Origin of the sequence: Pseudomonas sp. ADAK21 (genome assembly GCF_012935735.1) — a bacterium.
Classification (GTDB): domain Bacteria; phylum Pseudomonadota; class Gammaproteobacteria; order Pseudomonadales; family Pseudomonadaceae; genus Aquipseudomonas; species Aquipseudomonas proteolytica.
In genome coordinates this window covers 2,047,059-2,162,401 of sequence record NZ_CP052857.1, presented here as the reverse complement: position 1 = coordinate 2,162,401, position 115,343 = coordinate 2,047,059, and the positions used below count along the sequence as shown (strand labels likewise).

The 115,343-nt window shown below is 59.9% G+C and carries 94 protein-coding genes, 2 tRNA genes, 4 rRNA genes and 1 pseudogene (2 of these 101 cut by a window edge); 48 read left to right on the top strand and 53 right to left on the bottom strand.

The window, feature by feature from the left end:
• Both HKK57_RS09930 and HKK57_RS09925 read left to right on the top strand, forming a co-directional pair.
• Positions 1–11,052, top strand: the 3' portion of a protein-coding gene (locus HKK57_RS09930; protein WP_169390094.1) for a retention module-containing protein. 5,409 nt of this gene lie to the left of the window's left edge; 11,052 of the gene's 16,461 nt are visible here — the last part of the coding sequence; the start codon falls outside the window, past its left edge; it ends in the stop codon at positions 11,050–11,052.
• Positions 11,053–11,213: 161 nt separating this feature from the next.
• A complete protein-coding gene (locus HKK57_RS09925; protein WP_029300706.1) occupies positions 11,214–11,552 on the top strand; it encodes a hypothetical protein in 339 nt (112 codons plus the stop codon).
• Between the two features lie 14 nt (positions 11,553–11,566).
• Here the strand turns inward: HKK57_RS09925 and lapD are convergent, their stop codons facing one another.
• Positions 11,567–13,513, bottom strand: a complete 1,947-nt coding sequence (lapD, locus tag HKK57_RS09920; RefSeq protein ID WP_029300704.1) for a cyclic di-GMP receptor LapD — start codon at positions 13,511–13,513, stop codon at positions 11,567–11,569.
• A gap of 14 nt (positions 13,514–13,527) precedes the next feature.
• Positions 13,528–14,220, bottom strand: coding sequence for a cysteine protease LapG (lapG, locus tag HKK57_RS09915; protein WP_029300701.1), 693 nt, complete (start codon positions 14,218–14,220; stop codon positions 13,528–13,530).
• Positions 14,221–14,497: 277 nt separating this feature from the next.
• On the opposite strand from lapG, the gene HKK57_RS09910 reads away from it, so the two are divergent.
• The 6 genes and pseudogenes from HKK57_RS09910 (at position 14,498) to HKK57_RS09890 (ending at position 21,328) form a co-directional block, all read left to right on the top strand.
• The gene (locus tag HKK57_RS09910) at positions 14,498–15,205 is read left to right on the top strand and encodes a GntR family transcriptional regulator (protein WP_029300699.1); all 708 of its coding nucleotides are present in this window, start codon (positions 14,498–14,500) and stop codon (positions 15,203–15,205) included.
• Between the two features lie 541 nt (positions 15,206–15,746).
• Positions 15,747–16,517: a DUF3050 domain-containing protein gene (locus HKK57_RS09905; RefSeq protein ID WP_169390093.1), complete on the top strand. Its 771-nt coding sequence runs from the start codon at positions 15,747–15,749 to the stop codon at positions 16,515–16,517.
• Complete coding sequence (locus HKK57_RS09900) at positions 16,514–17,458, top strand: diiron oxygenase (protein ID WP_169390092.1); 945 nt, start codon at positions 16,514–16,516, stop codon at positions 17,456–17,458. The genes HKK57_RS09905 and HKK57_RS09900 overlap by 4 nt, the downstream gene beginning before the upstream one ends.
• Positions 17,455–19,200 (top strand): annotated as a pseudogene (locus tag HKK57_RS27280) (amino acid adenylation domain-containing protein); the annotation flags it as partial. The gene HKK57_RS09900 and the pseudogene HKK57_RS27280, both read left to right, overlap by 4 nt.
• A gap of 258 nt (positions 19,201–19,458) precedes the next feature.
• Positions 19,459–20,844: a thioester reductase domain-containing protein gene (locus tag HKK57_RS27275; RefSeq protein ID WP_442962266.1), complete on the top strand. Its 1,386-nt coding sequence runs from the start codon at positions 19,459–19,461 to the stop codon at positions 20,842–20,844.
• 22 nt (positions 20,845–20,866) lie between these two features.
• On the top strand, positions 20,867–21,328 hold the full coding sequence (locus tag HKK57_RS09890; RefSeq protein ID WP_029300691.1) for an SRPBCC family protein: 462 nt from the start codon (positions 20,867–20,869) through the stop codon (positions 21,326–21,328).
• A 50-nt stretch (positions 21,329–21,378) separates the two neighbouring features.
• Here the strand turns inward: HKK57_RS09890 and HKK57_RS09885 are convergent, their stop codons facing one another.
• From HKK57_RS09885 to HKK57_RS09845, 9 genes are all read right to left on the bottom strand, one after another.
• Complete coding sequence (locus tag HKK57_RS09885; protein WP_029300688.1) at positions 21,379–23,259, bottom strand: methyl-accepting chemotaxis protein; 1,881 nt, start codon at positions 23,257–23,259, stop codon at positions 21,379–21,381.
• A gap of 261 nt (positions 23,260–23,520) precedes the next feature.
• A 5S ribosomal RNA gene (gene rrf / locus HKK57_RS09880) occupies positions 23,521–23,636 on the bottom strand.
• 108 nt (positions 23,637–23,744) lie between these two features.
• A 5S ribosomal RNA gene (gene rrf, locus HKK57_RS09875) occupies positions 23,745–23,860 on the bottom strand.
• 171 nt (positions 23,861–24,031) lie between these two features.
• Positions 24,032–26,924: ribosomal RNA gene (locus HKK57_RS09870) — 23S ribosomal RNA — on the bottom strand.
• Between the two features lie 247 nt (positions 26,925–27,171).
• Positions 27,172–27,247: transfer RNA gene (locus HKK57_RS09865), tRNA-Ala, on the bottom strand.
• A gap of 30 nt (positions 27,248–27,277) precedes the next feature.
• Positions 27,278–27,354: transfer RNA gene (locus tag HKK57_RS09860), tRNA-Ile, on the bottom strand.
• Between the two features lie 82 nt (positions 27,355–27,436).
• Positions 27,437–28,973: ribosomal RNA gene (locus HKK57_RS09855) — 16S ribosomal RNA — on the bottom strand.
• The 16S, 23S and 5S rRNA genes sit together here with 2 tRNA genes alongside, the layout of an rRNA operon.
• A 576-nt stretch (positions 28,974–29,549) precedes the next feature.
• The gene (locus tag HKK57_RS09850) at positions 29,550–30,770 is read right to left on the bottom strand and encodes a CaiB/BaiF CoA transferase family protein (RefSeq protein ID WP_169390090.1); all 1,221 of its coding nucleotides are present in this window, start codon (positions 30,768–30,770) and stop codon (positions 29,550–29,552) included.
• 13 nt (positions 30,771–30,783) lie between these two features.
• On the bottom strand, positions 30,784–31,965 hold the full coding sequence (locus HKK57_RS09845) for an acyl-CoA dehydrogenase (protein WP_029290432.1): 1,182 nt from the start codon (positions 31,963–31,965) through the stop codon (positions 30,784–30,786).
• Positions 31,966–32,122: 157 nt separating this feature from the next.
• Between HKK57_RS09845 and HKK57_RS09840 the strand changes: the two genes are divergently transcribed.
• The 19 genes from HKK57_RS09840 to HKK57_RS09750 all read left to right on the top strand — a co-directional run bounded on the left by HKK57_RS09840 (position 32,123) and on the right by HKK57_RS09750 (position 52,703).
• A complete protein-coding gene (locus tag HKK57_RS09840; protein WP_029290430.1) occupies positions 32,123–33,022 on the top strand; it encodes a LysR family transcriptional regulator in 900 nt (299 codons plus the stop codon).
• Positions 33,023–33,469: 447 nt separating this feature from the next.
• Positions 33,470–34,591 (top strand): Re/Si-specific NAD(P)(+) transhydrogenase subunit alpha, encoded by a 1,122-nt coding sequence (locus HKK57_RS09835; RefSeq protein WP_029290427.1) that lies wholly within the window; start codon positions 33,470–33,472, stop codon positions 34,589–34,591.
• Between the two features lie 15 nt (positions 34,592–34,606).
• Positions 34,607–34,927: an NAD(P) transhydrogenase subunit alpha gene (locus HKK57_RS09830; protein ID WP_003233786.1), complete on the top strand. Its 321-nt coding sequence runs from the start codon at positions 34,607–34,609 to the stop codon at positions 34,925–34,927.
• Complete coding sequence (locus tag HKK57_RS09825) at positions 34,927–36,363, top strand: NAD(P)(+) transhydrogenase (Re/Si-specific) subunit beta (protein ID WP_029290421.1); 1,437 nt, start codon at positions 34,927–34,929, stop codon at positions 36,361–36,363. The genes HKK57_RS09830 and HKK57_RS09825 overlap by 1 nt, the downstream gene beginning before the upstream one ends.
• A gap of 180 nt (positions 36,364–36,543) precedes the next feature.
• Complete coding sequence (locus HKK57_RS09820) at positions 36,544–38,037, top strand: acetyl-CoA hydrolase/transferase family protein (protein WP_029290419.1); 1,494 nt, start codon at positions 36,544–36,546, stop codon at positions 38,035–38,037.
• Between the two features lie 318 nt (positions 38,038–38,355).
• Positions 38,356–38,571 carry a DUF1127 domain-containing protein gene (locus HKK57_RS09815; protein WP_007911656.1) on the top strand — a complete coding sequence of 72 codons (216 nt, stop codon included), beginning with the start codon at positions 38,356–38,358 and terminating at the stop codon, positions 38,569–38,571.
• Positions 38,572–38,886: 315 nt separating this feature from the next.
• On the top strand, positions 38,887–39,207 hold the full coding sequence (locus tag HKK57_RS09810; protein ID WP_029290413.1) for a DUF2388 domain-containing protein: 321 nt from the start codon (positions 38,887–38,889) through the stop codon (positions 39,205–39,207).
• Between the two features lie 186 nt (positions 39,208–39,393).
• Positions 39,394–39,702, top strand: a complete 309-nt coding sequence (locus HKK57_RS09805) for a DUF2388 domain-containing protein (protein WP_070995496.1) — start codon at positions 39,394–39,396, stop codon at positions 39,700–39,702.
• Between the two features lie 26 nt (positions 39,703–39,728).
• The gene (locus HKK57_RS09800; RefSeq protein WP_029290409.1) at positions 39,729–40,049 is read left to right on the top strand and encodes a DUF2388 domain-containing protein; all 321 of its coding nucleotides are present in this window, start codon (positions 39,729–39,731) and stop codon (positions 40,047–40,049) included.
• Positions 40,046–42,007, top strand: a complete 1,962-nt coding sequence (locus tag HKK57_RS09795) for a DUF7844 domain-containing protein (RefSeq protein ID WP_092232534.1) — start codon at positions 40,046–40,048, stop codon at positions 42,005–42,007. Before HKK57_RS09800 ends, HKK57_RS09795 begins: the two co-directional genes overlap by 4 nt.
• 375 nt (positions 42,008–42,382) lie before the next feature.
• Positions 42,383–43,690, top strand: coding sequence for a CitMHS family transporter (locus HKK57_RS09790; protein ID WP_070995498.1), 1,308 nt, complete (start codon positions 42,383–42,385; stop codon positions 43,688–43,690).
• 65 nt (positions 43,691–43,755) lie between these two features.
• Positions 43,756–44,523 carry a TerC family protein gene (locus tag HKK57_RS09785; RefSeq protein WP_070995499.1) on the top strand — a complete coding sequence of 256 codons (768 nt, stop codon included), beginning with the start codon at positions 43,756–43,758 and terminating at the stop codon, positions 44,521–44,523.
• Between the two features lie 292 nt (positions 44,524–44,815).
• Positions 44,816–46,474 (top strand): Na/Pi cotransporter family protein, encoded by a 1,659-nt coding sequence (locus HKK57_RS09780; RefSeq protein WP_029290400.1) that lies wholly within the window; start codon positions 44,816–44,818, stop codon positions 46,472–46,474.
• Between the two features lie 190 nt (positions 46,475–46,664).
• Positions 46,665–48,050 (top strand): M16 family metallopeptidase, encoded by a 1,386-nt coding sequence (locus tag HKK57_RS09775; protein ID WP_169390089.1) that lies wholly within the window; start codon positions 46,665–46,667, stop codon positions 48,048–48,050.
• A 69-nt stretch (positions 48,051–48,119) separates the two neighbouring features.
• Positions 48,120–49,151 (top strand): DUF5924 family protein, encoded by a 1,032-nt coding sequence (locus tag HKK57_RS09770; protein WP_029290396.1) that lies wholly within the window; start codon positions 48,120–48,122, stop codon positions 49,149–49,151.
• Positions 49,152–49,206: 55 nt separating this feature from the next.
• A complete protein-coding gene (locus HKK57_RS09765) occupies positions 49,207–50,355 on the top strand; it encodes an ABC transporter permease (RefSeq protein WP_029290394.1) in 1,149 nt (382 codons plus the stop codon).
• Positions 50,352–51,155: an ABC transporter ATP-binding protein gene (locus tag HKK57_RS09760; protein WP_070995502.1), complete on the top strand. Its 804-nt coding sequence runs from the start codon at positions 50,352–50,354 to the stop codon at positions 51,153–51,155. Before HKK57_RS09765 ends, HKK57_RS09760 begins: the two co-directional genes overlap by 4 nt.
• A gap of 1 nt (position 51,156) precedes the next feature.
• Complete coding sequence (locus HKK57_RS09755; protein ID WP_029290391.1) at positions 51,157–52,095, top strand: MlaD family protein; 939 nt, start codon at positions 51,157–51,159, stop codon at positions 52,093–52,095.
• Entirely contained in the window at positions 52,092–52,703 is a 612-nt protein-coding gene (locus HKK57_RS09750; RefSeq protein ID WP_029290386.1) for an ABC-type transport auxiliary lipoprotein family protein, read from the top strand. Before HKK57_RS09755 ends, HKK57_RS09750 begins: the two co-directional genes overlap by 4 nt.
• 91 nt (positions 52,704–52,794) lie before the next feature.
• Here HKK57_RS09750 and HKK57_RS09745 read toward each other — a convergent pair whose 3' ends face one another.
• From HKK57_RS09745 to HKK57_RS09725, 5 genes are all read right to left on the bottom strand, one after another.
• Positions 52,795–54,024 carry a nucleoside recognition domain-containing protein gene (locus tag HKK57_RS09745; protein ID WP_029290384.1) on the bottom strand — a complete coding sequence of 410 codons (1,230 nt, stop codon included), beginning with the start codon at positions 54,022–54,024 and terminating at the stop codon, positions 52,795–52,797.
• A gap of 95 nt (positions 54,025–54,119) precedes the next feature.
• Positions 54,120–55,451, bottom strand: a complete 1,332-nt coding sequence (gene gltP, locus HKK57_RS09740) for a glutamate/aspartate:proton symporter GltP (RefSeq protein ID WP_029290382.1) — start codon at positions 55,449–55,451, stop codon at positions 54,120–54,122.
• A gap of 708 nt (positions 55,452–56,159) precedes the next feature.
• Positions 56,160–56,627: an inhibitor of vertebrate lysozyme family protein gene (locus HKK57_RS09735; RefSeq protein ID WP_029290380.1), complete on the bottom strand. Its 468-nt coding sequence runs from the start codon at positions 56,625–56,627 to the stop codon at positions 56,160–56,162.
• 2 nt (positions 56,628–56,629) lie between these two features.
• A complete protein-coding gene (locus HKK57_RS09730; RefSeq protein ID WP_003170804.1) occupies positions 56,630–56,794 on the bottom strand; it encodes a DUF1328 domain-containing protein in 165 nt (54 codons plus the stop codon).
• A 79-nt stretch (positions 56,795–56,873) separates the two neighbouring features.
• Positions 56,874–57,158 carry a hypothetical protein gene (locus HKK57_RS09725; protein ID WP_070995526.1) on the bottom strand — a complete coding sequence of 95 codons (285 nt, stop codon included), beginning with the start codon at positions 57,156–57,158 and terminating at the stop codon, positions 56,874–56,876.
• Between the two features lie 394 nt (positions 57,159–57,552).
• Between HKK57_RS09725 and algB the strand changes: the two genes are divergently transcribed.
• Together algB and HKK57_RS09715 are read left to right on the top strand one after the other, a co-directional pair.
• Positions 57,553–58,899 (top strand): sigma-54-dependent response regulator transcription factor AlgB, encoded by a 1,347-nt coding sequence (gene algB / locus HKK57_RS09720; RefSeq protein WP_029290372.1) that lies wholly within the window; start codon positions 57,553–57,555, stop codon positions 58,897–58,899.
• Between the two features lie 10 nt (positions 58,900–58,909).
• A complete protein-coding gene (locus HKK57_RS09715; protein ID WP_029290370.1) occupies positions 58,910–60,697 on the top strand; it encodes a KinB sensor domain-containing domain in 1,788 nt (595 codons plus the stop codon).
• Positions 60,698–60,991: 294 nt separating this feature from the next.
• Here HKK57_RS09715 and HKK57_RS09710 read toward each other — a convergent pair whose 3' ends face one another.
• The 6 genes from HKK57_RS09710 to HKK57_RS09685 form a co-directional block, all read right to left on the bottom strand.
• Positions 60,992–61,768 (bottom strand): N-acetylmuramoyl-L-alanine amidase, encoded by a 777-nt coding sequence (locus HKK57_RS09710; RefSeq protein ID WP_154907991.1) that lies wholly within the window; start codon positions 61,766–61,768, stop codon positions 60,992–60,994.
• An 89-nt stretch (positions 61,769–61,857) separates the two neighbouring features.
• Complete coding sequence (locus HKK57_RS09705) at positions 61,858–63,939, bottom strand: diguanylate cyclase (RefSeq protein ID WP_169390088.1); 2,082 nt, start codon at positions 63,937–63,939, stop codon at positions 61,858–61,860.
• Positions 63,936–64,814: an endonuclease/exonuclease/phosphatase family protein gene (locus tag HKK57_RS09700; protein WP_029290363.1), complete on the bottom strand. Its 879-nt coding sequence runs from the start codon at positions 64,812–64,814 to the stop codon at positions 63,936–63,938. Before HKK57_RS09700 ends, HKK57_RS09705 begins: the two co-directional genes overlap by 4 nt.
• A 10-nt stretch (positions 64,815–64,824) precedes the next feature.
• Positions 64,825–65,460 carry a thiol:disulfide interchange protein DsbA gene (gene dsbA, locus HKK57_RS09695; RefSeq protein WP_169390087.1) on the bottom strand — a complete coding sequence of 212 codons (636 nt, stop codon included), beginning with the start codon at positions 65,458–65,460 and terminating at the stop codon, positions 64,825–64,827.
• Positions 65,461–65,647: 187 nt separating this feature from the next.
• Positions 65,648–66,268, bottom strand: coding sequence for a c-type cytochrome (locus HKK57_RS09690; protein WP_070995509.1), 621 nt, complete (start codon positions 66,266–66,268; stop codon positions 65,648–65,650).
• A gap of 46 nt (positions 66,269–66,314) precedes the next feature.
• Positions 66,315–66,605: a c-type cytochrome gene (locus HKK57_RS09685; protein WP_029290357.1), complete on the bottom strand. Its 291-nt coding sequence runs from the start codon at positions 66,603–66,605 to the stop codon at positions 66,315–66,317.
• 192 nt (positions 66,606–66,797) lie between these two features.
• Between HKK57_RS09685 and yihA the strand changes: the two genes are divergently transcribed.
• Positions 66,798–67,439: a ribosome biogenesis GTP-binding protein YihA/YsxC gene (yihA, locus tag HKK57_RS09680; protein ID WP_029290354.1), complete on the top strand. Its 642-nt coding sequence runs from the start codon at positions 66,798–66,800 to the stop codon at positions 67,437–67,439.
• Between the two features lie 269 nt (positions 67,440–67,708).
• Here yihA and polA read toward each other — a convergent pair whose 3' ends face one another.
• On the bottom strand, positions 67,709–70,510 hold the full coding sequence (gene polA, locus HKK57_RS09675) for a DNA polymerase I (protein ID WP_029290353.1): 2,802 nt from the start codon (positions 70,508–70,510) through the stop codon (positions 67,709–67,711).
• A gap of 74 nt (positions 70,511–70,584) precedes the next feature.
• Between polA and HKK57_RS09670 the strand changes: the two genes are divergently transcribed.
• Both HKK57_RS09670 and HKK57_RS09665 read left to right on the top strand, forming a co-directional pair.
• The gene (locus HKK57_RS09670) at positions 70,585–70,875 is read left to right on the top strand and encodes a DUF2782 domain-containing protein (protein ID WP_070995511.1); all 291 of its coding nucleotides are present in this window, start codon (positions 70,585–70,587) and stop codon (positions 70,873–70,875) included.
• A gap of 56 nt (positions 70,876–70,931) precedes the next feature.
• Positions 70,932–71,885 carry a homoserine kinase gene (locus HKK57_RS09665; protein WP_169390086.1) on the top strand — a complete coding sequence of 318 codons (954 nt, stop codon included), beginning with the start codon at positions 70,932–70,934 and terminating at the stop codon, positions 71,883–71,885.
• Between the two features lie 102 nt (positions 71,886–71,987).
• On the opposite strand, the gene HKK57_RS09660 is transcribed toward HKK57_RS09665, so the two are convergent.
• Positions 71,988–72,917: a zinc ABC transporter substrate-binding protein gene (locus tag HKK57_RS09660; RefSeq protein WP_169390085.1), complete on the bottom strand. Its 930-nt coding sequence runs from the start codon at positions 72,915–72,917 to the stop codon at positions 71,988–71,990.
• 58 nt (positions 72,918–72,975) lie between these two features.
• On the opposite strand from HKK57_RS09660, the gene zur reads away from it, so the two are divergent.
• Genes zur through HKK57_RS09640 form a run of 4 tightly spaced genes read left to right on the top strand, consistent with a single transcriptional unit; the run spans position 72,976 to position 75,778 of the window.
• A complete protein-coding gene (gene zur, locus HKK57_RS09655; protein ID WP_029290345.1) occupies positions 72,976–73,458 on the top strand; it encodes a zinc uptake transcriptional repressor Zur in 483 nt (160 codons plus the stop codon).
• The gene (gene znuC, locus HKK57_RS09650) at positions 73,458–74,240 is read left to right on the top strand and encodes a zinc ABC transporter ATP-binding protein ZnuC (protein ID WP_029290343.1); all 783 of its coding nucleotides are present in this window, start codon (positions 73,458–73,460) and stop codon (positions 74,238–74,240) included. The genes zur and znuC overlap by 1 nt, the downstream gene beginning before the upstream one ends.
• On the top strand, positions 74,233–75,021 hold the full coding sequence (gene znuB, locus HKK57_RS09645; RefSeq protein ID WP_029290341.1) for a zinc ABC transporter permease subunit ZnuB: 789 nt from the start codon (positions 74,233–74,235) through the stop codon (positions 75,019–75,021). Before znuC ends, znuB begins: the two co-directional genes overlap by 8 nt.
• A 37-nt stretch (positions 75,022–75,058) precedes the next feature.
• Positions 75,059–75,778: a PA5502 family lipoprotein gene (locus HKK57_RS09640; RefSeq protein ID WP_169390084.1), complete on the top strand. Its 720-nt coding sequence runs from the start codon at positions 75,059–75,061 to the stop codon at positions 75,776–75,778.
• 95 nt (positions 75,779–75,873) lie between these two features.
• Here HKK57_RS09640 and katE read toward each other — a convergent pair whose 3' ends face one another.
• Positions 75,874–78,045 carry a catalase HPII gene (katE, locus tag HKK57_RS09635; protein WP_186351013.1) on the bottom strand — a complete coding sequence of 724 codons (2,172 nt, stop codon included), beginning with the start codon at positions 78,043–78,045 and terminating at the stop codon, positions 75,874–75,876.
• 235 nt (positions 78,046–78,280) lie between these two features.
• Between katE and HKK57_RS09630 the strand changes: the two genes are divergently transcribed.
• Genes HKK57_RS09630 through HKK57_RS09620 form a run of 3 tightly spaced genes read left to right on the top strand, consistent with a single transcriptional unit; the run spans position 78,281 to position 80,786 of the window.
• Positions 78,281–79,288, top strand: coding sequence for a methionine ABC transporter ATP-binding protein (locus HKK57_RS09630; RefSeq protein WP_169390083.1), 1,008 nt, complete (start codon positions 78,281–78,283; stop codon positions 79,286–79,288).
• Entirely contained in the window at positions 79,288–79,962 is a 675-nt protein-coding gene (locus tag HKK57_RS09625; RefSeq protein ID WP_029290333.1) for a methionine ABC transporter permease, read from the top strand. Before HKK57_RS09630 ends, HKK57_RS09625 begins: the two co-directional genes overlap by 1 nt.
• A 50-nt stretch (positions 79,963–80,012) precedes the next feature.
• Positions 80,013–80,786, top strand: coding sequence for a MetQ/NlpA family ABC transporter substrate-binding protein (locus tag HKK57_RS09620; RefSeq protein ID WP_169390082.1), 774 nt, complete (start codon positions 80,013–80,015; stop codon positions 80,784–80,786).
• A gap of 157 nt (positions 80,787–80,943) precedes the next feature.
• Here the strand turns inward: HKK57_RS09620 and HKK57_RS09615 are convergent, their stop codons facing one another.
• The 5 genes from HKK57_RS09615 to HKK57_RS09595 are packed head-to-tail and all read right to left on the bottom strand — an operon-like array spanning position 80,944 to position 84,852.
• Positions 80,944–81,579: an SCO family protein gene (locus HKK57_RS09615; RefSeq protein WP_029290329.1), complete on the bottom strand. Its 636-nt coding sequence runs from the start codon at positions 81,577–81,579 to the stop codon at positions 80,944–80,946.
• Positions 81,576–82,475, bottom strand: a complete 900-nt coding sequence (gene cyoE / locus HKK57_RS09610) for a heme o synthase (protein WP_029290327.1) — start codon at positions 82,473–82,475, stop codon at positions 81,576–81,578. The genes HKK57_RS09615 and cyoE overlap by 4 nt, the downstream gene beginning before the upstream one ends.
• Complete coding sequence (locus HKK57_RS09605; protein ID WP_169390081.1) at positions 82,463–83,542, bottom strand: COX15/CtaA family protein; 1,080 nt, start codon at positions 83,540–83,542, stop codon at positions 82,463–82,465. Before HKK57_RS09605 ends, cyoE begins: the two co-directional genes overlap by 13 nt.
• A gap of 10 nt (positions 83,543–83,552) precedes the next feature.
• Positions 83,553–84,146 (bottom strand): hypothetical protein, encoded by a 594-nt coding sequence (locus HKK57_RS09600; protein WP_169390080.1) that lies wholly within the window; start codon positions 84,144–84,146, stop codon positions 83,553–83,555.
• A complete protein-coding gene (locus HKK57_RS09595) occupies positions 84,112–84,852 on the bottom strand; it encodes an SURF1 family protein (protein ID WP_029290321.1) in 741 nt (246 codons plus the stop codon). Before HKK57_RS09595 ends, HKK57_RS09600 begins: the two co-directional genes overlap by 35 nt.
• A gap of 84 nt (positions 84,853–84,936) precedes the next feature.
• On the opposite strand from HKK57_RS09595, the gene HKK57_RS09590 reads away from it, so the two are divergent.
• Positions 84,937–85,140 (top strand): twin transmembrane helix small protein, encoded by a 204-nt coding sequence (locus HKK57_RS09590; RefSeq protein WP_029290319.1) that lies wholly within the window; start codon positions 84,937–84,939, stop codon positions 85,138–85,140.
• Positions 85,141–85,144: 4 nt separating this feature from the next.
• On the opposite strand, the gene HKK57_RS09585 is transcribed toward HKK57_RS09590, so the two are convergent.
• From HKK57_RS09585 to coxB, 4 genes are all read right to left on the bottom strand, one after another.
• Positions 85,145–86,032, bottom strand: a complete 888-nt coding sequence (locus tag HKK57_RS09585; RefSeq protein WP_169390079.1) for a cytochrome c oxidase subunit 3 — start codon at positions 86,030–86,032, stop codon at positions 85,145–85,147.
• A gap of 34 nt (positions 86,033–86,066) precedes the next feature.
• Positions 86,067–86,618, bottom strand: a complete 552-nt coding sequence (locus HKK57_RS09580) for a cytochrome c oxidase assembly protein (protein ID WP_029290315.1) — start codon at positions 86,616–86,618, stop codon at positions 86,067–86,069.
• A gap of 135 nt (positions 86,619–86,753) precedes the next feature.
• Entirely contained in the window at positions 86,754–88,343 is a 1,590-nt protein-coding gene (gene ctaD, locus HKK57_RS09575; RefSeq protein ID WP_029290313.1) for a cytochrome c oxidase subunit I, read from the bottom strand.
• Positions 88,344–88,401: 58 nt separating this feature from the next.
• Positions 88,402–89,529 carry a cytochrome c oxidase subunit II gene (gene coxB / locus HKK57_RS09570; RefSeq protein WP_070995518.1) on the bottom strand — a complete coding sequence of 376 codons (1,128 nt, stop codon included), beginning with the start codon at positions 89,527–89,529 and terminating at the stop codon, positions 88,402–88,404.
• Positions 89,530–89,896: 367 nt separating this feature from the next.
• On the opposite strand from coxB, the gene HKK57_RS09565 reads away from it, so the two are divergent.
• A complete protein-coding gene (locus HKK57_RS09565) occupies positions 89,897–90,544 on the top strand; it encodes a hypothetical protein (RefSeq protein ID WP_169390078.1) in 648 nt (215 codons plus the stop codon).
• A gap of 160 nt (positions 90,545–90,704) precedes the next feature.
• Here the strand turns inward: HKK57_RS09565 and HKK57_RS09560 are convergent, their stop codons facing one another.
• The 8 genes from HKK57_RS09560 to prlC form a co-directional block, all read right to left on the bottom strand.
• A complete protein-coding gene (locus HKK57_RS09560) occupies positions 90,705–92,240 on the bottom strand; it encodes a SulP family inorganic anion transporter (protein ID WP_154908004.1) in 1,536 nt (511 codons plus the stop codon).
• A gap of 85 nt (positions 92,241–92,325) precedes the next feature.
• Positions 92,326–93,057: a carbonic anhydrase gene (locus HKK57_RS09555; protein ID WP_169390077.1), complete on the bottom strand. Its 732-nt coding sequence runs from the start codon at positions 93,055–93,057 to the stop codon at positions 92,326–92,328.
• 227 nt (positions 93,058–93,284) lie between these two features.
• A complete protein-coding gene (locus tag HKK57_RS09550; RefSeq protein ID WP_169390076.1) occupies positions 93,285–94,343 on the bottom strand; it encodes a PA0069 family radical SAM protein in 1,059 nt (352 codons plus the stop codon).
• Between the two features lie 81 nt (positions 94,344–94,424).
• Positions 94,425–95,723, bottom strand: a complete 1,299-nt coding sequence (locus tag HKK57_RS09545) for a cytochrome c (RefSeq protein WP_169390075.1) — start codon at positions 95,721–95,723, stop codon at positions 94,425–94,427.
• Between the two features lie 12 nt (positions 95,724–95,735).
• Positions 95,736–97,520, bottom strand: a complete 1,785-nt coding sequence (locus HKK57_RS09540; RefSeq protein ID WP_169390074.1) for a GMC family oxidoreductase — start codon at positions 97,518–97,520, stop codon at positions 95,736–95,738.
• Between the two features lie 2 nt (positions 97,521–97,522).
• On the bottom strand, positions 97,523–98,275 hold the full coding sequence (locus tag HKK57_RS09535) for a gluconate 2-dehydrogenase subunit 3 family protein (RefSeq protein WP_029290293.1): 753 nt from the start codon (positions 98,273–98,275) through the stop codon (positions 97,523–97,525).
• A 270-nt stretch (positions 98,276–98,545) separates the two neighbouring features.
• Positions 98,546–98,821: a YheV family putative zinc ribbon protein gene (locus tag HKK57_RS09530; RefSeq protein WP_029290288.1), complete on the bottom strand. Its 276-nt coding sequence runs from the start codon at positions 98,819–98,821 to the stop codon at positions 98,546–98,548.
• Positions 98,818–100,869 (bottom strand): oligopeptidase A, encoded by a 2,052-nt coding sequence (gene prlC / locus HKK57_RS09525; RefSeq protein ID WP_169390073.1) that lies wholly within the window; start codon positions 100,867–100,869, stop codon positions 98,818–98,820. Before prlC ends, HKK57_RS09530 begins: the two co-directional genes overlap by 4 nt.
• A gap of 101 nt (positions 100,870–100,970) precedes the next feature.
• On the opposite strand from prlC, the gene HKK57_RS09520 reads away from it, so the two are divergent.
• The gene (locus tag HKK57_RS09520) at positions 100,971–101,513 is read left to right on the top strand and encodes a gamma carbonic anhydrase family protein (protein WP_029290286.1); all 543 of its coding nucleotides are present in this window, start codon (positions 100,971–100,973) and stop codon (positions 101,511–101,513) included.
• Positions 101,510–102,169: an HAD family hydrolase gene (locus HKK57_RS09515; RefSeq protein WP_169390072.1), complete on the top strand. Its 660-nt coding sequence runs from the start codon at positions 101,510–101,512 to the stop codon at positions 102,167–102,169. Before HKK57_RS09520 ends, HKK57_RS09515 begins: the two co-directional genes overlap by 4 nt.
• A 604-nt stretch (positions 102,170–102,773) precedes the next feature.
• Here HKK57_RS09515 and HKK57_RS09510 read toward each other — a convergent pair.
• A complete protein-coding gene (locus HKK57_RS09510) occupies positions 102,774–103,817 on the bottom strand; it encodes an aminopeptidase (protein WP_169391188.1) in 1,044 nt (347 codons plus the stop codon).
• An 87-nt stretch (positions 103,818–103,904) separates the two neighbouring features.
• Between HKK57_RS09510 and HKK57_RS09505 the strand changes: the two genes are divergently transcribed.
• Complete coding sequence (locus HKK57_RS09505) at positions 103,905–104,333, top strand: PA0061/PA0062 family lipoprotein (protein WP_169390071.1); 429 nt, start codon at positions 103,905–103,907, stop codon at positions 104,331–104,333.
• Here the strand turns inward: HKK57_RS09505 and HKK57_RS09500 are convergent, their stop codons facing one another.
• Positions 104,334–104,573, bottom strand: coding sequence for a DUF1161 domain-containing protein (locus HKK57_RS09500; protein ID WP_029290278.1), 240 nt, complete (start codon positions 104,571–104,573; stop codon positions 104,334–104,336).
• 209 nt (positions 104,574–104,782) lie between these two features.
• Positions 104,783–105,214: an OsmC family protein gene (locus tag HKK57_RS09495; RefSeq protein WP_029290276.1), complete on the bottom strand. Its 432-nt coding sequence runs from the start codon at positions 105,212–105,214 to the stop codon at positions 104,783–104,785.
• 211 nt (positions 105,215–105,425) lie between these two features.
• Here HKK57_RS09495 and HKK57_RS09490 point away from each other — a divergent pair, with 211 nt between their 5' ends.
• Positions 105,426–106,427, top strand: coding sequence for an LLM class flavin-dependent oxidoreductase (locus HKK57_RS09490; protein ID WP_029290274.1), 1,002 nt, complete (start codon positions 105,426–105,428; stop codon positions 106,425–106,427).
• A gap of 58 nt (positions 106,428–106,485) precedes the next feature.
• On the opposite strand, the gene HKK57_RS09485 is transcribed toward HKK57_RS09490, so the two are convergent.
• Complete coding sequence (locus HKK57_RS09485; protein ID WP_029290272.1) at positions 106,486–106,710, bottom strand: DUF1161 domain-containing protein; 225 nt, start codon at positions 106,708–106,710, stop codon at positions 106,486–106,488.
• 113 nt (positions 106,711–106,823) lie between these two features.
• Complete coding sequence (locus tag HKK57_RS09480; RefSeq protein ID WP_029290270.1) at positions 106,824–107,039, bottom strand: dodecin; 216 nt, start codon at positions 107,037–107,039, stop codon at positions 106,824–106,826.
• Positions 107,040–107,194: 155 nt separating this feature from the next.
• Here HKK57_RS09480 and HKK57_RS09475 point away from each other — a divergent pair, with 155 nt between their 5' ends.
• Positions 107,195–107,521 (top strand): DUF883 family protein, encoded by a 327-nt coding sequence (locus HKK57_RS09475; protein ID WP_003170746.1) that lies wholly within the window; start codon positions 107,195–107,197, stop codon positions 107,519–107,521.
• Here the strand turns inward: HKK57_RS09475 and HKK57_RS09470 are convergent.
• A complete protein-coding gene (locus HKK57_RS09470; protein WP_169390070.1) occupies positions 107,518–108,414 on the bottom strand; it encodes a LysR family transcriptional regulator in 897 nt (298 codons plus the stop codon). The genes HKK57_RS09475 and HKK57_RS09470 overlap by 4 nt on opposite strands.
• Positions 108,415–108,523: 109 nt before the next feature.
• Here HKK57_RS09470 and trpB point away from each other — a divergent pair, with 109 nt between their 5' ends.
• Both trpB and trpA read left to right on the top strand, forming a co-directional pair.
• Complete coding sequence (gene trpB / locus HKK57_RS09465) at positions 108,524–109,750, top strand: tryptophan synthase subunit beta (protein ID WP_154908008.1); 1,227 nt, start codon at positions 108,524–108,526, stop codon at positions 109,748–109,750.
• A complete protein-coding gene (trpA, locus tag HKK57_RS09460) occupies positions 109,750–110,559 on the top strand; it encodes a tryptophan synthase subunit alpha (protein ID WP_029290259.1) in 810 nt (269 codons plus the stop codon). Before trpB ends, trpA begins: the two co-directional genes overlap by 1 nt.
• A gap of 117 nt (positions 110,560–110,676) precedes the next feature.
• Here trpA and HKK57_RS09455 read toward each other — a convergent pair whose 3' ends face one another.
• From HKK57_RS09455 to HKK57_RS09435, 5 genes are all read right to left on the bottom strand, one after another.
• Positions 110,677–111,993 carry an MFS transporter gene (locus HKK57_RS09455; protein WP_029290257.1) on the bottom strand — a complete coding sequence of 439 codons (1,317 nt, stop codon included), beginning with the start codon at positions 111,991–111,993 and terminating at the stop codon, positions 110,677–110,679.
• Between the two features lie 138 nt (positions 111,994–112,131).
• Positions 112,132–113,280: a galactonate dehydratase gene (gene dgoD, locus HKK57_RS09450; RefSeq protein WP_029290255.1), complete on the bottom strand. Its 1,149-nt coding sequence runs from the start codon at positions 113,278–113,280 to the stop codon at positions 112,132–112,134.
• Positions 113,281–113,328: 48 nt separating this feature from the next.
• The gene (locus HKK57_RS09445; RefSeq protein ID WP_169390069.1) at positions 113,329–113,949 is read right to left on the bottom strand and encodes a 2-dehydro-3-deoxy-6-phosphogalactonate aldolase; all 621 of its coding nucleotides are present in this window, start codon (positions 113,947–113,949) and stop codon (positions 113,329–113,331) included.
• A gap of 1 nt (position 113,950) precedes the next feature.
• Positions 113,951–114,916 carry a 2-dehydro-3-deoxygalactonokinase gene (locus HKK57_RS09440; protein WP_169390068.1) on the bottom strand — a complete coding sequence of 322 codons (966 nt, stop codon included), beginning with the start codon at positions 114,914–114,916 and terminating at the stop codon, positions 113,951–113,953.
• A 163-nt stretch (positions 114,917–115,079) separates the two neighbouring features.
• Positions 115,080–115,343 carry the 3' portion of a DOPA 4,5-dioxygenase family protein gene (locus HKK57_RS09435; protein WP_029290249.1) on the bottom strand. 63 nt of this gene lie beyond the right edge of the window, so only the last 264 of its 327 coding nucleotides appear in the window; its start codon lies off the right edge, out of view; the stop codon is at positions 115,080–115,082.

Below are 115,343 nucleotides of genomic sequence, written 5' to 3'. Positions count from 1 at the left end.
GTACAGATCACCGGCACTGAAGGCGGTAACTTCGAGAAGCTGGTGGTTGCTGGCGACGGTGCGACTACGCAGATCAACGACACCATCGACAAGGTTGATGTGGTCCTGACTGCCACCAAAACTGTCGGCGAAGGCGGCGAGATCGTTTACACCGCCACCCTGGTCGACAAGGACGGCAAGCCAGTCACCAACACCACTGGCCCGCTGACCATCACCCTCGATAACAAACAGGTCATCACCATCGGTGTGAACGAGTCGAGCGGTACTGTTTCGGCTGTAGCGCCAGACGACGTATACAAAGGCGACCAGACTGTTACGACCGGCATCGAAAAAGTCACCGGTGGCGAGCACTTTGAAAACCTGGTTCCAGGTACTGACAAAGTCACCACCGTGGTGACGGATACCCCAGGTACTGATAACACCACCACTGTGACCCTGACGGCTCCGACTGAAGTGAGTGAAGGTGGAAAAATCACCTACACCGCCACCTTGAGCAACAAGGCTGACACTGACGTCACCCTGACGCTCGACAACAAACAAACCATCACCATCAAGGCCGGCGAAACCGTTGGTACTGTGATTGTTGATGCTCCAGGCGATGACGTGTTCATCGATAAGAGCACCCAGACCGTCCAGATCACCGGCACCGCGGGTGGCAACTTCGAGAAGCTCGTAGTCGCTGGCGACGGCGCAACGACGCAGATCAACGACACCATCGACAAGGTTGATGTGGTCCTGACTGCCACCAAAACTGTCGGCGAAGGCGGCGAGATCGTTTACACCGCCACCCTGGTCGACAAGGACGGCAAGCCCGTCACCAACACCACCGGCCCGCTGACCATCACCCTCGATAACAAACAGGTCATCACCATCGGTGTGAACGAGTCGAGCGGTACTGTTTCGGCTGTAGCGCCAGACGACGTATACAAAGGCGACCAGACTGTTACGACCGGCATCGAAAAAGTCACCGGTGGCGAGCACTTTGAAAACCTGGTTCCAGGTACTGACAAAGTCACCACCGTGGTGACGGATACCCCAGGTACTGATAACACCACCACTGTGACCCTGACGGCTCCGACTGAAGTGAGTGAAGGTGGAAAAATCACCTACACCGCCACCTTGAGCAACAAGGCTGACACTGACGTCACCCTGACGCTCGACAACAAACAAACCATCACCATCAAGGCCGGCGAAACCGTTGGTACTGTGATTGTTGATGCTCCAGGCGATGACGTGTTCATCGATAAGAGCACCCAGACCGTCCAGATCACCGGCACCGCGGGTGGCAACTTCGAGAAGCTCGTAGTCGCTGGCGACGGCGCAACGACGCAGATCAACGACACCATCGACAAGGTTGATGTGGTCCTGACTGCCACCAAAACTGTCGGCGAAGGCGGCGAGATCGTTTACACCGCCACCCTGGTCGACAAGGACGGCAAGCCCGTCACCAACACCACCGGCCCGCTGACCATCACCCTCGATAACAAACAGGTCATCACCATCGGTGTGAACGAGTCGAGCGGTACTGTTTCGGCTGTAGCGCCGGACGATGTGTACAAAGGCGACCAGACTGTTACGACCGGCATCGAAAAAGTCACCGGTGGCGAGCACTTCGAGAACCTGGTTCCAGGTACTGACAAAGTCACCACCGTGGTGACGGATACCCCAGGTACTGATAACACCACTACTGTGACCCTTTCGGCTCCGACTGAAGTGAGTGAAGGCGGCAAGATTACTTACACCGCCACCTTGAGCAACAAGGCTGACACTGACGTCACCCTGACGCTCGACAACAAACAAACCATCACCATCAAGGCCGGCGAAACCGTTGGTACTGTGATTGTTGATGCTCCAGGCGATGACGTGTTCATCGATAAGAGCACCCAGACCGTCCAGATCACCGGCACCGCGGGTGGCAACTTCGAGAAGCTCGTAGTCGCTGGCGACGGCGCAACGACGCAGATCAACGACACCATCGACAAGGTTGATGTGGTCCTGACTGCCACCAAAACTGTCGGCGAAGGCGGCGAGATCGTTTACACCGCCACCCTGGTCGACAAGGACGGCAAGCCCGTCACCAACACCACCGGCCCGCTGACCATCACCCTCGATAACAAACAGGTCATCACCATCGGTGTGAACGAGTCGAGCGGTACTGTTTCGGCTGTAGCGCCAGACGACGTGTACAAAGGCGACCAAACTGTTACGACCGGCATCGAAAAAGTCACCGGTGGCGAGCACTTCGAGAACCTGGTCCCTGGTACTGACAAAGTCACCACGACTGTCACCGACACACCGGGCACCGACAACACCACCACCGTCACCTTGACCGCGCCAGACGCCGTCAACGAAGGCGGGAAAATCACTTACACCGCTACGCTTTCTAATAAAGCGGATACCGACGTCACCCTGACGCTCGACAACAAACAAACCATCACCATCAAGGCCGGCGAAACCGTTGGTACCGTGATTGTTGATGCTCCAGGCGATGACGTGTTCATCGATAAGAGCACCCAGACCGTCCAGATCACCGGCACCGCGGGTGGCAACTTCGAGAAGCTCGTAGTCGCTGGCGACGGCGCAACGACGCAGATCAACGACACCATCGACAAGGTTGATGTGGTCCTGACTGCCACCAAAACTGTCGGCGAAGGCGGCGAGATCGTTTACACCGCCACCCTGGTCGACAAGGACGGCAAGCCCGTCACCAACACCACCGGCCCGCTGACCATCACCCTCGATAACAAACAGGTCATCACCATCGGTGTGAACGAGTCGAGCGGTACTGTTTCGGCTGTAGCGCCAGACGACGTGTACAAAGGCGACCAAACTGTTACGACCGGCATCGAAAAAGTCACCGGTGGCGAGCACTTCGAGAACCTGGTCCCTGGTACTGACAAAGTCACCACGACTGTCACCGACACACCGGGCACCGACAACACCACCACCGTCACCTTGACCGCGCCAGACGCCGTCAACGAAGGCGGGAAAATCACTTACACCGCTACGCTTTCTAATAAAGCGGATACCGACGTCACCCTGACGCTCGACAACAAACAAACCATCACCATCAAGGCCGGCGAAACCGTTGGTACCGTGATTGTTGATGCCCCTGGCGATGACGTGTTCATCGACAAGAGCACCCAGACCGTCCAGATCACCGGCACTGAAGGCGGTAACTTCGAGAAGCTGGTGGTTGCTGGCGACGGCGCAACGACGCAGATCAACGACACCATCGACAAGGTCGATGTGGTTCTGACTGCCACCAAAACTGTCGGCGAAGGCGGCGAGATCGTTTACACCGCCACCCTGGTCGACAAGGACGGCAAGCCAGTCACCAACACCACTGGCCCGCTGACCATCACCCTCGATAACAAACAGGTCATTACCATTGGTGTGAACGAGTCGAGCGGTACTGTTTCGGCTGTAGCGCCGGACGACGTGTACAAAGGCGACCAAACTGTTACGACCGGCATCGAAAAAGTCACCGGTGGCGAGCACTTTGAAAACCTGGTTCCAGGTACTGACAAAGTCACCACCGTGGTGACGGATACCCCAGGTACTGATAACACCACTACTGTGACCCTGACGGCTCCAACTGAAGTGAGTGAAGGTGGAAAAATCACCTACACCGCTACCTTGAGCAACAAGGCTGACACCGACGTCACCCTGACCCTCGATAACAAGCAAACCATCACCATCAAGGCCGGCGAAACCGTTGGTACCGTGATTGTTGATGCTCCAGGCGATGACGTGTTCATCGACAAGAGCACCCAGACGGTCAAGATCACCGGTACTGAAGGCGGTAACTTCGAGAAGCTGGTGGTTGCTGGCGACGGTGCAACGACGCAGATCAACGACACCATCGACAAGGTCGATGTGGTTCTGACCGCGACTAAAACCGTGGGTGAAGGCGGCCAGATCGTCTACACCGCCACCTTGGTCGACAAGGCTGGAAACGTGGTGACTAACATCACCAACCCAGTGACCGTGACTCTGGATAACAACCAGGTCATCACCATTGGTGTGAACGAGTCGAGCGGTACTGTTTCGGCTGTAGCGCCGGACGACGTGTACAAAGGCGACCAAACTGTTACGACCGGCATCGAAAAAGTCACCGGTGGCGAGCACTTTGAAAACCTGGTTCCAGGTACTGACAAAGTCACCACCGTGGTGACGGATACCCCAGGTACTGATAACACCACTACTGTGACCCTGACGGCTCCAACTGAAGTGAGTGAAGGTGGAAAAATCACCTACACCGCTACCTTGAGCAACAAGGCTGACACCGACGTCACCCTGACCCTCGATAACAAGCAAACCATCACCATCAAGGCCGGCGAAACCGTTGGTACCGTGATTGTTGATGCTCCAGGCGATGACGTGTTCATCGACAAGAGCACCCAGACGGTCAAGATCACCGGTACTGAAGGCGGTAACTTCGAGAAGCTGGTGGTTGCTGGCGACGGTGCAACGACGCAGATCAACGACACCATCGACAAGGTCGATGTGGTTCTGACCGCGACTAAAACCGTGGGTGAAGGCGGCCAGATCGTCTACACCGCCACCTTGGTCGACAAGGCTGGAAACGTGGTGACTAACATCACCAACCCAGTGACCGTGACTCTGGATAACAACCAGGTCATCACCATTGGCGTGAATCAGTCGAGCGGTAGTGTTTCGGTTGTAGCGCCGGACGATGTGTACAAAGGCGACCAAACCGTTACTACCGGCATCAAGGAAGTAACTGGCGGCGGGCACTTCGAAAATCTGGTTCCGGGCACTGACAAGGTCACCACGACTGTCACCGATACACCGGGCACCGACAACACCACCACCGTCACCTTGACCGCGCCAGACGCCGTCAACGAAGGCGGAAAAATCACTTACACCGCGACGCTTTCTAATAAAGCGGACACCGACGTCACCCTGACGCTCGACAACAAACAAACCATCACCATCAAGGCCGGCGAAACCGTTGGTACTGTGATTGTTGATGCTCCAGGCGATGACGTGTTCATCGACAAGAGCACCCAGACGGTCAAGATCACCGGTACTGAAGGCGGTAACTTCGAGAAGCTGGTGGTTGCTGGCGACGGCGCAACGACGCAGATCAACGACACCATCGACAAGGTTGATGTAGTCCTGACCGCGACCAAAACCGTGGGTGAAGGCGGCGAGATCGTTTACACCGCGACTTTGGTTGATAAAGACGGCAAGCCAGTCACCAACACCACTGGCCCGCTGACCATCACCCTCGATAACAAACAGGTCATCACCATCGGTGTGAACGAGTCGAGCGGTACTGTTTCGGCTGTGGCTCCGGACGATGTGTACAAAGGCGACCAGACTGTTACGACCGGCATCGAAAAAGTCACCGGTGGCGAGCACTTCGAGAACTTGGTTCCAGGTACCGACAAAGTCACCACCGTCGTAACCGACACACCGGGCACCGACAACACCACTACCGTCACCTTGACCGCGCCAGACGCCGTCAACGAAGGCGGGAAAATCACTTACACCGCGACGCTTTCTAATAAAGCGGACACCGACGTCACCCTGACCCTCGATAACAAACAAACCATCACCATCAAGGCCGGCGAAACCGTTGGTACCGTGATTGTTGATGCCCCTGGCGATGACGTGTTCATCGACAAGAGCACCCAGACGGTCAAGATCACCGGTACTGAAGGCGGTAACTTCGAGAAGCTCGTAGTCGCAGGCGACGGTGCGACTACGCAGATCAACGACACCATCGACAAGGTTGATGTAGTCCTGACTGCGACCAAAACCGTGGGTGAAGGCGGCCAGATCGTCTACACCGCCACCTTGGTCGACAAGGCTGGAAACGTGGTGACTAACATCACCAACCCAGTGACCGTGACTCTGGATAACAATCAGGTCATCACCATTGGCGTGAATCAGTCGAGCGGTACTGTTTCGGTTGTAGCTCCGGACGATGTGTACAAAGGCGACCAAACCGTTACTACCGGCATCAAGGAAGTAACTGGCGGCGGGCACTTCGAAAATCTGGTTCCGGGCACTGATAAGGTCACCACGACTGTCACCGACACACCGGGCACCGACAACACCACCACCGTCACCTTGACCGCGCCAAGCGCCGTCAACGAAGGCGGGAAAATCACCTACACCGCCACCTTGAGCAACAAGGCTGACACTGACGTCACCCTGACACTCGACAACAAGCAAACCATCACCATCAAAGCCGGCGAAACCGTTGGTACCGTGATTGTTGATGCTCCAGGCGATGACGTGTTCATCGATAAGAGCACCCAAACCGTCAAGATCACCGGTACTGAAGGCGGTAACTTCGAGAAGCTGGTGGTTGCAGGCGACGGCGCAACGACTCAGATCAACGACACCATCGACAAGGTTGATGTAGTCCTGACTGCGACCAAAACCGTGGGTGAAGGCGGCCAGATCGTCTACACCGCAACCTTGGTCGACAAGGCTGGAAACGTGGTGACTAACATCACCAACCCAGTGACCGTGACTCTGGATAACAACCAGGTCATCACCATTGGCGTGAATCAGTCGAGCGGTACTGTTTCGGTTGTAGCGCCGGACGATGTGTACAAAGGCGACCAAACCGTTACTACCGGCATCAAGGAAGTAACTGGCGGCGGGCACTTCGAAAATCTGGTTCCAGGCACTGACAAGGTCACCACGACTGTCACCGACACACCGGGCACCGACAACACCACCACCGTCACCTTGACCGCGCCAAGCGCCGTCAACGAAGGCGGGAAAATCACCTACACCGCTACCTTGAGCAACAAGGCTGACACTGATGTCACGCTGACCCTCGACAACAAGCAAACCATCACCATCAAGGCCGGCGAAACCGTTGGTACTGTGATTGTTGATGCTCCAGGCGATGACGTGTTCATCGACAAGAGCACACAGACGGTCAAGATCACCGGTACTGAAGGCGGTAACTTCGAGAAGCTGGTGGTTGCAGGCGACGGCGCAACGACGCAGATCAACGACACCATCGACGATGTGAAGGTTGTGCTGACCGCCACCACCAACGTCGCCGAAGGCGGCCAGATCGTCTACACCGCCAGCCTCGTGGATAAGAACGGCGTGACCGTGACCAACGTGGGTTCGGACCTGGTGATCAAGTTGGACAACGACTTGAACATCACCATCGGCAATGGCAAGACCAGCGGTACTGCCAACTTCACCGCGCCGAATGACTTCTACCTGGGCGCCAAGGACATTTCCGCCAAGATCACCAATGTGGTCAGCGGTGGCGACAAGTATGAAAACCTGATCCCGGTCGGCACGCCAGTAATCACCAAAGTGACGGACGTGACGAGCAACACCGTGATCAGTATTGCGGGCGATACCTCGGTGACCGAAGGCCAGACCGCTCACTACACGTTGAACCTGACCCAGCCGGCGCAAACCGAAGTCACGGTGACCCTGTCGTACAAAGGCGTGGCCCAGGACGGTTCAGACTTCAACGGCGTGTACACCGTGAAGATTCCGGCCGGCCAAAGCAGCGCGACGTTCGATATCAAGACCATCGACGACAAGCTGACCGAGCCTACGGAGAAGTTCGAGATCAGTATCTCGGGCACTTCCGGCGGTAACTTCGAGAACCTGGCTATCAGCACCACCAACGGCAAAATCGAAACGTCGATCATCGATAACGATGCGCCACCGGTTATCGACCTGGATGCCAACAATTCCAGTGGCGCCACCGGCAACGACTACAGGACTACGTTCACCGAAGGCGGCAGTGGCGTGTCGATTGCTGATACAGACATCAAGATCACCGACCCGGACAGCACCCAGCTGACCGGCGCCACGGTAGTCCTGACCAATACTCAGCCGAGCGACACGCTGGACTACAGCAAGGTCACCGGTATGAACGTGACCTCGGTCACGGACCCTGTCACCGGCAAAATCACCCTGACCCTGACCGGTACGGCGTCGCTGGCTGACTACATGCAGCAGATCAAGAACATCACGTTCGGCAACAGCAGCCACGACCCGAGCACCACGCCACGGACTATCACCGTGACGGTGACCGACGGCGGCAATTACTCGAACGTGGCAACCACCACGGTCAACGTAGTGGCGGTCAACGACGCACCGGTTGCCACCGGCGGTGCCGTCACCGGCACTGAAGACACGTCGCTGAAGCTGACCTGGGCCAACTTCGGGGTCAGCGATGTGGATTCGCCGCAGGCCAGCCTCGGGGTGAAAATCACCGAGCTGCCAGTAGCCGGCAAGCTGCAGTTCCTGGCAGCGGATGGCACTACCTGGACCAACGTGACAGCCGGCCAGACCTTCACCAAGGCGCAGATCGACGGCGGCCAGTTGCGCTTCACCCCAAATGCCAACGAATCCGGAGCCGACGGCTACGGCGGCACAGGTGTGGGCAACAAGCAGGCTGATTATGCACAGTTCAAGTTCCAGCCAACCGATGGCAAGGACCTGGGCACCAGCGCCACTGTAAAAGTCGACATCACTCCGGTTGCAGACGCGCCGACCTTGAGCGTTGCCGATAACAACATCGCCTCGGTCGGCCTGACCAAGCAGAGCTGGAACAGCATTGCGAACCTGGGCACCAACGGCAATGGTGCCTCAGCGACCGTGTTGAAAAATGCCATCGACAACGCCGGCACGCCAACCAGCACGACGGTTTCGACCACCGTCCTACCTACTGCAGATGTGCCTGGCGGTGCAGGCTCGAAGACCTCCGGCCTGATCTACCTGGAAGCCGGCAAGTCGTACACCTTCAGCGGCTACGGCGATGACAGCATCCTGGTCAATATCGGCGGCAAAGATGTGGCCAGCGGTACCTGGGGCTCGAACTCCGGCCAGTTCAACGGTACGTTCACCCCAACCAGCAACGGCTACTACAGCATTGATATCTATCATGCCAACCAATCAGGTCCCGGCAGCTTTGATCTCAAGCTGTCGGTCAACGGTGGCACCGCGACCAACCTGAGCAACACCACGATGCCGATCTACACCGGCATCAACGACCTGATCAGCGCCGGCGCGCAAGTGTCGGATCTGCACGGCACAAACGGCCAGGGTTACTACGACGCGTACAAGCTCAACGAAGGGCTGGAAAACGGCACGGTCAAACTGACCAAAGTCACCACCGGCCTGACCGATACCGACGGTTCGGAAACCCTGAGCGTGAAGATTGGCAGCATCCCGGTGGGCGCAGTGCTCAGCGACGGTGCCGGGCATACCTTCACGGCGACCCAGGGCCATACCGAAGTGGACGTCACCGGTTGGAACCTCAACAACCTGAGCCTCAAGCCACTGCCTTACACCAGCGGCCAGTACAACCTGACCGTGACGTCGACCTCCACCGAAAGCCTCGGCGGCTCGGCCACAACCGTGGCCAATCTGCCGGTCAAGGTGTACCCGGCAACCTATAGCGGGAGCACGGCGACTTCGGGCGATGACAACGTCACCGGTACCAGTGGCAACGACATCATCGTGGCGGACGTTTCGGGCCTGAACGTGGTCCAGGGCAAGAACTACAACATTGCGTTCATGATCGATACGTCGGGCAGTATGGGTTCGGACTCGGTAGCGGCGGCGAAAGCCTCGCTGACCACCGTGTTCAACTCACTGAAAAACAGTATCGGCTCCAGCACCTCCGGGGTCGTGAACATCTTCCTCGCGGATTTCAGTGACCAGGTCAATCGCACGGTTACAGTCAACCTGAAAGACCCAGGTGCACTGGAGGCGTTGCAGAAAGTCCTGGATAAGATGGTGTCGACCGGCGGCACCAACTACGAAGACGTGTTCAAGTCTGCATCCAACTTCTTCCAAAGTGCCCAGGCGACTGGCAACAAGGATGCAATCAACACCACGTACTTCATCACCGACGGTGAGCCGACGTTCTACCAGCGCGCCGAGCAGACCAACCCGTACTTGTACGGTAACGTCAGACTCGATGATGTCGTCAACATGAACAACTACACCATAGGTACCGCCACCCGGATCAACATCGAGTCGAATGTCTCCCTTGAGATCAACGCTGCCGGTAAGGTGACCCTCTGGTACTACGGCTCAGGGTACGACCGGGGGATCATCCACGCTCAAGGGGATGGCACCTATGAGACATCCGTTCGTGACGGTTATGGCAACTACACCGACGGGCCCACCACCAGCAACTCCCAGAGCGCGTTTGCATTGCTCAAGGGCCTGTCAACGGGTGGCGTAGAAGCCATCGGTCTTAAAAGCGGGGTCGGCCTGGAGCAGTTGGCACCGTACGACAGCGACAACAAGCCACAAAGCAACATCGATCCGAAGGACCTGGCCAACGCCATCCTCGGTCACAGCGAGGCTACCCTGCCGGGTGCCGACCGTGTCGATGGCGGTGACGGCAACGACATCCTGTTCGGCGACCTGGTGAGCTTCACGGGTGTTACCGGCGAAGGCTACAACGCTATCCAGTCCTACGTGGCAGGGAAAAACGGCGTGGCGGTGTCTGCAGTCACCGGCCAGGATGTGCATAAGTACATCACCGAGCACTACAACGAGTTCAACACCTCGGGTGCCAAGGACGGCAATGACACCCTGCTGGGTGGCTCGGGTGATGACATCCTGTTCGGCCAGGGCGGCAACGACTACCTGGACGGTGGCAAGGGCAACGACATCCTGTTGGGCGGTACCGGCAACGACACGCTGATCGGCGGCCAGGGCAATGACATCCTGATCGGCGGCACCGGTGCCGATACCTTCGTCTGGAGATCCGGTGACGTCGGCAACGATGTGATCAAGGACTTCAAGGCACTGGAAGGCGACCGCATTGACCTGCGTGACCTGCTCAAGGGTGAAACCGACAGCACCATCGACAACTTCCTGAAGTTGACCACGGTGGATAACGTGACAACGCTGCAGATCAGCTCCGAAGGCAAGCTCAACGCCGCCGGCGGCCTGGCCAATGCGGATGTGACGATCAAGCTGGAAGGTAACAACTGGTCCGGCCAGACGATCAATTCGTTGATCAGTGGTGCTGACCCGACCATCAAGGTCGATCACACCTAAGCTGAACCACTGAACCGGCCGCCTCTTGAGGCGGCCGATTCATTTGCGGCCACCGTTCGCTGGCATGGGGTCGCGATTGCACGGCATACTCACGCCCAATCGCGCGCCGTTGGCCTATGCTCTGACAGGCTGTCGTCAGTTCTTCTCATGAGGGATGTTCAATGTTCTACGTGCAACGTGATGCACAGGGTGAGCTGATTCGCGCCGAAGCGGTTGCCTTCGCCGAATCGACGGGCACCCTGCCCGCGGATCATCATGAGATCCAGGCCTGGTTTGCCAATGAAGAAGCGGAGCTGAGCCTCAAGCAGCTCAAGCACAGTGACTCGGAGATGATCCGGGTGCTGGAAGACTTGATTCAGGTGCTGATCCAGAAAGGTGTAATCAACCTGACGGACCTGCCGGTCGCCGCGCAAGCCAAGCTCAAGGACCGCAGCAACGCCCGGGAATCACTGGGTGGCCTGAGCCACCTGATCAATGATGATGAGACCGGCCTGATCTGAGGCCGGCCACGGCCTCAGCGCCAGGGCGCCGGCTCACCAAACAGCTGGCCCTGCACGCCAAAAATCCCCATCTCGCGAATTACCTGCAACTCACCCTCGGTTTCGACCCGCTCGGCAATCAGCGGCAAGTCGATGCTGTGGGCTGCGCGCTGGATGGCTTCGATGAACAGGCGCTTGTCGCTTTCCTGGTCGATGTCGCGGATGTAGCTGCCATCGATCTTCAAGTAGGCCAGGCCCAGGCGCGCCAGGTTGCCGATCATGCTGAAGCGCCCGCCAAAGCGTTGCAGGCTGAGGGAAAAGTTCAGCTCCCGCAGGCGGTGGGTCAACTGCTCCAGCACCGCCTGTTCGGGCAGTTGCTCTTCACCGATTTCCAGGGTCAGGCGCGGGCCCAGGTTGGCATGTTGGCGTAGCAGGTCGAAGATTCGGTTCAGGGCTTGCGGGTCTGCCAGGGTCGCCGCAGACAGGTTCAGGGCCAGCGAGTGCTCATGGCTGGCCATTTGTTTGAGTACCAGCTCCAACATCACCCGGTCCAGGCGCGCCGACCAGCCAAACCGCTCAAGCCAAGGCAGGAAACGGCCGGCCGGGATCGTGTGGCCATGACCGTCGACCAAGCGCGAGAGCACTTTGTAATGCAGGACCAGTTGCGGATCCTGGCTGGCCACCACCGGTTGGAAGTACAACTCGAAGCGGTGTTGGGTCAGCGCCTGGTCCAGCAGTGTGTGCCAGGCATGATGGTCGTCGCCGACGCTGGCAGCTGCGCTGTGGTCCAGGCACACCCAACTGACATCGCCCTGGGTTTCGGCCTGGGCCAGCGCCTGGTCGGCCAGGGTCAACAGGGCTTGCGGCGAATCACCATGATTGAACGGCGCCAGGCCGATACAGGCAACCGGCGAAACGTCACTGGCGCCGGTGGCTTGCAGGCTTTGCAGGGTGCTTTCCAGGTTCTGCGCCAGTTGCAACGCCTCTTCACGCATCAGCCCCGGCGCCAGCACGGCAAACTCGCCACCGCGGATACGGGTGACCAGGTTGTGGGTTTCCGGATACGGCTCGCACTGGCGCAGCAACTGTTCACCGACCGCCTGCAGCAGTTGGTCGGTGCGTTGGCCGCCGAGGCGCTGGTTGAGGCCGGCCAGGTCCTTGACCCGCAACACCAGCAGGTAGCCTGAGCTGGTTTCTTCGGGGTTGCTGACCCGCGCATTGAGTTGCATCTCGAAGTAACGGCGGTTGGCCAGGCCGGTGAGGTTGTCTTGATAGGACTCCACCCGCAGTTTTTCGCTACGCTCGGCCTGTTCCTGGAACAGGGCCTTGAGCTTTTCCACCATCTGGTTCATCGCCTGCACCACGCGCCGCAGTTCCGGGGTGCGCGGCAGATCCGGCAGGCTCAGGAATTCGCGGCGGGCAATGGCGTGGGACTGTTTGACCATGTAGTCCAAAGGCTTGAGTTGCCGGCGCAGCAACAGCGCGCCCAGCACCGCACTCACCGCGCCGCACAGCAATAACCAGCCGAGGCTGCCCAGGGCGCTCTGCCACAGCTTGGCCAGGGCGAACATCGGATGGCTGACCACCTCGACCCGCGCCGCCTGCTCCCAGCCACGGCTGACCAGGGCGTCACCACCGGCCGGTTCCAGGCCGATCAGCTTGACGAACCAGTTGGGCACGCCGTTGTTGTCGGGGATGCCACTGCGTTCGACGATGACCTGGTCGTTGGTCACATCGATCACCCGGATGCTGGCGTAATAACCACTATCGAAAATCGAGCTGACCAGCAGCTCGACCATCGCCGGGTCGTCGATATTGGGTGTCAGGGACAGCGCCAGGGCGGTCGCCGCGTCCTGCGCGTGGGAGCGCAGTTGGTTCACGTACTGGGTACGCGAGCTTTCCAGGCTGACCATGAAGCTGCCGCTGAAGGCGACCACCAGGAACAGACAGATAGCGATCAACAGCTGTTTGAACAGTGACATCTGAACAGTTACTCCTAGTTGGCCGGCTCGGCTGGGAAGCCTTCCGCACGCATTTTTTTCAACACATCCTGCCAGCGCGACAGGCGTTTGGTGTCGCCGACCTTTTTGTTGCCCTTGGCGCCCGGCAGGTACAAGCCCTCGGCGTTGAAGGAGTAGACCGGCAGCAAGTCGGTCCGTTGGCTGGCAGGCTGGATTTCATCGATCAGGCTGTCGAGTACCAGGGGCATTGCCTCTGGCGTCGAATAATAGGTCAAGACCATATGGGCGCGATTCTGCCGCAATGCCTTGACGTAGGTAATGCGCAATTTGTCGCTGGAGACGCCCAGGTGACGCAGGCTGAAATACTTGGCGATGGCATAGTCTTCACAATCACCGGCGCCTTTCCACAGGGCTTCGATGGGCGTTTCCCAATAATCGACCTGGTTCCACAAGTCGATATCTTCGACATAGCGCACGCGCTTGTTGAAGAACAGGTTGACCACCTTGAGCTGCTCCGCCTCGCTGCCTTGTTTTTGCGTGGCCAGCAGTTGCTGCCAGTCATCAATACGCTGCTGACCCGCACCCAACGGCCCGTAGAGCGCGGTGGCGCGCCGGCTGATCTGGGAGAAATCCCAATCGGCATGCAGCCCGCCAGGCAATAAGCCAGCCAGCAGCAGCGCTGAAAACAGCCAGCACAGAAACCGCGAGGGAGTAAAACGTGCCGCCAATGGTTTCAGTCCGTAGAAAGAGACGCAGAATCAATCGATGGTGAAGGGTCGGTCGGCAAAAAACAATGGCACTGTGCAATCACTCAGTCCCCATTACGCTAAAGCAACCGCGCCTTGTAAGACGCCGGCAAGCCATAATGTGCGATGAAAAACCGCGCTGTTGAGTCGCTTACAAAGGGAAACCTTGCCTGTTTGACAAGCTTGCATGCAATCTCTAGTGTTCTTTGGATCCAATTAGCCAAAACCCATTCCAACAAGAAAGGAGGATAGCGTAGTCGTGACGCACAAGCCGAACCCTTTGAGCAGCATCAAGATCAGTGGGCCCATTCCTGCTCACCTCGCTCGCTCCGTTATTGAAGAAACACTGCGCAACGCCATACTGGATGGCCGTCTGCCCTGCGGCACCGCCATGCGCCAGCAAGAGCTGGCCAGCCTGTTCGGGGTCAGCCGGATGCCGGTGCGCGAAGCCCTGCGCCAACTGGAGGCACAGTCGCTGTTGCATGTTGTGACCCATAAAGGTGCCGTGGTCGCCCCGCTGATTGAAGATAACTCGGCGGAGACTTACGCCCTGCGTATTCTCCTGGAATCGGAGGCGCTGCGCTTATCGATCCCGTTGCTCAGGCAAAGCGATATCGAGCAGGCCGACGCCTTGATCGACGCCCTTGAGCGCGAAACCGACTACAGCGAAATCGGCCGGCTTAACCGCCTGTTCCATATGGCGCTGTACGGCAAGGCCCCCAACCAGCGGCTGTTGAACCTGGTGGAGCATGGGCTGAACGAGGAGGAACGCTTCCTGCGGTTCAACCTTGAAGCCATGGGCCTGGGCGAAACCTCCCAGGAAGACCACCGTGAACTGCTGAACCTGGTTGCCCAGAAAAAGGTCGAGCAGAGCGTGCTTACCCTGCGTAATCACCTGATGCGCGGGATGGAAGTGATCACTCATTACCTGAACAGCCTTGAACAGGGCGATAAAGAGCAGCGCTGATTGCTCCCGACTTTGGCCGCCCAGTGCGCGACCTGGATCGCCAGGCGCCGCACACGTCCAAAGCCGGCCTCTGCTGCTGTCGCTCTTTGGACCGTTGCGGTAACAAACTCGATATTGACCGCCATGACACTTCCGGCATTGCAAATGCAATAGCGGAGTAAGTGCCAGTCATTCAGCTCAATAATTTGAACTTGCAAACAACAAGGAAAGTTCCCACATCGAATATAAAGTTCGACTACGAAACACCCCTTCCTGCAAAAAAACCTTATATAACTTAGTAAGTATTTGAACACTTAACCAAGTGATTACTCTTTAATTGGACTTGGCGCTGCAGTCGAATGCGCAGCCATGGGTTTGGGCATGGCTGTGGACGGCGTTCAACCCAATAAGACTAAGTAGCTTTGTCACTATTTGTTGCTTGCCGGGCATCCAAGCCAGCCGGGACATCTCCGTGACTGCGCGACTAAAACCAACCCCAACACACTTGGTTCTAAACAACCCTTTTAATCTGAGTCGGCATAACGACTTATAGGCATTAACCATGTTTCAACTTCAAGAACTACTCAATCATAAAAAGCTGCAACTACAAGAACATCCCATTTTCCTGGAAATCAATTCTTTCGCACAGCTGCAACATTTCATGCAAAACCATGTTTTCGCCGTCTGGGATTTCATGACGCTGACCAAACGCCTGCAACAGGAACTGACCTGCATGCGCCTGCCCTGGCTGCCCCCAACAGACCCGCAGGCCGCGCGACTGATCAACGAAATTGTGCTGGATGAGGAATCCGACCGCCAGCTGGGCGACGGGTACGCCAGTCACTTCGAACTGTATCTGGAGGCCATGCGCGAGGTAGGCGCCAGTACCGCCACCATCGAACGCTTCATCGCGTTGCAGCGCGCGGGTGCAAGCGTCGATAGCGCGCTGGTACAGATCACTATTGATCCTGCGGTAGAGCGTTTCGTCCGGAACACCCTGGACGTTGCCTTGAACGCCCCGACCCATTGTGTAGCCGCTACCTTCCTGCATGGCCGCGAAAGTGTCATCCCGACGATGTTCAAACGCCTCCTGGAAGGCTGCAATGTCGCCCATCGGCAAGCCCCCAGCTTGTGCTACTACCTCCAGCGGCATATCGAGCTGGACGCCCAGGATCATCATCCGGCTGCAGAGCAACTGCTACGGCGCCTGGTCCAGGCAGACCCGCTGCACGAACAACAGGCCTGGCATGCCGCTCTGAGCGCCGTGGAGCATCGCATTGCCTTGTGGGACGGCCTGCGCCAACACGCAGCAAGCCAGGAGGTGAGCCTGTGAACGCACACTACCGCCCGTTTGCCAGCGACTGGGAGTATCAGGCGACCGTCCGTACTCGCCCGCGACGCGTACTGGAAGAAGACGACAAGTTGATCTATCCGCTGTGTCGCCAACCGTTGGTGCTCAGTGCGGGTTTTGTTGAGCACTGCCCACAGTGGCGCGACTTTGTCCTGGTGCAGACGTTCTACAAATTCATCAATGACGTGGTGATCTTTGAAACAGAGATTGTCGATAAAACCGCACGCAACATCGCCAAGAATCGCTTTTCAATCCCCTTCCCTGCGGCCTGCCGCTACGACGCCATGACGGTGGTGGTCGATGAGGACTACCACGCGCTCGTCGCCCTGGACTTCATGCAGCAAACCCTCGAGCAAACCGGTATCGCGCCACTGGAGCTGCCCGCGGCCATCGAATTGAGCCGCGCCATACCCATCGCACAGGCACAGGCGCCGACACATCTACACGATGCCGTAGAACTGATTTGCGTGGCGATTGCCGAGAATACGGTGACCCATGACGTGGCGGCGTTTGCCAAGGATGACAGCGTCAAACAATCGGTCAGGGGGTTGATGGCCGACCACCTGGCTGACGAGGGTCGCCATGCCATCTTCTGGGCCAGCCTGGTCAGGCACTACTGGCAAACGGCGAGCGATGAAGACCGCTACGGTATCGCCCAGGTCCTGCCGGTGTTCCTGCAACACTATTTGACCAATGACCTGCAAAGGGACTTCGATCTGCTCTTGATCGAGCATCTGGATATCAGCGCCGATGCCCGTCAAGTCCTGCAGGCGCAGGTAAGTGCCCTGACCTTTCCCATCACGCCTCAGCACCCGCTGATCAGCAACATCATGGGTTTGCTGCGCCGCAGCGGGCTGCTGCAAACACCTTGTGTCGCCCAAGCGCTAAGCGCCTATCTGCCCGTACCCGGGAGCCCATCATGAGACGCCTCGGGATTCGGTTGCTCGGCACCAGTGCGGCCTTGGATGAGCTGAGGCAGGCGCTGGCACCCTATGGCCATGAACTCGCCGCACAGGCGCCGGCGATTGACCTGCTGATTGAAGACGGCAGCCAGCCAGTCCCGCAGGCCTTGGCCGGCATGGCCGTGATGAGCCTGCGCCTGTCCATCGGCGCCATGAGTGAGTGGGGGCTGCCGGTCCTGCAAATACGTTGCTATGACCGCCTCCAGCAATTACTGGCCGTGCTGGACATTGCTCCGCCCTCCTGCGGCAACGGCCAACAGTTGCGACTCCAGGCAATCGCACGCCTGATCGAGTGGGTCGCGCTGCAGGTCAGCGGCTTTTCGCGCAACCCTGGGCACTTTGCGCAGCGCGCAAGCGCTTCCACGGTTCCAGAGCAAAGCCTCGAAGGTCTGGACGCGCTGGCCTACCTGCATCGTTTTAACCGAACCGATGATCCGGGGCTGATGCAAAAAGCCCGGACACCACTGATCAAGCAACTGGAGCATGGCTTACGGACCTTTGCCGACAGGCCAGCCCTGGAGATCGCCGGCCTCACCCTGAGTTATCGCCAATTGTTGCGACACAGCCTGGCCATCCAGCAGGTTTTGCAGCCGCTGCTCGGGCCTGGGCAGGCGCCCGTGGTCGGCATTTGCCTGGACAAGTCGGTTGGGTTGTACGCCAGCATTCTGGCAACCCTCGGTTGCGGCGCGGTGTATCTGCCGCTGGAACCGGGCCACCCGCTGCCGCGTCAACAAGCCATGCTGGAGAATGCCGGGGCCGTCGTGCTACTCGATGATGGCCAGCACCCCTTGCGCAGGCATTTCATGGCTGTGGATGTCAGCCGCATCGACAGCCAGCACATGGACGACAGCGCGCCCTTGGCACTTACCTCTCCCACGGCGGATAGCGCCAGCATGGTGCTTTACACCTCGGGCACCAGCGGCCAACCCAAGGGGGTTTTGCTCAGCCAGCAGAACCTGGCCCATTTCTCTGCGTGGTACAGCCAGTATGTTGAGCTCACTGAGCACAGTCGCGTCCTGCAGTTTTCGTCCCTGAGCTTTGACTCGTCACTGGTGGACCTGTTTGCGGCCCTGTGCCAAGGCGCGACCCTGATCGTGCCCAGTGAAGAACAGCGTCGCGACCCTCACCAATTGGTTGAGTTGATCCAGCAACAACGCGTGTCACACGCCTTCCTGCCGCCAGCCCTGTTGAGCGTGCTGCCACTGGATCGCCCGCTGGGCCTGGAGCACCTGCTGACCGGCGGTGACATCTGCGAGCCCCATGTCATCGCGCAGATGGCCGGGCAATGCGTCCTGCATAACCTGTATGGCCCTACAGAGGCGACGGTGCTGGTCAGTCGCCGTCGAATGCAGGCTGATGACAGCAATCTGAACCTCGGCACGCCCATCGCCAACAGCCAGGTGCTGATCCTCGACGAGCAGCGTCGGCCAGTCGAAGACCAGGTGGTGGGCGAACTGTACATTGTCGGCCCCGGGGTGAGCCTTGGTTACGTGAACCAGCCACAACAGACCGCCGAGTGCTTTGTGCGCCTTGTGCTGCCTGGCGGCCAGGCCTTGCGCGCCTACCGCACCGGCGACATGGCGAAATGGACGGCAGAGGGCATCGAACTGGTCGGGCGCCGGGACCTGCAGGTGAAGATCCGTGGTTTTCGGGTCGAGCCCCAGGAGATCGAGCAGTGCTTGCGTGCCAGCCAGCTTTTTCGCCAGGTTGCGGTGGTGATTGACCGTGATCGACGAATCCTCGCGTTCGTGGCGCACGCAGATCCCAGTGACTCAGGTACGGCCCTGGCCGCGTTAAAACAACATGCCGGGCAACGGCTGCCGGACTATATGCAGCCAACCGTGTGTACAGAGTTGCCGAGCCTGCCTTATGGCAGCAATGGCAAGGTCGATCGCCAGGCCTTGCTGGCGCTGGCGGTTCAAACTGTCTCGCAGCCTCCTCAGCGCCGCCCCCAAACACCGGTGGAAGGGCAATTGCTGGACCTGTGGAGTGAGCTGCTGGGATTACCGGCCGACGAGATATCGACTGACGACAGTTTTTTTCATCTCGGCGGCCACTCCATCCTGCTATCAACCATGCTCCTGCGCATTCGTGAGTTGTACGGGCGCAGCCTGCCTCTCAATCGGTTTATCGAGGCGCCCACGGTGCAGACGCTCGCGGCGCTGATGGGTGACAGTGCACCAGGTGCCGCTCCCACCGAACGGGCGATCAGCGATGCGCTGCGCACGCTGGATCTGGCGCTGTTACCAGCAGAGCGTGCCGGTGATCGTAACAAGGCTATCGTGACCGGCGCCAATAGTTTCCTGGGTATACATATCGTCGAGGCCTTGCTGATGGCCGGAGCGACCGAAGTCGCCTGCCTGGTGCGGGAACACCCAGGGCAATCGGCAACTGCACGCTTTGCCGAAGCCTTGCGTGAGTACCGCCTGGAACACCTGGACCTGAGCCGGGTGCGTGTATACACCACCGACCTGCGCCAACCGCGCATGGGGCTAGAGGCGCCGGTCTATGAGTACCTCGCCCGCCATTACGGGGTGCTGGTACACAGCGCTGCCCACGTCAATCACGTCATGGACTACGCGTCACTGGCCAAGGACAACGTGGAACCGGTGCTTGAATGCCTGCGCCTGTGCGAAACCCACTGTAAGAAAGTGCTCAACTTCGTGTCCACGTTATCTGCGTCAAGCAGCGTCGGGGCCGATGGGCAGGTGCTTGAAGCGCCTGCGGCAAGTACGCCACCGCTCTACATCAAGAACGGCTACAACCTGTCCAAATGGGTCGCTGAACGTCTGTTGGGGCGTGCCGCCGTACAAGGTGCCTGGGTCAATATCTACCGCCCCGGGAACATCAGTTTCAATAGCCGCAATGGCGTCTGCCAACCCCACAAGAACCGCCTGTTGCTGATGCTCAAGGGATCGCTGCAGTTGGGCCGGGTGCCGCGCCTGGGATTGAACTTCGACCTGATGCCGGTGGATTTCCTGGCACGTTTCATCGCCTTCCACAGCGGCAATTATGTTGCCCAGCGCAGCGTCTTCAACCTGCACAACCCGCAACCCTTGAAGTGGGAAACCTATGTCGAGTCGTTTCGCCAGGCAGGGCATGCGTTCGAGTTGGTGAGCGTAGCGGATTGGCAACACCATCTGCGCGAAGTGGATCGCGAGAATGCCCTTTTCGGTGTACTGGGGTTCTACCTCAATGGGCTGGGAGAAGACACGGGCGACATCTCCATGATCCGCCATGAGAACGCACGCCATGGTGTTGAACAGATGGGCGCGCAGTACCCCGAAAAAGAACCTGCGCTGTTACGCAGAGGGTGCCAGTACCTCAATGCCATTGGCTTTCTGTGAGCCTCGCCATCAGGAAAAACTTATGAGACAGCTGCAACCCGATACGTTGATTAAAAACCCCCAGGGCAAGCCTCTGGTGTCATCTGTGGTGATTGCCTGCAATGCTTCCAAGCTGTGGAAGGTTGTGGGGCGCTTTGAGGGTTTTGACGCGTTCATTCCTGCCCTGGCACGCATCACGATGACGGGCAGCGGCGTGGGATCGCTACGCAAGAAATACTTCCACGATGGCAATATCGCCGTGGAACAGCTCAACAGCCGCGATGAGCTGGCGATGCATATGACCTGGACGACAATCTATAACACCTTGGGCGTGGCCCGACTGTGGGCGGCAATGAGTGTTGAGTCGCTTGGGGAGAACCTGGCTCGGGCGACCTGGACCATTATCGCCGAGCCTGTCACTGCCGGTGATAACGAGGGCTTCGAACAGTTCATCCAGGATTTCGCCGACCGCGCACTGGATAACGTTTGCCATTTGCTTGGTTAAAAAAATGGCGCAGTGCACTGCTGCACTACGCCATGTTTATCGTGAGGTGATCAGATCTTGAAACTATCGACCAACTGCTTCAAGCGATTGGCTTGTTGTGACAGCGCGTCGCAGTCTTTCAAGGTCTCGTTGAGGTTGGCCACGCCTTGCTGGTTAAGCAGGTTGATCTGGTTGATATCGACATTGAGCGTCTCCACCACGGCGGTCTGTTCCTCAGTGGCTGCCGCCACCGACTGGTTCATGCCATCGATCTCGACGATCCGCTGAGTCACACTGATCAAGCGTTCACCCGCCTGGTTGGCGACCTCGACGCTTTCTTCACTGGAGACCTGGCTGGCGTTCATCGTGGTGACCGCTTCGCGAGAGCCGATCTGCAATGAGGTGATCATCTTGTGGATCTCCTCCGCCGACTCCTGGGTACGGTGAGCCAGGTTGCGTACTTCGTCGGCCACCACGGCAAACCCACGGCCGGCTTCACCGGCACGGGCAGCTTCAATGGCAGCGTTGAGCGCCAGCAGGTTGGTTTGCTGCGAGATGCCTTTGATCACATCGAGAATATGCCCGATGTTGTCGGTGCTGGCATTCAGGGTTTCAATCTGCGTACAGGACAGGCTGATCTTCTGCGACAACTCGGACATCGCCAGGATGGTTTTCTCTACGACCTGGCGACCGTCATCGGCTTGCTCGCTGGCGCCGCTGGCATGTTGCGAGGCGTCAGCGGCGTTACGGGCGATTTCCTGAGTGGCGGCACCCAGTTCGTTAATCGCCGCGGCAACGCTGTTGGTGCGGGCGCTCTGCTCGTCGGAGCCGATAATCGAGGCGTTGGACGATGCCATCACGCGCTGGGACAGATCGTGCACATGCCTTGTGGCGGAAGACACTTCGCTGATCGAGGCGTGGATACGCTCGACAAACTGGTTGAAGGCGCCACCCAACTCGCCGAACTCGTCCTTGCTTTCTACGACCAGGCGACGAGTCAGGTCGCCCTCGCCCTGGGCAATGTCTTGCATTGCACGGCCCATGGTTGTCAGTGGGCGCATCAGGACCTGAATCAACAGGCTCAGCAATACCGCAATCGCGGTGACGGCAATGAACATCGCGATCAAGGCGGAGGTGCGGAATTTGCTCAACGGGGCGTAGGCTTTGTCTTTGTCGATCGACAGGCCTATGTACCAATCTGCGCCCGGCAAGCCGCTGATCGGGGTGAAGGACAGGATACGGTCCTGACCATTGAGGATCACATCCTGGTTAACCTTCTCAATACGGACGCTGCTGCCTGGGTAGATGTCCTTGAGGTTTTTCATCACCTGTTCCTGGTCAGGGCTGACGATCACCTGCCCGTCGCCACTGACTAGGAATGCATGACCAATACCGCCGAAGTCGACCGAGTTGATGATCTTCACCAGGGTTTGCAGGCTCAAATCCCCCCCTACGACACCAAGCAGCTCACCATTCTTCTTGACCGGCATCGCGATGGTGACGATCAAGCCACCGACAGCGGCCATATAAGGCGGCGTCAGCATGGGTTTGTCAGCCATGACCGCTTGCTTGTACCAGGGCCGCTGACGTGGATCGTAGCCATCTGGCATTTTCGCGTCAGGGCGCTGGGTGAAGACGCCGTTGGTTGAACCGACATACGTGAACTGGAAGTTCGAGGTGAGTGCCGGTTGATCAACCAAGCCAGGAAGGTCGGCATTGCTACCTTGGTGAGCAACGTTCTGCGCAAGATTTTCCAGGACTAGCACCCGACCACCGAGCCAGTTCTGCACGCTGCTGGCGGTCAGGTCACCCGACTGCTGGATGGATGATTCCAGGTTTTGCCTGATGGTATTGCGCTGCAGGTAGTCGTTGTACAACGTGAACAGCGCGAAGGCCAGAACCACGACGCCTGACGCTGCCAACAGAATTTTATGACTGAACTTGAGATTCATTTCATCGACTTCTTTTTGCCAAAAGGGGGTGAGCGTGCCGAATGCAACATTCCATGTACGGTATAGGCGAACTCTACGACCGCTCTATTTCGGTGCACGCATGGCTCATCAGGCTTTCGGCCAAGACTGGATAAATCTTAGGAATTTGTGGGATAGATCTTCTTTTAAAGTAGGAAACCGACAGGCGGTCTGGATAGGGCGCTCAGCCCTAAAACGACAAAACCCCCGCCTGCGTTAGCAGACGGGGGCTTCGGAATTTGATCTTGACGATGACCTACTCTCACATGGGGAAACCCCACACTACCATCGGCGATGCATCGTTTCACTGCTGAGTTCGGGATGGGATCAGGTGGTTCCAATGCTCTATGGTCGTCAAGAAATTCTGTGTACCGGACCGTTGCTTTCGCATCGTGCCGATGAAATTCATGAGCTTCTACATAAAACAAAACCCCAACTGCTTTCGCAATTGGGGTTTCGGAATTTAATCTTGACGATGACCTACTCTCACATGGGGAAACCCCACACTACCATCGGCGATGCATCGTTTCACTGCTGAGTTCGGGATGGGATCAGGTGGTTCCAATGCTCTATGGTCGTCAAGAAATTCGGGTACTGAGTCGTGGCCAGCTGGCCTCGCTTCAGCAAATTGGGTATGTAATAGAAGTCGGTGTTTGCAAGAGTCGAACTTTCGGTTCGTTTCGTCTTCACACACCGCAATCTGATGCTCCTCTTTGTTTCCAAATCGGGAGTAGTCAAATTGCTTGGGTGTTATATGGTCAAGCCTCACGGGCAATTAGTATTGGTTAGCTCAACGCCTCACAGCGCTTACACACCCAACCTATCAACGTCGTAGTCTTCGACGGCCCTTCAGGGAACTCAAGGTTCCAGTGAGATCTCATCTTGAGGCTAGTTTCCCGCTTAGATGCTTTCAGCGGTTATCTATTCCGAACATAGCTACCCGGCAATGCCACTGGCGTGACAACCGGAACACCAGAGGTTCGTCCACTCCGGTCCTCTCGTACTAGGAGCAGCCCCTCTCAAATCTCAAACGTCCACGGCAGATAGGGACCGAACTGTCTCACGACGTTCTAAACCCAGCTCGCGTACCACTTTAAATGGCGAACAGCCATACCCTTGGGACCGGCTTCAGCCCCAGGATGTGATGAGCCGACATCGAGGTGCCAAACACCGCCGTCGATATGAACTCTTGGGCGGTATCAGCCTGTTATCCCCGGAGTACCTTTTATCCGTTGAGCGATGGCCCTTCCATACAGAACCACCGGATCACTAAGACCTACTTTCGTACCTGCTCGACGTGTCTGTCTCGCAGTCAAGCGCGCTTTTGCCTTTATACTCTACGACCGATTTCCGACCGGTCTGAGCGCACCTTCGTACTCCTCCGTTACTCTTTAGGAGGAGACCGCCCCAGTCAAACTACCCACCATACACTGTCCTCGATCCGGATAACGGACCTGAGTTAGAACCTCAAAGTTGCCAGGGTGGTATTTCAAGGTTGGCTCCACGCAGACTGGCGTCCACGCTTCAAAGCCTCCCACCTATCCTACACAAGCAAATTCAAAGTCCAGTGCAAAGCTATAGTAAAGGTTCACGGGGTCTTTCCGTCTAGCCGCGGATACACTGCATCTTCACAGCGATTTCAATTTCACTGAGTCTCGGGTGGAGACAGCGCCGCCATCGTTACGCCATTCGTGCAGGTCGGAACTTACCCGACAAGGAATTTCGCTACCTTAGGACCGTTATAGTTACGGCCGCCGTTTACCGGGGCTTCGATCAAGAGCTTCGCGTTAGCTAACCCCATCAATTAACCTTCCGGCACCGGGCAGGCGTCACACCCTATACGTCCACTTTCGTGTTTGCAGAGTGCTGTGTTTTTAATAAACAGTCGCAGCGGCCTGGTATCTTCGACCGGCATGAGCTTACGGAGCAAGTCCTTCACCCTCACCGGCGCACCTTCTCCCGAAGTTACGGTGCCATTTTGCCTAGTTCCTTCACCCGAGTTCTCTCAAGCGCCTTGGTATTCTCTACCCAACCACCTGTGTCGGTTTGGGGTACGGTTCCTGGTTACCTGAAGCTTAGAAGCTTTTCTTGGAAGCATGGCATCAACCACTTCGTCACTCAAAGAGTAACTCGTCATCAGCTCTCGGCCTTAGAATCCCGGATTTACCTAAGATTCCAGCCTACCACCTTAAACTTGGACAACCAACGCCAAGCTGGCCTAGCCTTCTCCGTCCCTCCATCGCAATAACCAGAAGTACAGGAATATTAACCTGTTTTCCATCGACTACGCTTTTCAGCCTCGCCTTAGGGACCGACTAACCCTGCGTCGATTAACGTTGCGCAGGAAACCTTGGTCTTTCGGCGTGGGTGTTTTTCACACCCATTGTCGTTACTCATGTCAGCATTCGCACTTCTGATACCTCCAGCAAGCTTCTCAACTCACCTTCACAGGCTTACAGAACGCTCCTCTACCGCATCACCCGAAGGTGATACCCGTAGCTTCGGTGTATGGTTTGAGCCCCGTTACATCTTCCGCGCAGGCCGACTCGACTAGTGAGCTATTACGCTTTCTTTAAAGGGTGGCTGCTTCTAAGCCAACCTCCTAGCTGTCTAAGCCTTCCCACATCGTTTCCCACTTAACCATAACTTTGGGACCTTAGCTGACGGTCTGGGTTGTTTCCCTTTTCACGACGGACGTTAGCACCCGCCGTGTGTCTCCCATGCTCGGCACTTGTAGGTATTCGGAGTTTGCATCGGTTTGGTAAGTCGGGATGACCCCCTAGCCGAAACAGTGCTCTACCCCCTACAGTGATACATGAGGCGCTACCTAAATAGCTTTCGAGGAGAACCAGCTATCTCCGAGCTTGATTAGCCTTTCACTCCGATCCACAGGTCATCCGCTAACTTTTCAACGGTAGTCGGTTCGGTCCTCCAGTTAGTGTTACCCAACCTTCAACCTGCCCATGGATAGATCGCCCGGTTTCGGGTCTATTCCCAGCGACTAGACGCCCTATTAAGACTCGCTTTCGCTACGCCTCCCTATTCGGTTAAGCTCGCCACTGAAAATAAGTCGCTGACCCATTATACAAAAGGTACGCAGTCACCCAACAAAGTGGGCTCCCACTGCTTGTACGCATACGGTTTCAGGATCTATTTCACTCCCCTCTCCGGGGTTCTTTTCGCCTTTCCCTCACGGTACTAGTTCACTATCGGTCAGTCAGTAGTATTTAGCCTTGGAGGATGGTCCCCCCATATTCAGACAAAGTTTCTCGTGCTCCGTCCTACTCGATTTCATGACTAAGAGATTTTCGCGTACAGGGCTATCACCCACTATGGCCGCACTTTCCAGAGCGTTCCGCTAATCTCAAAGCCACTTAAGGGCTAGTCCCCGTTCGCTCGCCACTACTAAGGGAATCTCGGTTGATTTCTTTTCCTCAGGGTACTTAGATGTTTCAGTTCCCCTGGTTCGCCTCTTACGCCTATGTATTCAGCGTAAGATAACCATCTTATGATGGCTGGGTTCCCCCATTCAGACATCTCCGGATCAAAGTCTGTTTGCCGACTCCCCGAAGCTTTTCGCAGGCTACCACGTCTTTCATCGCCTCTGACTGCCAAGGCATCCACCGTATGCGCTTCTTCACTTGACCATATAACCCCAAGCAATCTGGTTATACTGTGAAGACGACATTCGCCGAAAATTCGAATTTCTCAACTAAGAGAACTCACAAATTTTACCTTAGCCTGATCCGTTACCAGTGAAAGTAACGTTCAGTCTATCTTTCTATCACATACCCAAATTTTTAAAGAACGAACTAGTCAAAGACTAGAAATCAACATTCACCATCACAACGATGGAATGCTCATTTCTAAGCTTTATACAAACAGAAGCAGTAGTGGTGGAGCCAAACGGGATCGAACCGTTGACCTCCTGCGTGCAAGGCAGGCGCTCTCCCAGCTGAGCTATGGCCCCGTATTTCTACAGGCGTTTCCCACACAAAATTGGTGGGTCTGGGCAGATTCGAACTGCCGACCTCACCCTTATCAGGGGTGCGCTCTAACCAACTGAGCTACAGACCCAATTTCGGGCTGCTTCTTTTCGTCTTCTTCAATGAATCAAGCAATTCGTGTGGGAACTTATGGAGCAGCTGATGTCGTCGATTAAGGAGGTGATCCAGCCGCAGGTTCCCCTACGGCTACCTTGTTACGACTTCACCCCAGTCATGAATCACACCGTGGTAACCGTCCTCCCGAAGGTTAGACTAGCTACTTCTGGTGCAACCCACTCCCATGGTGTGACGGGCGGTGTGTACAAGGCCCGGGAACGTATTCACCGCGACATTCTGATTCGCGATTACTAGCGATTCCGACTTCACGCAGTCGAGTTGCAGACTGCGATCCGGACTACGATCGGTTTTGTGGGATTAGCTCCACCTCGCGGCTTGGCAACCCTCTGTACCGACCATTGTAGCACGTGTGTAGCCCAGGCCGTAAGGGCCATGATGACTTGACGTCATCCCCACCTTCCTCCGGTTTGTCACCGGCAGTCTCCTTAGAGTGCCCACCATAACGTGCTGGTAACTAAGGACAAGGGTTGCGCTCGTTACGGGACTTAACCCAACATCTCACGACACGAGCTGACGACAGCCATGCAGCACCTGTCTCAATGTTCCCGAAGGCACCAATCTATCTCTAGAAAGTTCATTGGATGTCAAGGCCTGGTAAGGTTCTTCGCGTTGCTTCGAATTAAACCACATGCTCCACCGCTTGTGCGGGCCCCCGTCAATTCATTTGAGTTTTAACCTTGCGGCCGTACTCCCCAGGCGGTCAACTTAATGCGTTAGCTGCGCCACTAAGAGCTCAAGGCTCCCAACGGCTAGTTGACATCGTTTACGGCGTGGACTACCAGGGTATCTAATCCTGTTTGCTCCCCACGCTTTCGCACCTCAGTGTCAGTATCAGTCCAGGTGGTCGCCTTCGCCACTGGTGTTCCTTCCTATATCTACGCATTTCACCGCTACACAGGAAATTCCACCACCCTCTACCATACTCTAGTCAGTCAGTTTTGAATGCAGTTCCCAGGTTGAGCCCGGGGATTTCACATCCAACTTAACTAACCACCTACGCGCGCTTTACGCCCAGTAATTCCGATTAACGCTTGCACCCTCTGTATTACCGCGGCTGCTGGCACAGAGTTAGCCGGTGCTTATTCTGTCGGTAACGTCAAAACAGCAAAGTATTAATTTACTGCCCTTCCTCCCAACTTAAAGTGCTTTACAATCCGAAGACCTTCTTCACACACGCGGCATGGCTGGATCAGGCTTTCGCCCATTGTCCAATATTCCCCACTGCTGCCTCCCGTAGGAGTCTGGACCGTGTCTCAGTTCCAGTGTGACTGATCATCCTCTCAGACCAGTTACGGATCGTCGCCTTGGTGAGCCATTACCCCACCAACTAGCTAATCCGACCTAGGCTCATCTGATAGCGCAAGGCCCGAAGGTCCCCTGCTTTCTCCCGTAGGACGTATGCGGTATTAGCGTCCGTTTCCGAACGTTATCCCCCACTACCAGGCAGATTCCTAGGCATTACTCACCCGTCCGCCGCTCTCAAGAGAAGCAAGCTTCTCTCTACCGCTCGACTTGCATGTGTTAGGCCTGCCGCCAGCGTTCAATCTGAGCCATGATCAAACTCTTCAGTTCAAACATCTTTGGGTTTTTAAGAAACCCTAAACTTGGCTCAGCAATCGTTGGTTACATCTTTGATTTCTCGCGGAGTAACTTGTGATGCTGATAATCTTGTTGACTATCAGTCTGACTCCACAAGCACCCACACGAATTGCTTGATTCAGTTGTTAAAGAGCGGTTGGTTAAGATCTTTCGTCTCAACCGAGGCGCGCATTCTACAGCAGCCTCATTTGCTGTCAAGTGGTTATTTTCAGAAGCTTTCGAGGTTTTCCTCAACAACTTCAACCACTTGCGCTTCCGATCTCTCGTCAGCGGGAGGCGAATTCTACAGCGTTACACGCTGCTGTCAACACCTCTTTTTCAACTTCCTTTTGGCTTCGATGAACTGAAGCAACTTGCTGTCGAATCTCGCATAACTCATTGTTTACCAAGGAGTTTTCAGTTTCGACTGCGCCGGAAGTGGGGCGAATTATAGACTCCCAGAATTTGCCGTCAACCCTTGATTTTGCTTTTCTATCAATTAGTTACGATCGATTAAAAAACAACCAGCTGCGCTCATATAGAAATCCCTTCTATATAGAAGACCCCCCCTCAGATAACCCCCGCCTCCTTCAAGGCAGCCACATGAGATGCCCCCAGCCCCAGCACCTCACTGAGTACCTTAACCGTATGCTCACCCAGCAGAGGCGGCGCACTGCGATACTCCACCGGCGTCTTGGACAGCCGCATAGGACTCCCCACCTGCGGCACCTTGCCCGCAAGCGGATGCGGCAACTCTATCGCCAGCCCGCGTGCCCGCACCTGAGGATCGGCAAACACCTGCGCCAGATCATTGATCGGCCCACACGGCACACCCACCTGCTCCAACTGGGCCACCCACTCGGCCGTGGTCTTGAACACCGTTGCTTGACGAATCAATGGAATGAGCGCTGCCCGATTGGCCACCCGCAGCTTATTAGTAGCAAACCGCGGATCATCGGCCCACTGCGGTTGCCCCGCGACCTGGGCAAACTTGCGAAATTGGCCGTCATTGCCCACGGTCAGGATGAAATCGCCATCGGCGGTGGGGAAGTCCTGATACGGAACGATATTCGGATGCGCGTTACCCAGCCGCTTGGGCGACACACCTGTCGTCAGATAATTCATGGCCTGATTGGCCAGACAGGCAACCTGTACATCCAGCAGCGCCATATCGATATGCTGACCACCACCATCATGATCGCGGTGCGCCATAGCCGCCAGAATCGCCACCGTAGAGTACAGCCCAGTCAAAATGTCGGTCAGCGCCACGCCGACCTTGACCGGACCTTCCCCCTCATCACCCTCAGGGCGCCCCGTCAGGCTCATCAACCCACCCACCCCCTGGATCATGAAGTCATAGCCAGCTCGCGCCGCATACGGCCCCGTCTGACCAAACCCGGTGATAGAGCAGTAAATCAGCTCCGGATTGAGCTCCTTGAGCGACTCGTAGTCCAGGCCATACGCCGCCAACCCGCCCACCTTGAAATTCTCGATCAAGATATCCGACTTTGCCGCCAGGTCCCGGACCAGCTTCTGCCCCTCTGGCCGGGTGAAGTCGATAGTCACCGACTCCTTATTACGATTGGCCGATAAGTAGTAGGACGCTTCACTGGTGTTCTCACCGTAAGCATCCTTTAGGAAGGGCGGCCCCCAGGCGCGCGTATCGTCACCACTACCAGGCCGCTCGACCTTGATCACCTCAGCGCCGAGATCAGCAAGAATCTGCCCGGCCCAAGGCCCCGCCAGCACCCGTGACAAATCCAGTACCCGCAGATGCGATAGCGCGCCCATGGTTAACCTCCTATTAATAGAACGCCTGGATACCAGTCTGGGCGCGCCCAAGGATGAGCGCATGGACGTCATGCGTGCCTTCGTAGGTATTCACCACTTCCAGGTTGACCAGGTGCCGGGCAATCCCGAACTCATCGGAGATGCCATTGCCACCGAGCATGTCGCGAGCCATACGGGCAATATCCAGGGATTTGCCGCAGGAGTTGCGCTTCATGATCGAAGTGATCTCCACCGCCGCGGTTCCTTCATCTTTCATCCGCCCCAGACGAAGGCAACCTTGCAAGGCGAGGGTGATCTCGGTCTGCATATCAGCGAGCTTTTTCTGGATCAACTGCGTGGCGGCCAGTGGACGCCCGAACTGCTGGCGATCAAGGGTGTACTGGCGCGCCGTGTGCCAGCAGAACTCCGCAGCCCCCAAGGCGCCCCAGGAGATGCCGTAGCGTGCCGAGTTCAGGCAGGTAAAAGGACCTTTCAAGCCGCGCACATCGGGGAAGATGTTTTCTTCAGGAACAAACACGTTGTCCATGACGATTTCACCGGTGATCGAAGCGCGCAAACCGACCTTGCCATGAATCGCCGGCGCACTCAGACCTTTCCAGCCCTTCTCCAGGACAAAACCACGGATGTCGCCGGCGTCGTCCTTGCCCCAGACCACAAACACATCGGCAATCGGGCTATTGGTGATCCACATTTTGCTGCCGGTCAGGCTGTAACCGCCATCCACCTTGCGCGCCCGGGTAATCATCGCACCCGGATCCGAACCGTGGTTTGGCTCGGTCAGGCCGAAGCAACCGATCCATTCACCCGAGGCCAGCTTGGGCAAGTACTTCTGTTTTTGTGCTTCAGTGCCGAACTCATTGATAGGCACCATCACCAGGGACGACTGCACGCTCATCATCGAGCGATAGCCAGAATCGACGCGCTCCACTTCACGGGCAATCAAGCCGTAGCTGACATAATTCAAGCCGCTGCCGCCGTACTGCTCGGGAATCATCGCGCCCAGCAGGCCGGTCTCACCCATTTCACGGAAAATTGCAGGGTCGGTCTTTTCATGACGGAAGGCTTCAAGCACACGCGGCGCCAACTTGTCCTGGGCGAATTGCTCGGCACTGTCGCGCACCATGCGCTCTTCTTCGGTGAGCTGCTGATCCAGCAACAGTGGATCGATCCAGTTGAAGCTTGCCTTACCGCCCATGAGTGATTCCTCGCGAAGTAAATCAAAAGTCGTGCATGGAGCCTAGGCCGGGCAGGCGAGGAGGGCAAACGAGGTTTTTGCATAGCCTTGTGCTAATTTCTCACTCCGTAGCGATCAAGAAGGGCAAAACCGCCTTTTATTAGTGAGGGTACGGTACATGCGCAGGAAGATCCCCAGCACCACGGCCTTGGTTAGTTTTGAAGCGGCGGCCCGCCACGAGAGCTTTACCAAGGCCGCACAGGAGCTTTCCATTACCCAGGGCGCGATCTGCCGACAGATCGCCGGCCTTGAGGAGTTTTTGAGTGTCGAACTGTTTCGGCGCTCGCGACGCGGAGTAAAGCTCACGGAAGCCGGGCTTTCCTACAGCCGGCGAGTGGCAACGCAACTCGACGCCGTGGAACGCGACACCCTGTCAGTGATGGGCCAGCAAGGCGCCAATGTGATCGAACTGGCGGTGGTGCCCACGTTCGGTACCCAGTGGCTGATCCCACGACTCAAGGACTTCCAGCAGCAGCACCCCGAAGTCACGGTAAACCTGACCAACCGGACCCGCCCGTTCCTGTTCGCTGACACTGAGTTCGACGCCGCAATATATTTTGGCGATGCCGACTGGTCCGGCACCGAGTCCCACAGGTTAATGGGTGAAAACCCACTGCCCGTCTGTAGTCCACGACTGCTTGGGCAGCGCTCGCATTTCAGCGCCGAAGAAATCGCGGAACTGCCGCTACTGCAGCAAACCACACGGCCCTACGCCTGGCGCCAGTGGTTCAACGCACAACAATTGAACATCCCTCGGGACATGACAGGCCCACGTTACGAGCTATTCTCCATGCTGTCCCAGGCGGCTATGCATGACATGGGCATTGCCTTGATCCCACCATTTCTTATTCAGCGGGAATTGGGCGAGAAACAGTTGGTGATCGCCAACCAACAGGCCCTGACCAGCAGCAAGGCCTATTACCTGATGATTCCAGAGAGAAAGGTCGAATCCGCGTCACTGCACGCCTTTCGAGACTGGCTGGTTGATCAGGCACAGCGTTACAGCCGGCAATTCTAGGCGCTCGCAGATTGCTGACTCTGTAGTCAACAAAGCAAAAGCCCTACAGATATAACTATATGTCGCTTTTACACAGACTGTACCGATCCACAGAAAAATGGCCTGAAAGCCAATAGCTATAAGCTCTACAGCGCTTATTCACCGCCCATGACCGACCATTCATGTCGACAATTGCAAAAATCGCCTTTTCCCTCCATAAGCCTTTAAATACCTGTATTTCAAGAGGTTATTCCAGTGGATTGCGACAATCAGTCACAGGGTGACTTGTAGTTAATTTTTCGTCACCCGTCATAATCCCTTGAAGGCCGTAAAGTTCGCCTGCAAAATGCCGCGCCCTGCTGTCATTTCAGCGGGGTCGTGCTGATCGGCCGCCCCAGTTGCGCCACTCGCGGCGCACTGGCCTTTTTACAAAAATCAAAAGCAAAAAGATCATGCAGGAGATTTGACGTGCACATTGGTGTTCCTCTCGAAACCCAGACCGGTGAAACGCGGGTTGCTGCAACCCCGGAAACCATCAAGAAGCTGATCGGCCAGGGCCATAAGGTCACTGTACAAAGCGGTGCAGGTGTCAAAGCCAGTGTCGTCGACAGTGCCTATGAAACGGCAGGCGCAACCATTGGCAGTGCCAGCGAGGCGTTTGGCGCCGAGCTGATTCTCAAGGTGGTCGCCCCCAGCGACAGTGAGCTGACGCTGATTAAAAGCGGCACCGTGCTGGTGGGCATGCTCAATCCGTTCAGCAACGAAACCATCACCCGGCTGGCCGAACATGGCATCACTGCCTTCGCCCTGGAGGCCGCCCCGCGTACCTCCCGTGCGCAGAGCCTGGATGTGCTGTCCTCCCAGGCCAACATTGCCGGCTACAAGGCGGTGCTGTTGGCGGCCCATCACTACCCGCGCTTCATGCCCATGCTGATGACCGCCGCCGGCACGGTGAAAGCCGCCCGCGTGCTGATCCTCGGCGCCGGCGTCGCCGGCCTGCAAGCCATCGCTACGGCGAAGCGTCTGGGTGCAGTCATCGAAGCGTCCGACGTACGCCCGGCCGTGAAGGAACAGATTGAGTCCCTCGGCGCCAAGTTCGTCGACGTGCCTTACGAGACCGACGAAGAGCGCGAATGCGCCGTTGGCGTCGGCGGTTACGCACGCCCCATGCCCACCAGCTGGATGCAGCGCCAGGCCCTGGCCGTGCATGAGCGCGCCAAGCAAGCCGATATCGTCATCACCACCGCCCTGATCCCGGGTCGTAAGGCCCCGACTTTGCTGAGCGCCGAAACCGTCGCCCAGATGAAGCCAGGCTCCGTGGTGATCGACCTGGCCGCGGCCCAGGGAGGCAACTGCCCGCTGACCGTCGCCGACCAGGTGGTCGTGCAACACGGCGTGACCATTTGCGGTCCGACCAACCTTGCCGGTGCCGTCGCTGCCGATGCCTCGGCCCTGTATGCGCGCAACCTGCTGGACTTCCTGAAGCTGGTCTTCACCAAGGAAGGGCAGTTTGAAATCAACCTCGAAGACGACATCGTCGCCGCGTGCCTGATGTGCCGCGACGGCCAAGTCATCCGCAAAAACGCCTAAGCAGGGATTCAGACGATGGAAGAGCTTATCTCCCCCGGTATCTACAACCTGATCATCTTCGTGCTGGCGATTTATGTCGGTTATCACGTGGTCTGGAACGTCACCCCCGCACTGCACACGCCATTGATGGCGGTGACCAACGCAATCTCGGCGATTGTGATCGTTGGCGCCATGCTTGCGGCTGCACTCACCGTCACGCCGCTGGGCAAGACCATGGGCACCCTGGCCGTGGCCCTGGCTGCCGTTAACGTGTTCGGCGGTTTCCTGGTTACCCGTAGGATGCTTGAGATGTTCAAGAAGAAAGCGCCCAAGGCTAAAGAAGAGGTGCAGAAGTAATGAGCATGAACCTCGTGACGACGCTCTACCTGATCGCGTCGATCTGTTTCATCCAGGCCCTCAAAGGCCTGTCGCACCCAACCACATCCCGACGCGGCAACCTGTTCGGCATGCTCGGCATGGCCCTGGCGGTACTCACCACCGTTGGCCTCATCTATAAGCTCGGTGCAGAACTCGCCACTGCGGGCATCGGCTACGTGATTGTCGGCCTGCTGATCGGCGGCACCGCCGGCTCGATCATGGCCAAGCGCGTAGAAATGACCAAGATGCCGGAGCTGGTCGCCTTCATGCACAGCATGATCGGTCTGGCCGCGGTGTTCATTGCCATTGCCGCAGTGGTCGAGCCGCAATCGCTGGGCATCGTCAAGCAACTGGGCGACGCGATTCCTGCGGGCAACCGCCTGGAACTGTTCCTCGGCGCAGCCATTGGTGCCATTACCTTCTCCGGCTCGGTGATTGCCTTCGGCAAGCTGTCGGGCAAGTACAAGTTCCGTCTGTTCCAGGGCGCACCGGTACAGTTCGGCGGCCAGCACAAGCTCAACCTGGTGCTGGGCCTGGCCACTCTAGGCCTGGGCCTGGTGTTCATGTTCACCGGCAACCTCACTGCCTTCGCCGTCATGCTGGCCCTGGCCTTTGTGCTGGGCGTGCTGATCATCATCCCGATTGGCGGCGCCGACATGCCGGTGGTCGTCTCGATGCTCAACAGCTATTCCGGCTGGGCTGCAGCGGGGATCGGCTTCTCGCTGAACAACTCGATGCTGATCATCGCCGGCTCCCTGGTGGGCTCAAGCGGCGCGATCCTCTCGTACATCATGTGCAAGGCGATGAACCGCTCCTTCTTTAACGTACTGCTCGGCGGCTTCGGCAACGCGCCGGATGCGGCAGGGCCAGCGGGCTCGAAAGAAGCGCGCCCGGTGAAGTCCGGTTCGGCCGACGACGCCACCTTCCTGCTGACCAACGCCGACACCGTGATCATCGTGCCGGGCTATGGCCTGGCAGTAGCGCGGGCGCAACACGCCCTTAAAGAGCTGACCGAGAAGCTGACCCATCGCGGTGTCACCGTGAAGTACGCGATCCACCCAGTCGCCGGCCGCATGCCTGGCCACATGAACGTGCTGCTGGCCGAGGCCGAAGTGCCTTATGACCAGGTGTTCGAGATGGAAGACATCAACTCCGAGTTCGGCCAGGCCGACGTGGTGCTGGTACTCGGCGCCAACGACGTGGTCAACCCGGCCGCCAAGAACGATCCGAAATCGCCGATCGCCGGCATGCCGATTCTCGAGGCCTTCAAGGCCAAGACGATCATCGTCAACAAGCGCTCGATGGCCAGCGGTTATGCCGGCCTGGATAACGAATTGTTCTACCTGGACAAAACCATGATGGTCTTCGGCGATGCCAAGAAGGTCATCGAAGACATGGTCAAGGCCGTCGAATAAACACTGCTCCAGCGCAATACCCAAAACCCCGGCCTCCCGTAGGCTGGGGTTTTTTATTAACGGGAAAAACCCGACCAAAGGCTCTAAATCGCCACCTGGCATTCGACCATGGTAGCGGGACGAAAGCCTTTGAAATCACTAGACTGCCCACCTTGCCTCCGTTGCCCGAGATAACAATCCATGTACCGTGATCGTATCCGCTTGCCTTCGCTGTTGAACAAGGTCATGAGCGCCGCCGATGCTGCCGCCCTGATCGAGGACGGCATGACCGTCGGCATGAGCGGCTTTACCCGCGCCGGTGAAGCCAAGGCTGTGCCCCACGCCCTGGCTGAGCGTGCCAAGACCTCGCCCCTGAAAATCACCCTGATGACCGGCGCCAGCCTGGGCAACGACCTGGATAAGCAACTGACCGAAGCAGGCGTGCTGTCGCGCCGCATGCCATTCCAGGTCGATAGCACCCTGCGCAAGGCCATCAACGCCGGCGAAGTGATGTTTATCGATCAGCATCTGTCGGAAACCGTCGAACAACTGCGCAACAACCAACTCAAGCTGCCGGACATCGCGGTCATCGAAGCCGTGGCCATCACCGAGCAAGGCCATATCGTGCCTACGACCTCCGTGGGCAACTCGGCCAGCTTCGCGATTTTTGCCAAGCAGGTGATCATCGAGATCAATCTGGCGCACAACCCGAATCTGGAAGGCCTGCACGACATCTATATCCCGACCTACCGCCCGACCCGCACCCCGATCCCGCTGGTCAAGGTAGATGATCGTATCGGCAGCACTGCGATCCCGATCCCGCCAGAGAAGATCGTCGCCATCGTCATCACCAACCAGGCTGATTCCGCCTCCACGGTGACGCCGCCTGACAGTGACACCCAGTGGATCGCCAATCACCTGATCAACTTCCTCAAGCAGGAAGTGGATGCCGGGCGCATGACCAACAAGCTCGGCCCGCTGCAGGCTGGGATCGGCAACATTGCCAACGCGGTGATGTGCGGCCTGATCGAGTCACCGTTCGAAGACCTGACCATGTACTCCGAAGTGCTGCAGGATTCGACCTTCGACCTGATCGACGCCGGCAAGCTGAGCTTTGCCTCGGGCAGTTCGATCACCTTGTCGGAGCGGCGCAATGCCGACGTGTTCGGCAACCTGGAGCGTTACAAGGACAAGCTGGTGCTGCGCCCACAGGAAATTTCCAATCACCCGGAAGTGGTACGCCGCCTGGGCATCATTGGTATCAACACTGCGCTGGAATTCGACATCTACGGCAACGTCAACTCCACCCACGTCTGCGGCACGCGGATGATGAACGGCATCGGCGGCTCGGGGGATTTCGCCCGTAACGCGCACCTGGCGATCTTTGTCACCAAGTCCATTGCCAAGGGCGGGGCGATTTCCAGCGTGGTACCGATGGTCAGCCATGTCGACCATACCGAGCATGACGTCGACATCCTCGTGACAGAGATCGGCCTGGCCGACCTGCGCGGCCTGGCGCCACGGGAGCGGGCACGGGTAATCATCGATAATTGCGTACACCCTGACTACCGCGACGCCCTCAACAACTACTACACCGCCGCCTGCGCCATCGGCGGGCACACCCCGCATATTCTGCGCGAAGCCCTGAGCTGGCACATCAACCTGGAAGAAACCGGGCATATGCTCAAAGGTTGATCAACACAGACCCGGGCGGATGCAAACACAGTTGTATTCGCCCGGATCTGCTTGCGACTCATATGGAAAAAACTGTACTGCTGTACCGGTCATTTCCTACCGTAAAACCCTACAAATCCTTCCAAGAACACCTAAAACGCACCAAATCAGTGCCGACAGGTACAGTTGCCCCATTTCTGTACAGTACAGCCCCTATAAACAGTTAACTGGCCCCTCACAATACAGGTGAACTGTATCTAGAGAGTCTTGTGCCGGAGGAGGATCATTGGCATCAGTTAAACCACTACCTAATCCCGCCACAAGCGGAAGGATGTCATCATGGAACGTACACTCAGTTCCGAACTGTTCTTCGAAGATAAAGCTGTCAACACCCAGGCTTCCCTGCCTCTGCGCGTTATCGCCAACCTGATGTTGTGGCAGCGCCGCATCTCCAGCCGCCACCAGTTGGCTCGTCTGGACTCGCGTCTGCTGGCCGATGCCGGGATCAGCGAAGCTCAACGCTACGAAGAGCTGAGCAAGCCGTTCTGGCGCTGATTTAGCGCCCGCTGGCCATGACCTACCGGGTCCACCGCCAGCACCCCGAATTGTTGTAGCAGAACCCGCCCCGGGTAACCGGAGGCGGGTTTTGTTGTTCTGGGCGGTCGGAAAAGGCTGCTTGACGGCCTTTTCCAGCACGCCAACAAGTACAGTTTAAAAAATACAAACACAGACCAGTACAATTTTGGATCGGTTTAATTTGTAGCGGTCAATCACCCTTTTCAGGCAGCGACTTCCCACTGCGTACTACCCGAACAGATAGGCGCCAGCTACTATCGCGTCATCAGTTCGTCTCATCCACAGGAGCCACCCATGTCCCGTCTTCGTTTGCTAAGCGCTGCAGCCCTGCTTGCCGTTGCTGCCAATGCCAGCGCCACCAGCCTGATCGTGACCACCGACTCGATAGTGGGCGCGCTCAAAGCCACTTCCGACGCCACCTCCGATGCCACCTCGTCCCTTCGCGACAACAAAGTCGTGCGCGCAGCACGCGACGATGCCGCCAGCTTCGTTGCCAGCCAAGGCGCGATCCGTGGCGTGAAGCTGGAAAGCGCCCTGGCGCAGATCCGCCAGCAAGCCCCCCAACTCAACACCGCTACCGACGCGCAACTGGCCCAGGCGATCCTCGCCATCTGACCTTGACTCACTGTAGGAGCGAGCTTGCTCGCGAAGATCGCGAACGATAACGCGGGGCTCACTGCTAAAATACTGCGCTCTCAGGTTCTTCGCGAGCAAGCTCGCTCCTACAGTAGTCGGCCTGCTCGCTGGCTCTCGCCCGGGCATTGCGCTAGCCTTGGCGCTCGTTTTCAGTTGTCGAGTCCCATGGCTTTTTCATACCGTTTGTTGATTGCTCCCACAATATTTGCCATCTGCGGCGCCGCTCCGGCCCAGGCCTTTGATCTGTCCACCCAAGGCGTCGTCGCCAGCGCTTATGCCACCAGTAAAGTGACCTCGGCGCCGTTCGATCGTAAATTGATACTGGCAGCCCAGGATGACGCTGCTGTGTTTATTGCCACTGACGGCCAATGGCGGGGCGCCCGACTGGAGAGCGCGCTGGATTACCTGCGTCGCACCGAGCCAAAACTTAAGTCCAGTGACCTTGAACTGGCCCAGGCAATTCTCGTCCAATAATCATCTTTACCTTTTGGAGTCATTCCATGCGTCGCCCGTTGATCGCAGCTGCTCTCGGCCTGTTCCTGCTGGCAGATATCGCCCAGGCACAAACCCTCGTGGCCACCAGTAACATCATTGTTCGTGCTTTCGGCCGCACCATTGATTTCACCTCGGACACCACCACCTCCATCCGTGACTCCAAAGTCGTGCGCGCAGCCCACGATGACGCGGCCAGCTTTGTCGCCAGCAATGGCGATATCCGCGGCGCGCAACTGGAGGCCGCCTTCGACACCCTGCGAACCCGCGTGCCAGAAGCCCGCGACGCCAGCGACCAGGTCCTCGCCGAAGCCATCCTCGCATTGTGAGGCGCTTCACCGCCTGGCTATTGGCTGCGACGGTACTGCTGGCTGCCAGCGCCGCCCAGGCCAGCCTGCAACTGCGGCTCAAGACCGACGGCTTGAGCCCGGCCCAACAGCAGGCCAGCCAGGCATTGCTGGATGAAGCGATGCAGGCGCTGCCGCCGCGCTTCATCGAGCAACTGGACCGGCGCATCGACGTCGGCTGGACCGACGACATGCCCGCCAATGCCTATGGCCAGGCGTCGCTGGTCGCTGAACTGGACCTCAATCGCAAACTGCTGGCCAGCCTTACTGACGGCACCGCCGCCACCCAACAGACCCAGCGCCCCCACGGCACCGTGCGCAGAGAACTGCTCGCGACCGTTCTGCATGAACTGACCCATATCTATGATCGCGCGCGCCTGTGGCCCACGGACCAGCGCTCGTTGATCCGACGCTGCAGCCGGCAGAACAACATCACCGGCCTGGTTGGCCTGCCCGATCAATGCCGGGGCCAGAATGACCGGCGCTTCACGCTCAGCGACGATCCACGCTTGCTTGACCTGGCCGGCTGGCCGCAATACGTCGGCCGCCGTGGCGAGCGCGAGCAGCACAATCGGCAAGTGGCCCGCAGCCCGGACCTGTACGAAATCACCAACCCCAAGGAATTCGTCGCGGTCAACATGGAGTACTTCCTCCTTGACCCGAGCTACGCCTGCCGCCGTCCCGCGCTGTACCGTTACTACCAGCAACACTTCGGCTGGGCCCCGCCAGCCAAGGACGCTTGTGCCAACACCTTCGCCTTCCTCAATGCCGGCAACGATTTTGCCAAGACGCCCCTGGGCCAGGTCGACCCCGAACGCGTATACGCCATCGACTACCTGCTGGCCGAAGCCAACCAGAACCTGGTGAGCCGCTGGGGCCACAGCATGCTGCGCCTGGTGATCTGTGCGCCGGGCCGCCCACGTGGCCCGGATTGCCGCCTGGACTTGGACCAGCACCTGGTGTTGTCCTACCGCGCATTTGTCGGCGACGTACAACTGTCGAGTTGGGACGGCCTGGTGGGCAAGTATCCATCGCGCCTGTTCGTACTGCCCCTGGCCCAGGTGATCGACGAATACACCAAGACCGAACTGCGTGGCCTGGCTTCCGTGCCCCTGATTCTCACGCGCCAGGAGATCAACGACACCGTCGAACACGCCGCCGAAATGCACTGGAGCTACGACGGCAATTACTACTTCCTCTCCAACAACTGCGCCGTCGAAGGCCTTAAACTGCTGCGCAGCGGTAGCGCCAACCCGCAACTGACAGCCCTGGACAACATCACCCCCAATGGTTTGCTGGAAGTCCTCAAGGCCCGTGGGCTGGCCGACACCAGCGTGCTGGACGACCGCCGTGAGGCCTTGCGCCTGGGCTATCACTTCGACTCCTTCCGTGAGCGCTACCAGGCGATGTTCGAGGTGCTGAAGAAGCACCTGCCGATCCCGCAGACCCAGGTCGAAGACTGGCTGACCTTGAGCGCCGAGCAACGCAGGGTGTGGTTCGACAAGGCCGACCTGCGCACCAGCGCCGCATTGCTGCTGCTGGAACAGGCCAGCTTTCGCAAGCAACTGATGCTCGCCCAGGACGAGGTCAAGCAACGCTACCTCGGCGCCCGCGAACTGAAGAACGGCGGCATGGCCAAGGCCGATGCCACGCTGCAGCAGATCCTCGCCAACAGCGGTTTCCTCAGCCGCCCGGCGGAACTGCTCGGCAGCAGCGGTTATGGATTGCCCCAACCCAAGGAGTGGCAGCGCCTGGAATCAGAAAGCGCCTTGCGCCAGAAACAGCTGCAATCGTTGACCGGCGACCTGGATAAAGAGGTGAGGGCGCTGCTGGAACCTTCGCGCGCGGCGGAAATTGCCGCCTGCGAGGCCAATCTCAAGCAGGTTGGCGAACATCTGCGCGCACTGCACAAGGCCGCTGGCGGGCTGCAACTGCCTTAAAACCGTAGGAGCGAGCGTGCTCGCGAAAAAACCGAACATACCGCGTTTACCCGGCAAACGCGCCTTAACGTTCACGACCTTCGCGAGCAAGCTCGCTCCTACAGTGAACCTCATCCACCTGAAACCTGTTTTTCCAGCGAAAGCTGGCTGAAAGCTTTCGCGATTAGGATCGCCCTCACTACCGGCAATAGACCGGTTGGCCAACCTGAGCGCTTTATGCCCAGGGGCCCAATTAACAACAACAATGGTGATGCTGATGTCCGCTCGTACCCGCCTGTTTTTCCCGACTCCCCCCGTACGCCTCGCGCTTTTCGTTCTGCGCTGACCCCAACCCGGTTCGCCATTCCCTAGCCGCGCTACGCCTGGAGTATTCCTATGCTGACTTTCCTTGGCTTTGCCATGGTCATCACGTTCATGTTCCTGATCATGACCAAGCGCCTCTCGGCGCTGATCGCCCTGATCATCGTGCCTATCCTGTTCGCGCTGTTCGGTGGCTTTGCGCCGAAGATCGGCCCGATGATGCTCGAAGGCATCACCAAGCTGGCGCCTACCGGCGTGATGCTGATGTTTGCCATCCTCTACTTTGCCTTGATGATCGACTCCGGCCTGTTTGACCCGGCCGTGCGCAAGATCCTCAAGCTGGTCAAGGGCGACCCGCTGAAAGTCTCGGTCGGTACTGCCGTGCTGGCGCTGGTGGTGTCCCTGGACGGTGACGGCGCCACCACCTACATGATCTGCGTGGCCGCCATGCTGCCGCTGTACAAGCGCATCGGCATGAGCCCGCGAATCATGGCCGGCCTGATCATCCTCGCCGGTGGCGTGATGAACATGACCCCCTGGGGCGGCCCGACCGCTCGCGCCGCCAGCGCCCTGCACGTGGACCCATCGGACATCTTCGTACCGATGATCCCCGCCATGGCCGCCGGCGTAGTGGCCATCCTGGTGATTGCCTACATGTACGGCCTGCGCGAACGTGCCCGACTCGGCGTACTGCACCTGCAAGGCGATGAAATCGATCACAGCGAAATCAGCGTCTCGCAGTTCCCGGATGCCCGTCGCCCGAAACTGATCTGGTTCAACGGCGCCCTGACCCTGGCCCTGATGTGCACCCTGATCGCCGGCCTGTTGCCGCTGCCGGTGCTGTTCATGGTGGCCTTCAGTATCGCGATGATCGTCAACTACCCGTGCCTGCAACAGCAGAAAGACCGCGTTGCCGCCCACTCGGGCAGCGTGCTGGCGGTGGTCGGCCTGATCTTCGCCGCAGGTATTTTCACCGGCATTCTGTCGGGCACCGGCATGGTCGACGCCATGTCCAAGAGCCTGCTGGCCGTCATCCCTGAAGCCCTTGGCCCGTACCTGGCGGTGATCACCGCGCTGGTGAGCATGCCGTTCACCTTCTTCATGTCCAACGATGCGTTCTACTACGGCGTATTGCCAGTACTGGCCGAAGCCGCCAGCCACTACGGCATCACCGCCGCAGAAATGGGCCGTGCCTCGATTGTTGGCCAGCCGGTCCACTTGCTCAGCCCGCTGGTGCCGTCGACTTACCTGCTGGTGGCCCTGGCCGGTATCGAATTTGGCGATCACCAGCGCTTCACCCTGAAGTGGGCAGTGCTGGTGTGCCTGTGCATAATGGTCGCCGCATTGCTGTTGGGCACATTCCCGCTGTTCAGCACTCTATAATCGTAACAACCCACTGCGCCGGCCCTCCTGCCGGCGCGGTCTAACACTCGCGCAAAGGAACACATATGGAATGGCTGACCAATCCGGAGATCTGGATTGCCTTCTTCACCCTGACGGCTCTTGAGATCGTTCTGGGCATCGATAACATCATCATGATTTCGATCCTGGTCAGCCGTATGCCCAAGCATATGCAAGCGCGCACCCGGATCTTCGGCCTGGCCCTGGCCATGGTCACCCGGATCCTGCTGCTGCTGTCGATCACCTGGGTCATGCAACTGACCGCCGACCTGTTCGTGGTGTTCGGCCAGGGTATTTCCGGCCGCGACATGATCCTGTTCTTCGGCGGCCTGTTCCTGCTGTGGAAAAGCTCCCAGGAGATGTACCACGCCCTGGAAGGTGAAGACGAAACCCATGACGAGCCGAAAGGCAAGGGTGGCAAGTTCATCTACACCATCATCCAGATCGCCATCATCGATATCGTGTTCTCCCTGGACTCGGTGATTACCGCCGTGGGTATGGTTTCCCACGTACCGGTCATGGTTGCTGCGATCATCGTTGCGGTCTTGGTGATGATGCTGGCCGCAGGCACCATCAGCGAGTTCATCGACAAGCACCCGTCGCTGAAAATGCTCGCGCTGTCGTTCCTGCTGATCGTGGGTACCGTGCTGATCGCCGAATCCTTCGACGTGCATGTGCCAAAAGGCTACGTGTACTTCGCCATGGCGTTCTCCCTGGCGGTAGAAGCGGTCAACATCAAGATGCGGACCGCCATCGCGAAAAAGAAAAAGCAGCAGGATCCTGTGAAACTGCGCAAGGACATCCCGGGCCAATAACCCGCGGGCAACACCTGTAGGAGCGAGCGTGCTCGCGAAAAACGCCAACGGTAACGCGTGCTGCCTCATTTCACGCGTTGCCCTTGAGTTCTTCGCGAGCATGCTCGCTCCTACAGTCGTTTCAGGCGCCTGCAAAAAGCTGATTTCATGACAGTTTTGTTTCAAAGCCGACTTTAGCTATGCGATGCTGGCGCACAGGCCGTTCGCCAACTACAGCTTAAGTACACAACACAAAACGGCACGCGGCACTTTTTGCTCCACTTGGAGCACGACTCAATACAGGGGGCCGAGCATGCTGACCCTGCTCAATCTTCTTTCCGCCGTGACCTTGCTGATCTGGGGCACGCACATCGTCCGTACCGGCATCCTGCGGGTCTACGGCTCCAACCTGCGCCAGGTCATCGGGCAGAACATGGCCAGGCGCTGGCTGGCGTTCATTGCCGGGATCCTGGTCACCGCCATGGTGCAAAGCAGCAACGCCACGGCGATGCTGGTGACCTCGTTCGTCGGCCAGGGCCTGATGGGCCTGACGCCCGCCCTGGCGACCATGCTCGGCGCCGATGTCGGTACCGCGCTGATGGCACGGGTGCTGACCCTGGATCTGTCCTGGCTGTCGCCGCTGCTGATCTTTCTCGGGGTGATCTTCTTCCTGTCGCGCAAACAGACGCGCGCCGGGCAGATGGGTCGGGTCGGTATCGGCCTGGGCCTGATCATTCTCGCCCTGCAACTGATTGTCGAAGCCGCCGGGCCGATTACCCAGGCCCAGGGCGTCAAGGTGCTGTTCGCCTCGCTGACCGGTGACATCCTGCTCGACGCCCTGGTGGGCGCGCTGTTTGCGATGATTTCCTACTCCAGCCTGGCCGCCGTGCTGCTGACCGCAACCCTGGCCGGTGCCGGGGTGATTGGCCTGCATGTGGCCATCGGCCTGGTGATCGGGGCCAATATCGGCAGCGGTGTCCTGGCGTTCCTCAGCACCAGCATGCAAAACGCCGCCGGTCGCCAAGTGGCCTTGGGCAGCCTGCTGTACAAGCTGATCGGCCTGCTGCTGATCATTCCCGTCCTGGACCCGCTGGTGCTGTGGATGGACACCCTGGACTACAGCGCCCAAGGCATGGTCATCACCTTTCACCTGCTCTACAACGTCACCCGCTGCCTGATCCTGCTGCCCACCATCGGCCCGATGGCGCGCCTGTGTGCCTGGCTGCTGCCGGAGCGCCCGGAGGCCAATGGCCTGGCCAAGCCCCGTCATCTGGACCCGACGGCGCTGACCACCCCGAGCCTGGCCCTGGCCAACGCCGCCCGGGAAACCCTGCGCCTGGGGGACCTGATCGACAACATGCTGACCGCCATGCTGGAAGTGCTGCGCGGCAAACAAACCGCCATCACCCAGGAAATGCGCAGCCTCAGTGATGACGTCGAGGCACTCTACAGCGCGATCAAGCTGTATCTGGCGCAAATGCCCCGCGAAGATCTCAGCGAGCACGACAGCCGGCGCTGGGCCGAAATCATCGAGCTGTCGATCAACCTGAAGCTGGCCGGCGACTTGATCGAACGTATGCTGCGTAAGGTCCAGCAGCAGAAAACCTCCCAGCGCCGCTCGTTTTCCGAAGTCGGGCTCGAAGAACTGGCCGGCCTGCATAGCCAGTTGATCTCCAACCTGCGCCTGGGCCTGTCGGTGTTCCTCAGCGCCGACCCGGAAAGCGCCCGCCAGTTGCTGCGCGAGAAGCGCCGCTTCCGCGCCCAGGAACGGCGCCTGGCCCACGCCCACGTCAGCCGCCTGCAACGCAAAATCGTGCAAAGCATCGAGACCAGCTCCCTGCACCTGGAGCTGATTGCCGACATGAAGCGCCTGAACTCGTTGTTTTGCAGCAGTGCTTATGTCGTGCTGGAAACCTCCGAGACCGGTGCGTTGGCGGTGGACAATATTGCCGACATCACCCATTCGCCCTGAACGAACCGCACACCCCGGGAGTCAGTTAAAAACACCACCTACCCAATGTAGGAGCGGGCTTGTGTGGGAGCGAGCTTGCTCGCGATAGCATCACTGCGGTGTAACTGATTCACCGAGTGCGCGCATCGCGGGCAAGCCCGCTCCCACAAAAAGCCAGTTTCAACCGTTATTGCTCGCTAGGAACCCCGTTATGCGTCGCCTGCTACTCGCCTGCCTGCTCATAGGCTCGGCCCACGCCTCTGCCTTTGATCGCTTGCAGGTCGAAGGCTACATGTTGCCCAACGGCCTGCAATTGCTGCTCAAGCCGGGCACCGAGCGCGGGCACGTGGCGATCCGCCTGGTGGTCGGCGTAGGCCTGGATGACTTCAGTTGCGAAGACAAAGAACTGCCCCACCTGCTGGAACACCTGCTGTTCAGCGGCATCGATGGCGGCGGCGAAGGCGAGCTGGAAGAACAGATGCAGGCCCTGGGCGGGGAGTGGAACGCCTACACCAGCAATGCCGACACCACCTTCGTCATCGAGGCCCCGGCGCGCAACCAGCGCAAGGTGCTGGACCTGCTGAAGGCGATCCTGACCCGGACCGAGCTGAGCGATGCCGCAATCAACGCCGCCAAGCAGGTGGTGGAGCGCGAAGATGGGGGTCACTATTCACACCTGCAACGCCTGCTGGATCGCCAGGACCTGGGCCATAACGCCAGCAATCAACTCGCGGTGGAACTGGGCCTCAAATGCGCCGAGCGGGCCGAAGTCGAACACCTGACCCGCGCGCAACTGCAGAGCGTGCGCCAGGCCTGGTACGCCCCCAACAACATGACCCTGATCATCGTCGGCGACCTCGACAAACTGCTGCCGGCCTATCTGGAGCGCACCTACGGCCAACTCGAGCCGGTCGACCCCAGCGAACACCGGGCGTTGCCGCAAACCCTGGGCGCCGCAGCGACCCATCGTGACCTGATCCGTGGCTGGGTCGGCGATGGCGCCAAGCTGCACTGGTTGTTCCCCGAACCCACGCTGGACGAGCAGCACGATGCCACCTACGACCTGCTCAAGGACTACCTGGATTGGGCGTTGTATCGCCAGTTGCGCCTGCAGCATGGCCTGTCCTACGGCCCATGGAGCGAGCGCGAAGTGCTGGGCGGCGTGGGGTTCATGAGCCTCAACGCGGACCTTGACCGCGATAACCTGCCCGAGGCCGAACGCGTTCTTGAAAGCCTCAAGGCCAGGCTGCTTGAGGACGGTCTCGACCCGGCGACCTTCAGCCGCCTGCAACAAGCCGCCATCGACCGCCAGGCCTGGGCCGTGCAGGGCAATAGCGCGCTGGCCGACTACTACTGGGGCGCCTTGGCCGACTACGCCGACGGGCGTCTCAGCGACCCGGCCAAGCGCCTCAAGGCCGTGAGCCTGGCGCAAACCAATCAGGCCATGCGCCAGCTGTTCAACCAGCAGGGCTACTGGCGCATCGAAAAACCGCTGCTCAGTTACGACGCCCTGGGCTGGATCGCCGCAGGCGTGCTGGGGCTGATTGCTATTGTGCTGATTGGGCTGCGCCGTTATCGCAAAGCAATTGTGCAATGACACGCCTATCAACAGGCTAAGACGTTATTCTGTCTGGGATTTTTTCCTACAAAGACTGCGAACTGCCGAATGCCAAACCTGACCCTTCTCATCCAGCGCGTCCTCGAACTGATGAAGCGCTACCCAGGGGTGATCGCACTCGGCGGTTTTATCTCGGGGGTGGGCAGCTTTATCCTGGTGGACCGCCAACAAGGCATGGCCAGTTGGATCGCGATCATCATGCTGGTGAGCTGGCTGTGGCTGATGCTGGAAAACAGCTTCACCCAGTTGTTCAGCAAGGTCTTCAAGCGGGAAATCCCCGAACCGCTGCTGCGCTACGCCACACAGATGATCCACCAGGAAAGCCTGTTCTTTGTCCTGCCGTTCTTTTTCGTCACCACCACCTGGAACAGCAGCCAGGCCATTTTCACCGGCTTGCTGGGCGCCGCCGCACTGGTCTCGATCACCGACCCGCTGTACTACAAATGGCTGGCGCCCAAGCGCTCGCTGTTTCTGGCACTGCACACCCTGACCCTGTTTGCCGCCTTGCTCACCGCACTGCCGATCATCCTGCACCTGACCACCGCCGAGAGTTACAAACTGGCGCTGGGGGTGGCGATGGCCTTGTCGATCCCCAGCCTGGCCGTGAGCCTGCCGCTGCGCAGCGTCAAGGGTTGGCTGATGCTGCTGGGCGTGACGGCGGCGATTGGCTGCGCGGGTTGGTTCCTGCGCAGCTGGGTGCCGCCGGCCACCCTGTGGATGACCGAAGTGGCAATCAGCACCCAATTGCAGGACCGCACCCCCGGCGATGACCTCAAGGAAGTCAGCGCCAGCCAACTGCGCAGCAGCGGCCTGTACGCCTACACCGCAATCAACGCACCGCGCGGGCTGGACGAGCGCATCTACCATGTGTGGCAGTTCAACGGCAAAGAGGTCGACCGCATCGCCCTGGATATCCATGGCGGACGCAAGGAAGGCTACCGGGCCTGGACCCACAAGCAGAACTTCCCGGCGAATGCCGTGGGCCGCTGGCAAGTACGGGTGCTGACCGAAGACGGCCAGGTCATCGGCGTGTTGCGCTTTAAAGTCACTGACACCGTACAAACGGACACGCCAAAGTAGGACGGATCGTGCTATTACATAGCAATTGTGGAATAGCCAAACAAGCTCGGAGCTTATGACCAGTAGCACAACGGCAGGCAATGCCCACCTGGACGCGTCCACCCAGCCGCCTCAATTGCGGGTCACCGGGGACTGGACGCTGGCCCACTACAGCGCCCTGAAAAAGCTCTCGGCAAGCCTCGACGGCCAGTACGACGCCAGCACCCGCGTCGACCTCAACGGCCTGGGCGCACTGGACACCGCCGGCGCCTCGTTGCTGGTGGAACTGCTGGGCCCGGAGCGCATTGAGCATTCGGCCGAACAAACCGACTGCAGCCTGCCCGCTGCCGACCGGGCGCTGCTCAAGACCGTCTACCGCTCCCTGAATGATTTTTGTGTGCCGGTCAAAGAGCCGCAGCAAAACGCCGGTATCCAGCTTTTGGCACGCATCGGCCGCGCGGTGGATACCGTCTGGCAAGACGCCATGACCCTGCTGGGCTTTATCGGCCTGATTCTCGAAACCTTCGCTCGCGGCGTGTTCCGGCCCAAACGCTGGCGCCTGACGCCGATGGTGGCGCATATCGAACAGACGGGGCTGGATGCCGCGCCTATCGTCGCCTTGCTGACCTTCCTGGTGGGCGCGGTGGTCGCGTTTCTCGGCGCCACGGTGCTGGAGAGTTTCGGCGCAAGCATTTTCACCGTGGACCTCGTGGCGTTTTCCTTCTTGCGGGAGTTCGGTGTCCTACTCACCGCGATCCTGATGGCCGGCCGCACCGCCAGCGCCTTCACCGCACAAATTGGCTCGATGAAGGCCAACGAAGAAATCGACGCGATCCGCACCATGGGCCTCGACCCCATGGAGTTGCTGGTACTGCCACGCGTCCTCGCGCTGCTGGTGGCGCTGCCGATGCTGACCTTTCTCGCGATGATTTCAGGCATTGTCGGCGGCGGCGTGGTGTGCGCCGTGGCCCTGGATATTTCGCCGGCGATGTTCCTCTCGCTGCTGCAATCGGACATTGGTGTCCAGCATTTGCTGGTGGGGCTGGTCAAGGCACCGTTCTTCGCCTTCCTGATCGCGGCCATTGGCTGCCTGGAAGGCTTCAAGGTCAGCGGCAGCGCCGAATCGGTCGGCGCCCACACCACCTCCGCAGTGGTGCAATCGATTTTCGTGGTGATCGTGCTCGACGCGGTAGCCGCATTGTTCTTTATGGAGATGGGCTGGTGAGCCGTTTACAACGAGCGCCCAGCGAGGCGGTGATCGAAGTCCGTGGCCTGTGCAACCGCTTTGGCCCGCAGAGCGTGCATGAAAACCTCGACCTGGATCTGTACAAGGGCGAGATTCTCGCCGTAGTGGGCGGCTCGGGCAGCGGCAAGTCGGTGCTGCTGCGCAGCATCATCGGCCTGCGTCAGCCCAGCGAAGGCCAAGTGCGGGTATTCGGCCAGGACTTGCCGAGCCTCTCAGAACACGAGCGCTCCCTGGTGGAACGGCGTTTCGGCGTGCTGTTCCAGAAAGGCGCGCTGTTCTCCTCGCTGACGGTCACGGAAAACGTCGCCCTGCCACTGATCGAACACGCCGGCCTGAGCCGCGCCGATGCCGAGCATCTGGCGGCAGTCAAGCTTGCGCTGGCCGGGCTGCCATTGTCGGCGGCCGACAAATACCCGTCCTCGCTGTCCGGCGGGATGATCAAACGTGCGGCCCTGGCCCGCGCCCTGGCCCTCGACCCGGACATTTTGTTTCTCGACGAACCGACCGCTGGCCTCGACCCCATCGGCGCGGCGGCATTCGACCAACTGATCCTGACCCTGCGTGATGCCTTGGGCCTGAGCGTGTTGCTGATCACCCACGACCTCGACACGCTCTACACCATCACCGATCGCGTGGCCGTGCTGGCGCAGAAAAAGGTGCTGGTGGCAGATGCCATCGATGTTGTCTCGGAAACGGACGACGCCTGGATTCACGAATACTTTCATGGCCCTCGGGGCCGCGCGGCATTGGATGCCGCTCAACCGCTCAACGAGGTATGACATGGAAACCCGAGCCCATCATGTGATGATCGGTCTGTTCAGCGTGATAGTCGTGGTCGGCGCTATGCTGTTCGGCCTGTGGCTGGCCAAATCCAGCGTCGACAGCGCGTTCCAGGATTACGAAGTGATCTTCAACGAAGCGGTCAGCGGCTTGTCCCAGGGCAGCGCGGTGCAGTACAGCGGGATCAAGGTGGGTGACGTCACCAGCCTGCGCCTGGACCCCAAAGACCCGCGCCGCGTACTGGCACGTATCCGCCTGGCCGGCCAGACGCCGATCAAGGAAGACACCCAGGCCAAGCTGGCGTTGACCGGCATCACCGGCACCTCGATCATCCAACTCAGCGGCGGCACCCCGCAAAGCCCCGAACTCAAAGGCAAGAACGGCAACCTGCCGCAGATCACCGCCTCGCCATCGCCCATTGCCCGGCTGCTCAATAACAGCAACGACCTGATGACCAGCATCAACTTGCTGCTGCATAACGCCAACCGCATGTTCTCGCCCGATAACGTCGACCGCTTGAGCAGCACCCTGGCACACCTGGAGCAGACCACCGGGGCCATCGCCGAGCAGCGCGGTGATATCAAGGTGGTGATGCAGCAGTTGGCCCAGGTCAGCAAACAGGCCGGCGCCACGCTGGAGCAGACCACTGCGCTGATGCGCAACGCCAATGGCCTGCTCAACGACCAGGGCAAGCAGATGTTCGGCAGCGCCGAAGGGGCCATGCGCTCCCTGGAGCAAAGCACCGCGACCATCAACCGCTTGTTGGACGACAACAAGGATTCCCTGAACAGCGGCATGCAGGGCCTCAACGAACTGGCGCCTGCCGTACGCGAGCTGCGCGATACCCTGGGCTCCTTGCGCGCCATCTCCCGTCGCCTGGAAGCCAACCCCAGCGGCTACCTGCTGGGCAGTGACAAGAACAAGGAGTTCACGCCATGAAGCGTGCTTATAAAATGATCGTTCCGGTGGCCCTGGCGCTGGTCAGTGCCTGCTCGATCCTGCCCAAGGCCGACCCTTCCAACGTCTATCGCCTGCCCACCGCCCAAGTGACGGCCCACGGCAACCCGGTAGCCTGGTCGTTGCGCCTGGCCAAACCGCAAGCCAGCGAATTCCTCGACAGCCCGCGCATTGCCGTGGTGCCTCAGGGCGATTTGATCAGCAGCTATGCCCAGTCCCGCTGGAGCGATCCGGCGCCGGTACTGTTGCGCAACCGCCTGCTGGACGGCTTCCAGCGCGATGGCCGGGTGGCCTTGTTGAGCACTGATGACACCAATCTACAGGCGGACCTGGAGCTGGGCGGGCAGTTGCAGGCCTTCCAGAGCGAGTACCGCGGCAGTGCGGTGGAAGTGGTGATCCGGCTGGATGCGCGATTGGTGCGCGGCAGTGACCAACGGATCGTGGCTGCCAAGCGTTTTGAAGTGCGCCAGCCGGTGAGTGATACCCAAGTGCCAGCGGTGGTGGCCGGGTTTGGGTTGGCGGGAGATCAGTTGACCAAGCAGGTGGTGGATTGGGTGGTGGCGCAGGGCAATACAGCACCTAAACGCTGAGGGCCTCATCGCAGGCAAGCCAGCTCCCACATTTGATGTGTTCACAAATCAAAATGTGGGAGCTGGCTTGCCTGCGATAGCGGCCTGAAGCTTAGCCAAAGAACCAGTAGCAAACGGCAATCGCCGCCACCACGCCAGCAAACTCCGCCAGCAGCGCACACCCCACCGCATGCCGCGCGCGCTGGATGCCCACCGAGCCAAAGTACACCGCCAGTACATAGAAGGTGGTCTCGGTACTGCCCTGAATCGTCGCCGCCACCAGTGCCGGGAAGCTGTCCACGCCTTGGGTCTGCATGGTCTCGATCAGCATCGCCCGCGCCGCACTGCCGGAGAACGGCTTGACCATTGCCGTGGGCAAGGCGTCGACAAAGCGCGTGTCCAGGCCGGTCCAGGCCACCAGGTGGCGAATGCCTTCCAGACCAAACTCCAGCGCCCCGGAAGCGCGCAGCACGCCGACCGCACACAACATCGCCACCAGATACGGCAGCAGGTTCTTGGCGACGTCAAAGCCCTCTTTGGCGCCTTCGACAAACGCCTCGTAGACCTTGACCTTGCGCAACGCGCCAATCAGCAGGAACAGCATGATCAGGCCAAACAGCGTGAGGTTGCCAAGGATCGAGGACAGGCCCGCCAGGGCCGTGGCCGACATCGTCGCCAGCAAGGCCATGAAGCCGCCCAGTACCAGCGCGCCCGGGATCAGGTACGCCAGCACCACCGGGTCCCACAAGCGCAGGCGCTGCATCAGCGCCACCGACAGCAGGCCCACCAGGGTCGAGGCGCTGGTGGCCAGCAGGATTGGCAGGAACACCAGGGTCGGGTCCGGCGCGCCTTGCTGGGCGCGGTACATGAAGATCGTCACCGGCAACAGGGTCAGGGAGGACGCGTTAAGCACCAGGAACAGGATCTGCGCGTTGGTTGCGGTGTTGGGGATCGGGTTGAGCTCTTGCAGCGCCTTCATGGCCTTGAGGCCGATCGGCGTGGCCGCGTTATCCAGGCCCAGGCCGTTGGCGGCGAAGTTGAGGGTGATCAAGCCGATGGCCGGGTGACCGGCCGGGACTTCCGGCATCAAGCGCAGGAACAGCGGGCCCAGGGCCTTGGCCAGCCACTCGACGATCCCAGCCTTTTCGGCGATGCGCAGGAAGCCCAGCCACAATGTCAGGGTACCGAACAGCAGTACCATCACCTCCACCGACAGCTTGGCCATGGCGAAGATACTCTCCACCATCGCCGCAAAGATCCCGGCGTTTCCACCCACCAGCCATTGCACCAGCGCCGATACCATTGCCACGACAAAGAAGCCAAGCCACAGGCCATTGAGCATCAGTCACACCCCTTTAAATATGTGGCGAATGATAGCGGGGCTGGCAGAAACGACAAACCCCGGATTTACCGGGGTTTGTGCGATTCAAGCGGCGATCAGCCCTGGCTGGTCTCGCCAGCCGGCAGCGCGGTCTTGGTCCGCCAGTGTGGCAGGGAGTTCCAGTAGCGCTCGCCCTTGGCATCGTCGTACATGCCTTCCCAGCGCGAGATGACCAGCACGGCCAGGGCATTGCCGATCACGTTCAGGGCGGTACGCGCCATGTCCATGATGCGGTCGACGCCGGCGATGAACGCCAGGCCTTCCAATGGGATGCCCACGCTGCCCAGGGTTGCCAGCAGTACCACGAAGGACACGCCCGGTACACCGGCGATACCTTTGGAGGTGACCATCAGGGTCAGTACCAGCATCAGTTGCTGGCCAACCGACAGATCGATGCCATACAGCTGGGCAATAAAGATCGCCGCGATGCTCTGGTACAGGGTCGAACCGTCGAGGTTGAACGAGTAACCGGTTGGCACCACGAAGCTGCAGATGGCTTTCGGTGCGCCGTAGGCTTCCATCTTCTCGATCACGCGCGGCAGCACGGTCTCGGAGCTGGCGGTGGAGTAGGCCAGTACCAGCTCATCCTTGAAGATGCGCATCAGCTTGATCACCGAGAAGCCAAACAGGCGGGCGATCAGGCCAAGAATCACGAAAGCGAAGAACAGGATGGCGACGTAGACCAGGATCACCAGCTTGGCCAGAGGCAGCAGCGAGGCGAAGCCGAAGTTGGCCACGGTCACCGCGATCAGGGCAAATACACCGATAGGGGCGTATTTCATGATCATGTGGGTGACTTTGAACATGCTCTCGGAAACGCCCTGGAACATGGTGACCAGGGGTTCGCGCAAGTCTGGCTTGAGGCTCGACAAGCCCAGGCCGAACAACACGGAGAAGAAGATGATCGGCAGCATCTCGCCACGAGCAACAGCGGCAAAGATGTTCGATGGGATCAGGTTGAGGATGGTCTCGATGAACGCATGCTCATGCTGCACCTCGGCGGCGGTCGCCTGGTACTTGGAGATGTCCACCGTACCCAGGGTACTCATGTCGATGCCGGCACCCGGGTGGAACAGGTTGGCCAACAGCAGGCCGACCACAATCGCAATGGTAGTGACCACTTCGAAGTAAACGATGGTCTTTACGCCGATCCGACCGAGCTTTTTCGCGTCCCCTACACCGGCGATTCCGACAATCAGCGACGAAATCACGATCGGGATCACGATCATCTTGATCAGGCGGATAAAGATATCGCCCGCCGGCTGCAACACGTTGCTGATCCACCAGGCTTTTTCGGCGCTGAAGTGGTTGAGTACAGCACCGATTGCAATCCCTAGCACCAGACCGATGAGGATCTGCCAGGCGAGGCTTAGTTTTGCCTTCTTCATGTCATTACCCTTGTTTCAAGTGGACTCAGGCAGATGCGCCAGCTGGAACGCCCGGAAGCGAAAAAGTGTGAGCATCAGCCTCCGTAGAAGGTCACCGCAGTTGGCCGATATGGCTTACTGGCAAGCGAAAAAAGGCGCAACTATTCCCATGCGGGGGGGCATAGTCTAATGCCGTAAACGCCTACCCCATGCCGAATCGGCATGAGTTTTTGCAAATAAAACTGTCTGTTTGGTCAGTTCGAATGCGACATTTTGTCAGGCATACATGCCGTTAACCGGCCATTTCAGGCTCGCCTAGGGACGTTAGGCTTTTTTGTCGGCTGGAAAAAACTCGTGCAAATTCCTACGCATACCATCGAAAAACACGTCTGGCCGAAGACAAACTTTCTCGATAGATGGTCGCGATGTAACACCGCGAAACGGTTATGTTGAAGCAGAAGGGAATTTTGCAGCTATAGGCGGCATAAGCGCCTAGTGATGACTATCAAGCTCGCCGCAAGTCCGTCAGGCCATAACTGCCTGCGGACTTGCGTCGCAGCTTTTCTCCTGACCCGGCCCTTGCGCAGGCACTCCCTGTACCCGTAGGTCACGCCGATCCACCTTGATCAGAGCAACCCGGCCCCCTGGTCATGCACCGTCATCAGGCGGCGGTGCAAACGGAAACAGGCAGTTGGCCTGGTTCCATGTTGGCGAGGCCCGCAGAGGGGCCTAGTACCAATTCGGATCTTTCTTCAGTTGCTCCATCAGCAACTTCTGCATGCCTTCATCGGGCTTACCGATGAAGCGATAGTCCGCATGCCGTGTTGGCGACTTGTCCGCCGGAAGCCCGGCAGGAACTTCGACCAACATCGCGTAGGCATCGTCCTTATCCATGCTGAACGCGACGATCAGACGTTTATTTAGGCAGGTGTCGGCCGTTTCACACAGCGGCCCTACCAAATACCCGTCACCGTCTTCCGTGACTGCGTTCATTTGCTCAGACGTGCCCGACAGGTTGATCACCCATTCAGGTAGACGCTCTTCCTTCTTGACCACGCCCTGCCAGGTTTCGCGATACTGCGGGTCGGCATTGAGCAGCTCATTGGCCCGCGCCTGGCCGTCATTGGCGGCCATGGCCAAGCCACTGCCGCCCAACAGCAGGGCGGCAGCAAGGGTTTTGAAAGACAAGTTGGCCATGTTCAGCCTCGACCGCGGCGGCCAAAGAAGAAGGAAGCGATGAACATCACCAGGAAAACGACAAAGAGAATCTTGGCGATACCCGTAGCGGTGCCCGCGATACCACCGAAGCCCAGGACTGCAGCCACAATGGCAATGATCAGGAATGTGATTGCCCAACTCAACATGGTGATTCTCCTTATGCGTCTATAGAAGTGACTGCTGTGTAGCCATCCTGTCGCACCCAACGGGGCGCCAGGTTCGTGCCTAGAACACCCAGCGTTCCTCGATCGGTTCGTCGTACAGGGCGATGTCCTGTTCAACCGCCATCATGCGTGGAGCGGTGACTTCAGCGCTGCTGCTGCCAACGGAACGGAAATGGGTCTGCGTCATGGGTGCGCGCTCGAACTGCGGGGCGGACTGCTGGCTCTGCTGCCAATGTTGCAATTGCTGACCACCGATCAAGGTCACCATCAAGGCGAGGCTGGCGAACAGCCCCTGTTGAAGGCGCAGTGGCGATACACGCAATGGCTTGAGGCTTTGGCGAGTCATCCTGAATATCTCCCGCATGTTGTTTTGTTCGTTATCACGCTTGTAGGAGAGGTATTGCAGAGTGCGTGCCAGTTTTTTAATCAGATAAACATCAATAAAATCAGGCACTTGCAATATTGATCCGTTTCTTCCCAGCAGCATCCTGCACGATGCGCCTATCCTCACCGTGCGAAATGCACGATGGTCAGTGGTCGGTTCAAGGGATCAGAGCGGGCTGTAGGACTGCCGAAGGGTCAAGAAGGGTGAAAAACACGCTGCCTAGGCATGTAAGTAGGAACGGTCTCAGATAGCTGCGCGATTGGGCTTTGAATCAATCAGAATAAACCATGCAACTTGCCCGATTATTCCGGGACTAACCAAGATCAATCATTTTTACTTAAGGAGCGCGGGACAGATGGAATCAGCCAAGGAACTTCAAGGCCGCATTCTTTTAGTGGACGACGAGTCCGCAATCCTCCGCACCTTCCGTTACTGCCTGGAAGATGAAGGCTATACCGTGGCCACCGCCAACAGCGCGGCCCAAGCCGATGCCCTGCTGCAACGCCAGGTCTTCGACCTGTGCTTCCTGGACCTGCGCCTGGGCGAGGACAATGGTCTGGATGTACTGGCGCAGATGCGTATCCAGGCGCCCTGGATGCGCGTAGTGATCGTCACCGCTCATTCGGCCGTGGATACGGCCGTGGATGCGATCCAGGCAGGCGCGGCCGATTACCTGGTCAAGCCTTGCAGCCCGGACCAACTGCGCCTGGCCACCGCCAAGCAGCTCGAGGTGCGTCAGTTGTCGGCACGCCTGGAAGCGCTGGAAGGCGAAGTGCGCCAGCCCAAGGATGGCCTCGACTCCCATAGCCCGTCGATGATGGTGGTGCTGGAGACCGCCCGCCAAGTGGCCGGCACCGACGCCAATATCCTGATCCTCGGCGAGTCCGGCACCGGTAAAGGTGAGCTGGCCCGGGCTATCCACGGCTGGAGCAAAAGGGCGAAGAAGTCCTGCGTCACCATCAACTGCCCGTCCCTGACCGCCGAACTGATGGAAAGCGAGCTGTTCGGCCACAGCCGAGGGGCCTTTACCGGCGCCAGCGAAAGCACCCTGGGCCGGGTCAACCAGGCCGACGGCGGCACGCTGTTTCTCGACGAAATCGGCGACTTTCCCCTGACATTGCAACCCAAGTTGCTGCGTTTTATTCAGGACAAGGAATATGAGCGGGTCGGCGACCCGGTCACCCGCCGCGCCGATGTACGTATCCTGGCGGCGACCAACCTGAACCTGGAAGACATGGTGCGCGACGGGCGTTTTCGCGAAGACTTGCTGTATCGCCTCAACGTCATCACGCTGCACCTGCCACCCCTGCGTGAACGCAGCGAAGATATCCTCGCCCTCGCCGACCGCTTCCTCGCGCGCTTCGTCAAAGAGTACGCGCGGCCAGCTCGCGGCTTCAGCGACGAGGCCCGCGAAGCACTGCTGAACTACCGTTGGCCGGGCAATATCCGCGAACTGCGCAACGTGGTGGAGCGCGCGAGCATCATCTGTGCCCAGGAGAAGGTCGAAATCAGCCATCTGGGTATGGCCGAGCAGCCGACCAATAATGCACCGCGCATCGGTGCGGCGCTGAGCCTGGATGAGCTGGAAAAGGCCCATATCGGCGCCGTCCTGGCCACCAGCGACACCCTGGACCAGGCAGCCAAGACCCTGGGCATCGATGCGTCGACGCTGTATCGCAAACGCAAGCAATACAACCTGTGAGCTGTACCTTATGAAGCTGGCGATGAAACTGCGCACGCGGCTGTTCCTGAGCATTTCTGCGCTGATCACCGTGGCGCTGCTCGGGTTGCTGCTGGGGCTGGTGAGTGTCATGCAAATGGCCAAGACCCAGGAATCCCTGATCCGCAGCAACTTCATCACCCTGGATCTGGGGCTCAAGCTGCGCCAGAGCCTGGGTGACCAACTGATTCTGATGCTTCACGACACCCCAGACCCGGTGGCGCTGAACAAGGCCAAGCAGCAATACTTCAAGCTGTTGGACGAGGGCGTCGCCCACGAAATGAGTGTCGCCAGGGTCGGCGGTTTCTCTCAAGCCAAGGCCGATTACCTGACGTTCCTTGAAGCGTTCGAAGAAAACGAAAGTACTCCGCCGTCCCTGCGCAATAACGAAAAACTCACCACCAGCTTCAACGTCTTGCGCAATGGCCTGATCAGCGAACATAAAAGAGCACTGGAAAACATCAACGACACCGAAAGCCAGTCTCGCGAACGCGCCCTGTGGATTGCCGGGCTGCTCGGGCTGGTGGGCCTGGCAGTGCTGATCATCGGCTTCATCACCGCCCATGGCATTGCCCGGCGCTTTGGCGGGCCCATCGAAGCCCTGGCCAAGGCGGCCGATAAAATCGGCCAGGGAAATTTTGATGTCACCTTGCCGATTTCTTCGGCGGCTGAAATGAACCAACTGACCCGACGCTTCGGCATCATGGCCGAAGCCCTGCGTCAGCATCAGGCAACCAATGTCGACGAATTGCTCGCCGGCCAGCAACGCCTGCAGGCTGTACTCGACAGCATCGACGACGGTTTGCTGATGATCGACCGCCAAGGGCGCCTGGAGCATCTCAACCCGGTCGCCCAGCGCCAGTTGGGTTGGGACGAGAGTCGCCTGGGGCAGGGCCTGGGTGAAGCGTTGCAACGGCCCGAACTGGATGAGCAACTGCACCTGGTGCTGCGTGGCGGCAACCTGGAACACGCACCTGACGACCTGGAAGTGGAAGTCGAGGGTGAATCACGCCTGTTGACCTACAGCATGACGCCCGTCAGCCACCACCAAGGGCATATTCTCGGCGCCGTGATGGTGTTGCATGACGTTACCGAACAGCGGGCCTTCGAACGGGTGCGCAGCGAATTTGTGCTGCGTGCTTCCCATGAGTTGCGTACGCCAGTCACCGGTATGCACATGGCGTTCGGCCTGTTCCAGGAACGGGCGAAATTCCCTCCTGAGTCTCGCGAAGCCGACCTGTTGAATACGGTCAACGAAGAAATGCAGCGCCTGATGCAGTTGATCAACGACCTGCTCAACTTTTCCCGCTACCAGAACGGCCTGCAAAAACTCACCCTGGCGCCTTGCGACATCAATGATCTGCTTGAACATGCCCGTGCGCGCTTTGCTGAACTGGCGAATGCGCAAAACATCGACCTGCTGGTAGAAGCGCAAGCGCAACTGCCCAGGTTGCATGCCGACCAAGCGCAATTGGAGCGGGTTCTGGACAACCTGCTCGGCAATGCCCTGCGCCATACCAGCGAAGGCGGGCAGATTCGCCTGCAGGCGCGGCGCCATGGCGAACGGCTGATCATCAGCGTCGAAGACAACGGCGAAGGCATCGCCTACGGCCAGCAGGGTCGGATTTTCGAGCCTTTTGTCCAGGTAGGCCGCAAGAAAGGCGGCGCCGGCCTGGGGCTGGCGCTGTGCAAGGAGATCGTGCAGTTGCACGGTGGCCGCATGGGAGTCTATTCCCGGCCGGGGCAGGGTACGCAGTTCTATATGGCGTTGCCGCTGTAACTCGTGGCAAGCGGGCTTGCCCTGCGCGGCGGCGCCAACAAGGTCGGTGCTTTTTTCAGGCTAACCGAGTGGCAGGTTTGGGGCTGCTACGCAGCCCAACGGAGGACTAGCCCCCTCGCCACATTTACCGTGCCAGCAGTGGTCAAAGCACCTCTTGTGGCGAGCGGGCTTGCCCCGCGCTGGGCCGCGCAGCGGCCCCAATAAGGCCGGTGAGTTTTTCAGATAAACCGAGTGGCAGGTTTAGGGTTGCTACGCAGCCCAGCTGGGGACGAGCCCCCTAGCCACTAACCCCACTTAGCGGTGGTTCAACACCCGCAGGATCGCTGCGCTTTGCGCATCCGGCGTGCCGTCGTACAGGGCCGGCCGGAAGCGCATCTGGAACGCGGCCAGCACACGCCGAGTCGCCACATCCAGCTCGCCGGTCTGCGGCGTGGAATACCCCAGGCGTGCCAACTCTTCCTGGAACCAGGTAACGCTTGGCAGTTGCCTGGCGTACTCGGCCTGATACCGCGCGACCGCCTGGCCCTCGGGCCAGATCCCCAAGCCTTCATCCGCCAGGCGCTTCCACGGGAACAAGGGGCCCGGATCAAGTTTGCGACCGGGGGCGATATCGCTATGCCCAATAATGAACTTAGGGTTGATCCGGTTGCGCTGGCTGATGTCCTTGAGCAAGGTCACCAGGGACTGGACCTGCGCTTCGGAGTAGGGATACCAGACGCGCCCGGTGGGCGTATCGCGGTAGCCCGGGTTGACGATCTCGATACCAATGGAGCTGGAGTTGAGCCAGGTACGCCCCATCCATTCACTTTCCCCGGCATGCCAGGAGCGCTTGTCTTCATCCACCAGTTTATAGATGGTCGCCCGGGCGTCGTCGCCAATCAGGTAGTGGCTGCTGACCTGGCCTTTGGTCAATAGCGCCAGCGAACCTTGAAGGTTGGTCGCGGTGTAGTGCAGCACGACGAACTGGATACGATTATCGAAGTTCACCGAAGGGTGGGTGGTATCCAGGCGCGGGCCACTCGCACAGCCGGCGAGGGTGAGGGACAGAAGAGCAGCAACGAGAAATTTCATGGCAACAGACAGTACGCTAATAACGATAATGCAACAGTGTAACGTACCGTTTGCCGTTCCGCGGCAGGCTTACAAAATGGAACAACTTTTCAGGCCGCCTGCACCTGATTGCGTCCCGCCGCCTTGGCCCGATACAAGGCTTCGTCTGCACGCTTGAGTGCCAGGTCGCTGCGCTCGCCCGGCTGAAACTGCGCCATGCCGATGGACATGGTGATGGTCACCCGCTCGCCCTTGAAGTGAAACGGGCACGCCTCGATCGCTGCCCGCAGGCGCTCGCCCAGTTCCAGCGCATCGCCCAGCGCCGAATCCGGCATCAGCAGGACAAACTCCTCACCGCCAAACCGCGCGATGAAATCCGTCGGCCGCAGGCGTTTGTTCAACACATTGGCGATAATCTTCAACACCTTGTCGCCCGCCAAATGGCCGTAGCTGTCGTTGATGCGCTTGAAGTGGTCAAGGTCCAGCATCGCCAGTGACAGACTGTTGCCCTGTTGATGCCAGATATTGACCTCGTACTCCAGGCGTTCGCTCCAGGCCGCACGATTGGGCAAGCCGGTGAGCGGGTCGATCAGCGCTTTCTGGCGCTGGACCTCGAGATGATCACGATAACCCTGGGCCTCCTGCTCCATGCTCGCCACGCGCTCGGCCAAGCCCTGCAGCCGTGCGGCCACTTCATGTTCGCGCTGGTCACGCTGCTTTTGGTGCTCGTCCATGGCGCCCAGCAGCCCCTCAAGATGACTCTCCAACACTTGCTTGAGGTCATCGAGGTCAGCCGCTTCCTGGACACTGCTTTGCAAGCCATCCATCTGCTCACGGATTTGCGTATCCATCTCGCGCGCGGCGCTGCGGCTGTCGGCGTGCCCGTCGCTGGCCGCTTGCAGATTGCTCTGGAAGGCCTCCAGCCGCTCGTTGAGACGCTTGAGGTAGGCCTCGAATTCATGCTGGCCGCTATCGGTAATAGCCAGCATCAATACCGCCAGGTCATCGAGGATCGGCAGCAGTTCGTACCAGTTCAACCCATGGGCCAGGCGTTCGCGCATGGCTTCGGCCTGGGGTCGATGGTGCTCGGGCAGGTCGAGGTCGCCCAACAGGCCGAGCAGGGTGTCTTCGATATGCTTGGCGACGGAACTGTAGGATGGCTCAGGCGAGTCGGGCAGGGCGTACAGCACCTCGCCATCCATCGCGTCAGGGTCAACCTCTGCCGATTCATCATCCAGCACCGGCGGCAACGACAGGCTGCCGATCGCCGTCGGTTGCGGCGCCTCTGGCAGGGCCTGGGGCGCCGCAACCACTGCAAGCGCAGGTTCAGGCGGCGGGGCGAGAATGACTTCGGCGGGCTGGCGCGGCTCCAGTGTTTCCACTACCGCGGCAGGCATCTCAACGGGCAATAACCGGGTCGTAGCAGCCTGCGGCGGTGCTGCCACGCGCTCCTCGACATCAATCTCGGGCGCAACAGTCAGCGCCGCAGACGCAGCCTCCGGCACGGGCTGCTGCGGTGCCTGGGCTTGAGGTGCAAAAGCACGCAGCGCCTGTGCCAGCTCGGGCGCATCCTCAGCGGCCTGGGCGGCAGGACTGGTTTCTACCGCAGGGGCTGGCCGGGAGACCGGGGGAACAGCAGGCTCAACCGGCGCTACCTCCGTACCCACCTCCTTGCCACCAAACAGGCGCTGCAACAAGCCTGGCCGAGCAGGTTCGTCATCCGACTCAAGATTGCTCAGGGCCTGCCCTTGAAGCCCGCTCAACTCACTGAGCAGCAGGGGAATCTCCCGCGCCTGGCCGACGCGGCTGTCCAACTGCTTGGCGAAACTCTTCAGCGGGCGGCTGACTTCCCGCGGCAAGGGCAGCGCCTGCAGTTGCGCAACCAGCGCGGTCAGCGCTGTACTGATCTGATCAACCCGCGTTTCACGGCGCTGCTCGGAGTCCAGTACGGCCTTTTCCAGGCGTGGCAACAGGGCGGCGAGCGCGGCGTCCATGTCATCGCTGCGCACCACATCGCGCATCTCTTTCATACACTGGTCGACCGCCCGGTCCGTGCCTTCGGCCGCCAGCGTGCTGCGCACCAGCCCACGGCGCAGCAAGTCGAGGCGCGCAGCCCAACGGCGTTCGAGCTTTTCTTGTTGCTCGATGCTTAACAGGTATTTCTCTTTCCAGCGCTGGGCTTCGTCGCTCATGCAAGGGATCCGCGAGGGCCGGGGCTCAACGCGGGTAATGCATCAGCCGTGAGCGAACCCGGCAGACGAATCTCTACCGCGACCGGCAGGTGATCGGAAATGGGCTGGGCCAGTACCTGCACGCTTTCCAGGGTCAAGGTCGGGCTTAACAGGATGTGGTCAAGACAACGTTGCGGGCGCCAGCTGGGGAAAGTGGCTTCGACCTGTGGCGCCAGCAGCCCGAGGTCGCGCAACGGAGAATTCTCCAACAGGTCACTGGCGTGGGTGTTCATGTCCCCCATCAGCACCTGGTGTTTGTAATCGCCAATCAGCTCACGGATATAGGCCAACTGCATGGTCCGGGTACGCGCCCCCAGCGCCAGGTGCATCATGACCACCACGAGCGCCTCGGGCCCTTCGCCAAAACGCACGAGAATTGCCCCACGCCCTTTTGGGCCGGGCAGCGGGTGATCCTCGATCGCCCACGGCTTCAAGCGGCTGAGCACACCATTGCTGTGCTGGCCCAAACGACCGAGGTTGCGATTGAGTTGCTGGTACCAGTAGGGGAATGCACCGAGCTGGGCCAGATGCTCGACCTGATTGATGTAGCCCGAACGCAGGCTGCCGCCATCGGCCTCCTGCAGCGCCACCAGGTCGAAGTCACCGAGCAGGTCGCCAATCTTTTGCAGATTGCCGGCCCGCCCCGTGTGGGGCAGCAAATGCTGCCAGCCACGGGTCAGGTAATGACGGTACTTCTCGGTGCTGATGCCAACCTGGATATTGAAGCTCAGCAAGCGCAGCCGGCTGTCCGCCGGCAGGCCGGTGGACGTGAGATGGTGTTCGTTGACCTGCGGATCATGCAGGCCAACGACGCGTTCTGTACCCCAGCGACGCATGGCGAGCCCCTTACTTGGCTGCGCGCTCTTTGGCGATCAACTGGTCGGCAACGTTGAGGGTCGCTTCAGGACCACCGGTGGAGCCGAGGTCAAAGCGGTATTTACCGTTGACGATCAGGGTTGGAACGCCTTGCACGCCGTATTTCTGCGCGAGTTCCTTGGCCTTCGTGATCTGGCCCTTGATGGCAAAGGAGTTGAAGGTGGCGAGGAACTTGTCCTTGTCTACGCCCTGGGTGGCGAGGAAGTCGGCCATTTGATCAGGCTTGGTCAGCGGCTTGCGATCCTTCTGGATAGCTTCGAACACGGCATTGTGGACCTTGTGCTCCACACCCATGGCTTCCAGGGCCAGGAACATCTGGCCGTGGGCATCCCAAGGGCCGCCGAACATGGCTGGGATACGCTTGAAGTTCACATCCGACGGCAGCTTCTCGGCCCAGGGATTGATGGTTGGCTCAAAGGAATAGCAATGCGGGCAGCCATACCAGAACAGCTCTACGACTTCGATCTTGCCGGGCACGGAAACCGGTACCGGATTGGCCAATTCAACATAGGTCTTACCCGCTTCAAGCGGCACGTCGGCGGCTTGGGCGGTCATGCCGAACAGGCTGGCAGTGACGAGAGCGGCGCTGAGGATCAGATTACGCATGCTTTACTCCTGGACAAATAAAGTCGCCTCGCGCGACCTTTTTTATGACAGGTCTACACGGGCATGAGTTCGTTAGTGTAACGGTAGCGACCACAAAAAAGGGCGGCCTAAGCCACCCTTTTTATGCTTGCATCGACAGATTAATCGAGCGTTAACGTTGCCCAGGCAACGTCAGGCCATCCGCGCCTTACTTATGCAGGCCCTGGATGTAGCTGGATACCGCAGCAATGTCTTCGTCGCTCAGTTTGCGGGCGATGGTGCGCATGGTCATGGCATCGCCATCGTTGCTGCGACCGACTTTAGGGTCTTCCTTGCGGAAATCCGTCAGTTGCTTGGCAATGTACTGGGCGTGCTGGCCACCCAGGTGCGGGAAGCCCGCTGCAGCGTTACCCGAACCATCCGGGGAGTGGCAGCCGGTACAGGCAGGCAGGCCTTTTTCCAGGTTGCCGCCACGGAAGATTGCTTCGCCGCGCTCGACCAACGCTTTATCGGCAGCCCCCACGCTGCCGGTCTGGCTGGCGAAATATGCGGCGATATCATCCAGATCCTGATCGGTGAGGTTGGTCAGCATGCCGGTCATTTCCAATACCGTTCGCTTGCCGTCCTTGATGTCGTGCATCTGCTTGGTCAGGTAACGCTCACCCTGGCCCGCCAGTTTTGGGAAGTTGGGTGCCGGGCTGTTGCCGTCCGGTCCATGGCAGGCACCACATACGGCGGCCTTTGTCTGGCCAGCAGTAGCGTCACCTGCAGCATGGGCAACACCAGTGATGCCCAAGGTCAACAGCAGACTCACGATCAATTTGTTCATCAGCTAATCCAATTACGGCTAAAGGTTATAGAGTTATGAACCGGGTCTACTCGCTCATCAAAATAATGATGGCCTGGTAATCCTCGGCACGGCATTCCATGCACAAACCACGCGGCGGCATCGCCTTGAAACCCTGGGTCACGTGCTGCACCAGCGTATCCATGCCTTGCGCCAGTCTCGGCGCCCAGGCTGCCTGGTCACCCCGCTTGGGGGCCGTTGGCAGCTGTCCGGCATGGCAAGCCGCGCAAACGCGGTTGTACATAGCTTCCGGATCCTGTGTAGCCTGCGCACTGTAAAGTGGTACCAGGACACCGACAGCTAGCAGCCACTTGGTCATACGTCGACCTTTTCAGGGTTTGGAAGCGTTATGCGTTCTAATGCGCAATAAAGGTCTATCGCTCCCGTGAACTTCATCCTTCGCTGGGACAAAGCACACACAAAATCTGCGGCATTATATACTGGCGCTACTGAAACGGGAACGACACTACTTGCCGCACCCATTCCCGGCACCGCCCACATCGGAAATCCCATGCAACTCAAGAACCCCATCCTCGGTCTGTGCCAACAGTCCACCTTCATGCTCAGCGCCGCCAAAGTCGACCAATGCCCCGACGACGAAGGCTTTGAAGTGGCCTTCGCCGGGCGCTCCAACGCTGGCAAGTCCAGCGCACTCAACACCCTGACCCATGCCAGCCTGGCTCGTACCTCGAAAACCCCAGGTCGCACACAGCTCCTCAACTTCTTCAAGCTAGACGATGATCGGCGTCTGGTCGACCTGCCGGGCTACGGTTACGCGAAAGTACCTATCCCACTGAAGCTGCACTGGCAGCGTCACCTGGAAGCCTACCTGGGTGGCCGCGAAAGCCTGAAAGGTCTGATCCTGATGATGGACATCCGTCACCCAATGACCGATTTCGACCTGCTGATGCTCGATTGGGCGGTTGCCAGCGGCATGCCGATGCACATTTTGCTGACCAAGGCCGACAAGCTGACCTACGGCGCCGCCAAGAACACCTTGCTCAAAGTGCAGGCCGAAATCCGTAAGGGTTGGGGTGATGCGATCACGATCCAGCTCTTCTCGGCGCCCAAGCGCATGGGCCTGGAAGACGCCTATACCGTACTGGCAGGCTGGATGGAATTGGCCGACAAGGGCACAGAAATCGCCGAGTGACTTTGTTGCGGGCAAAAAAAATCCCGAACTTCGTATGGGGAGGGGAAGTTCGGGATCTAAGTACTCCGGACCGCTAGGGCGGGGTCCAGATATCTGCCAACACTTAACACAACATAGGAGCATTGAAGGGCTTCACCACCCATTCAGTAACTCTGAGTGACTTTTCATGGGTTAAGTTCCGGTGCCCGGAAAAACTATTGGAAATAACTGTGGGCAGTTTCCGATCTATAGGCGTTGCTGCGACTTGATGCCGCAGCAACGCCCTGTGATCAGTGGGCTTCATCCCAGTTGTTACCCACTCCAACCTCAACCAGCAGCGGCACATCCAGTTTCGCAGCACCACTCATGTGCTCACGAATCTTCTCGCTGACTTCGGCCACCAGGTCTTCACGGACCTCGACCACCAATTCATCGTGCACCTGCAGGATGACCTTGGCATCCAGCCCCGACTCCGTCAGCCAGTTATCAACCTTGACCATCGCTTTCTTGATGATATCGGCGGCCGTACCCTGCATCGGCGCGTTGATCGCGGTTCGTTCGGCGCCCGCGCGCTCCTGGGGCTTGTTGGAGTGGATGTCCGGCAGGTACAGCCGGCGCCCGAACAGGGTTTCCACGTACCCCTGATCGGAAGCCTGGGCGCGGGTGCGCTCCATATACTCGCGCACGCCAGGGTAGCGGGCGAAGTACACATCGATATAAGCCTTGGCGGTCTTGGTATCGACACCGATATCCTTGCCCAGCTTCTGCGCACCCATTCCGTAGATCAGGCCGAAGTTGATCGCCTTGGCGCTGCGGCGTTGATCGGACGTGACCTCGCCCAACTCGACCTTGAACACCTCGGCCGCCGTGGCCGTGTGCACATCGAGGTTGTCGCGGAACGCGTTCAGCAAGCCCTCGTCCTTGGACAAGTGCGCCATGATCCGCAGTTCGATCTGCGAATAGTCCGCCGCCAGCAACTTGTAGCCCTTGGGCGCGACGAATGCCTGGCGGATCCGCCGGCCTTCGGCGGTGCGCACCGGGATGTTCTGCAGGTTCGGATCACTGGACGACAAGCGCCCGGTGGCCGCCACGGCCTGGTGGTAAGAGGTGTGGATCCTCCCGGTACGTGGGTTGATCTGCTCTGGCAAGCGGTCGGTGTAGGTGCTTTTGAGTTTGCTCATGCTGCGGTACTGCATCAGTACCTTAGGCAGTGGGAAGTCATCTTCAGCCAGCTTGGCCAAGACTTCCTCGGCGGTCGAGGCCTGGCCCTTGCCGGTTTTCTTCAATACCGGCAGCCCGAGTTTTTCGTAGAGGATCGCCCCCAACTGCTTGGGTGAACCGAGGTTGAACTCCTCTCCGGCGATCTCATACGCCTGGCGCTCCAGTTCCACCATCTTGTTACCCAGCTCGATGCTTTGCACGCCCAGCAGCGCGGCATCGACCAAGGCACCCTGGCGCTCAATCCGCGCCAGCACCGGCACCAACGGCATCTCGATATCCGTCAACACACTGGCCAGGCTCGGCAGCGCAGCGAGTTGTGCGTGCAATGCCAAGTGCAGGCGCAGGGTCACATCGGCATCTTCAGCCGCGTAGGGGCCTGCCTGTTCCAGGGGGATCTGGTCGAACGTCAGTTGCTTGGCGCCCTTGCCGGCAATGTCCTGGAAGCTGACGGTGTCATGCTCCAGGTACTTCTTGGCCAGGCTGTCCATGTCGTGACGGGTCGCGGTGGAGTTCAGCACATAGGATTCGAGCATGGTGTCGAAGGCGATGCCGCGCACGGTAATGCCGTGTGCCGGGTCGCCGCCGATGGCGCAATTGGCCAGGATATTCATGTCGAACTTGGCGTGCTGGCCCACCTTGAGCTTTTGCGGGTCTTCCAGCAGCGGCTTCAAGGCCAGCAGTACGGTATCGCGGTCCAGTTGCTCGGGTACGCCGATGTAGGAATGGGTCAGCGGAATGTAGGCCGCTTCATTGGCCTGTACGGCAAACGAAACCCCTACCAGCTGCGCCTGCTGGGCATCGACACCGGTGGTTTCGGTATCGAAGGCAATCAGCTTGGCGTCATTGAGCTTCTTCAGCCACACGTCAAAACGGGCCTGGTCGAGGATGGTTTCGTACTGCGCTTCGACCGGGGCCAGGGTCTTTGCGGCCTCAGGCTCAGCCGAAGGCTGCACCGGCGCTACGTCGGCAGCCGCTTTAAGCTCGACCCGCTTGGCATCGCGCTGAATCTCATCGATCCAGCTCTTGAACTCCAGCAGGGTGTACAGCTCCAGCAGCTTTTCACGATCAGGCTCGATCAAGTGCAAGTCTTCCAGGCCAACCTCCAGTGGCACGTCGACCTTGATGGTCGCCAACTGGTAGGACAGGAATGCCATCTCTTTGTGTTCTTCCAACTTGGCCGGCAGGGTCTTGGCCCCACGGATCGGCAAGGTCGGGACAATGTCGAGCTGCTCGTAAAGCTCTTTCAGGCCGCCGTTCACACCCACCAGCAAGCCCGAAGCAGTCTTAGGACCAATCCCCGGAACGCCAGGGATGTTGTCGGAGGAATCGCCCATCAGCGCCAGATAATCGATGATCTGCTCGGGAGCGACGCCGAATTTCTCCTTAACGCCGTCGATGTCCATCGCACTACCGGTCATGGTGTTGACCAAGGTAATGTGCCCATCGACCAATTGCGCCATGTCCTTGTCGCCGGTAGAGATCACCACCGGGCGGTCAGCGGCCGCGCTGCTGCGGGCCAGGGTGCCGATCACGTCGTCCGCTTCAACGCCTTCGACGCACAGCAGCGGGAAGCCCAGGGCAATTACGCTCTGGTGCAGCGGCTCGATCTGCACGCGCATGTCATCGGGCATGCTCGGGCGGTTGGCTTTGTATTCGGCGTACATGTCATCGCGAAATGTCCCACCCTTGGCGTCGAACACCACCGCGAACGGGCTGTCCGGGTACTGCTTGCGCAGGCTTTTGAGCATGTTCAGCACGCCCTTGACCGCACCAGTCGGCAGGCCTTTGGACGTGGTCAGCGGCGGCAGCGCGTGGAAGGCGCGGTACAGATATGAAGAACCGTCCACCAGGACGAGGGGGGCTTGGCTCATGAGCAGGATCAACCTTTTCGGCGGGTCAGGCGCTAGAATAGCCGGACCAATGACAACAAAGGGACAAGGTTATCATGCGCACATTCAATCGCCTGCTGTTGACCGGCTTGATTGCACTCGCTCCGATGGCTGCCATGGCGGCAGACGACGCTCCCTCGGGGGACCCGCAAGTCACCATTCGCACGGAAGGCGACAAGACCATCCAGGAATACCGCCAAAATGGCTTCCTGTATGCCATCAAGATTACCCCGAAAGACGCGCCCCCGTATTTCCTGGTGCGCGCGGACGGAACCGATGCAAACTTCATCCGCTCGGACCAGCCGGATATGCTGATCCCTTCATGGAAGATCTTCGAATGGAAATGATTTCTTAATTTCAATCGGCGCTGCGGCCCGTGGCGCCCGTAATGGCAGTTTTAACCATGTCTGTGTTCACCCCCCTGGCTCGGCCCGAGCTGGAAACCTTTCTCGCCCCTTATGGGCTCGGCCGCCTGCTCGATTTCCAGGGGATTGCCGCGGGTAGCGAAAACACCAACTTCTTTATCAGCCTGGAGCAGGGCGAATTTGTCCTGACCCTGGTTGAGCGCGGCCCCGTGGACGAAATGCCGTTCTTCATCGAACTGCTGGACGTACTCCACGACGCCGACCTGCCGGTGCCTTACGCCCTGCGCACCACCGACGGCGTGGCCCTGCGCGAATTGGCAGGCAAGCCGGCGCTGCTGCAACCGCGCCTTGCCGGCAAGCACATCAAGCACGCCAACGCTCAGCATTGCGTGCAAGTGGGTGAACTGCTCGCTCACCTGCACCTGGCCACCCAGGGCGACAAGGTGCTGGAGCGCAAGACCGATCGCGGGCTGGATTGGATGCTCGACGAAGGTGCGCAACTGATCTCGCACCTCGATGCTGAGCAACAGCGCCTGCTGCAAGCGGCCCTGGATGAAATCCAGCAGCACAAGGCACACATCCTCACGCTGCCCCGCGCCAACATTCACGCCGACCTGTTTCGCGACAACGCAATGTTCGAAGGCACCCACCTGACCGGGCTGATCGACTTCTACAACGCGTGCTCCGGCCCGATGCTGTACGACGTGGCGATTGCCCTGAATGACTGGTGCTCGGACGAAGCTGGGGTGATTGACGGCCACCGCGCCCGGGCGCTGCTGGGGGCCTACGCGGCATTGCGGCCGTTCAGCACCGGGGAAGCCGAACTGTGGCCGACGATGTTGCGCGTGGCCTGTGTGCGGTTCTGGCTGTCACGCCTGATTGCAGCCGAGACATTTGCCGGGCAGGACGTGTTGATTCACGACCCCGTGGAGTTCCAGCAACGGCTGGAGCAGCGCCAGCAGGTTGCGATCCAGCTGCCGCTCGCCCTCTAAATGTGGGGCTTGCTCGCGAATGCGGTGTGTCAGCCAAGTAGCGGGTGACTGACACACCGCATTCGCGAGCAAGCCCGCTCCCACATTGGTTTGGCGCTGTGCCTACAGTGAGTCCAGGCACCCTGCCAAATCATTGCCCAGCTTTTCCAGCAACTGTTCATAGCCTTGAGCGGTTGCCGGGGTGTAGCCGCCCAGGGCATCCAATTCCGCCAGTTTCACCGGCAGGCCCGCCACCAGGGTCTCGGCCAGGCGCGGGCGCAATGGCGGCTCGCTGAACACACAGGTCTTGCCCACTTCCTGCAAGCGCGTGCGCATCGCCGCCACATGTTGGGCGCCGGGTTGCACTTCGGCGGCCACGCTGAATACGCCGGTATGCTTGAGGCCATAGGCATCTTCAAAGTAGTCGAAGGCTTCGTGGAACACGAAGTAAGGCTTGCCGGCGATACCCGCCAGGCGCGCCTTGAGGCGCACATCCAGGGCATCCAGGCGAGCGTTGAACCCCTGCAGGTTGCTCTGGTAACGCGCCGCGTTGGCCGGATCGGCCGCGCTCAAGTCCGCCGCCATTTTTGTAGCAATCACCCGCGCATTGACCGGTGATAACCACAGGTGAGCATCCAGGCTTCCCGGACGATGATCGTGATCGTGGTCGTCGGCTTCTTCGCCATGGGAGTGATTATCTTCGGCGAAATGACGCAGTTTGAGCCCCGGCAACTCCTGCACCGCGAATGTCGGCAAGCGGCGGCCCTTGAGCACCCGAGGCAGGAAGCCTTCCATGTCCGGACCGATCCAGTACAGCAGATCCACCGATTGCACACGCCGTACGTCGGATGGTCGCAATGCATAGTTATGGGGCGAGGCTCCCGGCGGCAATAACACCTCTGGAACCGCCACCCCGTCCTGCACAGCGGCGGCAATCAGCTGCAAGGGCTTGATGCTGGTCAGCACCCGAACCTCGGCCTGGGCAGCCCCGGCAATCCATAAACTGGTGACAAATACGACAAAAACGGCAAAAAGTCGGGACACGATGAGCACTCAAGTCAGCAGGAACGGGTAACATAATAACGTCTCTCACAAATATCTGTCGCCGCTCATGCCTAAAACACCGCTTGCCAGCCGTCCCCACGACCACTCTCACTGCGTCCACAACGCACTGTCAGAGGCCGACGCCCTGTGCGCACGCCAAGGCCTGCGCCTGACGGCCCTGCGCCGGCGGGTGCTGGAACTGGTGTGGCAGAGCCACAAACCCCTGGGTGCCTACGACATTCTCGGCGTGCTCAGCGAGCAGGACGGCCGCCGCGCCGCGCCGCCGACGGTGTACCGTGCGCTGGACTTCCTGTTGGAAAACGGCCTGGTACACCGCATCGCCTCGCTAAACGCCTTTGTCGGCTGCAACCACCCGGAACACGCGCACCAGGGCCAGTTCCTGATCTGCCGTGAATGCCACGCCGCCATCGAGCTTGAGCAAAAAAGCATCAGCGACGCGATCATCAAGAGTGCCGGCGATGTGGGCTTCCGAGTCGAAGGGCAGACCGTCGAAGTGGTAGGCATCTGCTCGGGCTGCCAGGGGGCTTGATGAGCACTGCGCTAATCCGCCTGGAGCAGGTCGGCGTCACGTTCGCCGGCCAGAACGTGCTGGACAACATTCACCTGAGCGTCGAACCGGGGCAGATCGTTACCCTGATCGGCCCCAACGGTGCCGGCAAGACCACCCTGGTGCGTGCCGTGCTGGGCCTGCTCAAGCCCGACAGCGGCAGTGTCTGGCGCAAGCCCAAGCTGCGCATCGGCTATATGCCGCAGAAACTGCACGTCGACCCGACCTTGCCGCTTTCAGTGCTGCGCTTTTTGCGCCTGGTGCCCGGCGTGGATCGCGCCCGCGCCCTGGCTGCGCTCAAGGAAGTCGGGGCCGAGCAGGTCATCGACAGCCCGGTACAAAGCATCTCCGGTGGCGAAATGCAGCGCGTCCTGCTGGCCCGTGCCCTACTGCGCGAACCCGAACTGCTGGTGCTCGATGAGCCGGTACAGGGTGTCGATGTGGCCGGCCAGGCCGAGCTCTACAGCCTGATTACCCGCCTGCGCGACCGTCACGGCTGCGGCGTGCTGATGGTCTCCCACGACCTGCACCTGGTAATGAGCACCACCGACCAGGTGGTATGCCTCAACCGCCACGTCTGCTGCTCCGGCCATCCGGAGCAGGTCAGCGGCGACCCGGCCTTCGTCGAACTGTTCGGCAAGAACGCCCAGAGCCTGGCGATCTACCACCACCATCACGACCACGCCCATGACCTGCATGGCGCCGTGGTTGCCGATCCGGCCCCCCATACCCACGTCCACGGAGATAGTTGCAAGCATGGCTGATTTTCTGCTCTACGCCCTGCTTGCAGGCTTGGCTTTGGCGCTGGTGGCGGGCCCGCTGGGTTCGTTCGTGGTCTGGCGGCGCATGGCCTACTTTGGCGACACCTTGTCCCACGCGGCCCTGCTCGGCGTAGCCCTGGGCTTTTTGCTGGACGTCAGCCCGACCATCGCCGTGACCGTTGGCTGCCTGCTGCTCGCCGTGCTGCTGGTGACCCTGCAACAGCGCCAGCCCCTGGCTTCGGACACGCTGCTGGGGATCCTCGCACCCAGCACCCTGTCCCTGGGCCTAGTGGTCCTGAGCTTTATGCATGAAGTGCGTATCGACCTGATGGCCTACCTGTTCGGCGACCTGCTGGCGATCAGCCCCACGGACCTGGCCTGGATTCTCGGCGGCAGCGCGGCGGTATTGATCCTGCTGGTGGCCCTGTGGCGACCGCTGCTGGCAATTACCGTGCACGAACAACTGGCCACCGTCGAAGGTTTGCCCGTGCCGGCGCTGCGCATGACCCTGATGTTGCTGATCGCCGTGGTGATTGCTGTCGCAATGAAGATTGTCGGCGTATTGTTGATCACGTCGCTGTTGATCATCCCCGCCGCCGCCGCCCAGCGTCATGCACGTTCACCGGAACAGATGGCGGTCGGCGCCAGTTTGCTGGGGATGCTTGCCGTGTGTGGTGGCCTGGCGCTGTCCTGGTTCAAGGACACCCCGGCCGGGCCGTCGATTGTGGTCACGGCCGCCGCACTGTTTCTGCTGAGTTTTGTCCTGCCCCGTCGAGGGGTGTAGACTTGCTCGCTTTTTGCGCAATTAGAGAGTCGCAGGAATGAAGCCGTTCACCTCCCGTTATCTGCTCCTTGCCGCATTTTCCCTGCTGCTGGGCGCCTGCCAAAGCACCCCGCCCGTCGCCCCCGAGGTTCCGGACGCGCGCGCTGCGGCCATTGCACAGCTGGAACAAAACCTGGCCAGCAGCGAGCTGGCCACCGCCGAAGACCAACTCGCCGCCCTGCAGGCCCAATCGCCCGACGATCCGGCGCTGGAGCCTTATCAGCGCCAGTTGGCCGAAGCCTATCTGCAGCGTAGCCAGATCGTCCTGCAAAAAGGTGATGTCAACGCCGCCGCCACTGCCTTGAGCCGTGCCCGGGCCTTGATGCCCAAGGCGCCGGCGCTGACGGGCGGAGTCAACAGCGCCATCGCTCACGCGCGCAAAGCCGAGCTGGATAAAGCCGAAGCCGCCCTCAAGGCCGCCGAAGCCAAGCCACCGGCGAAGGTCATCGACCCCGCTGCCGAAAGCACCACGGTTGCGCTGAACCTCACGGATATTCAGCAATTGCGCCATCAACTGGATGCCATCGCCACTGACGTGGTGAATTACCAGTGTGATGTGAACATCCAGGTGCCGCGCACCGAGGATTACCCGTGGCTGAACACGCTGCTGAGCAAACGAGTGAAGCGGATAGATTCAGGGTATGACCTGAAGATTCACCGGCAGATCCTCAAGCATATTCCGGCGCAGGTTGTGCTGATTCCGCGTAAAGCCGACTGACGCCAATCGCGGGCAAGCCCGCTCCCACATTGGAATACATTTCAAATGTGGGAGCGGGCTTGCCCGCGATGGCGCCCTATCAAACAACCAAAAACTTAAGCCGGAACCGCCTTGGCCCGAGGCTCGCGCTCCCAAACCCGATGCTGGGCAATTGCCGCAATAAACGCCTTCAACGCCTTGGCATCCCCGCCAACAATCAAGCCCGCATCCGCCTCCAGCTTCAACACCGCCAACAACTGCTTCGCCTCACCGGCCAAGGCAATCGCCTTCAAATGCTTGTAGGCCTCCAGCAGGTAGTGCAACGCCACACCATCGCCGCTCAATGCCTGGATCGACTTCGCCCCACCCGGCACAAACACCGCGTCGAATGCCACTGACGGCAAACCTTCCATCGAGGCATCCACCGCCAGGCTCTTGCCATCGGCCGTGGTCACCGGCGCCGAGGTCGGCCCAAGCAATTTGGCATGGGCCCCTTCTGCGGCCAGCGCCTTTTTCAACGCTGCGATGGCTGCACCATCAACACCATTGGCCGCCAGGATCGCCACCTTGCGCGTCTTGATACCCCCTGGCAGCAGGTTGGCCTGGCTCAAGGCCGGCGAGCGCTCTGGCGCGGTCTTGCGCACTGGCACGGTGCCTTTTTTCGGCACCGGCAGGCCCAGGTTCTGCGCCACGCGCTTGGCCAGCTCCAAGTCGATGTTGGCCAGGATCTCATTGACCTGGCGCGCCCGGATAAACTCACGCTCGACCTTACCCAGCTCAAAGCTGTAGGCCGCGATGATGTGCTCCTGCTCGTGCTTGCTCATGCTGTTGAAAAACAGGCGCGCCTGGGAAAAGTGATCGCTGAATGACTCACTGCGCTCGCGGATTTTGTGCGCGTCGATGCGCTCCGGGTAAGATTCGAAACCGCCGTCCTGCGCGGCCGGAGGCGTTTCCTTCGGCCAGCCGCCGTCGATGGAATTCGGCTCGTAAGCCGCACGGCCTTTGTCGATGGTGCTGCGGTGCATGGCATCGCGCTGGTTGTTATGCAGTGGCGTCACCGGTTGGTTGATCGGCAACTGGTGAAAGTTCGGGCCACCCAGACGGCTGATCTGCGTGTCGGTGTAGGAAAACAACCGACCTTGCAGCAGCGGGTCATTGGAGAAGTCGATACCCGGCACGATATGGCCTGGGCAGAAGGCGACCTGCTCGACTTCCGCGAAGAAGTTATCCGGGTTGCGGTTGAGCACCATCTTGCCCAACGGGGTGATGGGCACCAATTCTTCGGGAATCAGCTTGGTCGGGTCGAGGATATCGAAGTCGAAGGCATGCTCTTTATCCTCGGGAATAATCTGCACCCCCAGTTCCCACTCCGGGTAATCGCCCATCTCGATGGCGTCCCACAGGTCGCGACGGTGGTAATCGGTATCCTTACCCGCCAGTTTCTGCGCTTCGTCCCACACCAGGGAACAGGTGCCCGCCGTCGGCCGCCAGTGGAATTTGACGAAGTTGGACTTACCCTCGGCATTGACCAGGCGGAACGTATGCACACCAAAACCCTGCATGCTGCGCAGGCTCTTTGGGATGGCGCGGTCGGACATCGCCCAGATCACCATGTGCGCCGATTCCGGCTGCAGCGAGACAAAATCCCAGAACGTGTCGTGGGCCGAGCCGCCGGTAGGAATTTCGTTGTGCGGCTCAGGTTTTACCGCATGCACGAAGTCAGGAAACTTAATCGCGTCCTGAATGAAAAATACCGGCATGTTGTTGCCCACCAGGTCGAAGTTGCCTTCTTCGGTGAAGAACTTCACGGCAAAACCACGCACGTCACGCACCGTATCGCCCGAACCACGTGGGCCCTGCACCGTGGAAAAACGCGTGAACACCGGGGTTTTATGGCCAGGGTCACGCAAAAAACCCGCCTTGGTCAGCGCCGAGTGGTTTTCATAGGTCTGGAAGTAGCCATGGGCGCCAGTGCCGCGGGCGTGCACGATGCGCTCCGGGATCCGCTCGTGGTCAAAGTGCGTGATCTTTTCACGCATGATGAAATCTTCCAGCAGCGAAGGCCCGCGTGCGCCGGCTTTCAAGGTGTTCTGGTTGTCGGAGATTTTCACCCCCTGATTGGTGCGCAGCGCCTGGCCAGTGGCATCCGAGCGGGATTTTTCCAGGCTTTGCAGCTTGGCATTGGTGTTGCCACGGTCCAGGGTATCGGTGCCAGCAAGCTCGCTCTTGGGCGCCTGGGCAGGTTTCTTGGTACTCATCAGACAAAACTCCTCGTTTGCGTAGGCCAGAGCGGTCCCTGGCTCGTTTGAGCAAAACCCCGGGCACGGCACCCGGGAAATCGAGTTGCTTAAGTAGTGACTGACACGGTTTTTGACCGTTCCTTTTTTATGACCTTTGATCGCGTTATTGCCAAATCGCTGGTTGAATACGAAATAAATGCTAAGAAACACTAGATGGACAGGCTAAAATGCGCGCCCGGCTAACCGCTGATCCCTTTTCAATGCGCCCCACAAGGTTCGCTACGTGATCGAGTTTCATAACGTCCATAAAACCTACCGGGTCGCCGGTAAGGATATCCCCGCCCTGCACCCCACCAGCCTGCGCGTCGAGAACGGCCAGGTGTTCGGCCTGATTGGCCACTCTGGTGCGGGAAAAAGTACTCTGCTGCGCCTGATAAACCGCCTGGAAGAACCTTCGGGCGGCCAGATCAAGGTCGACGGCGAAGAAGTCACCGCCCTGGATGCCAATGGCCTGCGCCGTTTCCGGCAGCAGGTCGGGATGATCTTCCAGCACTTCAACCTGCTGGCCTCCAAGACCGTCGCCGACAACGTCGCGCTGCCGCTGACCCTGGCCGGTGAGTTGTCGCGCCGCGAGATCGATGCGCGCGTGGCCGAACTGCTGGACCGGGTTGGCCTGTCCGACCATGCCAAGAAGTACCCGGCGCAGTTGTCCGGCGGCCAGAAGCAGCGCGTCGGCATCGCCCGCGCCCTGGCCACCAAGCCAAAAATCCTGCTGTGCGACGAAGCCACTAGCGCCCTTGACCCGCAGACCACTGCCTCGGTCCTGCAACTGCTGGCCGAGATCAACCGCGAGCTGAACCTGACGATCGTGTTGATCACCCACGAGATGGACGTGATCCGTCGTGTCTGCGACCAGGTCGCGGTGATGGATGCCGGTGTGATCGTCGAGCAAGGCCCGGTCGCCCAGGTGTTCCTGCACCCCACGCACGCGACCACCAAACGGTTCGTGCAGGAAGCCGAGCAGGTCGATGAAGGCGAACAACGCGATGCCTTCGCCCATGTACCAGGCCGCATCGTGCGCCTGACGTTCCAGGGCGAAGCGACCTACGCGCCCCTGCTGGGTACCGTCGCCCGCGAAACGGGTGTGGACTACAGCATCCTGGCCGGTCGCATCGACCACATAAAAGATACCCCTTACGGGCAACTGACCCTGGCCATCACCGGCGGTGACATGGAAGCGGCATTCGCACGCTTTACCGCAGCCGATGTGCACATGGAGGTCCTGCGTTAATGGACGTGTTACTGCATTACTTCGACAACGTCGACTGGGCTGATATCTGGGTAGCCACCAGCGACACCATGCTGATGCTCAGCACCTCGCTGTTTTTCACCGTACTGGTGGGCCTGCCGCTGGGCATCCTGCTGTTCCTGTTCAGCCCACGCCAGTTGCTGGAGCAGAAAACCACCTATGCCGCCCTGGCCTTCGTGGTCAACGCCATCCGCTCCTTGCCGTTTATCATTCTGCTGATTGTGATGATCCCGACGACGGTATTCCTCACGGGCACGTCGCTTGGCGTGGCCGGTGCGATTCCGCCGCTGGTGGTGGGCGCTTCGACGTTCTTCGCCCGGCTGGTGGAAACCGCCCTGCGCGAGGTCGATCGCGGCATCATCGAGGCGACCCAGGCCATGGGCGCGACCACCCGACAGATCATCACCAAGGCGCTGCTGCCCGAGGCAAAGCCGGGCATCATTGCGGCAATCACTGTGACCGCCATTGCCCTGGTGGGCTACACCGCCATGGCCGGCGTAGTAGGTGCCGGCGGCCTGGGCGACCTGGCGATCCGTTATGGGTACCAGCGTTTCCAGGATGACGTGATGGTCGTCACCGTGGTGATGTTGATTGTGCTGGTGCAGATTCTGCAAACCATCGGCGATAAGCTGGTGACACACTACTCTCGAAAATAACGGCCATTACCGGCGCCCGCCGGCAGATGCCCGAACAAGGAGCTTGTTGGATGAAAAAACTACTGGTTGCTTTCGCCGCGGTTGCCGCGTTTTCCGCCCATGCCGCCGAGACCCTGACGGTCGCCGCCACGCCGGTGCCCCACGCTGAGATCCTTGAGTTCGTGAAGCCGGCCCTGGCCGCGCAAGGCGTGGACTTGAAGGTCAAGGTGTTCACCGACTACGTGCAGCCGAACGTACAAGTGGCCGAGAAGCGCCTGGACGCCAACTTCTTCCAGCACCAGCCGTACCTGGATGAGTTCAACAAGGCCAAGGGCACTCACCTGGTGAGTGTGGCCGGCGTACACCTGGAGCCGCTGGGTGCGTACTCCAGCAAGTACAAAAAACTGGCCGAGCTGCCGGACGGTGCCAACGTGGTCATCCCCAACGACGCCACCAACGGCGGCCGCGCGCTGTTGCTGCTGGCCAGCAAGGGCCTGATCACCTTGAAGAACCCGACCGATATTCTGTCGACCATCAAGGACATCACCGGCAATGAAAAGGACCTGAAATTCCGCGAACTGGAAGCCGCCACCCTGCCACGCGTGCTGACCCAGGTCGACCTGGCGCTGATCAACACCAACTACGCCCTGGAAGCCAAGCTGGACCCTGCCAAGGATGCCCTGGCGATCGAAGGCAACGATTCGCCTTACGTCAACATCCTGGTGACCCGCGAGGACAACAAGGATTCGGACGCGGTGCAGAAACTGGTCAAAGCCCTGCACACTCCCGAGGTGAAGAAATTCATCGACGAGAAGTACAAAGGCGCAATCCTGCCGGCGTTCTGATCGAGCACTATCGCCAAAACACTGGAGATCGAATGTGGGAGCTGGCTTGCCTGCGATAGCGGTGGATCAGCGACCAAAAGGCTGGCTGACCTGACGCTATCGCAGGCAAGCCAGCTCCCACACTTGACCTGTGTTGTCAGCTGGATTTGCTCCAGAACTAGTTACGCTGCAACAACCCCGGCAACTGCGCCACCAGCTTCTGGTTGTTCAACGGCGCACGGATAAACCCACGCTGAGTGCCATCCGGGCCGATCAAGGCCAGGTTGCCGCTGTGGTCGACGGTGTAGTTCGGCTTGCTGGTATCGGCCGGAATGAACGGAATGCTCACCGCATTCGACACCTTCTGCACATCCTCCACATTCGCGCCGGTCAGGCCTGCAAATTGCGGATCGAAGTAGCCCAGGTATTGCTTGAGCTGCGTCGGGGTATCGCGATGCGGGTCAACGCTGACCAGGATCACCTGCAGCTTATCCACCACGTCCTTGGGCAGCTCGCTCTTGATCTGGCGCAGCTGGGCGAGGGTGGTCGGGCAGATGTCCGGGCAGAAGGTGTAGCCGAAGAACAGCACACTCCACTTGCCCTTCAACTCGTTGACCAGCACCGGCTGGCCGTCCTGGTTGGTCATGGTCACCGGCGGCAACTGGCGGCTTTGCGGCAGCAGGATAATGCCCGCGTCGATCAATGCCGTAGGGTCGCCCTGGCCCTTGCCGGACAGTACTTTATTGACGGTCAGGCCCATGACCAACGCCACGATGGCCACCAGGATAAAGACAGTTTTTTGAGTTCGAGTCATAGGTTCAACAATAAGTAGTGGTCTACGAGCAGGGCGATAAATAGCAGGAACAGGTACCAGATAGAGTACTTGAAGGTATTGATCGCCGCGTGCGGCCGACTGCCACGGTACAGCACCCAGGCCCATTGCAGAAAGCGTGCGCCCAGAACCAGTGCACAGCCCAGGTACAACAGCCCGCTCATGTGGATCACATAGGGCATCAGGCTCACCGCCAGCAGCGCGAAGGTGTAGAGCAGGATATGCACCTTGGTGTAGTGCTCGCCGTGGGTCACCGGCAGCATCGGGATATCGGCCTTGGCGTACTCCTCCTTGCGATGAATGGCCAGGGCCCAGAAGTGCGGCGGGGTCCAGGCAAAGATGATCAGCACCAGCAGCAATGGCTCGGCACTCACATGGCCGGTGACCGCCACCCAACCGAGTAACGGCGGCGCCGCGCCGGCCAGGCCGCCGATCACGATGTTCTGCGGCGTCGCGCGCTTGAGGAAGCCGGTGTAGATCACCGCATAGCCCAGCAACGAGGCCAGCGTCAGCCAGGCCGCCAATGGATTGGTAAAGGCCAGCAACAAGCCCAGCCCGGCCACCGCCAGCGCCAGGGCAAATGTCAGCGCGGCGACCGGGGACACCCGGCCTTCGGCCAGCGGCCGCTTGTGAGTACGCGCCATCAGCGCATCAATACGCCGGTCCACCACATGGTTCACCGCCGCTGCGCCACCAGCGCACAGGGCAATCCCCAGGTTGCCGAAGATCAACACCGTCCACGGCACACCGGCGCGGGTGGCGAGAAACATGCCCACCAGCGAGGTGATCAGCATCAGCACCACCACCTTGGGCTTGGTCAGCTCCAGATAGTCACGCCAGATCGCCTGGCTGTGACGCTCGCCAATCAAGGTCGCCATGGCATCTCTCCTTTAAGGGTGATCAGGCCCGAAACGTGTTTGCGCGGGCTGAAGCGCCAACCGAACGGCACTTGATGGCGGACCCGCACCAGGCTGGTACGGGCGTGGTAATTGACCAGCACCAGGGTCAGCAGCAGCGCTGCACCGCCGGCGTTATGGGCGACCGCCACCGGCAGCGGCAAATGAAAGTACACATTGCTCAGGCCCAGGCCGATCTGCACGGCGAGCGCCACCAGCAGCAACCCGGCGAGGCGCGTCATGCCCACCGCCTTGAGCTGCCAGGCCAGCCCCAGTAGCACCACGGTGACGGCCAGCGCGCCCATGCGATGGGTCAGGTGAATCGCCGTGCGTGCGTCGCTGTCCAGTTGCCCACCCAGATAGTTGGGGCCGATATGCTGGGTCAGGTGAAAGCCATTGGCAAAGTCCGCCGCCGGCCACCACTCGCCATGGCACGTCGGCAAGTCGATACAGGCCACCGCCGCGTAGTTGGAGCTGACCCAACCACCCAGCGCCACCTGCCCGATAACCAACACCAGGCCCGCCGTGGCCCAGTACTGCAAGCGCCTGGGCACGATCAGCGCCGGCAACACCCCGGACAAACGCAGGGTCAGCAAAAACAGCAGGCTCAACGTCGCAAACCCGCCGAGCAAATGCCCGGTGACCACCTGCGGCCAGAGCTTGAGCGTCACCGTCCACATGCCAAAGGCCGCCTGGGCGAAAACCACCGCCAGCAGGAACAGCGGCAGCTTCAAGGGTTGCCCCGGGTGCCGGCGATGGGTCCAGGCGCGAGCGGCCAGCAACGTGATCAGCAGCCCAAGGGTGCCTGCGGCGTAGCGGTGGATCATCTCGTTCCAGCCTTTGTCGGCCTCCACCGGCGTATCCGGGAAATGCAGCTCGGCATGGGCCAACTGGGCCTCGCTTTTAGGCACGCTGATAAAGCCGTAGCAACCCGGCCAGTCCGGGCAACCGAGGCCGGCATGGGTCAGGCGGGTGTAGGCGCCGAGCAACACGACAATCAGCGCCAGCAGGGTGGCAAACAGCGCGAGGCGAAATCCAGGTTTGGCCATGACGATGCCCTTATCCGATATTCGACAGTTTCAGCAGATGGCGCAGGTCGTTGAGCAGATCCTTGCCCTTGACCCGCGCGTCATAGCGCAGCACCAGGTTGCCGTGGGGGTCGACGATCCACAGTTGGGCATCGCCGGGCGCGGCAGCGTTTTGCTTGAAGGTCGACAGGTCCAGGGGCAAACGCTGCAACTGCGGATATTCGGCTTTCAGCTTGGTCTCGTATTCGGCACTGAGCGGCTGCGCACTGGCCAGGGCATGGCTGGCGCGGGACGCATCACGGCCCAGGCCGATCTGCAGTTGGCGCGCGAGGTAGACCAATTGCTGGCAATCGGCGGCGCAGGCTGCGGGGGCGGTCACCAGCAATTGCCAGCGCTGCTCGTCGGCCTGCACGCCGATATCGGTGCGGGTCTGGCCATTGCCGATCATCTCGCCGTGATCACTGCGGTTGTCCGGCACCCAGAACTGCAACTTGTACATCAGGGTCGCCAGCACCATCGGGCCGATCACCATCAGCAGGATCAGGATCAATTGCCAGCGCCCCTTGCGCCGGTTGGGCGCCGCTGGCGTGTCAGACATGTTGAGTGGATTCATGGCCGCTCCCATGGTGCTTCTCCCTTGCGTTGTGCCATCCGAGGTAGAGGTAAAGGCCCAGCAGCGCCAACGCCATGGCGAACCACTGCACGGCATACCCCAAGTGTTTTTCCGGCCCCATGGCCACTACCGGCCACTGGGTTTCATAGGTCGCAGGGCCGGCTTCGGCCCGCAATTCAAAGGCAAACCCGCTGCGGCCCAACTCAGCCCAAAGCACCTGTGGATGCAGCGCCGTCAGCAAGCGTGGCCATTGCGCGGCGGCCGGGTCGGCATGCAACTGGAACGTCTCGCCCGGTGCGACATACACCCAGGCATTGATATTCAAAGGCTGGTCGGGCGTGGTGAAGGCCGGCGGCGTGCGTCGATCCGGCCACGCCAGCCAGCCGCGATTGAGCAACAGCCACTGGCCGCTGGCCTGGTCATGAAAGGGTTGCAGCAACTCGACGCCGGCCTTGCCGTCACGCATGCGGTTATCCAGCAGCACGCTGTGCCCGGCATCGAACTGCCCGCGCAACTGCACCCGGCGAAAGGCCGGGTCAGCCACCCCATCCAACTGTTCAACACTGATAGGCGGCGCCGCCCGGCGCTCGGCATAACTCTGTAGCAGCGCCTGTTTTTCCTGGCCACGGGACAGTTGCCAGAAACCCAGGAACACCATCAGCGGCAGCAGCACGAGCACCACCAGCGTCGGCGCAATCCCGGGGCGAAAGGGTTTCATGGCGTTGCCGCAAAGGTGGGTGCTGCGCTGGCTATACTGAATCTCATTGCCCGCCCCTCAAAAAAACAGCCCTGGAGCCTGACCATGCTCAAAGCCGCTATTGCCCTGATGCTGATCGCTACCGTTGTGAGCCTGTTCAGTGGCTTGTTCTTTCTGGTCAAGGACGAAGGCCACTCCAATCGCCTTGTCACTGCCTTGACCGTGCGCGTGGTGCTGGCCGTGATGACCCTGGCGTTGATCACCTGGGGGTTCTTCAGCGGCCAGCTGGTTTCCCACGCGCCCTGGTAAGTCGCTACAGCACGTAGACGAAGAAAAACAAACCGATCCACACCACATCCACAAAGTGCCAATACCAACTGGCCGCCTCGAAGCCGAACTGGTGCTCGGCATTGAAATGCCCCTTGAGGATGCGCATCAGCATCACGAACAAAATGATCGTGCCGATGGTCACGTGGGCGCCGTGAAAGCCGGTCAACATGAAGAAAGTCGCGCCATACACCCCCGAGCCCAGGGTCAGGCCCAGCTCTTTGTAGGCGTGGATATATTCCTCGGCCTGGAACCCCAGGAACGCCACCCCCAGCAACACGGTGAGCGCCAACCAGATTTTCAGCGCGCCGCGATGGCCCTTGCGCAGGGCGTGGTGGGCGATGGTGATGGTCACGCTGGAACTCACCAGCAAGATGGTGTTGACCAGCGGCAAGCCCCACGGGCTGATGGTGCCTTCCGGCGCCGGGAACAGCTTGGGGTCGGGGTTGTTGAGCAACGGCCAGGCGAACTCGAAATTCGGCCACAGCATGTGCGCAATGCCCTTGGAGCCTTCCCCGGCCAGCCACGGCGCCGACATATGCCGCACATAGAACAGCGCACCGAAGAAGGCGATAAAAAACATCACCTCGGAAAAGATGAACCAGGTCATGCCCCAGCGAAACGAGCGGTCCATCTGTGCGCTGTACAACCCGGCGCGGCTTTCCTTGATCACCGCGCCGAACCAGCCAAACATCATGTAGGCCAACAGCAGGCTGCCGATGAAAAATATCAGGGGCCCGTGGGATTCCGGGCGCGCAGCCTTGAGGTCGTTGAACCACACGCCCAGGCCATACACGGTGATCAGCAGCCCAAACGTGGCAATTATTGGCCACTTGCTTTGCGCTGGTACGTAGTACGTATCATGAGTCGACATGTATCCGTTCTCCTAATCGAGCCCGCAGGCACGCCTAGCCGCCGGTATGGACAGCCACGGGCGGTTGGCGCGCAGTGATATCGAACAGCGTGTACGCCAGGGTCAAATGCTTCACATCCTTGGGCATGTCGCGGTCGACAATGAAGCGCACCGGCATCTCGATGCGCTCCCCCGGCTGCAGCACTTGCTGGGTGAAGCAAAAACACTCGGTCTTGTGGAAGTACATCGCCGCTTCGGCCGGGGAAATGCTCGGGATCGCCTGGGCCGTCATCGGCTTGTCGCTGGGGTTGAAGGCCACGAACACCATCTCGTTGACCGCGCCAGGGTTGACCACGATTTCGTCGGCCTTGGAGTGGAACTCCCAGACCATATCGATGGCATTGGTCGACAGAAACTGCACCCGCACCTGGCGCGACGGATCGACTACCTGTGAGCCTTCGTACTGCCCGGCAGTCTTGCCGTTGATGCCGAAGGCCTTGCACATCACGTCGTAGATCGGTACCAGGGCGAAGCCAAAGGCGAACATCGCCAGCACCAGGATCAGCAGGCGCGTGACCAGGCGGTTGAGGGGCACGGAATCAGCCATGGCGCCCACCCCCGCGTGACGGTTCTGTAGGAGCGAGCTTGCTCGCGAAAAACCACAGCGCGCCGCGTTTATCCAGGCAACCCGCGTTATCGCTCACGCCCTTCGCGAGCAAGCTCGCGCCTACAGACCCGCTGTTCATTTGACCTCCGGCGGCGTGGTGAAGGTGTGGTACGGCGCTGGCGAGGGAATGCTCCACTCCAGCCCTTCGGCACCATCCCACGGCTTGGCCGGCGCGGGCTTACCGCCACGGATGCACTTGATCACGATAAACAGGAAGAAAATCTGCGTGGCGCCGAACATGAAGGCGCCAATCGACGACACCATATTGAAGTCGGCGAACTGCAGGTTGTAGTCCGGCACACGGCGCGGCATGCCGGCCAGCCCGACGAAGTGCATCGGGAAGAACGCCATGTTCATCCCCACGAACGACAGCCAGAAATGCAGCTTGCCCAGGGTTTCGTCGTACATATGGCCGGTCCATTTCGGCAGCCAGTAGTAGGCCGAGGCGAAGATCCCGAAGATCGCCCCAGGCACCAGTACGTAATGGAAATGCGCCACCACAAAGTAGGTGTCGTGGTACTGGAAATCCGCCGGGGCAATGGCCAGCATCAGCCCGGAAAAGCCGCCGATGGTGAACAGGATCACGAAGGCCACGGCAAACAGCATGGGCGTCTCGAAGGTCAACGAACCTTGCCACATGGTGCTGACCCAGTTGAACACCTTGACCCCGGTGGGCACGGCGATCAGCAGGGTGGCGTACATGAAGAACAACTCACCCACCAACGGAATGCCCACCACGAACATGTGGTGCGCCCACACGATAAACGACAGGAACGCGATACTCGCGGTGGCGTAGACCATCGAGGTGTAGCCGAACAGCGGCTTGCGCGAGAAGGTCGGGATGATCGAGCTGACGGCACCAAAGGCCGGCAGGATCATGATGTACACCTCGGGATGGCCGAAGAACCAGAACACATGCTGGAACAACACCGGGTCACCGCCGCCGGCAGCGCTGAAGAAGCTGGTGCCGAAGTGGATATCCATCAGCATCATGGTCACGCAACCGGCCAGCACCGGCATCACCGCGATCAGCAGGAACGCGGTGATCAGCCAGGTCCAGACGAACAGCGGCATCTTCATCAGGGTCATGCCCGGGGCACGCAGGTTGAGGATGGTGGCGACCACGTTGATCGCGCCCATGATCGAACTGATCCCCATCAGGTGGATGGCGAAGATAAAGAACGTCACGCTTTCCGGGGCGTAGGTGGTGGAGAGCGGGGCATAGAAGGTCCAACCGAAGTTGGGCCCGCCCCCCGGGGAGAACAAGGTCGAGACCAGCAACAGGAACGCCGCCGGCAACAGCCAGAAGCTGAAGTTGTTCATGCGCGGCAGGGCCATGTCCGGCGCGCCGATCATCAGCGGGATCATCCAGTTGGCCAGGCCGACAAACGCCGGCATCACCGCGCCAAACACCATGATCAGGCCATGCATGGTGGTCATCTGGTTGAAAAACGCCGGCTCGACGATTTGCAGCCCCGGCTGGAACAACTCGGCACGGATCACCATGGCGAACGAGCCGCCGAGCAGGAACATGGCGAAGCTGAACCACAGGTACATGGTCCCGATATCTTTGTGGTTGGTGGTCAGCACCCAGCGCATCAAGCCCTTGGCGGGGCCGTGGGCGTGGTCAGCGGCATGACCGTGGTCGTCGATCACAGTGCTCATGGCCGTTCTCCTGCAAGCGGATGGGCGGGGCGGGTCAGGGCATACGCAATGAAGAGGTTCATTTGCTTTCCGCCTGTTTGATGGCCAGCACGTCTTTAGGCGTGACCATGTCGCCTTTGTTGTTGCCCCAGGCGTTACGCTCGTAGGTCACGACCGCCGCAATATCGACTTCCGACAGCTGCTTGCCGAACGCCGCCATCGCGGTCCCGGGCTTGCCGTGGTAGACGATGCTCAGGTGATCTGCCGCAGGTCCGGTGGCGATTTTCGAGCCCTTGAGCGCCGGGAACATCGGCGGCAGGCCTTGGCCTTCGGCCTGGTGACAGGCCACGCAAGTGGTGTGGTAGACCTTGTCGCCACGGGCCACCAGCTCTTCAAGTGTCCACTCTTTGGAGGTCAGCTCCTTGAGCTTGGCGGCTTCTTCCTTGCGCTCGCCGAGCCAGGTTTCATAGTCCGCCTTGGACTTGACCTCGACCACGATGGGCATGAACCCGTGGTCCTTGCCGCATAGCTCTGCGCACTGGCCGCGGTAGATGCCGGGCTTCTCGACCCGGGTCCAGGCCTCGTTGACGAAGCCGGGGATGGCATCGCGCTTGACCGCAAACGCCGGTACCCACCAGGAGTGGATCACGTCGGCGGCGGTCACCAAAAAGCGCACCTTGGCGCCCACCGGCAGCACCAGCGGCTGATCGACTTCCAGCAGGTAGTGTTCGCCCTTGGTGGCCTTGTTCTGGATCTGCTCGGCGGGGGTGGCCAGGTTGCTGAAGAACTCGACGTCCTGGCCCAGGTACTTGTAGTGCCACTTCCACTGATAGCCGGTGACCTGGATATCGATATCCGATTCACTGCTGTCGTAGATGTTGATCAGGGTCTTGGTCGCGGGAATAGCCATGGCGACGAGGATCAGCAGGGGCACGACGGTCCAGAGAATTTCGACCGTGGTACTTTCGTGGAACTTGGCCGCCACCTGGCCCGTGGAGCGCCGATGCACAATCATCGACCAGAACATGGCGCCAAACACGATGATGCCGATCACCACACAGATCCAGAAAATGGTCATGTGCAGGTCGAACACAGCGTGACTGACTTCGGTGGCCCCTGGTGCCATATTCACTGTCCAGGCGGCCTGCGCCTGGCTGAATACTGACCACAAGAGTAAGCCCATCCAAACATGTGGATGTCGCGTCATTGCGGGTTCCCCTTATCGTTCTTGTTATCCCGCCGGTTTGCACCTGCGGCCAAGGGGGCGGCTTCCAAACTGCTTACATCCGCCAAGCCTTGCCTGCCTAATGCAGTCGGGCGTCATCAGCTAATTGCGTACAAACCCGAGTATAGACAGCGACTGCGACCCCGCAATGTGTGGGGACAAATCAGTAAAAAGAGACGAACGGCGCTGGCCGGCCAGCAGATTAAAGGCCTATCCGACGAACGATGGCATTTCGATATAACAGCGGCGCATAACCATGAAATAATTATGACAAATGCGTCTTAGGGGCTCGTATAAACGAGCTACCTTATGCAATCCCCTTTCCTACGCCCGTATTCCTGGAGCTTTCATGAACACCGCCGCATTGCGCGAGCAGATTTCCCGTGCCCATCAACACGAAGCGTCCACTGGCCAATTGGCTAAACAACTGGACGCTCAGTTACCACACCTGCATTCGGCCATTTCCCTGGCCGAGGGTGATCGTAATGCCGTGATGACGCGCTTCGTCACCGCCTACATCGATCAGGTTCCGGACCTGCTGGACGCCGCCAACGACGTGGCCCGGGAAGCAGGGATTGAAAGCCAGATCAAGCCGGTGCTGAAAATCGCCGAGCATTTCTTTCTCCAGCCACCGGCCATCCTCGCCGCCCATGAAGGCATGAACGGCCTGCTGGACGAGGCCTACCTGGCCCACCGGCTGGTGGAAGAAGTGAACGATTTGTATATCAAGCACTTCGGCCAGCCGTTGATTCCGGCGGACACCACCGTTGCCAATGTGATTGCCCACCAGTTGATCGGCGAAGATTTCGCCAACCAGCTGGATGAAGCCGTGCACCTGGCGGTGGATGAGATGCTCAATGAAGAGAGCTTTGCTCTGGAGTCCGTCGAGGCCTATCGCGAGCAGCTCAAGAGCCCGGCAACGGAAGCCGCGTGGAAGCGCTGGCCTTGCCTGTCGCGCCAGCTGGGCGTGGAGTTGGAGCTGGATCAGCCGGCCTAGAGTTGCGGCCTGGCACAGAACAAAATGTGGGAGGGGTTTGTGTGGGAGCCGGGCTTGCCCGCGATGCAGGCACCGGGGTGCATCAGTTACACCGCGGTGATGCTATCGCGGGCAAGCCCGGCTCCCACACAAGCCCCTCCCACTTTTTTATGCGGTTTCGTCAGCCCACCGACGGGGCAGAACCAATCCGGGTCGTGGTTCTTATCCGCCCTTCCAACCGACGCTTCAACCCGCGCGCCTCGATCACCAACTTCGAGCCCTTGGCCGCATTGGCCCGCCCCCATTCCTCCAGCAATTCCAGGCACGAGTGATCCACGTAGCTCAGGTTATTGAGCGGCACATGCACGGTGCTTCCCGCGGGCACTGTCGCCAGTACCTGAGTCAATGCGGGCACCTTGAGAAAGGTCGCCGCGCCTATCAACCGCAACTCCATTTCACCGTCCTGGGGCAGGTCGATCAGGCTGACTTTCAAGCGTGAAGCCTTCCACGCCAGTTTCACCAGGGTCAGGCCGAAGCCCACCAGCACACCGGTCAGCAAGTCGGTAAAGATGATCGCCAGGGCCGTGGCCGCGTAGGTGAACATCGGCATCCGACCATAGCGCCCCAGGCCACGGAACGCCTTGAGGTCCACCAACTTGATGCCGGTGTACACCAGCACACCCGCCAGGCTCGCCACCGGAATGCTTTGCAGCACGCTCGACAGCAGCAACACGAAGGCCAGCAGCCAGAGACCATGGAACATTGCCGACAGACGCGTGGTTGCGCCCGCCTGGACGTTGGCCGAACTGCGCACGATCACCCCGGTCATGGGCAATGCGCCCACCAGGCCACACAACATGTTGCCTACACCCTGGGCAGACAATTCCTTGTCGAAGTCCGAGCGTTGGCCGTTGTGCATCCGATCCACAGCTGCCGCCGAGAGCAAGGTTTCGGCACTGGCAATAAAGGCCACCGCGAAAGCAGCGATCAGCAGGTTGGGGTCAGCCAGGTTCAGCAGGTCACTGGGGCGGAGCCAGTCGATGGCATCGGCGAGGTTTTCCGGCACTTCCACGCGTTTGACCTGCAATGCCAGCATCAGGCTGGCTGCCGTCGCCAAGCCCACCCCCAGCAACGCACCCGGTACAAAGCGCAGTTTTTGCGGACGAAATTTATCCCACATCCACATCACCAGAATCGTCGACAACCCCAGCAGACCGGCTTGCCAGCCGAGACCGGGAATGGCCAGGGCCACTGCAGCGGGGAAGCCGGCAAGGTTATCCAGCCCAGACGGCTTGGGCGCTCCATCGAGCATCACATGCACCTGCGACAGGACAATCAGCACCCCGATCCCCGCCAGCATGCCGTAGACCACCGCAGGCGCCGTCACCCGGAACCAGCAGCCCAGGCGCAGGCGCCCGGCCACCAGTTGCAGGAAGCCCGCCAACAGCAGGATCGGCCCGAGCATCAGCATCCCGTGCTGGCGCACCAGTTCGAACACCAACACCGCCAGGCCGGCAGCCGGGCCACTGACTTGCAGGGGCGAGCCGGCCAGCCAACCCACCACCAGGCCACCGATGATCCCGGTGATCAGACCCTTGGCCGGCGGCATGCCCGAAGCAATGGCGATCCCCATGCAAAGTGGCAAGGCCACCAGAAACACCACCACCGAAGCCAACAGCTCCCGTGGCAGCACTGTTTTCAATTGAGCTGCACGCATAATGACTCTCCCGAGGCATTCGCCGGGCGTGGCAAGGCCTGGCTGCATCCATGGCAGCCATCGCATTACCCGGCAGGGGATTGTTTTAGAAGCGCGCTTTGGGCGTCGCCGAAGGGATCGGTCCGGAACCGGTCAGCGGCAGGAACGTGGCCTGGTCCGCATCATAGGCTTTGATCTCGCTGGTCTCGATGTTGTAGATCCAGCCATGGATAAACAAATGACCGTTGGCCATGCGCGAAGCCACAGAAGGGTGGGTGCGCAAATGTTGCAACTGGGCGATGACGTTTTCTTCGGTCAGCACCTGCATGCTTTCGCCTTCATTGGCGCAATCACAGTTGTCCTGGACCATGGTCTTGGCGACCTCGGCATGGCGCAGCCAGGCTTTGACCGTGGGCATCTTTTCCAGGCTCTGGGGGTTGAGCACCGCCCGCATCGCGCCACAGTCGGAGTGGCCGCAGACGATGATGTGCTGCACGCCCAGGGCCAGCACCGCGTACTCGATGGCCGTGGACACACCGCCGTTCATCTGCCCATAAGGCGGTACGACGTTGCCTACGTTACGGGTGACGAACAAATCGCCCGGGGAGCTGTGGGTAATCAGTTCCGGAACAATGCGCGAGTCGGCGCAGGTGATAAACATCGCCCGTGGGCTCTGGGCCGTGGCGAGTTTCTTGAAGAGTTCTTCCTGCTGGGGAAAGACCTCGTTATGGAAATGCAAAAAGCCATCAACGATGTGCTGCAGCGCTGCATCGGCGGACTCCGCCTCGTGAGGGGCTGAAGCCGACGCAGCCAACGGCTGTTTATCCTTGTCACTCATGATTCATCCTCGTAGTTGGAGCAGGGGAGTGTTGCAGTTCAGTTTGGCGCGCGACCATTGCAATAATTGGAAAACCACACCAGCCGCGACGCAGACCCACCAGTCACTCGATGAACAAGGTACCTGCCAAAACTTAACTCAAACTGAATCAACCGCTCTATCTCGCGGGTTTCAGTGATGTCAAAACGCGACCACCCTGGCTGGGCAGTGCGCGCATTTGTATCAGTCTACAACAAAGCCAGCTGCCTGCCGGGCGGACAGAATGCACTGCAATCGAGGTTGAAGCCTTCCCGTCGGTCCAGCCCCAAGCGCTTGATCGCCTTGGCAAATCGTTTCGCCAGCAGGTCGGCAAACGGCCCCTCACCGCGCATGCGTACACCGAAGCGGCTGTCATAGACTTCGCCACCGCGCACCTGGCGGACCAGGCTCATCACATGGGCCGCCCGTTGCGGGTAATGGGCCGCCAGCCACTCCTCGAACAGCGGCGCCACCTCAAGGGGCAGGCGCAGCATCATATAGGCGGCGCTCTGCGCCCCGGCGGCATGGGCCTCGGCGAGCAGGCTTTCCAGTTCGCTGTCGTTGATCATCGGAATCATCGGCGAACACAGCACGCCTACCGGGATGCCCGCCTGACGCATCACCCGGATCGCCCGCAAACGCGCCTTGGGCGCCGCCGCACGGGGCTCCAGGATGCGCTTGAGTTCATCGTCCAGGCTGGTAAGGCTGATCATCACCGCTACCAGCCGCTGGCGGGCCAGCGCCGTGAGCAGGTCCAGGTCACGCAGGATCAACGAACCCTTGGTCACGATAGTCACCGGGTGACGATAGCGCAGCAGCACTTCCAGGGTTTGCCGGGTGATCTTGTACTCGCGCTCGATGGGCTGGTACGGGTCCGTGTTGGAACCCAGGTTAATCGGCGCACACACATAGCCGGGCTTGGACAATTGCTGCTCCAGCACCTCGGCGGCGTTGCTCTTGGCGATCAGCTTGGTTTCGAAGTCCAGGCCCGGGGACATGTCCCAATAGGCATGGCTGGGCCGCGCATAACAATAAATACAACCATGCTCACAGCCCCGGTAAGGGTTGATGGAGCGATCGAACGGCAGGTCTGGCGAGGTATTGCGGGTGATGATGGTCTTCGCCGTCTCGATACGCACTTCGGTACCCTGGGTCGGCGGCACTTCCTGATACCAACCATCGTCCTCGGCCACACTGACCGTGGGCGCGAAGCGATTGTGCAGGTTGGTGGCGGTGCCTCGCCCACGCGGCGGTAGAGGAGTGGACATGAAAGCGCCTCGATACTGTTTTTATATACAGTATCGAGGCGCAGCGTATCTGACCAGTGCCGTTGGGCGGCAAAGCCTGAATCAGTGACTCGTGGTCACTTGCCCCAGATCGTCGCCCGAGGTGCTGTGTTGATCGCTCTTGCGCAGGTCGCCGACTTCGCCGGCCTTCACCGGCGCGCCCTGGTTACCCCAACTGCCACGAATAAAGCTGACCACATCCGCCACTTCCTGATCCGACAACCGCCAGGCAAACGCCGGCATGGTGAAGGTGGATGGCGCGGCGTGAGTGGCCGGCAGGGTGCCGCCCTTCAACACAATGTTGATCAGCGACGTGGCATCTGCCGTCTGCAACACCGGGTTGCCCGCCAGCGCCGGGAACACGCGGGTGTAGCCATGGCCGTCGGTACGGTGGCAGGCCGCGCAGTTGTCGATGTACACCGCGGCACCTGGCTTGCTGTCATCGCCCTTCCACAGCGCCTCGGCCACCTGTTTGTCGTATTGGTGCGGCTGATCCTTGGGGTCGACTGCCGGCAGGCTCTTGAGGTAACGGGCGATAGCTGTCAGGTCGTCTTCAGACATGTATTGCATGCTGTGGACTACCACATCGCTCATACCGCCAAATACCGCGCTGCGATCACTGCGACCGGTCTTGAGAAACTGCACCAACTGCTCTTCGCTCCAACTGCCCAGGCCGTCCTTGTGGTCGCCGCGCAGGCTTTTGGCGATCCAGCCTTCCAGTGGCGCACTGCCGGACAGGAACGCCGCCCCGTCCGCCGCGCTCAGGGCCTTTTCCTGCATGGTCAGGGCCCGCGGGGTATGGCAAGCGCCGCAGTGACCCAGGCCTTCCACCAGGTAGGCGCCACGGCTGATCACCGGGTCGGAATCGGCCGGGGCCTGATAGTCCGCCACCTCGGGCGCGAACATCCAGCGCCACGCCGCCAGGGGCCAGCGCATGCTCAAGGGCCAGGGAATATCACTGTCCTGGTTCGCCTGGGCGACCGGCTCCACGCCTTTCATAAAGTACGCATACAGCGCCTGCATGTCGGTTTCGCTGACACGTGCATAAGACGGGTAGGGCATCGCCGGGTAAAGGGTACTACCGCTTTTGGCGACGCCATGGCGCACGGCCTTGTCGAAGTCTTCAAAGCTGTAGTCACCCAGGCCGGTTTTGTCCGGGGTGATGTTGGTGGAGTAAATCACGCCGATCGGGGTTTCCATCGGCAGGCCACCGGCAAACGGCTTGCCGCCCTTGGCCGTATGGCAGGCCACGCAGTCACCGGCGCGGGCCAGGTATTCGCCTTGCTTGATCAAATCGGCTTGCGCGGCGCTCACCGAGCAACTGCTGAACAAGGCCAGGGTCGCGATAACAAATGCTTTCATGGTCGTCGCTCCTTATGCCTGAACCAGCGGGCCGGGGTTTTTCAAGTACTGCTCGCGAATCGCCCGGGCCGACCAGTAGGTCAACGCCGCCACTAGGCCCGTAGGGTTGTAGCCCAGGCCTTGTGGGAAAGCAGATGCGCCCGGGACAAACACGTTGTGTACATCCCAGCACTGCAAGTAGCGATTCAACGCGCTGGTCTTCGGGTCGGTACCCATGATCGCGCCACCATTGAGGTGGGTGGTCTGGTAGGACGCGGTATTGAAGTGTTCGCCGACTTTTTTGCCGAGCACGGCAATCGCCTTGGGGTTCATCGCCTCAGCGATCTTGCCCATTTTCTCGACCATGAAGCGGTTCATCTTGATGTCGTTTTCCTGCCAGTCGAAGGTCATGCGCAGCAACGGCAGGCCGTAGGCATCACGGTAAACCGGATCCAGATCGAGGTAGTTGCCCCTGTAGGACTGATGGGCGCCGTGGGCATCCATCGACACCTGGTGGGTGTAGTAATCGGCCGTGGCGCGCTTCCACGCGCTGCCCCAGGCCGGCGTGCCCGGTGGGTTGGAGGTCCCGGCAATTGGTCGACTGCCCGCCTGGTTGACCCACATCGGCGAGCCGCCGACGAAGCCATGGGGCCCATGGTCGAAGTTGTCGGCGTTGAAATCGTCCACCGCCACGCCGTTGCCGCCGGCGCCGATGAAGTTGTTGGTGTGCACGTCTTTATCGAAGTAGGCCTTGATGGTGGCCATGTTCTGGTAGGCGAAGTTCTTGCCCACCACCCCTTCGCCCGTGATCGGGTCGTAGGGCTTGCCGATGCCCGAGAGCAGCATCAGGCGCACGTTGTGGAACTGGAAGGCGCCGAGAATCACCAGGTCCGCCGGTTGCTCGATCTCGCGGCCCTGGGCGTCGACGTAGGTCACGCCGGTGGCCTTGCGCTTGGTGCTGTCGAGATTGACCTTGAGCACGTGGGAATTGGGCCGCAGCTCAAAGTTCGGCACCTGGCGCAACGCTGGCAGGATATTCACGTTGGGCGATGCCTTGGAGTACATGTAGCAGACATACCCACTGCAAAAACCACAGAAGTTGCACGGCCCCATCTGTGCACCATAGGGGTTGGTGTAGGGCCCCGAGGTATTGGCCGACGGCAGGTTGTAGGGTTTGTAGCCCACATCGGCGGCAGCTTTCTGGAACAGTTGCGCCGAGTAGGTATTTTTCTGCGACTCCAGTGGGAAATGGCTGGAGCGATCCGGCGCATAAGGGTTGCCGCCCTTGCCTTCACCCACCAACTGGCCTTTTACGGTCCAGGCCTGGCCGGAGGTGCCGAAGACTTTTTCGGCGTAGTCAAAGAACGGTTCCAGCTCTTCGTAGCTGACGCCGAAGTCCTGGATGGTCATGTCCTTGGGAATGAAGTTTTTCCCGTAGCGCTCTTCGTAATGGCTGCGCATGCGCAACTCGATAGGGTCCACCCGAAAATGCACGCCCGACCAGTGCAGGCCCGCGCCGCCCACGCCATTGCCCGGTAAAAACGCGCCCAACTGCCGGTTGGGCAAGGCAATGTCATTCACGCTATGGCGAATGGTCACGGTTTCCTTGGAGATGTCCTGGAAGAGTTTTTTACGCACGCTGTAGGTCAGTTCATCGATCACCTGTGGGTAGTTACCGTCCGGGTAGGTGTCCTGCATCGGGCCGCGCTCCAGCGCTACCACGTGCAAGCCTGCTTCGGTCAGTTCCTTGGCCATGATCGCGCCAGTCCAGCCAAAGCCAACGATCACTGCATCGACTTTCTTCATGATGGTCGCCACGCTTATGCCCTCTCGCCACGGATGGAAACAGCCGGGAAGGGGTATTGCTCGTTGCGTTCAACCCAATCCATGAAATCGGCGCGGGCGCCGGGGAAGCCGATCATGGTCCAGCCGACCATGCCTTTGTTGCCGCCGTGGATCGGGTCGCAGAAGAACCCCTCCTTGGTGTTTTGCAGCAACAAGTTGAAGAAAATCTTCGGTGGGACCGCCGCGAAATGCTCGCCGGTTTCCGCACCACCAGCCTCCAGGCGACGCAGCAAATCATCCTGGGTAGCGCTGTCTTGCCCGGCAAATGTTTTACCGTTGAACGCTTTCGACCAGGAATCCGTGGCAGCAATACCCAGGCGATAGATCTCCTTGGGCACCAGCTTGCTCTGCCAGCCCATCTCGGGCGGCGCGTCGGCGTTGAATGGGCCTTGCATAAACCACAGGGCACCGCTGGCGTAAGGGGTGTTCATCTGGCGGTCGATGTATTCCGGCGCACCGGCTTCCAGGGCGCCCGGGCCTTGGGCATCGGCAGGAATCAAGCGCGCGACGGCGGCGTTGATAAACGCCCATTCCTCGGCGGTGAAGTAGCTGGGCTCGTAGGCCTTTTCACTGGCGGGTGCCTTGGCCGGGCTGGCTTGGGCAGGTTCGGGTGTGGCCATCAGCATCGAGCCGCCAAGGCCGGTACTGGCAACCGTGACCACCGGGATCAAGGTCAAGGATTTGCGCAAAAAGTCACGCCGGGGGTTGTCTCGATCTTGATCAGACATGGTGGCACCTCATCATGTAGTCACGGGTTTGAGCAGTCGCTTCGTGGAGCGGCTTGTCGTTTTGATAGCAATGAATAGTTACAAATGATAGCAGGCTAAGTAATGAAGGAATCGTTTCAGCCAGGAAAATCGAGAAATGCGCGCAAAAAAAATGTAGGAGCGAGCCTGCTCGCGAAAATCTCAAGGACGCAGCGTTCATCCGGAATGAACGCGTTATCGTTAACGATCTTCGCGAGCAAGCTCGCTCCTACAGTGGTTGGCGTAGCTTCTTTAGTCTTTTTTCAGCTTCGGATTAGGGAAGAACTGTACCGCCTGCACTTTGGGATCCGCGGGTGCTTTCAACGCCGAGGTATTGACCCGCGTGCCCAATTCCTTGGGCACCGACAAACCTTGGTCGTTGAGCGTGTCGGTATAGCCGCAGGCCACGCATTCGCGATGGGGCACGCTGTCTTCGGTCCACATCTTCAACTTGTCCGGTTCGCTGCACGCCGGGCACACGGCGCCGGCGATAAATTGCTTTTTGGTGATCACAGGCCCGTCACTCATGCTGCCGCGTCCTCACTCAGGCCGCTGTGGCGCAAGAGTGCGTCAATCGACGGTGCGCGTCCGCGGAAGTCGACGAACAACACCATCGGCGCCTGGGAACCACCACGGGCCAGGATCGCCTCGCGGAAGGCACGGCCGGTTTCGGCGTTGAGCACGCCGTCTTCTTCAAACTTGGAGAAGGCATCCGCCGACAACACTTCGGCCCACTTGTAGCTGTAGTACCCCGCCGCATAACCGCCAGCGAAGATATGCGCGAAGCTGTTGGGGAAGCGGTTGTAGGCGGGTGGACGCATTACGGACACTTCGTCACGGATGCCTTCGAGTACCTTGGCCACGCTGCGGCCATCGCCGTGGGTGGCATGCAGCTCAAAGTCAAACAGCGAGAACTCCAGTTGGCGCACCATCATCAGCCCCGACTGGAAGTTCTTCGCCGCGAGCATTTTTTGCAGCAGGTCCTGGGGCAGTGCTTCGCCGCTTTCATAGTGACCGGAAATCAGCGCCAGGCCTTCCGGCTCCCAGCACCAGTTCTCCATGAACTGGCTCGGCAACTCCACCGCATCCCAGGCCACGCCATTGATGCCGGACACGCCCGCGTGTTCGACGCGGGTCAGCAGGTGGTGCAGGCCATGGCCGAATTCGTGGAACAGGGTGGTGACTTCATCGTGGGTCAGCAGGGCAGGCTTGCCGCTGTCGGCCGGGGTGAAGTTGCACACCAGGTTGGCCACCGGGCTTTGCAGGGTACCTGCCGCGGTACGCCGGCGATCACGGGCGCCGTCCATCCACGCACCGCCACGCTTGTTGGCGCGGGCATACAGGTCGAAGAAGAAGCGGCCGACGTGTTGGCCGTTTTCCTTGATTTCGAACAGGCGAACATCCGGGTGCCAGGTATCGAAGCCTTTCTGCTCGGCGATCTCGATGCCGTACAGGCGCTGGACAATGGCAAACAGGCCACCCAGCACTTTGTCGATCGGGAAGTAGGCGCGCAGGGCTTCCTGGGACACGCTGTAGCGCTGTTCACGCAGCTTTTCGCCGTAGAAACCGCTGTCCCAGCTTTGCAGGTCGGCGCAGCCTTGCTCGGCGGCGTAGGCCTTGAGCTGCTGCAGGTCCTGGGTGGCGAACGGTTTGCTGCGCTTGGCCAGGTCACGTAGGAAACTCAGTACCTGGTCGCTGGATTCGGCCATTTTGGTGGCCAGGCTCAGTTCGGAGAAGGAGGCGAAGCCGAGCAGTTGGGCCAGTTCCTGGCGCAGGTCGAGGATCTGTTCCATTACCGGACCGTTATCGTTCTGACCGGCATTCGGGCCCTGGTCCGACGCGCGGGTGCAGTAGGCCGCGTAGACTTCTTCGCGTAGCGCGCGGTCGTGGGCGTAGGTCATCACCGCGTAGTAGCTGGGGAATTCCAGGGTGATCAGCCAGCCATCGAGGCCTTTGGCCTGGGCCGCAGCAGCCATTTGCGCCTTGGCCGAATCGGTCAGGCCGGCCAGGGTGGCTTCGTCAGTGACGTGCTTGGTCCAGGCCTGGGTGGCGTCGAGCAACTGGTTGGAGAACTTGCTGCCCAGTTCGGACAATTTGCTTTGCACTTCGGCGTAGCGCTTCTGCTGCTCAGGCGGCAGGTCGATACCCGACAGACGGAAGTCGCGCAGGGCGTGCTCCAGGATGGTTTTTTGCGCCACATCAAAACCGGCGGCTTCGGGGCTGTTGGCCAGGGCTTCGAACGCCTGGAACAGCTCGCGGTTCTGGCCCATCTCGGTAGAGTAGGCGCTCAAGGCCGGCAGGCAGGCCTCGTAGGCTTGGCGCAATTCAGCGCTGTTGCACACGGCATTCAGGTGGCTGACCGGGCTCCACGCCGCGCCCAGGCGGTCGTTGAGTTCGTCCATGGCCAGGACCAGGCCGGCCCAGGTCGGATTTTTCCCCTGGCTTTGCAGGATGCCTTCGATGGCAACGCGGTTGTCGGCCAGGATCTGTTCAATGGCCGGTTGGACGTGCTCGGCACGGATCGCCGAGAACGGCGGCAGGTCGTAGGACTGCAAAAGAGGGTTGTTCGCGCTCACGGTTGGCACCTTGGCTGAAGAAACAGGTAAGACAAAGATGGGGCCATCTTAATTACAATCAACGTCCACCGCAGCTATCAACCAAACAGAGAGAGGCTATCGTGACCCTTCGCACCTATCAGAATCACACGCCAACCCTCGGCGCCGGGGCTTTCGTCGATGCTTCGGCGGTGGTGATCGGCGATGTTGAAATCGGCGCAGACAGCTCGGTCTGGCCGCTGACGGTGATTCGCGGCGACATGCACCGCATCCGCATCGGTGCCCGCACCAGCGTGCAGGATGGCTGCGTGCTGCACATTACCCACGCCGGCCCCTTCAACCCGGACGGCTTCCCGCTGCTGATCGGCGACGACGTGACCATCGCCCACAAAGTCATGCTGCATGGCTGCAGCGTCGGCAGTCGCATCCTGATCGGCATGGGCAGCATTGTGATGGACGGCGCGGTGGTTGAAGACGATGTGATCATCGGTGCCGGCAGCCTGGTGCCGCCGGGCAAAAAACTGGAAAGCGGTTTTTTGTATGTGGGTAGCCCGGTTAAACAAATCCGCGCGCTGACTGACAAGGAACGCGCCTTTTTCACCTACAGCGCCGCGAACTACGTGAAGCTCAAGGACCTGCACCTGGCAGAAGGATTCGACCAATGACCCTGGATTACCAGACTGTCCTGTTTGACCTGGACGGCACCCTGACCGACCCACGGGAAGGCATCACCCGTTCGATCCAGTACGCCCTGGCCAAGCTGGGTATCGATGAGCCTGACCTGACCAAACTCGAGCACTTTATCGGCCCGCCGCTGCTGCAGGCCTTTATGCAGTTCTACGACTTCGACGAGGCCCGCGCGTGGGAGGCGGTGAATTTCTACCGCGAGCGCTTCAAAGTCACCGGGCTCTATGAAAACCGCGTGTTTGACGGGGTCATGCCACTCCTCGAAGAATTGAATGGCCAGGGGCGCCAGTTGTATGTGGCTACCTCCAAGCCGTGGGAATTTGCCCGGGAGATCGCCAGGCATTTCGATTTCGCCAAGCACTTCAAGGTGATCTACGGCAGTGAGCTCGACGGTACCCGTACCAACAAGGTCGAATTGATCGCCCACTTGATGCACGAAGAAGGCCTGGATCCGGCCAGCACCTTGATGATCGGCGACCGCAAGCACGACCTGATCGGCGCGCGCAGCAATGGGCTGGATGCGGCGGCGGTGGGGTATGGGTTTGGTAGTTTTGAAGAGTTGAGTGCGCAGGCGCCGCGCTGGCATTTTGAGACGTTGGACGAGATGCATCAGGCGTTTTTGCGGCGGGCGTGAGATGGCTATCGCGGGCAAGCCCGCTCCCACATGTTGATGTGTGAACACCGTCAAATGTGGGAGCTGGCTTGCCTGCGATGAGCATGAGTATCTACACAACTCTCTGATACTTCTGGGCTCTGGGTTTTGGGCTGATGTAGGGGGCATATCCATTGCTGCGGTAACGGCGGCCATGGGTTCCGCCCTTACGGCGGCTCACTTTTGAACAGCGCAAAAGTAAGCAAAACGCTTCTTGCCCCACCACTCGGTGCCTCGCCTAGGCTCGGCATGCCCGCAGTCAGGCATTGCTCCGTGGGCCCGCCGCGATCGGCCATCCATGGCCGTGTCGCGGCTACCCCGGCATCCTGCCGGGGTGCCCACTGCGCAATACCTGCCTGCGGCCATCGTGGTTTAACGGGGCGCCCAAGATCAAAAGCCAGATCAACAGCAAAAGCAAAGCTGCCTACCTGTGGGAGCGGGCTTGCCCGCGATGGCGTCAGTAAGAATCCCGCAAAGTGTCAGATATCCAACGTCATCGTTAACGACCATCGCGAGCAAGCCCGCTCCCACAGAGGAGTTCGTCAGTTTCTGAAAGTTGTGTAGATACTTATGCTGCGATGAGGCCCTAAAGGTCACCGCCTACCAACTGCTTCAACGCCACTTTACGCTGCGCAACCGGCAACCCACCCAACTGTTCCACAGCACTGTAGAACTTCAGCCAATCCCCTCCCTCCCGGCGAAACAACGCCGCAAACGCTGGCACCCACTGGTCATACAAACCAAACGGCAACAGCCGCGCATTGTTCATCGGCTGATTGATCCAGGCGTCATACCGCGGGTCGCCGGCCCACTGACTGTCGCGTAACTGCCGATACTCACGGCGCAAACGCTCGAACTCGTCAGCCTTGGCCTGGCGCATTGCATCGGCGGCCAACGGCTGCGCATACAGGCGTTCCAAGCGGGTGCGGGTGTCGAGGATCAGTTGGGTAAATTGGTCGCGCTGCTTCAAGGCCGACACGCTCGCAGGCCCAAGGCCACGGGCCGTACGCCATTGCCGGGTGCCTTCCTGTTCGACAAAGGTGGCAAATGACTCATTGAACTCAGTGTCGTCCTTCACATAAAAACGCTGGTGCGCCAGTTCGTGAAAAATCACCGTGGCCAGACGCTCTTCGCCCCAGCGCATCATCGAACTCATGATCGGGTCATCAAACCAGCCCAGAGTGGAATAGGCCTCGACCCCGCCAATCGACACATCCATGCCGCGCAGTTGCAACAAGGCAGCCTCGCCCCGTGCGGCACCTTGGCTGTAATAACCGCGATAGGCCACACACCCGGCGATCGGGAAGCAATGGTTCTGGGGTAACAAGGAAAATTCTGAGGTAGCGAAGACATTCCAGACCACGTACGGCCGACCGATATCGGCGTACAGGCGGTAGCTCTGGTTGTCGGGCAAGTGCAACGCTTGGCTGGCAAAGGTCCGCGCCTTCTGGGATTGCGCCAAATGCTCCCGCAAAACTTGCGCACGCGTCGGGTCGGCGATCACCTTGGCCACCGGCTCGCGGGCCTGCAGCAGTTGCCATTGGCCGCTGGCCAGTTGGCTGTAATAGCTGACACTGGAGCAACCACCGAGCAACACACACGCTAGCCCCGCCAATAAACGCCGCACCATTTCAAACCGCTCCAGAGTCATTGGCCTGCCAGACTAACGGGCTTACAGGAGGTATGCTCATACGATTCCTACGCTTGAGTGCTCACTATGCGTCAGCTCCTGCTTCCCTTGGCGGCGATTTTTCTCAGCGCCTGCACCTCCACACCGATCCCGCCGGCCGACCCGCAACAGGCCTGGGTCGATTTCGCCACCCCGACACCGGGCGCCAAACTGGTCATGGCGCAACGCCTGGACGGCAAAGCCCTCGATGATGGGCGCTACTTCCAGGTGCCACCGGGCAGCCACGAGTTGATGGTGCGTTTTGATTTTGAAGTGTATGCCGGCGCAGGCCTGGGCGGCGGGTTGAACCAGCCCCAGGAGCGCACGTGTTTTATCACCCTGCAATACGACCAGTTCGAAGCCGGTCAGCGCTATCGCCTGGAAGGGCGCTCGCTGGGCTTTACCCCCAACATCCGGCTGTATGACGCCGCACGGCAGTTGCTGGCAGAGGAGCGCAGCATCAACTGTATTCCCTGATCAGTTATTGTTGCGCTGGTAGATGATGCGCTTGGTGCCGTTTTCGCAGGTGCCCACGATCATGGCTTCATCGTGATTCTTGGCTTCTTCGGCGGTGATGATTTCCAACGTGTAGGACGGGATCGCCTTGGCCTGTAGGTCGACTTCGATCTCTCTCCTCAGTTCTTCACAGTCTTTCGGCGCGGCCAGCGCCGACGTGGCCAAAGCACCGCAGATAATCGCCAAGGCAAAACGTTTCATGTGTGAAGCTCCCTAAATGCGCTGCGCACGGGTGTGCGCCAAAGGCTGCATGGGTATGAGACCACATTTGCGAAACGCGAGTTCTGATTTAACGCACAACAAAATGTGGGAGGGGACTTGCTCGCGAAGGCGGTGTGTCAGCCAATACATTTGTTGCCTGACCTAGCGCCTTCGCGGGCAATCCCGCTCCCACATTGGACCTGCGCAGATCAGTTGATGAGGGTGCCATCCAGGGTGATGGTGGCGTTCAACACTTTGGACACCGGGCACCCCTCCTTGGCCTTTTTGCTCAGCTCATCGAACTGCGCCTGGCTTGCGCCGGGGATCTTGGCCTTGAGGACCAGATGGACCGCGGTGATTGCAAAACCACCGTCCACTTGGTCCAGGGTCACTTCGGCTTGGGTGTCGATGCTGTCGGCCTTGAGCCCGGCATCGCCGAGAATCATGGAAAAGGCCATGGAGAAGCAGCCGGCATGGGCCGCGCCGATCAGTTCTTCAGGGTTGGTGCCCTTGCCGCCTTCGAAACGGGCCTTGAAGCCGTAGGGGGCTTCGCGCAGTACGCCGGTTTCGGTGGAAATAGAGCCCAGGCCGGTTTTCAGGTCGCCTTCCCAGTGTGCGGAGGCTTTTTTCACAATACTCATAGCGTTCTCCCAAGCAGTGGTTGTGCATCAGTAAGGTTCTGAGGATAGAACCTCTGGCAAAGTTCACCCTGTCGGAAAAACCAAGCGCGCAAGTAGGAAATTTCATGCTCGCTATTGAATCTCGGGTATATGCCCTCATTGCATAGAGCATGCACATGAAGCGGCAGGTTTTGGTTCGTCACAAGCCTGCGCCCTTAGGAGAAGCAGGCTTATGAAACCGTTGTCCGACGTGAAGTTTTCGACCCTCGACCTGGTGCCGGTGCGCGCCAATGGCAGCCCGGCGCAGTCGCTGCGCAATTCCCTGGACCTGGCCCAGCACGTGGAAAAACTCGGCTACACCCGCTTCTGGGTGGCCGAACATCACAATATGGATGGCATCGCCAGCTCCGCGACCTCGGTGCTGCTGGGCTACCTGGCCGGCGGGACCTCGACCATCCGGGTCGGCGCAGGCGGCGTGATGCTGCCCAACCATGCACCGCTGGTGATCGCTGAACAGTTCGGCACCCTGGAAAGCCTGTACCCCGGCCGTATCGACCTGGGCCTGGGCCGCGCGCCCGGTTCCGACCAGATGACCGCCCGCGCCCTGCGCCGCGAGCGCTCCGGCAGTGCCGATGACTTCCCCGAAGACGTGGCCGAACTCATGGCGTACCTGGGCCCACGCACCCCCGACCAACGGGTGATCGCCGTACCGGGTACCGGCACCAACGTCCCGGTGTGGCTGCTCGGTTCCAGCCTGTTCAGCGCGCAACTGGCCGGTGAACGCGGTTTGCCCTACGCCTTCGCCTCCCATTTCGCACCGCGCATGATGCATGAGGCGATTCGCGTCTATCGCAATCACTTCAAGCCTTCGGCGGTACTCGACAAACCCTACGTGATGCTCGGCGTCCCCCTGGTGGCCGCCGATACCGATGAGCAGGCCAATTACCTGGCCACCTCGGTCTACCAACGCATTCTCGCCCTGATGCGTGGGCAAAGCCTGGTGCAGCGCCCGCCGGTGGATAGCATGGACGGCCTGTGGCTGCCCCATGAGAAGGATGCGGTAGGCAGCTTCCTGGGCCTGGCGATGGTCGGAAGCCCGGCGAAAATTCGCGCCAAGCTGGAAGTATTGATCGAGCAAACCGGTGCCGATGAGCTGATCTTTACCTGCGACCTGTACGAACATGCTGATCGAATTCATTCCTACGAGCTGCTGGCGCAAGTGATGAAAGGCTGATCCGCAGGCACAAAAAAACCGACGCCCTGGCGTCGGTTTTTATGTCTGGCACACGGGATCACCCGCGGTTGTAGACGATTTCCTTGGTACCGCCCTCGCAACTGCCGACCACTTTGCCGTTGGTTGCGCTGCCTTTATCGACAATTTCCAGGGTGTACCCGGAGGCGCCATTGGCCTGGACCTTGGCCTCGATTTCGCTTTTCAGCTCGCCACAGTCCTTGCCAGCCGCCATGGCTGTACCTGCCAGGCTCAACAAACCTACTGCTAACAGAAACTTCTTCATCCGTTACTTCCTTGCGCTGATCAAAAAATGTACGCCGATGCATTTGGCACCGGCGCCCCAAGGTGTCGCGCAGGTTATGGCAATCGGCCAGCGTGCAAGTTCAACCGTGCCTATCAACTATTGGCAATACGAAAGCCCACCTTGAGGGTCACCTGAAAGTGCGCGGCCTTGCCGTCCTTGATGTGCCCACGGGTTTCGGTCACCTCAAACCACTCCAGGTGCTTGATGCTCTTGCTGGCCTCGGCCAGGGCATTGTTGATGGCGTCCTCGATGCTGGTTGGCGACGAGCCCACCAGTTCGACTTTCTTATAGGTGTGATGATCAGTCATGAGCGTTCTCCTGGGTGGTTGAATGAAGCCTAGCAGTGATTCTTCGTACTGCTTCTGGCGGTACTTCTCACTTGAAAGTTCAGATTTACTGCACTTTCTGAAACCCCCGCAGTCGGAATCAACACACGTTACTCATTCACTCCAGGAGAGCCCACATGGCCAACACCTCTTTACGCAAAGCGTCATTGGAAAGCATGGAAGCCGAGATTTCGAGCCTGCTCAAATCCCTTGAGAGCCTCAAGGACGATGCGTCTGACGAGTCGCGCAAAACCCTGAAGGCCCTCAAAAGCAATGCCGAGAATGCCCTCAAGCACTCTCGCCACTTGATCAGCGATGCCTACGAAGAAAGCAAAGTCAAAATCCGCGAAACCGGGGTTGCCACCCGTGACTATGCGCAGGAACACCCGTGGACCACCGCCGGCGTTGCCGTTGGCGCACTGGGCCTGCTGGCTGCCTACCTGCTGTGCAAACGCGGTGACTAAACCGGTTGGCGCGCAAGCTCAGCCTTGAGCCACTGCGCCAACTGCCGAGCGCGCCCATCCGCGGCGCGCTTGGGTAGCCACAACGCCAGTTGCGCCGGGGTCTGGCTAAAGCCCCACGGCGCAACCAGGCGACCGGCACGCACATCCTCCGCCACCAGCGGTTGCGGGGCGATCGCCACCCCCAGGCCAGCCACGGCCGCCTCCAGCAAATAATACAAATGCTCAAACCCCTGGCCGTACTTCAACGCGCCAGCGTCGATGCCATGGTGCTGTGCCCAGTTGGGCCAGGCTTGCGGGCGTGAAGTGGTGTGCAACAAAGCCTCGTCCAACAAAGCCTGCGCAGAGGCCTGGCGCAGGGCTTGGTAGTGGGCAAAGTGCGGGCTCATCACCGGGCCAATGCGTTCGCTGGCCAGTTCGTATACCTGCATATCCGCAGGCCACGGGGGCTCGGCAAACAGCAGCAGGGCGTCCAGGCCAGGCCGCCGTGGATCAAGGTCGCCTTCGCCCGCCGACAGATGCAGGCGCAAATCCGGCAAATCCGCATTCAAGCGCCCCAGCCGCGGGATGAACCAGCGCGCCAGCAGGCTGCCAGAGCAGCCAAGCACAAACGGCGCGTCGGCGCTGCTCTGGGTCAGCTCCCCGCACACATCGCGCAAGCGCTCGAACGCCTCGAAGCTGGCATCGCGCAGCCTCACACCGGAATCTGTGAGTTTAATGCCGCGCCCATCCTTGACGAAAAGGCTCACCCCAAGATGTTCTTCCAACACTTTCAGTTGTCGGCTGACGGCGCCATGGGTCACATGCAATTGCTCTGCAGCCTGGCTGACGCTGTTGAGGCGGGCAGTGGCTTCGAATGCACGCAGGGCGTTAAGCGGGGGAAGGTCTCGGCTCATCTGTGAGTTTTCCTGACAGGTTGTGGCGATCTTATCGGTTTTCACGGTCAAGCGTCAGAGGTAGAGTGGCCGTCATTGCCTCTCCCACACTTTGTTCCTGGAGCGCCCCATGACTCAGTCCCAGACCGATTTACGCAACGGCCCTGACGCCAACGGCCTGTTTGGCGCGTTCGGCGGCCGCTACGTGGCGGAAACCCTGATGCCGTTGATCCTCGACCTGGCCCGCGAATACGAAGCGGCGAAGATCGATCCGGCCTTCAACGAAGAACTTGCCTACTTCCAGCGCGATTACGTCGGACGCCCAAGCCCGCTGTACTTCGCCGAACGCCTGACCGAATTCTGCGGCGGCGCCAAGATCTACCTCAAGCGCGAAGAGCTGAACCACACCGGCGCGCACAAGATCAACAACTGCATCGGCCAGATCCTGCTGGCCCGGCGCATGGGCAAGAAACGCATCATCGCCGAGACCGGTGCCGGCATGCACGGCGTGGCCACCGCCACCGTCGCCGCGCGGTTTGGCCTGCAATGCGTGATCTACATGGGCACCACCGACATCGAGCGCCAGCAGGCCAACGTGTTCCGCATGAAGCTGCTGGGCGCCGAAGTGATCCCCGTGGTGGCCGGCACCGGCACCCTCAAGGATGCGATGAACGAAGCCCTGCGTGACTGGGTGACCAACGTCGACAGCACCTTCTACCTGATCGGCACCGTGGCCGGCCCGCACCCTTACCCCGCGATGGTGCGCGACTTCCAGGCGGTGATCGGCAAGGAAACCCGCACCCAGTTGCAAGCCCAGGAAGGCCGCCTGCCGGACAGCCTGGTGGCCTGCATCGGCGGTGGCTCGAATGCCATGGGCCTGTTCCACCCGTTCCTCGATGACACCAGTGTCGAGATCATCGGCGTCGAAGCGGCCGGCTACGGCATCGAAACCGGCAAGCACGCCGCCAGCCTCAACGGCGGCGTACCCGGCGTGCTGCACGGCAACCGGACCTTCCTGTTGCAGGACGACGATGGCCAGATCATCGACGCCCATTCGATTTCCGCGGGCCTGGATTACCCCGGCATCGGCCCTGAGCATGCGTGGTTGCACGACATCGGCCGCGTCCAGTACACCTCGGTAACGGACGACGAAGCCCTCGACGCCTTTCACAAATGCTGTCGCCTGGAAGGGATTATTCCGGCACTGGAAAGCGCCCACGCCCTGGCCGAAGTATTCAAGCGCGCCCCGACCCTGCCCAAGGATCACCTGATGGTGGTCAACCTGTCGGGCCGTGGCGACAAAGACATGCAGACCGTGATGCACCATATGGAAACCGCCAAGCAGGAGAAACACTGATGAGCCGCCTGCAAACCCGTTTTGCGCAACTCAAGGAACAAAACCGTGCCGCCCTGGTGACCTTCGTCACCGCTGGCGACCCGGGGTATGACACCTCCCTGGCGATCCTCAAGGGCTTGCCGGCAGCCGGCGCCGATGTGATCGAGCTGGGCATGCCCTTCACCGACCCGATGGCCGACGGCCCAGCGATCCAACTGGCCAACATCCGGGCGTTGGGCGCCAAGCAGAACCTGGTGAAAACCCTGCAAATGGTGCGCGAGTTCCGCAAGGACAACAGCGATACGCCGCTGGTATTGATGGGCTACTTCAACCCGATCCACATGTACGGCGTGCCACGCTTTATCGCTGACGCAAAAGAAGCCGGCGTCGATGGCCTGATCGTGGTCGACGTACCGCCGGAACATAACAGCGAACTGTGCGACCCGGCCCAGGCCGCGGGCATCGACTTTATCCGCCTGACCACGCCGACCACCGACGATGCACGCCTGCCGACGGTGCTCAACGGCAGCTCGGGTTTTGTGTACTACGTCTCGGTAGCCGGTGTGACCGGTGCCGGTGCCGCCACCCTGGAACACGTCGAAGAAGCGGTCGGCCGCCTGCGCCGCCATACCGACCTGCCGATCAGCATCGGCTTTGGCATCCGCACCCCGCAACAAGCCGCTGCCATCGCCCGCCTGGCGGACGGTGTGGTAGTGGGCTCGGCACTGATCGACCATATCGCCAATGCCAGCAACGACCAGCAAGCGATTGATGGGGTGTTGAGCCTGTGTGCAGCCTTGTCGGAAGGTGTACGCAACGCCCGTAAATAATCCCCACCCATTGTAGGAGCGAGCTTGCTCGCGAAGACCGTCAACGATAACGCGGGCATCCTGGATGAACGCGGTGTCTTGACGTTTTTCGCGAGCAAGCTCGCTGCTACAACAGCTTTATTCCTTCAGTTCGATACGTTCGACCTTGCCCACCAGCAATATGTAGGACAGCGCCCCCAGCAACGCCAACACTGCAATGTAGGTAATCGCCGGCGCAAACGAGTCGCCCGTGGCCAGGAAGCCAATGACGATGGGCGTGGTGATCGCCGCCAGGTTGCCGATGAAGTTGAACACCCCACCCGTCAATCCCAACAACCGCGCTGGCGCCAGGGTCGAGACCAGCGACCAGGTGATCGACGCCAGCCCGTTGCCGAAAAACGCCACCGCCAGGAACGCGATCACCAACGGCGTCGAGTCGACGAAGTTGGCGCCGATGATCGCCGTGGAGATCAGCAGGCCGCTGATGATTGGCAACTTGCGCGCAAAACCCACCGAGGCGCCACGGCGGATCAGCCAGTCGGAAAACAACCCGGAACACAGCACCCCGACAAACGCCGCGAGGAAGGGCAGCGACGCGAGCAGGCCGGACTTGATGAAGTCCATGCCGCGATATTTCACCAGGTAGGTGGGGAACCACGTCAGGAAAAACCACAAGGTCGAGTTCAGGCAGAACTGGCCCAGGTAGATGCCCCATAGCTTGCGTTTAGTCAGGACGATACCCAGGTCGACCCAACTGAACGGCGCCTTGCGCTTGGCGGTTTGTGCATCCAGGTCCACCAGCCCGCCGCCTGCGCGGATCAGCTCGATTTCCGCGCTGTTGACCCCTTTGAAATCGCGCGGCTCGCGGTACACCGCGTACCACACCAGCGCCCAGAGAATGCCTACCGCGCCGGTGCTGATAAACACCATGTGCCAGCCATAGTGGTGCTGCAACCAGGCCAGCACCGGGGTGAGGAATGCCAGCCCGACGAACTGCCCCGACGTGTAGAAGCCAATGGCCGTGGCGCGCTCACGCTCGGGAAACCAACTGGTGACCACCCGGCTGTTGATTGGATAGGCCGGCGCCTCCAGGGCGCCCACTGCCATGCGCAACACGAACAGGGCAATGAAGCTGGCGGCAAATCCCAGCATCACCGTGGCGATGGACCACAACAGCAGGGCGACAGTGTAGAGAATGCGCGGCGGCACCCGGTCCACCAGCCAGCCGCCGGGGATTTGCATGGCGGCGTAGGTCCAGCCGAACGCCGAGAAAATCAGCCCCACATGCACCGGGTCGATCCCCAGTTCGCTGGTCAGGGCCGGCGCGGCAATCGACAGGTTGCTGCGGTCCAGGTAGTTGATCACCACCGTGATAAACAGCAGGACCATGATGAAGTAGCGCTTGCGGCTGGGCGTGACTAAAGATGCCTGCCCGGTAAGGGTTTCAGGGTGCATGGGGGAGCCTCTTATTATGTTTATTGAGGTCGGTTGACGGCTATCTGATGGGGAGGTGGGAGCTGGCTTGCCTGCGATGGCGGTGGAACATTCAACATCGCTATCGCTGGCAAGCCAGCTCCCACATGGACCGCGTTATCACCACTCGGCAAAGCTGCCATCGGCATGCCGCCAGATCGGGTTGCGCCAGCGATGGCCGATGGCGGCCCGTTCAATCACATATTCCTCGTTGATCTCGATCCCCAGCCCTGGCCCATTGGGGATCTTCACAAAGCCCTGGTCGTAGTCGAAAACCCCCGGGTCGCGTACGTAATCGAGCAGGTCGTTGCTTTCGTTGTAGTGAATGCCCAGGCTTTGCTCCTGGATAAACGCGTTGTAGCAAACCGCGTCCAGTTGCAGGCACGCCGCCAGGGCAATCGGCCCCAGGGGGCAGTGCAGCGCCAGGGCCACGTCGTAGGCCTCGGCCATGTTGGCGATCTTGCGGGTTTCGGTGATGCCGCCGGCGTGGGACGCGTCCGGCTGGATGATGTCGACGTAACCTTCGCTGAGCACACGCTTGAAGTCCCAGCGCGAAAACAACCGCTCACCCAGGGCAATCGGGGTGCTGGTCAACGGCGCCAGCTCTTTGAGCGCTTCGTAGTTTTCGCTCAGCACCGGTTCTTCGATGAACATCAGCTTGTACGCATCCAGCTCTTTCATCAGCACCTTGGCCATGGGCTTGTGCACGCGACCATGGAAGTCCACGCCGATGCCGACATTCGGCCCGACCGCATCGCGCACGGCGGCTACGTTCGCCAGGGCCTGGTCGACCTTGTCAAAGGTGTCGAGAAACTGCAGCTCCTCGGTGCCGTTCATCTTCACCGCTGTAAACCCACGGGCCACGGCCTCCTTGGCGGCGCGGGCGGTGTCGGCCGGGCGGTCGCCGCCGATCCACGAATAGACGCGAATCTTGTCCCGCACCTGGCCGCCCAGCAGGTCGCTGACCGACACACCGAGGGCCTTGCCCTTGATGTCCCACAGCGCCTGGTCGATACCCGCCAGCGCACTCATATGGATCGCGCCACCGCGGTAGAAGCCGCCGCGATACAGCACCGTCCAGATGTCTTCGATGTTGCGTGGGTCTTTGCCGATCAAGTAGTCGGACAGTTCCTCGACAGCGGCCGCCACGGTGTGGGCGCGGCCTTCAACCACGGGCTCGCCCCAACCGGTCACGCCCTGGTCGGTTTCCACTTTGAGGAAGCACCAGCGCGGCGGCACGATGAAGGTGGTCAGTTTGGTGATTTTCATCTTCTTGTTCTCTCTTGTCGGATGCGGCACCTGGGGTGCCAGGCACACTCAGTTCAGGGCGTTCCAGGCAGCGACATACGCCTGGGCACGGCTCGCCACCTGCTCGACCGTCATGCCGGGCTTGTACAGCCCGGAACCCAGGCCAAACCCCTTGACCCCGGCGTCGACGAACACTTGCATGTTGTCTGGGGTAATCCCGCCCACCGGCAGCAATACCGTGCCGGCCGGCAACACCGCCAGCCAGGCCTTGACCACCGCTGGGCCCATTTGCTCGGCCGGAAACAGCTTCAGCACATCGGCGCCTTCGGCCAGGGCGGCAAAGGCTTCGGTGAGGGTCGCAACGCCGGGCGACAGGTACAGGCCCGCAGCTTTTGCCGCACGTAGCACCTTGGCGTCGCTGTGGGGCATGACGATGACCTGGCCACCGGCCGCCTTCACCTGTTCCACCTGCTCGGGCGTCAGCACCGTGCCGGCGCCGATCAGGCAATCGGCGGGCAACGTCTCACGCAGGGTGCGGATGCTGGTGTAGGGATCGGGCGAGTTGAGCGGCACTTCGATTACCCGCAACCCTGCCTGGTACAGCACCTGGCCGACAGCGCCGGCCTCATCCGGGCGCAGGCCCCGCAGGATCGCGATCAAACCGTTGTGTGTGAGTGCTTGCTTGAGCATGTCAGGCCTCGATTGCAGGTTGAGTGAGCCCGGCGGCCAGCGCCAATTGCCACAGGCCGCGCTCGGTCGCTTGTTGCGCGAGGCTGATTTGGCTGAAACCACACAGGGCGAGGGCGCGTTGATAACGGGCGCAGAGGGCGGTGGCGCCTACCAGGATGATCGGCGTGTTGCGAGTACGGTCGGGCAAGCCGGCCAGTTCATGACCAATCAGCAAGCCGGACAGGTAGTCCGACTGCTGCTCGGCAGCCAGTTCGGCGGTCAACCCCAGCGTGCGCGCGCTGAATAGCGTCGACAGCACACCGCGTTGGCCGTCCGGTGAAAGCGCCACGCGCACGCCTCGGTCAAAGGCCTCAGCCTGGAACTGCCCGGCGATCTTTTGAGTGCGCCCGAGAATGCTGTGGGTGCTCAGCACCGCGAACAGCTCACCGGTCATGAAGGTGTCAAAGTGGGTGATGCGACCTGCAATTACCTCGACCCATTTGGAATGGCTGCCGGGCAGGCCGATCAATAACTCAGCGCTGGCCGCAAAGCCTTGCAGCACGCCGAGCACCTGGGTTTCTTCGCCGCGCATCACGTTGGGCAAACCGACCTGCTCGATCACGCCGGGCACGATATGCACATCGACACCGCGCCGGCTGCGCACCTTGTGCAGCGCCAGGCCCAGGCTGGCAACGTCGACCGGCGTATGGCGATAGGCCGCTTCGCTCCAACCCTGGGCGCTGCCGACCATGCCGCAGGCAATCACCGGCAGACCGGGCTGCGCGTCGAGCCAGTCGCCGCACGCGGCATCAAAGGCCAGCTCAAAACCATCACTGCAGTGAACGCCGGCAATCAACCGCGGTTCACTGGGCAAATGCATGATCCCCGACGCCAACGAGCGCTGTTCGAGGACCTGGCCATCGGGGCCGAGTTTATAAGCACGAAGGGAACTGGTTCCCCAATCGAGCGCGATCAAGTGCGCTGGCATTGCTTCACCTGGAATGTGGCAGATGGCCGACTATAAACCTAAGGCTCTGGATATCTCAATATATAAATACCGATCCCACATAATGGAACAGCGTAGAAAAAATCCCCACGTCCCCGTGCTGCTCTATGCACATAAACGTGAGGATTCGACCGACAGAAACTGGTTAAAAAATAGACAAATCCAACGGACGCATGGCCCCCATCCAGATCGCGTAGTCGGTATGGTCCTTCAGGTCATCGCCGGTATCCGGGTGCAGAAACACCACCAAACCGTTGCGGTTGAGGGCCAACCACGGCAACGCCACGCCGATGTACTGCGGGTCGAAGGCCAACTGGCAGCTCCAGTCCGGATGCGGCCCCACCGCACGCTCATGCATGCGCCCCATGCGCACCGGGAAGATGGCCGCCGCCTCTTCACAGAGCTTGCG

What these genes read in the sequence shown, in the direction of transcription:
- HKK57_RS09925 (WP_029300706.1), top strand. Translation starts at nt 11,214, where the DNA reads ATGTTCTACGTGCAACGTGATGCACAGGGTGAGCTGATTCGCGCCGAA.
- lapD (WP_029300704.1), bottom strand. Translation starts at nt 13,513, where the DNA reads ATGTCACTGTTCAAACAGCTGTTGATCGCTATCTGTCTGTTCCTGGTG.
- HKK57_RS09905 (WP_169390093.1), top strand. Translation starts at nt 15,747, where the DNA reads ATGTTTCAACTTCAAGAACTACTCAATCATAAAAAGCTGCAACTACAA.
- HKK57_RS09890 (WP_029300691.1), top strand. Translation starts at nt 20,867, where the DNA reads ATGAGACAGCTGCAACCCGATACGTTGATTAAAAACCCCCAGGGCAAG.
- HKK57_RS09885 (WP_029300688.1), bottom strand. Translation starts at nt 23,259, where the DNA reads ATGAATCTCAAGTTCAGTCATAAAATTCTGTTGGCAGCGTCAGGCGTC.
- HKK57_RS09850 (WP_169390090.1), bottom strand. Translation starts at nt 30,770, where the DNA reads ATGGGCGCGCTATCGCATCTGCGGGTACTGGATTTGTCACGGGTGCTG.
- HKK57_RS09845 (WP_029290432.1), bottom strand. Translation starts at nt 31,965, where the DNA reads ATGGGCGGTAAGGCAAGCTTCAACTGGATCGATCCACTGTTGCTGGAT.
- HKK57_RS09840 (WP_029290430.1), top strand. Translation starts at nt 32,123, where the DNA reads ATGCGCAGGAAGATCCCCAGCACCACGGCCTTGGTTAGTTTTGAAGCG.
- HKK57_RS09830 (WP_003233786.1), top strand. Translation starts at nt 34,607, where the DNA reads ATGGAAGAGCTTATCTCCCCCGGTATCTACAACCTGATCATCTTCGTG.
- HKK57_RS09825 (WP_029290421.1), top strand. Translation starts at nt 34,927, where the DNA reads ATGAGCATGAACCTCGTGACGACGCTCTACCTGATCGCGTCGATCTGT.
- HKK57_RS09820 (WP_029290419.1), top strand. Translation starts at nt 36,544, where the DNA reads ATGTACCGTGATCGTATCCGCTTGCCTTCGCTGTTGAACAAGGTCATG.
- HKK57_RS09815 (WP_007911656.1), top strand. Translation starts at nt 38,356, where the DNA reads ATGGAACGTACACTCAGTTCCGAACTGTTCTTCGAAGATAAAGCTGTC.
- HKK57_RS09810 (WP_029290413.1), top strand. Translation starts at nt 38,887, where the DNA reads ATGTCCCGTCTTCGTTTGCTAAGCGCTGCAGCCCTGCTTGCCGTTGCT.
- HKK57_RS09805 (WP_070995496.1), top strand. Translation starts at nt 39,394, where the DNA reads ATGGCTTTTTCATACCGTTTGTTGATTGCTCCCACAATATTTGCCATC.
- HKK57_RS09800 (WP_029290409.1), top strand. Translation starts at nt 39,729, where the DNA reads ATGCGTCGCCCGTTGATCGCAGCTGCTCTCGGCCTGTTCCTGCTGGCA.
- HKK57_RS09790 (WP_070995498.1), top strand. Translation starts at nt 42,383, where the DNA reads ATGCTGACTTTCCTTGGCTTTGCCATGGTCATCACGTTCATGTTCCTG.
- HKK57_RS09785 (WP_070995499.1), top strand. Translation starts at nt 43,756, where the DNA reads ATGGAATGGCTGACCAATCCGGAGATCTGGATTGCCTTCTTCACCCTG.
- HKK57_RS09780 (WP_029290400.1), top strand. Translation starts at nt 44,816, where the DNA reads ATGCTGACCCTGCTCAATCTTCTTTCCGCCGTGACCTTGCTGATCTGG.
- HKK57_RS09775 (WP_169390089.1), top strand. Translation starts at nt 46,665, where the DNA reads ATGCGTCGCCTGCTACTCGCCTGCCTGCTCATAGGCTCGGCCCACGCC.
- HKK57_RS09770 (WP_029290396.1), top strand. Translation starts at nt 48,120, where the DNA reads ATGCCAAACCTGACCCTTCTCATCCAGCGCGTCCTCGAACTGATGAAG.
- HKK57_RS09765 (WP_029290394.1), top strand. Translation starts at nt 49,207, where the DNA reads ATGACCAGTAGCACAACGGCAGGCAATGCCCACCTGGACGCGTCCACC.
- HKK57_RS09755 (WP_029290391.1), top strand. Translation starts at nt 51,157, where the DNA reads ATGGAAACCCGAGCCCATCATGTGATGATCGGTCTGTTCAGCGTGATA.
- HKK57_RS09750 (WP_029290386.1), top strand. Translation starts at nt 52,092, where the DNA reads ATGAAGCGTGCTTATAAAATGATCGTTCCGGTGGCCCTGGCGCTGGTC.
- HKK57_RS09745 (WP_029290384.1), bottom strand. Translation starts at nt 54,024, where the DNA reads ATGCTCAATGGCCTGTGGCTTGGCTTCTTTGTCGTGGCAATGGTATCG.
- gltP (WP_029290382.1), bottom strand. Translation starts at nt 55,451, where the DNA reads ATGAAGAAGGCAAAACTAAGCCTCGCCTGGCAGATCCTCATCGGTCTG.
- HKK57_RS09735 (WP_029290380.1), bottom strand. Translation starts at nt 56,627, where the DNA reads ATGGCCAACTTGTCTTTCAAAACCCTTGCTGCCGCCCTGCTGTTGGGC.
- HKK57_RS09730 (WP_003170804.1), bottom strand. Translation starts at nt 56,794, where the DNA reads ATGTTGAGTTGGGCAATCACATTCCTGATCATTGCCATTGTGGCTGCA.
- HKK57_RS09725 (WP_070995526.1), bottom strand. Translation starts at nt 57,158, where the DNA reads ATGACTCGCCAAAGCCTCAAGCCATTGCGTGTATCGCCACTGCGCCTT.
- algB (WP_029290372.1), top strand. Translation starts at nt 57,553, where the DNA reads ATGGAATCAGCCAAGGAACTTCAAGGCCGCATTCTTTTAGTGGACGAC.
- HKK57_RS09715 (WP_029290370.1), top strand. Translation starts at nt 58,910, where the DNA reads ATGAAGCTGGCGATGAAACTGCGCACGCGGCTGTTCCTGAGCATTTCT.
- HKK57_RS09710 (WP_154907991.1), bottom strand. Translation starts at nt 61,768, where the DNA reads ATGAAATTTCTCGTTGCTGCTCTTCTGTCCCTCACCCTCGCCGGCTGT.
- HKK57_RS09705 (WP_169390088.1), bottom strand. Translation starts at nt 63,939, where the DNA reads ATGAGCGACGAAGCCCAGCGCTGGAAAGAGAAATACCTGTTAAGCATC.
- HKK57_RS09700 (WP_029290363.1), bottom strand. Translation starts at nt 64,814, where the DNA reads ATGCGTCGCTGGGGTACAGAACGCGTCGTTGGCCTGCATGATCCGCAG.
- dsbA (WP_169390087.1), bottom strand. Translation starts at nt 65,460, where the DNA reads ATGCGTAATCTGATCCTCAGCGCCGCTCTCGTCACTGCCAGCCTGTTC.
- HKK57_RS09690 (WP_070995509.1), bottom strand. Translation starts at nt 66,268, where the DNA reads ATGAACAAATTGATCGTGAGTCTGCTGTTGACCTTGGGCATCACTGGT.
- HKK57_RS09685 (WP_029290357.1), bottom strand. Translation starts at nt 66,605, where the DNA reads ATGACCAAGTGGCTGCTAGCTGTCGGTGTCCTGGTACCACTTTACAGT.
- yihA (WP_029290354.1), top strand. Translation starts at nt 66,798, where the DNA reads ATGCAACTCAAGAACCCCATCCTCGGTCTGTGCCAACAGTCCACCTTC.
- polA (WP_029290353.1), bottom strand. Translation starts at nt 70,510, where the DNA reads ATGAGCCAAGCCCCCCTCGTCCTGGTGGACGGTTCTTCATATCTGTAC.
- HKK57_RS09670 (WP_070995511.1), top strand. Translation starts at nt 70,585, where the DNA reads ATGCGCACATTCAATCGCCTGCTGTTGACCGGCTTGATTGCACTCGCT.
- HKK57_RS09665 (WP_169390086.1), top strand. Translation starts at nt 70,932, where the DNA reads ATGTCTGTGTTCACCCCCCTGGCTCGGCCCGAGCTGGAAACCTTTCTC.
- zur (WP_029290345.1), top strand. Translation starts at nt 72,976, where the DNA reads ATGCCTAAAACACCGCTTGCCAGCCGTCCCCACGACCACTCTCACTGC.
- znuC (WP_029290343.1), top strand. Translation starts at nt 73,458, where the DNA reads ATGAGCACTGCGCTAATCCGCCTGGAGCAGGTCGGCGTCACGTTCGCC.
- znuB (WP_029290341.1), top strand. Translation starts at nt 74,233, where the DNA reads ATGGCTGATTTTCTGCTCTACGCCCTGCTTGCAGGCTTGGCTTTGGCG.
- HKK57_RS09640 (WP_169390084.1), top strand. Translation starts at nt 75,059, where the DNA reads ATGAAGCCGTTCACCTCCCGTTATCTGCTCCTTGCCGCATTTTCCCTG.
- HKK57_RS09625 (WP_029290333.1), top strand. Translation starts at nt 79,288, where the DNA reads ATGGACGTGTTACTGCATTACTTCGACAACGTCGACTGGGCTGATATC.
- HKK57_RS09620 (WP_169390082.1), top strand. Translation starts at nt 80,013, where the DNA reads ATGAAAAAACTACTGGTTGCTTTCGCCGCGGTTGCCGCGTTTTCCGCC.
- HKK57_RS09615 (WP_029290329.1), bottom strand. Translation starts at nt 81,579, where the DNA reads ATGACTCGAACTCAAAAAACTGTCTTTATCCTGGTGGCCATCGTGGCG.
- cyoE (WP_029290327.1), bottom strand. Translation starts at nt 82,475, where the DNA reads ATGGCGACCTTGATTGGCGAGCGTCACAGCCAGGCGATCTGGCGTGAC.
- HKK57_RS09605 (WP_169390081.1), bottom strand. Translation starts at nt 83,542, where the DNA reads ATGGCCAAACCTGGATTTCGCCTCGCGCTGTTTGCCACCCTGCTGGCG.
- HKK57_RS09600 (WP_169390080.1), bottom strand. Translation starts at nt 84,146, where the DNA reads ATGGGAGCGGCCATGAATCCACTCAACATGTCTGACACGCCAGCGGCG.
- HKK57_RS09595 (WP_029290321.1), bottom strand. Translation starts at nt 84,852, where the DNA reads ATGAAACCCTTTCGCCCCGGGATTGCGCCGACGCTGGTGGTGCTCGTG.
- HKK57_RS09590 (WP_029290319.1), top strand. Translation starts at nt 84,937, where the DNA reads ATGCTCAAAGCCGCTATTGCCCTGATGCTGATCGCTACCGTTGTGAGC.
- HKK57_RS09585 (WP_169390079.1), bottom strand. Translation starts at nt 86,032, where the DNA reads ATGTCGACTCATGATACGTACTACGTACCAGCGCAAAGCAAGTGGCCA.
- HKK57_RS09580 (WP_029290315.1), bottom strand. Translation starts at nt 86,618, where the DNA reads ATGGCTGATTCCGTGCCCCTCAACCGCCTGGTCACGCGCCTGCTGATC.
- ctaD (WP_029290313.1), bottom strand. Translation starts at nt 88,343, where the DNA reads ATGAGCACTGTGATCGACGACCACGGTCATGCCGCTGACCACGCCCAC.
- coxB (WP_070995518.1), bottom strand. Translation starts at nt 89,529, where the DNA reads ATGACGCGACATCCACATGTTTGGATGGGCTTACTCTTGTGGTCAGTA.
- HKK57_RS09565 (WP_169390078.1), top strand. Translation starts at nt 89,897, where the DNA reads ATGAACACCGCCGCATTGCGCGAGCAGATTTCCCGTGCCCATCAACAC.
- HKK57_RS09560 (WP_154908004.1), bottom strand. Translation starts at nt 92,240, where the DNA reads ATGCGTGCAGCTCAATTGAAAACAGTGCTGCCACGGGAGCTGTTGGCT.
- HKK57_RS09555 (WP_169390077.1), bottom strand. Translation starts at nt 93,057, where the DNA reads ATGAGTGACAAGGATAAACAGCCGTTGGCTGCGTCGGCTTCAGCCCCT.
- HKK57_RS09550 (WP_169390076.1), bottom strand. Translation starts at nt 94,343, where the DNA reads ATGTCCACTCCTCTACCGCCGCGTGGGCGAGGCACCGCCACCAACCTG.
- HKK57_RS09545 (WP_169390075.1), bottom strand. Translation starts at nt 95,723, where the DNA reads ATGAAAGCATTTGTTATCGCGACCCTGGCCTTGTTCAGCAGTTGCTCG.
- HKK57_RS09535 (WP_029290293.1), bottom strand. Translation starts at nt 98,275, where the DNA reads ATGTCTGATCAAGATCGAGACAACCCCCGGCGTGACTTTTTGCGCAAA.
- HKK57_RS09530 (WP_029290288.1), bottom strand. Translation starts at nt 98,821, where the DNA reads ATGAGTGACGGGCCTGTGATCACCAAAAAGCAATTTATCGCCGGCGCC.
- HKK57_RS09515 (WP_169390072.1), top strand. Translation starts at nt 101,510, where the DNA reads ATGACCCTGGATTACCAGACTGTCCTGTTTGACCTGGACGGCACCCTG.
- HKK57_RS09510 (WP_169391188.1), bottom strand. Translation starts at nt 103,817, where the DNA reads ATGGTGCGGCGTTTATTGGCGGGGCTAGCGTGTGTGTTGCTCGGTGGT.
- HKK57_RS09505 (WP_169390071.1), top strand. Translation starts at nt 103,905, where the DNA reads ATGCGTCAGCTCCTGCTTCCCTTGGCGGCGATTTTTCTCAGCGCCTGC.
- HKK57_RS09500 (WP_029290278.1), bottom strand. Translation starts at nt 104,573, where the DNA reads ATGAAACGTTTTGCCTTGGCGATTATCTGCGGTGCTTTGGCCACGTCG.
- HKK57_RS09495 (WP_029290276.1), bottom strand. Translation starts at nt 105,214, where the DNA reads ATGAGTATTGTGAAAAAAGCCTCCGCACACTGGGAAGGCGACCTGAAA.
- HKK57_RS09490 (WP_029290274.1), top strand. Translation starts at nt 105,426, where the DNA reads ATGAAACCGTTGTCCGACGTGAAGTTTTCGACCCTCGACCTGGTGCCG.
- HKK57_RS09485 (WP_029290272.1), bottom strand. Translation starts at nt 106,710, where the DNA reads ATGAAGAAGTTTCTGTTAGCAGTAGGTTTGTTGAGCCTGGCAGGTACA.
- HKK57_RS09480 (WP_029290270.1), bottom strand. Translation starts at nt 107,039, where the DNA reads ATGACTGATCATCACACCTATAAGAAAGTCGAACTGGTGGGCTCGTCG.
- HKK57_RS09475 (WP_003170746.1), top strand. Translation starts at nt 107,195, where the DNA reads ATGGCCAACACCTCTTTACGCAAAGCGTCATTGGAAAGCATGGAAGCC.
- HKK57_RS09470 (WP_169390070.1), bottom strand. Translation starts at nt 108,414, where the DNA reads ATGAGCCGAGACCTTCCCCCGCTTAACGCCCTGCGTGCATTCGAAGCC.
- trpB (WP_154908008.1), top strand. Translation starts at nt 108,524, where the DNA reads ATGACTCAGTCCCAGACCGATTTACGCAACGGCCCTGACGCCAACGGC.
- trpA (WP_029290259.1), top strand. Translation starts at nt 109,750, where the DNA reads ATGAGCCGCCTGCAAACCCGTTTTGCGCAACTCAAGGAACAAAACCGT.
- HKK57_RS09455 (WP_029290257.1), bottom strand. Translation starts at nt 111,993, where the DNA reads ATGCACCCTGAAACCCTTACCGGGCAGGCATCTTTAGTCACGCCCAGC.
- dgoD (WP_029290255.1), bottom strand. Translation starts at nt 113,280, where the DNA reads ATGAAAATCACCAAACTGACCACCTTCATCGTGCCGCCGCGCTGGTGC.
- HKK57_RS09445 (WP_169390069.1), bottom strand. Translation starts at nt 113,949, where the DNA reads ATGCTCAAGCAAGCACTCACACACAACGGTTTGATCGCGATCCTGCGG.
- HKK57_RS09440 (WP_169390068.1), bottom strand. Translation starts at nt 114,916, where the DNA reads ATGCCAGCGCACTTGATCGCGCTCGATTGGGGAACCAGTTCCCTTCGT.